The sequence below is a fragment of the Flavobacterium azooxidireducens genome, from assembly GCF_023195775.1.
In the GTDB taxonomy this organism is placed as follows: Bacteria; Bacteroidota; Bacteroidia; order Flavobacteriales; family Flavobacteriaceae; genus Flavobacterium; species Flavobacterium azooxidireducens.
This window is the reverse complement of the sequence record NZ_CP096205.1, coordinates 2,420,001-2,535,343: the sequence shown is the minus strand read 5'-3', so window position 1 is coordinate 2,535,343 and position 115,343 is coordinate 2,420,001. Positions and strand designations below refer to the sequence as shown.

General features: G+C 33.9%; 103 protein-coding genes and 1 tRNA gene (2 of these 104 cut by a window edge). 45 read left to right on the top strand and 59 right to left on the bottom strand.

What is annotated here, in order from left to right; translation table 11 throughout:
- Positions 1-591: the 3' end of a TonB-copper family protein gene (locus M0M57_RS11085; RefSeq protein WP_248433093.1), read on the top strand. It extends 1,407 nt beyond the left edge of the window; 591 of the gene's 1,998 nt are visible here — the last part of the coding sequence; the start codon falls outside the window, past its left edge; it ends in the stop codon at positions 589-591.
- Positions 592-597: 6 nt separating this feature from the next.
- Here M0M57_RS11085 and nadB read toward each other — a convergent pair whose 3' ends face one another.
- The 7 genes from nadB to M0M57_RS11055 form a co-directional block, all read right to left on the bottom strand.
- Positions 598-2,112, bottom strand: coding sequence for an L-aspartate oxidase (nadB, locus tag M0M57_RS11080; protein WP_248433092.1), 1,515 nt, complete (start codon positions 2,110-2,112; stop codon positions 598-600).
- 4 nt (positions 2,113-2,116) lie between these two features.
- Complete coding sequence (nadA, locus tag M0M57_RS11075) at positions 2,117-3,073, bottom strand: quinolinate synthase NadA (RefSeq protein ID WP_248433091.1); 957 nt, start codon at positions 3,071-3,073, stop codon at positions 2,117-2,119.
- A 17-nt stretch (positions 3,074-3,090) separates the two neighbouring features.
- Positions 3,091-3,525, bottom strand: a complete 435-nt coding sequence (locus M0M57_RS11070; RefSeq protein WP_248433090.1) for an RrF2 family transcriptional regulator — start codon at positions 3,523-3,525, stop codon at positions 3,091-3,093.
- A gap of 85 nt (positions 3,526-3,610) precedes the next feature.
- Complete coding sequence (locus M0M57_RS11065; RefSeq protein ID WP_248433089.1) at positions 3,611-4,294, bottom strand: anaerobic ribonucleoside-triphosphate reductase activating protein; 684 nt, start codon at positions 4,292-4,294, stop codon at positions 3,611-3,613.
- Positions 4,278-4,445 carry an anaerobic ribonucleoside-triphosphate reductase gene (gene nrdD, locus M0M57_RS16705; protein WP_256466597.1) on the bottom strand — a complete coding sequence of 56 codons (168 nt, stop codon included), beginning with the start codon at positions 4,443-4,445 and terminating at the stop codon, positions 4,278-4,280. The genes M0M57_RS11065 and nrdD overlap by 17 nt, the downstream gene beginning before the upstream one ends.
- Positions 4,426-6,543, bottom strand: coding sequence for a ribonucleoside triphosphate reductase (locus M0M57_RS11060; RefSeq protein ID WP_256466596.1), 2,118 nt, complete (start codon positions 6,541-6,543; stop codon positions 4,426-4,428). Before M0M57_RS11060 ends, nrdD begins: the two co-directional genes overlap by 20 nt.
- 371 nt (positions 6,544-6,914) lie before the next feature.
- A complete protein-coding gene (locus tag M0M57_RS11055; protein WP_248433088.1) occupies positions 6,915-7,907 on the bottom strand; it encodes a Gfo/Idh/MocA family protein in 993 nt (330 codons plus the stop codon).
- Positions 7,908-8,062: 155 nt separating this feature from the next.
- Here M0M57_RS11055 and M0M57_RS11050 point away from each other — a divergent pair, with 155 nt between their 5' ends.
- From M0M57_RS11050 to M0M57_RS10975, 16 genes are all read left to right on the top strand, one after another.
- A complete protein-coding gene (locus M0M57_RS11050) occupies positions 8,063-9,196 on the top strand; it encodes a TlpA disulfide reductase family protein (RefSeq protein WP_248433087.1) in 1,134 nt (377 codons plus the stop codon).
- 151 nt (positions 9,197-9,347) lie between these two features.
- Positions 9,348-9,429, top strand: a tRNA-Tyr gene (locus M0M57_RS11045).
- Positions 9,430-10,126: 697 nt separating this feature from the next.
- On the top strand, positions 10,127-10,324 hold the full coding sequence (locus tag M0M57_RS11040) for an adenylosuccinate synthetase (RefSeq protein WP_248433086.1): 198 nt from the start codon (positions 10,127-10,129) through the stop codon (positions 10,322-10,324).
- Between the two features lie 78 nt (positions 10,325-10,402).
- Positions 10,403-11,011: a uridine kinase gene (udk, locus tag M0M57_RS11035; RefSeq protein WP_248433085.1), complete on the top strand. Its 609-nt coding sequence runs from the start codon at positions 10,403-10,405 to the stop codon at positions 11,009-11,011.
- Positions 11,012-11,013: 2 nt separating this feature from the next.
- On the top strand, positions 11,014-11,367 hold the full coding sequence (locus tag M0M57_RS11030; RefSeq protein WP_248433084.1) for an FtsB family cell division protein: 354 nt from the start codon (positions 11,014-11,016) through the stop codon (positions 11,365-11,367).
- Positions 11,368-11,369: 2 nt separating this feature from the next.
- Positions 11,370-12,731, top strand: coding sequence for a methylmalonyl-CoA mutase subunit beta (locus tag M0M57_RS11025; protein WP_248433083.1), 1,362 nt, complete (start codon positions 11,370-11,372; stop codon positions 12,729-12,731).
- On the top strand, positions 12,728-14,851 hold the full coding sequence (gene scpA / locus M0M57_RS11020; RefSeq protein WP_248433082.1) for a methylmalonyl-CoA mutase: 2,124 nt from the start codon (positions 12,728-12,730) through the stop codon (positions 14,849-14,851). The genes M0M57_RS11025 and scpA overlap by 4 nt, the downstream gene beginning before the upstream one ends.
- Before the next feature lie 98 nt (positions 14,852-14,949).
- The gene (locus M0M57_RS11015) at positions 14,950-15,519 is read left to right on the top strand and encodes a GNAT family N-acetyltransferase (RefSeq protein WP_248433081.1); all 570 of its coding nucleotides are present in this window, start codon (positions 14,950-14,952) and stop codon (positions 15,517-15,519) included.
- A gap of 74 nt (positions 15,520-15,593) precedes the next feature.
- Positions 15,594-16,724, top strand: a complete 1,131-nt coding sequence (locus M0M57_RS11010; protein ID WP_248433080.1) for a methionine aminotransferase — start codon at positions 15,594-15,596, stop codon at positions 16,722-16,724.
- A gap of 73 nt (positions 16,725-16,797) precedes the next feature.
- On the top strand, positions 16,798-17,679 hold the full coding sequence (locus M0M57_RS11005) for an SDR family oxidoreductase (protein ID WP_248433079.1): 882 nt from the start codon (positions 16,798-16,800) through the stop codon (positions 17,677-17,679).
- A 116-nt stretch (positions 17,680-17,795) separates the two neighbouring features.
- Complete coding sequence (locus M0M57_RS11000; protein ID WP_248433078.1) at positions 17,796-18,560, top strand: ParA family protein; 765 nt, start codon at positions 17,796-17,798, stop codon at positions 18,558-18,560.
- Between the two features lie 6 nt (positions 18,561-18,566).
- The gene (locus M0M57_RS10995) at positions 18,567-19,469 is read left to right on the top strand and encodes a ParB/RepB/Spo0J family partition protein (protein WP_248433077.1); all 903 of its coding nucleotides are present in this window, start codon (positions 18,567-18,569) and stop codon (positions 19,467-19,469) included.
- Positions 19,469-20,032 carry a DUF5683 domain-containing protein gene (locus M0M57_RS10990; protein ID WP_248433076.1) on the top strand — a complete coding sequence of 188 codons (564 nt, stop codon included), beginning with the start codon at positions 19,469-19,471 and terminating at the stop codon, positions 20,030-20,032. The genes M0M57_RS10995 and M0M57_RS10990 overlap by 1 nt, the downstream gene beginning before the upstream one ends.
- Positions 20,032-20,733, top strand: coding sequence for a 4-hydroxy-tetrahydrodipicolinate reductase (gene dapB, locus M0M57_RS10985; protein ID WP_248433075.1), 702 nt, complete (start codon positions 20,032-20,034; stop codon positions 20,731-20,733). The genes M0M57_RS10990 and dapB overlap by 1 nt, the downstream gene beginning before the upstream one ends.
- A gap of 116 nt (positions 20,734-20,849) precedes the next feature.
- On the top strand, positions 20,850-22,403 hold the full coding sequence (gene lepB / locus M0M57_RS10980) for a signal peptidase I (protein ID WP_248433074.1): 1,554 nt from the start codon (positions 20,850-20,852) through the stop codon (positions 22,401-22,403).
- Positions 22,404-22,406: 3 nt separating this feature from the next.
- Positions 22,407-23,018 (top strand): WbqC family protein, encoded by a 612-nt coding sequence (locus tag M0M57_RS10975; RefSeq protein WP_248433073.1) that lies wholly within the window; start codon positions 22,407-22,409, stop codon positions 23,016-23,018.
- 1 nt (position 23,019) lies between these two features.
- Here M0M57_RS10975 and M0M57_RS10970 read toward each other — a convergent pair whose 3' ends face one another.
- From M0M57_RS10970 to M0M57_RS10940, 7 genes are all read right to left on the bottom strand, one after another.
- Positions 23,020-24,072 carry an endonuclease/exonuclease/phosphatase family protein gene (locus M0M57_RS10970; RefSeq protein WP_248433072.1) on the bottom strand — a complete coding sequence of 351 codons (1,053 nt, stop codon included), beginning with the start codon at positions 24,070-24,072 and terminating at the stop codon, positions 23,020-23,022.
- Between the two features lie 270 nt (positions 24,073-24,342).
- Positions 24,343-25,215 carry a rhomboid family intramembrane serine protease gene (locus M0M57_RS10965; RefSeq protein WP_248433071.1) on the bottom strand — a complete coding sequence of 291 codons (873 nt, stop codon included), beginning with the start codon at positions 25,213-25,215 and terminating at the stop codon, positions 24,343-24,345.
- A gap of 61 nt (positions 25,216-25,276) precedes the next feature.
- On the bottom strand, positions 25,277-26,089 hold the full coding sequence (locus M0M57_RS10960; protein ID WP_248433070.1) for a rhomboid family intramembrane serine protease: 813 nt from the start codon (positions 26,087-26,089) through the stop codon (positions 25,277-25,279).
- Positions 26,086-27,936: a DNA mismatch repair endonuclease MutL gene (gene mutL / locus M0M57_RS10955; RefSeq protein WP_248433069.1), complete on the bottom strand. Its 1,851-nt coding sequence runs from the start codon at positions 27,934-27,936 to the stop codon at positions 26,086-26,088. Before mutL ends, M0M57_RS10960 begins: the two co-directional genes overlap by 4 nt.
- Entirely contained in the window at positions 27,936-28,229 is a 294-nt protein-coding gene (locus M0M57_RS10950; RefSeq protein ID WP_112086950.1) for a hypothetical protein, read from the bottom strand. Before M0M57_RS10950 ends, mutL begins: the two co-directional genes overlap by 1 nt.
- Positions 28,230-28,366: 137 nt before the next feature.
- On the bottom strand, positions 28,367-28,849 hold the full coding sequence (ribH, locus tag M0M57_RS10945) for a 6,7-dimethyl-8-ribityllumazine synthase (RefSeq protein ID WP_248433068.1): 483 nt from the start codon (positions 28,847-28,849) through the stop codon (positions 28,367-28,369).
- Positions 28,850-28,851: 2 nt separating this feature from the next.
- Entirely contained in the window at positions 28,852-29,628 is a 777-nt protein-coding gene (locus tag M0M57_RS10940) for a tetratricopeptide repeat protein (RefSeq protein WP_248433067.1), read from the bottom strand.
- Between the two features lie 178 nt (positions 29,629-29,806).
- Here M0M57_RS10940 and recF point away from each other — a divergent pair, with 178 nt between their 5' ends.
- From recF to M0M57_RS10885, 11 genes are all read left to right on the top strand, one after another.
- Entirely contained in the window at positions 29,807-30,886 is a 1,080-nt protein-coding gene (gene recF / locus M0M57_RS10935) for a DNA replication/repair protein RecF (RefSeq protein WP_248433066.1), read from the top strand.
- Between the two features lie 267 nt (positions 30,887-31,153).
- Positions 31,154-33,280, top strand: a complete 2,127-nt coding sequence (locus M0M57_RS10930) for an ATP-binding response regulator (protein WP_248433065.1) — start codon at positions 31,154-31,156, stop codon at positions 33,278-33,280.
- Between the two features lie 56 nt (positions 33,281-33,336).
- On the top strand, positions 33,337-34,011 hold the full coding sequence (locus M0M57_RS10925; protein WP_248433064.1) for a DUF2461 domain-containing protein: 675 nt from the start codon (positions 33,337-33,339) through the stop codon (positions 34,009-34,011).
- Between the two features lie 9 nt (positions 34,012-34,020).
- The gene (gene murB / locus M0M57_RS10920) at positions 34,021-35,034 is read left to right on the top strand and encodes a UDP-N-acetylmuramate dehydrogenase (RefSeq protein WP_248433063.1); all 1,014 of its coding nucleotides are present in this window, start codon (positions 34,021-34,023) and stop codon (positions 35,032-35,034) included.
- A gap of 72 nt (positions 35,035-35,106) precedes the next feature.
- The gene (locus M0M57_RS10915; protein ID WP_248433062.1) at positions 35,107-35,310 is read left to right on the top strand and encodes a membrane or secreted protein; all 204 of its coding nucleotides are present in this window, start codon (positions 35,107-35,109) and stop codon (positions 35,308-35,310) included.
- A gap of 14 nt (positions 35,311-35,324) precedes the next feature.
- Positions 35,325-36,431 (top strand): glycosyltransferase, encoded by a 1,107-nt coding sequence (locus tag M0M57_RS10910; protein ID WP_248433061.1) that lies wholly within the window; start codon positions 35,325-35,327, stop codon positions 36,429-36,431.
- On the top strand, positions 36,422-36,970 hold the full coding sequence (locus M0M57_RS10905) for an RNA polymerase sigma factor (RefSeq protein ID WP_248433060.1): 549 nt from the start codon (positions 36,422-36,424) through the stop codon (positions 36,968-36,970). Before M0M57_RS10910 ends, M0M57_RS10905 begins: the two co-directional genes overlap by 10 nt.
- Positions 36,971-37,087: 117 nt before the next feature.
- Positions 37,088-37,960: a lipoyl synthase gene (lipA, locus tag M0M57_RS10900; RefSeq protein WP_248433059.1), complete on the top strand. Its 873-nt coding sequence runs from the start codon at positions 37,088-37,090 to the stop codon at positions 37,958-37,960.
- A gap of 70 nt (positions 37,961-38,030) precedes the next feature.
- Positions 38,031-39,023, top strand: coding sequence for a type I glyceraldehyde-3-phosphate dehydrogenase (gene gap, locus M0M57_RS10895; protein ID WP_248433058.1), 993 nt, complete (start codon positions 38,031-38,033; stop codon positions 39,021-39,023).
- A gap of 36 nt (positions 39,024-39,059) precedes the next feature.
- The gene (locus M0M57_RS10890) at positions 39,060-41,240 is read left to right on the top strand and encodes an ATP-binding protein (RefSeq protein ID WP_248433057.1); all 2,181 of its coding nucleotides are present in this window, start codon (positions 39,060-39,062) and stop codon (positions 41,238-41,240) included.
- 38 nt (positions 41,241-41,278) lie between these two features.
- Entirely contained in the window at positions 41,279-42,001 is a 723-nt protein-coding gene (locus M0M57_RS10885; RefSeq protein ID WP_248433056.1) for an SMI1/KNR4 family protein, read from the top strand.
- 303 nt (positions 42,002-42,304) lie between these two features.
- Here the strand turns inward: M0M57_RS10885 and M0M57_RS10880 are convergent, their stop codons facing one another.
- The 16 genes from M0M57_RS10880 to M0M57_RS10805 form a co-directional block, all read right to left on the bottom strand.
- A complete protein-coding gene (locus M0M57_RS10880; RefSeq protein WP_248433055.1) occupies positions 42,305-43,117 on the bottom strand; it encodes a purine-nucleoside phosphorylase in 813 nt (270 codons plus the stop codon).
- The gene (gene lpxK / locus M0M57_RS10875; RefSeq protein ID WP_248433054.1) at positions 43,080-44,114 is read right to left on the bottom strand and encodes a tetraacyldisaccharide 4'-kinase; all 1,035 of its coding nucleotides are present in this window, start codon (positions 44,112-44,114) and stop codon (positions 43,080-43,082) included. The genes M0M57_RS10880 and lpxK overlap by 38 nt, the downstream gene beginning before the upstream one ends.
- A 376-nt stretch (positions 44,115-44,490) precedes the next feature.
- Positions 44,491-45,762 carry a hypothetical protein gene (locus M0M57_RS10870; RefSeq protein ID WP_248433053.1) on the bottom strand — a complete coding sequence of 424 codons (1,272 nt, stop codon included), beginning with the start codon at positions 45,760-45,762 and terminating at the stop codon, positions 44,491-44,493.
- Positions 45,763-45,869: 107 nt separating this feature from the next.
- Positions 45,870-46,856, bottom strand: a complete 987-nt coding sequence (locus M0M57_RS10865) for an SH3 domain-containing protein (protein ID WP_248433052.1) — start codon at positions 46,854-46,856, stop codon at positions 45,870-45,872.
- A gap of 409 nt (positions 46,857-47,265) precedes the next feature.
- Complete coding sequence (locus M0M57_RS10860; protein ID WP_248433051.1) at positions 47,266-47,655, bottom strand: hypothetical protein; 390 nt, start codon at positions 47,653-47,655, stop codon at positions 47,266-47,268.
- A gap of 15 nt (positions 47,656-47,670) precedes the next feature.
- On the bottom strand, positions 47,671-48,099 hold the full coding sequence (locus M0M57_RS10855) for a hypothetical protein (protein ID WP_248433050.1): 429 nt from the start codon (positions 48,097-48,099) through the stop codon (positions 47,671-47,673).
- The gene (locus tag M0M57_RS10850) at positions 48,092-49,420 is read right to left on the bottom strand and encodes a polymorphic toxin-type HINT domain-containing protein (protein WP_248433049.1); all 1,329 of its coding nucleotides are present in this window, start codon (positions 49,418-49,420) and stop codon (positions 48,092-48,094) included. The genes M0M57_RS10855 and M0M57_RS10850 overlap by 8 nt, the downstream gene beginning before the upstream one ends.
- Before the next feature lie 49 nt (positions 49,421-49,469).
- Positions 49,470-49,886, bottom strand: a complete 417-nt coding sequence (locus M0M57_RS10845; protein ID WP_248433048.1) for an SMI1/KNR4 family protein — start codon at positions 49,884-49,886, stop codon at positions 49,470-49,472.
- A gap of 4 nt (positions 49,887-49,890) precedes the next feature.
- Positions 49,891-50,127 carry an HNH endonuclease gene (locus M0M57_RS10840; RefSeq protein WP_248433047.1) on the bottom strand — a complete coding sequence of 79 codons (237 nt, stop codon included), beginning with the start codon at positions 50,125-50,127 and terminating at the stop codon, positions 49,891-49,893.
- An 8-nt stretch (positions 50,128-50,135) separates the two neighbouring features.
- Positions 50,136-50,573 carry a hypothetical protein gene (locus M0M57_RS10835; protein WP_248433046.1) on the bottom strand — a complete coding sequence of 146 codons (438 nt, stop codon included), beginning with the start codon at positions 50,571-50,573 and terminating at the stop codon, positions 50,136-50,138.
- 135 nt (positions 50,574-50,708) lie between these two features.
- On the bottom strand, positions 50,709-51,383 hold the full coding sequence (locus M0M57_RS10830) for a PoNe immunity protein domain-containing protein (RefSeq protein ID WP_248433045.1): 675 nt from the start codon (positions 51,381-51,383) through the stop codon (positions 50,709-50,711).
- 14 nt (positions 51,384-51,397) lie between these two features.
- The gene (locus tag M0M57_RS10825) at positions 51,398-52,114 is read right to left on the bottom strand and encodes a hypothetical protein (RefSeq protein ID WP_248433044.1); all 717 of its coding nucleotides are present in this window, start codon (positions 52,112-52,114) and stop codon (positions 51,398-51,400) included.
- Between the two features lie 135 nt (positions 52,115-52,249).
- Positions 52,250-52,924 carry a PoNe immunity protein domain-containing protein gene (locus M0M57_RS10820; protein ID WP_248433043.1) on the bottom strand — a complete coding sequence of 225 codons (675 nt, stop codon included), beginning with the start codon at positions 52,922-52,924 and terminating at the stop codon, positions 52,250-52,252.
- Positions 52,925-52,940: 16 nt separating this feature from the next.
- On the bottom strand, positions 52,941-54,881 hold the full coding sequence (locus M0M57_RS10815) for a hypothetical protein (protein WP_248433042.1): 1,941 nt from the start codon (positions 54,879-54,881) through the stop codon (positions 52,941-52,943).
- A 58-nt stretch (positions 54,882-54,939) separates the two neighbouring features.
- Positions 54,940-58,188 carry a hypothetical protein gene (locus M0M57_RS10810; protein WP_248433041.1) on the bottom strand — a complete coding sequence of 1,083 codons (3,249 nt, stop codon included), beginning with the start codon at positions 58,186-58,188 and terminating at the stop codon, positions 54,940-54,942.
- Between the two features lie 28 nt (positions 58,189-58,216).
- Positions 58,217-58,621 (bottom strand): hypothetical protein, encoded by a 405-nt coding sequence (locus M0M57_RS10805; RefSeq protein WP_248433040.1) that lies wholly within the window; start codon positions 58,619-58,621, stop codon positions 58,217-58,219.
- A gap of 457 nt (positions 58,622-59,078) precedes the next feature.
- Here M0M57_RS10805 and M0M57_RS10800 point away from each other — a divergent pair, with 457 nt between their 5' ends.
- The 4 genes from M0M57_RS10800 (at position 59,079) to M0M57_RS10785 (ending at position 62,286) form a co-directional block, all read left to right on the top strand.
- The gene (locus tag M0M57_RS10800) at positions 59,079-59,468 is read left to right on the top strand and encodes a DUF1398 domain-containing protein (protein ID WP_248433039.1); all 390 of its coding nucleotides are present in this window, start codon (positions 59,079-59,081) and stop codon (positions 59,466-59,468) included.
- Positions 59,469-59,534: 66 nt separating this feature from the next.
- Positions 59,535-60,629: a Nif3-like dinuclear metal center hexameric protein gene (locus M0M57_RS10795; protein WP_248433038.1), complete on the top strand. Its 1,095-nt coding sequence runs from the start codon at positions 59,535-59,537 to the stop codon at positions 60,627-60,629.
- Positions 60,630-60,632: 3 nt separating this feature from the next.
- Positions 60,633-61,412: a zinc ribbon domain-containing protein gene (locus M0M57_RS10790; RefSeq protein WP_248433037.1), complete on the top strand. Its 780-nt coding sequence runs from the start codon at positions 60,633-60,635 to the stop codon at positions 61,410-61,412.
- A 28-nt stretch (positions 61,413-61,440) separates the two neighbouring features.
- Positions 61,441-62,286, top strand: a complete 846-nt coding sequence (locus tag M0M57_RS10785; protein ID WP_248433036.1) for an alpha/beta fold hydrolase — start codon at positions 61,441-61,443, stop codon at positions 62,284-62,286.
- On the opposite strand, the gene M0M57_RS10780 is transcribed toward M0M57_RS10785, so the two are convergent.
- On the bottom strand, positions 62,276-63,925 hold the full coding sequence (locus tag M0M57_RS10780) for a S8/S53 family peptidase (protein ID WP_248433035.1): 1,650 nt from the start codon (positions 63,923-63,925) through the stop codon (positions 62,276-62,278). The genes M0M57_RS10785 and M0M57_RS10780 overlap by 11 nt on opposite strands.
- 111 nt (positions 63,926-64,036) lie before the next feature.
- Here M0M57_RS10780 and rluF point away from each other — a divergent pair, with 111 nt between their 5' ends.
- Complete coding sequence (rluF, locus tag M0M57_RS10775) at positions 64,037-64,816, top strand: 23S rRNA pseudouridine(2604) synthase RluF (protein ID WP_248433034.1); 780 nt, start codon at positions 64,037-64,039, stop codon at positions 64,814-64,816.
- A 133-nt stretch (positions 64,817-64,949) separates the two neighbouring features.
- On the opposite strand, the gene M0M57_RS10770 is transcribed toward rluF, so the two are convergent.
- The 3 genes from M0M57_RS10770 to ffh all read right to left on the bottom strand — a co-directional run bounded on the left by M0M57_RS10770 (position 64,950) and on the right by ffh (position 67,537).
- Entirely contained in the window at positions 64,950-65,174 is a 225-nt protein-coding gene (locus tag M0M57_RS10770; protein ID WP_248433033.1) for a hypothetical protein, read from the bottom strand.
- Between the two features lie 70 nt (positions 65,175-65,244).
- Positions 65,245-66,132 (bottom strand): bifunctional 5,10-methylenetetrahydrofolate dehydrogenase/5,10-methenyltetrahydrofolate cyclohydrolase, encoded by an 888-nt coding sequence (locus M0M57_RS10765; protein ID WP_248433032.1) that lies wholly within the window; start codon positions 66,130-66,132, stop codon positions 65,245-65,247.
- A gap of 67 nt (positions 66,133-66,199) precedes the next feature.
- Positions 66,200-67,537, bottom strand: a complete 1,338-nt coding sequence (gene ffh, locus M0M57_RS10760) for a signal recognition particle protein (RefSeq protein ID WP_248433031.1) — start codon at positions 67,535-67,537, stop codon at positions 66,200-66,202.
- A 615-nt stretch (positions 67,538-68,152) separates the two neighbouring features.
- Here ffh and M0M57_RS10755 point away from each other — a divergent pair.
- Together M0M57_RS10755 and M0M57_RS10750 are read left to right on the top strand one after the other, a co-directional pair.
- A complete protein-coding gene (locus M0M57_RS10755) occupies positions 68,153-68,344 on the top strand; it encodes a cold-shock protein (RefSeq protein ID WP_248433030.1) in 192 nt (63 codons plus the stop codon).
- 200 nt (positions 68,345-68,544) lie between these two features.
- The gene (locus M0M57_RS10750; protein ID WP_248433029.1) at positions 68,545-68,790 is read left to right on the top strand and encodes a hypothetical protein; all 246 of its coding nucleotides are present in this window, start codon (positions 68,545-68,547) and stop codon (positions 68,788-68,790) included.
- Positions 68,791-68,815: 25 nt separating this feature from the next.
- Here M0M57_RS10750 and M0M57_RS10745 read toward each other — a convergent pair whose 3' ends face one another.
- Positions 68,816-69,823, bottom strand: a complete 1,008-nt coding sequence (locus tag M0M57_RS10745) for an IS110 family transposase (protein ID WP_248433028.1) — start codon at positions 69,821-69,823, stop codon at positions 68,816-68,818.
- Positions 69,824-70,346: 523 nt separating this feature from the next.
- Here M0M57_RS10745 and M0M57_RS10740 point away from each other — a divergent pair.
- The 3 genes from M0M57_RS10740 to M0M57_RS10730 all read left to right on the top strand — a co-directional run bounded on the left by M0M57_RS10740 (position 70,347) and on the right by M0M57_RS10730 (position 71,748).
- Positions 70,347-70,721 (top strand): hypothetical protein, encoded by a 375-nt coding sequence (locus tag M0M57_RS10740; protein WP_248433027.1) that lies wholly within the window; start codon positions 70,347-70,349, stop codon positions 70,719-70,721.
- A gap of 131 nt (positions 70,722-70,852) precedes the next feature.
- A complete protein-coding gene (locus tag M0M57_RS10735; RefSeq protein WP_248433026.1) occupies positions 70,853-71,266 on the top strand; it encodes a hypothetical protein in 414 nt (137 codons plus the stop codon).
- A 77-nt stretch (positions 71,267-71,343) separates the two neighbouring features.
- On the top strand, positions 71,344-71,748 hold the full coding sequence (locus tag M0M57_RS10730; RefSeq protein WP_248433025.1) for a hypothetical protein: 405 nt from the start codon (positions 71,344-71,346) through the stop codon (positions 71,746-71,748).
- Between the two features lie 153 nt (positions 71,749-71,901).
- On the opposite strand, the gene M0M57_RS10725 is transcribed toward M0M57_RS10730, so the two are convergent.
- From M0M57_RS10725 to argS, 17 genes are all read right to left on the bottom strand, one after another.
- Entirely contained in the window at positions 71,902-73,773 is a 1,872-nt protein-coding gene (locus M0M57_RS10725) for a tetratricopeptide repeat-containing sensor histidine kinase (protein WP_248433024.1), read from the bottom strand.
- Positions 73,774-73,784: 11 nt separating this feature from the next.
- Positions 73,785-74,405 carry a response regulator gene (locus M0M57_RS10720; RefSeq protein ID WP_248433023.1) on the bottom strand — a complete coding sequence of 207 codons (621 nt, stop codon included), beginning with the start codon at positions 74,403-74,405 and terminating at the stop codon, positions 73,785-73,787.
- Positions 74,406-74,786: 381 nt separating this feature from the next.
- Positions 74,787-75,482: a hypothetical protein gene (locus tag M0M57_RS10715; protein WP_248433022.1), complete on the bottom strand. Its 696-nt coding sequence runs from the start codon at positions 75,480-75,482 to the stop codon at positions 74,787-74,789.
- A gap of 7 nt (positions 75,483-75,489) precedes the next feature.
- Positions 75,490-76,254 carry a hypothetical protein gene (locus tag M0M57_RS10710; RefSeq protein ID WP_248433021.1) on the bottom strand — a complete coding sequence of 255 codons (765 nt, stop codon included), beginning with the start codon at positions 76,252-76,254 and terminating at the stop codon, positions 75,490-75,492.
- A complete protein-coding gene (locus M0M57_RS10705) occupies positions 76,251-77,021 on the bottom strand; it encodes a hypothetical protein (RefSeq protein ID WP_248433020.1) in 771 nt (256 codons plus the stop codon). Before M0M57_RS10705 ends, M0M57_RS10710 begins: the two co-directional genes overlap by 4 nt.
- Complete coding sequence (locus tag M0M57_RS10700) at positions 77,012-77,719, bottom strand: succinate dehydrogenase assembly factor 2 (RefSeq protein ID WP_248433019.1); 708 nt, start codon at positions 77,717-77,719, stop codon at positions 77,012-77,014. The genes M0M57_RS10705 and M0M57_RS10700 overlap by 10 nt, the downstream gene beginning before the upstream one ends.
- A 10-nt stretch (positions 77,720-77,729) precedes the next feature.
- Positions 77,730-78,497: a hypothetical protein gene (locus M0M57_RS10695; protein WP_248433018.1), complete on the bottom strand. Its 768-nt coding sequence runs from the start codon at positions 78,495-78,497 to the stop codon at positions 77,730-77,732.
- A 5-nt stretch (positions 78,498-78,502) separates the two neighbouring features.
- Positions 78,503-80,410, bottom strand: a complete 1,908-nt coding sequence (locus M0M57_RS10690) for a tail fiber domain-containing protein (protein ID WP_248433017.1) — start codon at positions 80,408-80,410, stop codon at positions 78,503-78,505.
- Between the two features lie 41 nt (positions 80,411-80,451).
- Positions 80,452-81,021 carry a hypothetical protein gene (locus tag M0M57_RS10685; RefSeq protein ID WP_248433016.1) on the bottom strand — a complete coding sequence of 190 codons (570 nt, stop codon included), beginning with the start codon at positions 81,019-81,021 and terminating at the stop codon, positions 80,452-80,454.
- Positions 81,022-81,023: 2 nt separating this feature from the next.
- Positions 81,024-81,902 (bottom strand): DUF4412 domain-containing protein, encoded by an 879-nt coding sequence (locus M0M57_RS10680; protein WP_248433015.1) that lies wholly within the window; start codon positions 81,900-81,902, stop codon positions 81,024-81,026.
- Between the two features lie 16 nt (positions 81,903-81,918).
- Positions 81,919-82,482, bottom strand: coding sequence for a hypothetical protein (locus tag M0M57_RS10675; RefSeq protein WP_248433014.1), 564 nt, complete (start codon positions 82,480-82,482; stop codon positions 81,919-81,921).
- Between the two features lie 14 nt (positions 82,483-82,496).
- Complete coding sequence (locus M0M57_RS10670) at positions 82,497-83,054, bottom strand: hypothetical protein (RefSeq protein ID WP_248433013.1); 558 nt, start codon at positions 83,052-83,054, stop codon at positions 82,497-82,499.
- 13 nt (positions 83,055-83,067) lie between these two features.
- A complete protein-coding gene (locus M0M57_RS10665) occupies positions 83,068-83,580 on the bottom strand; it encodes an outer membrane beta-barrel protein (RefSeq protein ID WP_248433012.1) in 513 nt (170 codons plus the stop codon).
- Positions 83,581-83,997: 417 nt separating this feature from the next.
- The gene (locus M0M57_RS10660) at positions 83,998-85,512 is read right to left on the bottom strand and encodes an MBOAT family O-acyltransferase (protein WP_248433011.1); all 1,515 of its coding nucleotides are present in this window, start codon (positions 85,510-85,512) and stop codon (positions 83,998-84,000) included.
- Positions 85,509-86,915: a LysM peptidoglycan-binding domain-containing protein gene (locus M0M57_RS10655; protein ID WP_248433010.1), complete on the bottom strand. Its 1,407-nt coding sequence runs from the start codon at positions 86,913-86,915 to the stop codon at positions 85,509-85,511. The genes M0M57_RS10660 and M0M57_RS10655 overlap by 4 nt, the downstream gene beginning before the upstream one ends.
- Complete coding sequence (locus M0M57_RS10650) at positions 86,905-88,338, bottom strand: GDSL-type esterase/lipase family protein (protein WP_248433009.1); 1,434 nt, start codon at positions 88,336-88,338, stop codon at positions 86,905-86,907. Before M0M57_RS10650 ends, M0M57_RS10655 begins: the two co-directional genes overlap by 11 nt.
- Positions 88,339-88,678: 340 nt before the next feature.
- Positions 88,679-90,607: an arginine--tRNA ligase gene (gene argS / locus M0M57_RS16765; protein WP_248433008.1), complete on the bottom strand. Its 1,929-nt coding sequence runs from the start codon at positions 90,605-90,607 to the stop codon at positions 88,679-88,681.
- Positions 90,608-90,876: 269 nt separating this feature from the next.
- Between argS and M0M57_RS10640 the strand changes: the two genes are divergently transcribed.
- Together M0M57_RS10640 and M0M57_RS10635 are read left to right on the top strand one after the other, a co-directional pair.
- The gene (locus M0M57_RS10640) at positions 90,877-95,466 is read left to right on the top strand and encodes a T9SS type B sorting domain-containing protein (protein WP_248433007.1); all 4,590 of its coding nucleotides are present in this window, start codon (positions 90,877-90,879) and stop codon (positions 95,464-95,466) included.
- A 207-nt stretch (positions 95,467-95,673) separates the two neighbouring features.
- Positions 95,674-98,043 carry an outer membrane beta-barrel family protein gene (locus M0M57_RS10635; protein WP_248433006.1) on the top strand — a complete coding sequence of 790 codons (2,370 nt, stop codon included), beginning with the start codon at positions 95,674-95,676 and terminating at the stop codon, positions 98,041-98,043.
- Between the two features lie 128 nt (positions 98,044-98,171).
- Here the strand turns inward: M0M57_RS10635 and M0M57_RS10630 are convergent, their stop codons facing one another.
- The 4 genes from M0M57_RS10630 to M0M57_RS10615 form a co-directional block, all read right to left on the bottom strand.
- Positions 98,172-98,750 carry a hypothetical protein gene (locus M0M57_RS10630; RefSeq protein WP_248433005.1) on the bottom strand — a complete coding sequence of 193 codons (579 nt, stop codon included), beginning with the start codon at positions 98,748-98,750 and terminating at the stop codon, positions 98,172-98,174.
- Between the two features lie 11 nt (positions 98,751-98,761).
- A complete protein-coding gene (locus M0M57_RS10625) occupies positions 98,762-99,592 on the bottom strand; it encodes a hypothetical protein (RefSeq protein WP_248433004.1) in 831 nt (276 codons plus the stop codon).
- Positions 99,593-99,671: 79 nt separating this feature from the next.
- Positions 99,672-100,466 carry a hypothetical protein gene (locus M0M57_RS10620; protein ID WP_248433003.1) on the bottom strand — a complete coding sequence of 265 codons (795 nt, stop codon included), beginning with the start codon at positions 100,464-100,466 and terminating at the stop codon, positions 99,672-99,674.
- Between the two features lie 26 nt (positions 100,467-100,492).
- Positions 100,493-102,250, bottom strand: a complete 1,758-nt coding sequence (locus tag M0M57_RS10615) for a SprT-like domain-containing protein (RefSeq protein WP_248433002.1) — start codon at positions 102,248-102,250, stop codon at positions 100,493-100,495.
- A gap of 273 nt (positions 102,251-102,523) precedes the next feature.
- Between M0M57_RS10615 and M0M57_RS10610 the strand changes: the two genes are divergently transcribed.
- Positions 102,524-102,730, top strand: a complete 207-nt coding sequence (locus tag M0M57_RS10610; protein WP_248433001.1) for a hypothetical protein — start codon at positions 102,524-102,526, stop codon at positions 102,728-102,730.
- Here the strand turns inward: M0M57_RS10610 and M0M57_RS10605 are convergent.
- Entirely contained in the window at positions 102,717-103,727 is a 1,011-nt protein-coding gene (locus M0M57_RS10605; protein WP_248433000.1) for a 3-oxoacyl-ACP synthase III family protein, read from the bottom strand. The two genes, M0M57_RS10610 and M0M57_RS10605, sit on opposite strands and share 14 nt — an antisense overlap.
- A 188-nt stretch (positions 103,728-103,915) precedes the next feature.
- On the opposite strand from M0M57_RS10605, the gene M0M57_RS10600 reads away from it, so the two are divergent.
- Together M0M57_RS10600 and M0M57_RS10595 are read left to right on the top strand one after the other, a co-directional pair.
- Positions 103,916-104,545 carry a hypothetical protein gene (locus tag M0M57_RS10600; protein WP_248432999.1) on the top strand — a complete coding sequence of 210 codons (630 nt, stop codon included), beginning with the start codon at positions 103,916-103,918 and terminating at the stop codon, positions 104,543-104,545.
- A gap of 103 nt (positions 104,546-104,648) precedes the next feature.
- Positions 104,649-107,051: a S9 family peptidase gene (locus M0M57_RS10595; RefSeq protein WP_248432998.1), complete on the top strand. Its 2,403-nt coding sequence runs from the start codon at positions 104,649-104,651 to the stop codon at positions 107,049-107,051.
- 288 nt (positions 107,052-107,339) lie between these two features.
- Here M0M57_RS10595 and M0M57_RS10590 read toward each other — a convergent pair whose 3' ends face one another.
- Positions 107,340-108,272, bottom strand: a complete 933-nt coding sequence (locus tag M0M57_RS10590) for an ABC transporter ATP-binding protein (protein ID WP_248432997.1) — start codon at positions 108,270-108,272, stop codon at positions 107,340-107,342.
- A gap of 529 nt (positions 108,273-108,801) precedes the next feature.
- Between M0M57_RS10590 and M0M57_RS10585 the strand changes: the two genes are divergently transcribed.
- Together M0M57_RS10585 and M0M57_RS10580 are read left to right on the top strand one after the other, a co-directional pair.
- Complete coding sequence (locus tag M0M57_RS10585; protein WP_248432996.1) at positions 108,802-112,461, top strand: carbohydrate binding domain-containing protein; 3,660 nt, start codon at positions 108,802-108,804, stop codon at positions 112,459-112,461.
- 133 nt (positions 112,462-112,594) lie between these two features.
- Positions 112,595-114,871, top strand: a complete 2,277-nt coding sequence (locus M0M57_RS10580; RefSeq protein WP_248432995.1) for a beta strand repeat-containing protein — start codon at positions 112,595-112,597, stop codon at positions 114,869-114,871.
- Between the two features lie 382 nt (positions 114,872-115,253).
- Here the strand turns inward: M0M57_RS10580 and M0M57_RS10575 are convergent, their stop codons facing one another.
- Positions 115,254-115,343, bottom strand: partial view of an IS110 family RNA-guided transposase gene (locus tag M0M57_RS10575; RefSeq protein WP_248432818.1) — the final stretch only. The gene runs 951 nt beyond the window's last position; 90 of the gene's 1,041 nt are visible here — the last part of the coding sequence; the start codon falls outside the window, past its right edge; it ends in the stop codon at positions 115,254-115,256.

Genomic DNA, 115,343 nt, shown 5'->3' with positions numbered 1-115,343 from the left:
ATTGAAGGAAATTTTGATGTTTGGTTTAAAAACGAAAAAATGAAAACAGGAATCACTTTTTCTGCCTTTCATATTGTAGATTATATGATAGGAATTCCTGATAGTAATTTTATTCCAATGACCATTGGAGCAAGTGGTGTGAAAATGTATAATCAACTAACATATGCCAATTTGATTCACAGTTCATTAAAATTTGATTATCGTTTAACCAATTATATTTTTTGGAATAATCAACTGCAATATAGTTATGGAAAAGATTCCGAAAACCGAAATCTGCCATTTATAAGTCCGCTACAATACCAAAGTCAATTACAATATAAAAAGAATCAATTTCAAACGGAAGTTACTATACGAGGAAATGCCACACAATCTAATTACAGTTCTTTTTACGGAGAAAACAGCACGCCTAATTATGTTATTTTGAATGCCTCGACAGGATATAATTTTAAATGGAATTCACAAAAATTAATGCTGAATGTAGGTGTAGAAAATGCATTTGACACTTATTATTCTACATTTACCGACTGGAATAACATTCCCAGAATGGGACGAAATGTATTTGTTAATTTGATTTACAATTTTGAAAAATAAAAAAAATCAAGCAAATTGTTCAGATTCAATGCCTTGATATTGACACGAATGTTCTAAAATCAACATGGCAACATCCAACATATTTTCGAGCTCACAACATTCTTTGCAGCGGTTGTAGTAGCCTAAACATTCCATTAAATCGGAATGAATTTTATGTAGATTTGATAAAACAATTTGCTTGCTTTCAAACGAATTAGTAAGCAAACTAAAAGTCATCCAATTTTTAACTTGCAAATTAAAATCTTTTAATATGGTAGGTGCAATAAATTCCGGTTTATGGTTATGTGAATGTTCATAATACAAAACATCATTGTTTTTGTCATGAGCAATAACTTCGGCTACATTGTGAGAAAAAACTAAGGCTTCTATTAATGAATTAGAAGCCAAACGATTAGCACCATGCAATCCTGTGCAAGAACATTCGCCTAAAGCATATAGATTTTTGAGTGAAGTTTGTCCGTTTTCATTCACTTCAATTCCACCACATTGATAATGGGCTGCCGGTACTATCGGAATTAAATCGATTTTATAATCAAACCCTTTTTCTTTGAGATTGGAAAAAATGGTTGGAAAATGTTTTTCAAAACCCTTATTATTCAAATGACGAAGGTCTAAAAACACATTTTCTTCGTTTGAAATAATCATTTCTGTTGCAATTGCTTTGGAAACGATATCTCGCGTAGCCAATTCTCCTCTAACATCATAATGGTATAAAAATCTTTCTTCTTTATAGTTAACCACATGAGCACCAAATCCTCGTAAAGCTTCTGAAATAAGAAACAAATTGCCTTTCTTTTTTTCAAATAAAGCCGTCGGATGAAATTGAACATATTGCATATCTTTTACAGAAACTCCTGCTCTAAGTGCCATTGCAACTCCGTCTCCTGTAGCATTTTCAGGGTTGGAAGTATAGTTAAAAATATGTCCCGAACCACCGGTTGCCAAAACAATATGCGGAGCATAAACTGCCGAAAATTGGTTGTTTCTATCGAAAAAAGTGAGTCCTACAGCTCTTTCTGTATTATAAATATTCTCTTTGATGATATCCACCGCCAACGCATTATCTATGATTTCTATAGAAGGATGAGATTTGATTTTATTCCATAAAACTTCCTGAATATGCCAACCTGTTTTGTCTTTATAATGAACCACTCGTTGATGACTATGACCGCCTTCTAATGCTAAATCTAATTTTCCTTTGCGGTCTGCATCAAATTCTGCTCCCCATTTAATGAGTTCTTGAAGTCGTTGCGGAGCTTGTTTAATAACCATTTCAACTATTTCTAAATTACATTTTCCTTGACCTGCTGCTAATGTGTCTTGAATATGCTCTTCATAACTATCGATTAGTCGATCACAAACTACTGCTAATCCGCCTTGTGCTAATGAAGTATTGGTGGCACACGGATCACCTTTGGCCAATAAAACAATTTTTAGAGCCTTATTTTTTTCAATTAAATGAAGAGCCAATGAAAGTCCGGCTATTCCGGTACCAACAATAATTACATCACTTTTTTTCATAACCTTAGCATTGAAGCATTTTTTCTATGGGAATTCGAGCTTTATCAACTAAATTTCTATCTAATTTTACTTCAGGGAATTCATTTAGTAGACAATTATAAATTTTCTCTAACGTATTCATTTTCATAAAAGCACATTCGCTGCAAGCACAGGAATTATCTTCTTTTGAAGGTGCAGGAATTAATGTTTTATGAGGAACTTCATGTTTCATTTTGTGCAGAATTCCGCTTTCAGTAGCTATAATAAATTTTATTTCCGGTGAAGATTTAATATAATTAATCATTCCCGAAGTAGAACCAATATAGTGAGCCGTTTTTAAAATATGAGTTTCCGATTCTGGATGTGCGACAATCACGGCATCTGGATTTTTCTGGTATAAATCGATTAATTTTTCTAGCGAAAAAGCTTCGTGAACCACGCAAGAGCCATTCCATAAAACCATTTCTCTTCCTGTTTCTTTGATAAGATAATTGCCAAGATTTTTGTCTGGTGCAAACACAATTTTATCTTCTTTTGGAATAGAATTAATTACTTTAACTGCATTTGAAGACGTGCAAACATAATCGCTCATGGTCTTAATTTCGGCAGAACAATTAATGTATGTCACCACTTTATGATTGGGATAATCTTTTAAAAATTCTCGAAATTTATCCGGCGGACAACCATCTGCAAGCGAACATCCGGCATTTACATCGGGAACTAAAACTTTTTTATTAAAATTTAAAATCTTAGCCGTTTCTGCCATAAAATAAACACCGGCAAACACAATAATTTCAGCTTCTGTTTCTGCTGCTTTTCTCGAAAGTTCTAAACTATCTCCCACAAAATCTGCTATTTCTTGAATTTCAGGTAACTGATAATAATGTGCCAAAATCACAGCATTTTTTTGTTTTTTTAGCTTGATTATTTTTTGTTGAAGTAGAATTTTCTTATTAATTATAATCGGACTTATTTGTCTCATTAAAATTTATTTTTTTTTTAAATTCTTAAAAAAGTTTCTTTCGTATCTAATCCATCAATTAAATTGGCTAAAGTGGTTGTATCAAATGCTTTCTTTAATTGTTCTCGAATGGGTTTATATTGATGATGAAAAGGACAAGGTTTTACTTCAGAACAATCATTTAACCCCAGACTACAACGCTTGTAAACCGCATCGCCGTCTATGGCTAAAACAATATCGCCTAACTTTATTTTTGTGAGCTTTTCACGAGGAACATAAAAACCACCGCCGTTTCCTTTACTGGAATCTACCAATTGATTTTTGGCTAATTTTTGAAGGATTTTCGCTGTAAACGATTCCGGAGAATCAATTTTTCGAGCAATTTCTCGCAAACTGATTCGGTTGCCTTGTTGGGTTTCCGCAGCAATAATAATGGTCGCCCGAACGGCATATTCACAAGTTTTAGACAGCATTTTTTATTTCAAAAATAGCGATATTTCTACAATTCCTAAGCAAATTTATAAACAACTCACGTTGCATAGTATGATTTTAATCATGTTAACGCATACAAACCTTAATTTTTGGTGTAGATAAATGTTTATAATCAATTGAACTTGAATACTGAAGTGGTGCCAAGGTGATAGAATTGTTTCTAAAATGTTGCAAAAAATAGCTTCCGTTGTAGCCGTTATTTTCTAAAAGATGAATCATTTCTGCTATATCATTTTCCATTAACAAATCGGAATGAACGGTTGTTCGCACTTCATAAGGAACTGAATTCTTTTGAATTAGAGATAAACATTCAAAAAAATGTTGATAAAAATTGGCTTTGGTTATTGTTTTTGTTTTCTGTTTGGTTGCTTTAAAATCAAGAGCGATATAATCAATAAAATTGAGTTTTAAAGCTTCATTTAATCGATGAGGCATGCTTCCATTTGTGTCAACTTTTACCAAAAAACCCATTTCTTTAATAGCTCGTAATAAATCGAGCGATTCTTTGTGCAACAAACATTCACCACCACTAAAAACAACTGCATCTAATAAATTTTTTCGTTTGGCTAAAAAATCCAATGTTTCGGGAATGGAAAATACACCTTTCCCGAAAACAATTTCCGGATTATAGCAATAACTACATTTCATGTTGCAACCGGCAAACCATAGAATACAGGCTGTTTTATCCGGATAGTCCAATAACGTGAAAGGTGTTATGCTGTGAATTATTTTTTTAGCATTTGCATTCATTAAAATGAGTTCGTTGTTTGTGTTCTCCTTTTTTTCCGATATTGAAACTTTCCACAGGACGATGATAGCCCATTACTCGCGTATACACTAAGCATTTGGTTCGCAAATCATTGTGTTGTTCTAAAGTGGAATTAATTGTTTGTGTTTTCATGTTTTTCTAATTTTAATTTTTCTATAAGTTGTTCATCACATTTTGGACAATATTCATGTTCACCGTTTAAATAACCATGAACGGGGCAAACGCTAAAAACAGGAGTTACTGTAATGTAGGGTAGTTTGAAGTTGGTTATTACTTTTTTTACAAAATTTCTACAAGCTTCGGGTGTACTTATTTTTTCATTCATATATAAATGCAAAACCGTTCCACCGGTATATTTGCATTGCAATTGGTCTTGCATTAATAAAGCTTCAAATGGATCTTCGGTAAAATCTACGGGAATTTGAGAACTGTTGGTATAGTAAATATTTTCGCCCTCACCTGCTTGAATAATATCATCATAGCGTTTTTTGTCTTCTTTGGCAAAACGATAGGTTGTTCCTTCTGCCGGAGTAGCTTCCAAATTATATAAATTTCCGGTTTCTTCTTGGAATTCTTTCATTCGATTGCGAATATGTTCTAAAATTTCAGAAGCCATTTCCATTCCGAATGAAGAGGTAATGTCTTTTTTACCTTTCGTAAAATTGAGAATCATTTCGTTGATTCCATTAACTCCAATGGTTGAAAAATGATTTCTAAAATGTGGTAAATAACGCTTGGTGTATGGATATAATCCTCGATCATACATGTCTTGCACAAACACTCGCTTTTTTTCTAAAGTGGATTTCGCCAATTCCATTAAATAATCAACTTGACGATAAAGATCTTTTTTATTTTCTGAATACAAATAGCCTAAACGAGCCATATTGATGGTTACGACGCCAATACTTCCGGTCATTTCGGCACTGCCAAATAAACCATTTCCACGTTTGAGTAATTCACGTAAGTCGAGTTGCAAACGGCAACACATGCTTCTCACAGCATTGGGTTTATAAGCGTCTGGGTTTTCAACTTTTTCACCATTTTCATCATAAATATATTGACTACCAATAAAATTCTGAAAATAAGAAGAACCTATTTTAGCCGTATTTTCAAAAAGAATATCGGTGTTTTCTCCATACCAATCAAATTCTTCAGTAATGTTTACAGTTGGAATTGGAAATGTAAATGGTTGTCCGTTGGCATCTCCTTCGGTCATAACCGTATAATAGGCTTTGTTGATGAGATTCATTTCGGGTTGAAAATGCTCATAGCGAAGTTCTAATGGCGATTCTACTCCTCTACTTTTTGCTCGGTTTAAAAACTCATCCGATTTTGTTGTTGAAAATAAATGCTCATTATTTCGGGTTGGAATTTGCACTTTTAAATCATCCGGAACTACCCAATCGAGTGTGATGTTGGTGAATGGCGATTGTCCCCAACGGGCCGGAACATTAAGATTATAAACAAAACTTCGAACCGCTTTTAGCACCTCATCAAAACTCAAATTGTCTTTAAAAACATACGGAGCTAAATAGGTATCAAATGAACTAAAAGCCTGTGCTCCTGCCCATTCGCTTTGCAAAATACCTAAAAAGTTAGCCATTTGACCCAATGCTTCCCGAAAATGATTTGGTGGTCTGCTTTCTACTCTGCCACGAACACCATTGAAACCATCATTTAACAAAACCCGCAAACTCCAACCGGCACAATAGCCAGTTAGGCAGTCTAAATCATGAATATGATAATCGCCATTGCGGTGTGCAAAACCTTCTTCCTTGGAGTACACTTTGTCTAACCAGTAGTTTGCAATAATTTTCCCGGCTACATTATTTACCAGACCGGCGTTTGAATAAGATGTGTTTGCGTTAGCATTAATTCGCCAATCTGTCTGCGAAATATATTCTTCGATGGTTTGCGTGCTATCCACATAAGTCGTATCTTCATTTAACCCCAAAACATGTTCACGTTGCATTTTTCGGGTGTGCCGATAGACCATGAACGATTTCATTACAGAAAAATAGTTCATACTAAACAGCACTTTTTCAATATTATCTTGAATTTCTTCTACAGCCCAAGTTTCTTTAGTGTCTAATTGTTTCATCACTTCTTCTACCACTAACGGATTAAAGATTTGCGATTCACTTTGGAATGCTTTTTCGATTGCTTGTTCAATTTTAAATAATTCAAATGGCCGAAAAATTCCATTTCTTTTGATAACATATTTTTCCATACAATTTGCTTTTTGAAGAATTAATGTGAAGATTGATTGTTCAAATTTAACTCAAATAAGACTTTTTTATCCTATTTAAAAAATAAGAAATCAACAAATTAAAAAATAGAATTGTTGATAAGTAAAGTAGTTAACACACTAGTAAAAGAATAGCATTTCTATAAACCGATATAAACAAGAAATAATATACCTATTACAATTAAATTTCGAAGTAGAGCAGAATTTCTGCCCCGGATTGAAGTGGAAAGCTTTTTTGTTTTTTTGGTGAATTTTTATTGCTAAAAAAAGAGCGACCATCGGAAGCTACTTTTTTTGCTTATAAAAACCACCTGAAAAATAAAAAACTTGAAACGTAAAGCCGGATAAAGGCACTAAAACTTAGTCACTATTCTATCCATTACCCAATTGGTTTGGGCAGCATATTTTCCAAGAGATGGATGACTAGATTTACCAACTAAATGATCTCTCATATTTTGCACATGATTAAGTTGAATGTTTTCCGGATGCTCGATAAACAATTCTTTTATTCCATTTTGATTAGTTAACAAAATAGGTTTTTCATCAAAAACAGCAAACTCAATTTTGCCTTTACTACCGATAATTTCTACTTTATCTTTACGTTCAAAACTACCAAAATTCCATGTTCCTGAGCCGGTTACACCCGATTCATGCAACCAATTGGCAACAATTGCATCTTTTGCAGAATATAATTTTTGTTGGTTTAAACTTATTCCATTAACTGAAGTTATTTCTCCAAAATAATGTGCAAACAAATCGAGTCCGTGACTGGCTAAGTCTTCAAAATAACCACCGGGTGCAATTTTTTCATCTGTTCGCCAATTGTAGGTTTTGGCTAAATCAATAGGAGAAGGAGTTTTACTTAAATACCAACTAAAATGGCGTATTTCACCAATTTCGCCTTCATCTAACCATTGCTTAATTTGATTAAACCGTGGCAAAGATCTTCTGTAATAAGCCACAAATAAAGGCAATTTCTTTTCTTCAAAAGCGTTTAAAATTTCTTGACATTCCTGATAATTAACTGCCATAGGTTTTTCGATGCAACATATTTTTCCGGCTTGTGCTACTTTTAAAGCATAAAATTTATGTGTGTCGGGAGGAGTAGCAATGTAAACAGCATCTATTTCGGGATGATTAATCAACTCATCAGCATTGGAAAAATAATATGGTACGTTGTGTCGAAGAGCATAATCTTTTGCTTTTTCTGCATCTCTTCGCATGACGGCAAAAAGTTCAAAACCATCAGTTTTAGAGTAGGTTGGTCCGCTTTTTTTTTCGGTTACATCTCCGCAACCAATAATTCCCCATTTGACTGAACTAGTTTTATTTTGAAAAAATGACATCGCTATAGTGTGTTTATAATAAGCTATATTATTCGAGTGTAAAATCTATATACAAAATTAAAGCATTATACTTAATAAGTCAAAAATAAGTTAATCCTTATAACATTAGTGTGAATTTTTGAATACTTTTGCATTCGAAAATTAATAATATAAAAATGAAAAAAATAGTTGTATTACTGATTACTGCTTCGTTATTTGTGGCTTGTAATAAATTAGAAGGTAATGAATTTATGATTAGTGGAACTGCCGAAGGAATCTCGGATGGTAAACTTGCCATATTAGAAACATTGGATGAAAGCGGTATGGTATTAAAGCCTACAGATACAGCTGTTATCAAAAACGGAAAATTTGAGTTCAAAGGAACAACTACTGAGCCTGAACTACGTTTTATTCAATTAGATAGTGTACAAGGCAAGATTGTATTTATTCTTGAAAATGGCGAAATTAGCATTAAAGCGTTTAAAGACAGCATCAACAAATCTGTTATTGGCGGAACATTTAACAATGAGCAATTTGCTGTTTATAACAAGGAACAAAATGTTATTCAGAAGAAGATTGCTGATTACAGAACTGTGAACAAAGAAAAAATGGAAGTAGCCATGCAAACAAATGATACAGTTACTGTGAACAGTTTGAGAGATGGTTTTGTAAAATTGAATAATGAATTTAAAGACTACAATGTTAAATTTGCTGAAAAAAATCCGAAAGCATTTATCAGTGTTTTAATGATTCAAAACATGTTAATGCAACCGGATTCTGATTTTGAAAAATTGGAAAAAACGTTTAACAATTTAGATAAATCTGTAAAAGATACAAAACCTGGTAAAAATGTAGGCGAATTAATTTCTAACAGAAGTTCTGCCGAAGTAGGAAAAGCAGCACCAGAATTTTCTGCTCCAAATCCGGAAGGAAAAATGGTTTCGTTAAAAGAATCATTAGGGAAAGTAACAATCATTGATTTTTGGGCTTCTTGGTGTGGACCATGTCGTAAAGAAAATCCAAGCGTAGTTGCTTTATACAACGAGCTTCACGAAAAAGGATTAAACATTATTGGTGTTTCTTTGGATAAAGAAGGTGATGCTCAAAAATGGCAAGATGCTATTACTGCTGATAAACTAACTTGGCCACAGGTTTCTAACTTAAAATATTGGAATGATCCTGTTGCAAAAAAATATAATGTAACAAGTATTCCTGCTACATTTATTTTAGATGCTACCGGAAAAATTGTTGCAAGAGATTTAAGAGGTGAAGAATTGAAAGCTAAAGTTATAGAATTATTAGGTTCATAACTTTAGTAAAATATAAGCGACGAAAAATCCCCTATTTGGGGATTTTTTTATTCTACTCATTCCCAAACGCTTATCAATTTATTATAAATAATAGCAAAAAAAGGTTTGCACAATGTAAAAACAATTCTATATTTGCATCCGCATAATGCAGGGGGAGATACTCAAGCGGCCAACGAGGGCGGACTGTAAATCCGCTGATTACATCTTCGCAGGTTCGAATCCTGCTCTCCCCACAAAACAAAAACTCCTGATACGTCAAAAGCTCGCTTTTGTAAGTATTGGGAGTTTTTGTTTGAGATAAAAATAGCCCACGGTTTAAACCGTGGGCTAAAGCAGAATAAACGAAGGTAATCCTCTCTCGCCAGCAGATAACGTCCTATAAAAAAACTAAGAAACCTTACCACAAAATTGAATTGAAGAAAGCTCGCTTTTGTAAGTTTTTGTTTTGAGTAAGGTTTCCACAAAGTCTTGTAGAAATCTAAAATATCCCAAGATTTAAACCATGGGCTTAGATTGCGAAAATGTTACTAAAAAAATAAGATCTCCCCCTTTTGAACTCACCGCATAATTTTTCTATTAAAATATATCGAACTCTATTACTTTTTTGCCAGCAAGAAGTGAAGGCATAAAGTTGAGGGTTAGAATTTCAAATTTCTAAGGACTGACAGAATTATATAAACTACATCTAATTGATATGGCTATCGCAAACTGAAAAATGCGACTTAAACTAAATTTGCATAAATTATTTTGAAACACTTTGTTAGCATTAAACCGCGTGAGAGATTGAAGTGGAAAGCCCGACCTGTAGCTTGCGGAAGGGCACGCCGAAAAAGATTGTTAGATTTTTGGACTTTTAGATTTTTGGATTTTTGGATTCTAACATTTTCTTGATTATTTGCTCATTTTTTTGTAAATTGTAAACAAAAAAAGATGAAAAAATGTATTAGATTATTTATTTTACTGATTTCTGGATTTGTTTTTGCTCAAAAGCCGAGTGAAATTCCGGGTGACACAGGCAAAGTTGAATTAACGGAAACTAGTGATATCATTATTTATATATTGATTCCCATCATAATTATTATTTTATATTTTGTTTGGAAGAAGCGAAAAAAGAATGGTTCTGAATAATAAAATTTTAGCCCGAAAAAATGTTTTTCTGCGATTATAATTTCTACTTTTGTTATACTTAAATAAACGAAAAAAAACATGTTGATTATTGGCATTGCAGGTGGCACCGGAAGTGGAAAAACAACGGTTGTGCATCAGATCATGAATGAACTTCCTGAAACTGAAGTGGGTATAATTTCTCAAGATTCCTATTACAAAGAAACGCACAATTTGAGTTATGATGAGCGGACTAAAATAAATTTTGATCATCCAAGAGCGATTGATTTTGAATTGTTGGTGGCTCATTTAAAAGAATTGAAAGCAAACAATGTGATTCAGCAACCTGTTTACTCTTTTGTTACACACAACCGAACAGATGATACAATTGTAACACATCCTAGAAAAGTGATGTTAGTAGAAGGGATTTTGATTTTGGCAAATCCGGAACTTCGCGACATGTTTGACATTAAAATCTATGTTCATGCCGATTCGGATGAACGTTTAATCAGACGTTTAAAACGTGATATCGCCGAAAGAGGTCGTGATATGGATGAAGTGATTAATCGTTATCAAAACACCTTGAAACCAATGCACGAACAATTTATTGAACCCACAAAAGCTTTTGCCGATATTATTATTCCGAATGACAAATACAACACGGTTGCCATTGACGTGGTTCGGGCTGTAATCAACCAACGAATTTTATAATTATGAAGTTTTTCCAACGTTTAGAAGAAAAATATCCTTGGTTTAAATATGTCGGAAACCGATATGTTTTAGTCTTGATTTTCTTTGCCGTTTGGATGCTTTTTTTAGACAACTACTCCTATCTGGAACACCGGTTTTTGAACAAAGAACTCGATGAACTGGAAACCAACAAAAAATATTATCAAGAAGAAATTAAAAAAGACTGTCTTGACATCAAACGCCTCAATAATCCTGATCAAATTGAAAAATATGCTCGTGAGAAATACTACATGAAACGAGATAGCGAAGATATTTATATCATCGAATTTGAGGAAGAGATGCTACTCGAAGAGGAAGAAAATCACAAATCGCTATAATTATGGCAACACATTTATTTAAAGAATTCGAACCGATTTCATCCAAACAATGGAAACAGCAAATTCAGTTTGAACTCAAAGGTGCGGACTACAACGAAACACTCGTTTGGGAAAGTCCGGAAGGTATCAAAGTGAAACCTTTTTATCACATCGACGAAAACGAAGTAAAAATCGAATCTCCGCCGTCGAACGGATTTAGAATTATTCAAAATATTTATGTTTATGATGTAAAAAAATCGAATGAAAGAGCACTGGATTCTTTGAAAAGAGGTGCGGAATCTGTTCGGTTTACAATTGAAAACGATGCTGTTTCTTTGAATGATTTGATGGAAAATCTTCCGAAAGAAAATGTGACTTATTATTTTAATTTACTTTTTCTATCGAGTGAATTTATCAAAAAAATTGACGCTTTTGCAAATCAAAATCAGTATAAAATAGTTATTCTTCAAGACCCTGTTGGTCAGCTAGCTAAAGATGGAAATTGGTTTGAATCGTTAGAAAAAGATTTTCTACATTTAAATACGATTTCTACTGTATCGACTCCTACAGTAAGCTGCAAAATTGATTTATACCAAAATGCCGGAGCCAATATGGTTCAGCAATTGGCGTATGCGATGGCACATGTGAATGAATATTTTAATCGTATAGAAAAAATTTCTTCTCCTATTACTTTTGAAGTGGCAGTGGGAACAAACTATTTCTTTGAAATTGCAAAACTGAGAGCTTTACGTCTTCTTTTCAATGCATTAGCTAAAGAATACAATCATGATTTTGATTGCCACATTATTGCTACACCAACCAAACGAAACAAAACACTGTATGATTATAATGTAAACATGCTTCGTACCACAACCGAATGCATGAGTGCAATTTTGGGAGGTGCAAATGGAGTTTCAAATTTGGCTTATGATGCTATTTATCACAAAGACAATGAATTTGGAGATAGAATTTCCCGCAATCAATTGTTGGTTTTAAAACACGAAAGTTATTTTAATCAAGTGCATAATCCGGCCGACGGAGCATACTATATTGAAAGCTTAACTGAACAATTAGCCGAAAAAGCATTGGCATTATTCAAAGATATTGAAGCAAATGGCGGATTAATTACGCAGTTAATTGAAGGTACAATTCAACGAAAAATTAGCGAAAGTGCTCAAAAAGAGCAAGATTTATTTGATTCCGGAAAAGAAGTTTTGTTGGGAACGAATAAATATCCAAACAAGAATGATAAAATGAATCATGAGTTAGAATTGTTTCCTTTTGTGAAAATAAATCAAAGAAAAACATTAATTACACCAATTATTGAAAGAAGATTGGCGGAGAAAAGTGAACAAGAACGTTTATCTCTAGAACAACAGCCATGAGAAAAGATATACAACAATTAAAATTAGAAGGTGGAAATCAGAATTTAGAAAATCCTGAAAAGGAGAATTTCTTAACAGCTGAGAACATTGAATTAAAAACTTTATATTCAAAAGAAGATTTAAAAAACATAGAACATCTTGATTTTGGTGCCGGATTTGCCCCTAATCTTCGTGGTCCTTATGCTACAATGTATGTTCGCAGACCTTGGACAGTTCGCCAATATGCTGGATTTTCTACTGCCGAAGAGAGTAATGCTTTTTATCGAAGAAATTTGGCCGCAGGGCAAAAAGGACTTTCGGTTGCGTTTGATTTAGCTACACACAGAGGTTATGATTCCGATCACGAACGTGTGGTAGGTGATGTGGGAAAAGCAGGTGTTGCCATCGATTCAGTGGAAGATATGAAGATTTTGTTTGACCAAATTCCGTTAAACGAAATGTCAGTTTCCATGACTATGAACGGAGCCGTTTTGCCAATTATGGCATTTTATATCGTAGCCGCAGAAGAACAAGGTGTGTCTCCAAATTTACTTTCCGGAACAATTCAGAATGATATTTTGAAAGAGTTTATGGTGCGAAATACATACATCTACCCACCTACTCCTTCGATGAAAATTATTGCCGATATTTTTGAATATACGAGCAAAAATATGCCTAAATTCAATTCGATTTCGATTTCAGGTTATCATATGCAAGAAGCCGGAGCAACCGCAGACATTGAATTGGCTTATACGTTAGCCGACGGTTTAGAATACATTCGAACCGGATTAGCAGCCGGAATGGATATTGATACCTTCGCTCCTCGCCTCTCTTTTTTCTGGGCGATTGGAATGAATCATTTTATGGAAATTGCCAAAATGCGTGCGGGTCGAATGTTATGGGCAAAATTACTCAAACAATTCAATCCGAAAGATGAAAAATCATTGGCTTTGCGAACACATTGTCAGACTTCGGGTTGGAGTTTAACCGAACAAGATCCGTTTAATAATGTGGCTCGTACGTGTATTGAAGCGGCTGCCGCAGCTTTTGGCGGAACGCAATCATTACACACCAATGCCTTGGATGAAGCGATTGCATTACCAACCGATTTCTCTGCTCGAATTGCTCGAAATACACAAATCTTTTTACAAGAAGAAACGAAAATCTGCAAAACGGTTGACCCGTGGGCAGGAAGTTATTATGTGGAAAGTTTGACAAATGAAATTGCTCAAAAAGCGTGGGCTTTGATGGAAGAAGTGGAAGAATTAGGCGGAATGACCAAAGCCATTGAAGCCGGAATTCCGAAACTGCGAATTGAAGAAGCCGCAGCCAGAAAGCAAGCTCGAATTGACAGCAGTCAAGACATTATTGTTGGCGTAAACAAATACCGTTTGGAGAAAGAAGATCCGTTGATGATTTTGGATGTGGATAACCAAATGGTTCGCAAGCAACAATTGGAACGATTGGCAGAAATAAAATCGTCTCGTGATACGGAAAAAGTAAAAGCCAGTTTGGCAAAATTGACTGAATCTGCAAAATCAGGTCAGGAAAATTTATTATCTTTAGCCGTAGAAGCAGCCCGAAACCGAGCAACTCTTGGCGAAATTAGTGATGCCTTAGAAGAAGTTTTCGGACGATATAAAGCACAAATCAGAACCTTTAGCGGCGTGTATAGTAAAGAAATTAAAAATGACGAAAGCTTTGAAAAAGCGAAACAATTAGCCGATGCTTTTGCCAAAAAAGACGGTCGTCGTCCCCGCATTATGATTGCCAAAATGGGACAAGACGGTCACGATCGCGGAGCAAAAGTAGTCGCAACCGGTTATGCCGATGTAGGTTTTGATGTGGACATTGGTCCACTTTTTCAAACTCCAGCCGAAGCTGCCAAACAAGCCGTGGAAAACGACGTGCATATTTTAGGCGTTTCTTCCTTGGCTGCCGGACACAAAACCTTGGTACCACAAGTGATTGAAGAACTCAAAAAATACGGTCGAGAAGACATTATGGTCATTGTAGGTGGCGTAATTCCTGCCCAAGATTACCAATTTTTGTTTGATGCCGGAGCGGTTGCCGTTTTTGGTCCTGGGACGAAAATTAGTGAAGCGGCGATTAGTATTTTGGAGGTTTTACTTGAAGATTAAACACTTTCTTGTCATTCTGACGCAGAAAGAATCTCTATTTTTTATAAAACACTGACTGAGAGGTTGGTGTTTTTTTTTATATTTACAAAAACAAAAAAATGCTCACCCTCTCCTTCACCCCATTCCCAATCCTCGAATCCAATCGTTTGTTGTTACGAGCGGTAACCGTTGATGATGTCAACGAAGTAATGGAACTTCGTGGCAATCTGGAAACGATGAAATTCATTCCACGACCATTGGTGACTTCACCCGAAATGGCATTGGAACACATTGCAATGATTATCGAAAAAATTGAAAATAATACGGGGATTAATTGGGCCATTACGTTAAAAGGAAATCCGAAATTGTTGGGTGTCATTGGTCATTATCGCATTCAACCTGAAAATTACCGATCGGAAATTGGCTACATGTTGTTGCCAGAATACCAAGGTCAAGGAATCGTGAGCGAAGCCATCAATACCGTTTTGGATTATGGTTTTAACGTGTTGAATTTTCATTCTGTGGAAGCGGTTGTTGATCCGGAAAATTATGTTTCTGCCAAAGTGTTAGAAAAAAACGGATTTGTAAAAGAAGCACACTTTTTGGAAAATGAATATTGGGATGGAAAATTTTGGGATTCAGTGGTTTTTTCACTTTTAAAACGAAATTTTGTAAAGAAAAATTACTAAATTTAACCATATAAGGCATATAAGTTAAGTCACTTTAAAACTTATATGGCTTATATGGTAAAAAAATAAAATTCATGTTAAAACTCCCCAACACGCCAATCAGTATTTTCACTGTAATGTCCAAAATGGCAAACGATTATCAAGCCATCAATCTCTCGCAAGGTTTTCCGAATTTCCCCATTGATGTGCGAATGACAGAAATTGTGGCTCGTTTAGCCAAAACCGACATTCATCAATATGCTCCGATGGCTGGTTATCCGCCGCTGTTGGAAAAAATTGCTCAGATAACTTCGGATCATTATCATCGAAAAGTGAATCCGTCAACCGAAATTTTAATCACTGCCGGAGCAACCGAAGCGATTTTTGCCACAATTCAAGCATTCGTGCAACCGCAAGACGAAGTCATCATTCTCGATCCAAGTTATGATTGTTATGAAATGCCAATTTTGTTGAGTAATGCAAAACCGATTCGTATTTCGTTAAAAGAAGATTACTCGTCCGATTTTGAGGCAATAAGCCAACATTTATCGACTAAAACTCGAATGCTGATTTTGAATAATCCACACAATCCGTCCGGAAAAATTTGGACAGAAAATGATTTTATTCAACTCGAAAAAATCATCGAAAATTATCCTGATTTATTGATTTTATCGGATGAAGTGTATGAATTTATTACGTTTGAAAATAAGCATATTTCCATCAATACCAGAGAAAAACTAAAAGACAGAAGTTTGATTGTTTCCTCTTTCGGAAAAACGCTTCATTTGACAGGTTGGAAAATCGGCTATTTAATCGCTCCTGAAAATTTAGTAAAAGAAGTCAAAAAAGTGCATCAATACTTGGTTTTTAGTGTGAATAGTTTGGCTCAAGCTTCGATTAATGAATACTTAAACGTTTTTCACATTGAAGAAGTTTCAAAACTCTATCATCAAAAAAGAGATTTCTTTCAAAACCTTTTAAAAGAAACCGCTTTTGAATTGTTGCCTTGTGAAGGAACGTATTTTCAAACTGCATCATTTCAAAACATTTCCGATGAAAATGATATCGATTTCACCAAACGATTAGTCACCGAATTTGGTGTGGCCACCATCCCTCTCTCGGTATTTTATGGCAATCAAACCGACTTAAAACGCATACGGTTTTGTTTTGCTAAAGATGATGAAATGTTGATGAAAGCTGCGGAACGACTTTTAATAATAAAATAATTTTGTTAGCTAAATGCTAAAAATATTTCATACTTTAACTGAATTAATATCTTTACCAAAAACTATATTTTATATGAATTTTTCAGCAAAAATGCTACGTGATAACGCCTTAGAAGGCAAAGTAATTGTAGTAACCGGAGGCGGTAGCGGTCTCGGAAAAGCGATGACCAAATACTTTTTAGAATTAGGTTCAAAAGTTGCCATTACTTCCAGAGATTTAGATAAATTAAAAACCACCGCAGCCGAATTAGAAAAGGAAACCGGCGGAACGTGTTTGCCGTTGCAATGCGATGTTCGTTTTTATGAACAAGTGGAAGCGATGCTTGAGGAAGTTTTGAAAAAATTCGGAAAAGTGGATGTTTTACTAAACAATGCGGCTGGAAATTTCATTTCTCCCACCGAACGATTATCCGCGAATGCGTTTGATACCATCATCGATATTGTTTTAAAAGGTTCCAAAAACTGCACATTAGCTTTTGGAAAACATTGGATCGACACCAAACAAGAAAGTTCAGTGATTTTAAATATTGTGACAACGTATGCTTGGACGGGTTCTGCTTATGTAGTTCCTAGTGCCACAGCCAAAGCTGGCGTTTTAGCGATGACAAGAAGTTTGGCTGTTGAATGGGCAAAATACGGAATCCGAAGTAATGCGATTGCTCCGGGACCATTTCCAACCAAAGGAGCTTGGGATCGATTACTTCCGGGAGATTTAGCGGAAAAATTTGATATGGCTAAAAAAGTACCGTTAAATCGTGTGGGTGATCATCAGGAATTAGCCAATTTGGCGGCTTATTTAGTTTCTGATTTTTCTGCTTATGTAAATGGCGAAGTGATTACCATTGATGGTGGCGAATGGCTCAAAGGAGCAGGTCAATTTAATTTGTTAGAACAAATTCCTGAACATATGTGGGATATGCTTGAAGCAATGATTAAATCGAAAAAGAGCAAATAAAATCCACCGATTTTTAGCTAATTAATTGTACACAAAACAATTAACATTTGTTAACAACTTGACGTTGAAAAACCCATAAATAATCGTAATTTTACGGCTCAAATTTAATCGAATCAATGGGCAAAATTATTGCAATTGCGAATCAAAAAGGAGGCGTTGGAAAAACAACAACAACCGTTAATTTAGCGGCCTCACTAGGTGTTTTAGAAAAAAAAGTATTACTAATTGATGCTGATCCTCAGGCAAATGCCAGTTCGGGATTAGGCATTGATGTAGATGGTGTTGCGATTGGATCTTACCAAGTTTTAGAGCACAGCAACACGCCACAAGAAGCGGTGATGAAATGTTCTGCTCCCAACGTAGATGTTATCCCTGCTCACATTGATTTGGTTGCCATTGAAATAGAATTGGTCGATAAAGAAAATCGTGAATATATGCTCAAAGAAGCATTGGCATCCATCAAAGATCAATATGATTATATTTTGATTGACTGTGCTCCTTCTTTGGGATTATTAACGTTGAATGCCTTAACCGCAGCCGACAGTGTAGTGATTCCGATTCAATGCGAATATTTTGCGTTGGAAGGTTTAGGAAAATTATTAAACACCATCAAAAGTGTTCAAAAATTGCATAATCCCGATTTGGATATTGAAGGATTATTGTTAACGATGTATGATTCCCGTTTGCGTTTATCGAACCAAGTGGTGGAAGAAGTACAAAAGCATTTTAACGATATGGTTTTTAAAACCATTATTCAACGAAATGTGAAATTAAGTGAAGCTCCAAGTTTTGGCGAAAGCATCATTAATTTTGATGCAACCAGCAAAGGAGCCAACAATTACTTGAGTTTAGCAGAAGAAATTATCAAAAAAAATAGCTAGGATTTTATGACACAAGCCACTAAAAAACAAGCATTAGGAAGAGGATTATCGGCTTTATTGAAAGACCCGGAAAACGACATCAAATCGGTAAATGATAAAAATGCCGATAAAGTGGTTGGGAATATTATTGAGCTTGAAATTGAGGCAATCGAAATAAATCCGTTTCAGCCCAGAAGCAATTTTAATGAAGAAACACTTCAGGAATTGGCAACATCTATCAAAGAATTGGGTGTAATTCAGCCGATTACTGTTAGAAAATTAGATTTTAATAAGTATCAGTTAATTTCCGGTGAACGAAGACTTCGTGCTTCAAAAATAGCCGGATTAACCGTTATTCCTTCTTATATCCGAATTGCCAACGACAATGAATCGCTAGTGATGGCTTTGGTGGAAAATATCCAACGTCATGATTTAGATCCAATTGAAATTGCACTTTCGTATCAACGTTTGATTGATGAAATTCAGTTAACGCAAGAACAAATGAGTGATAAAGTGGGTAAAAAACGCTCTACGATTGCCAATTACCTTCGATTATTAAAATTAGATCCGATTATTCAAACCGGAATTCGTGATGGTTTTATTTCGATGGGACACGGTCGTGCATTAATCAATATTGAAGATGAAGATGCTCAGTCAGACATTTACCACAAAATCATCAGTCAGAATCTTTCTGTTCGTGATACTGAAACATTGGTAAAAAATTATCAGGAAGGTTTAAAACCAAAATCCGGAAAAACTGCAAAATCTGCTTCGGCATTTGTAGTTGCAGAATCTGATAAAAAAGAAATCGGAACAGTTTTAGGTACAAAAGTTGACGTGAAAATTGATGCCAACGGAAAAGGAAAAATAACTATTCCGTTTAAATCTGAAGCTGATTTTCAACGAATTATTGCTTTAATTAAAGGATAGTGGTTGTTTCTCGAATCATACTTTTTTCTTTTTTCCTTTTTGGAATAAATTCGGCTATTGCACAAGTTCAGTTTGAAGAAGTAAGAATCACAAAAGACTCTACATCCTACAAACCCATCGATCCATTAACACCTGCAAAAGCGGCTTTTTATTCGGCAGTTATTCCTGGTTTAGGACAAGTTTATAACAAACAATATTGGAAAGTTCCTATTGTTTATGGTGGTTTGGCAATTGGTTATTATTTTTATAATGATAGTAATAAAAAATACAAAGAATTCCGAGACATTTATAAAAGAAGGTTAGAAGGTTATACCGACGACCGTTATTTTGGTGTTTATTCTGATGCCGTTTTAATAAACGCTCAAAGAGGTTTCGAACGAAATAGAGACATTTCAACCGCCGTAATGATTGGTTTTTATGTCTTAAATATAATTGATGCCAATGTTGGTGCTCATCTCATGCAATTTAATGTAAACGATAATTTATCATTAACTCCAGATCTTAGCAGAAATGAAATTGACTACAAGTACAACGTTGGATTAACTTTGAATTACAGATTTTAATGAAAATTGCACTTTTAGGATACGGAAAAATGGGAAAGGTAATCGAACGAATTGCCTTAGAACGCGGCCATGAAATTATATTGCGAAAAGGAAGTTCTGATTCCTTTGAAGGTTTAGAAAACACTGACGTAGCTATTGATTTCAGTGTGCCTGATTCTGCTGTTAACAATATCTCAACTTGTCTTGAAAACGGAATTCCGGTTGTTTCCGGAACAACAGGTTGGTTAGAAGATTATCATAAAATGGTGAACCTTTGTAAAGAAAAAAATGCCGCTTTTATTTATGGTTCTAATTTTAGTTTAGGCGTAAATTTATTTTTTGAATTGAATGATTATTTGGCTAAAATGATGTCAAAATTCAATCAATACAATGTTTCGATGGAAGAAATTCATCACACCCAAAAATTAGACAAACCCAGCGGAACAGCAATTTCATTAGCCAATTCAATCATCAATCATACAAACAAAAATAACTGGAGCATCGAAAACCCAAATTCAGATGATTTGTTTATTGATGTAAAAAGAGAAGACAATGTTCCCGGCACACACTCCATTTTTTATCAATCGGAAGTAGATACCATCGAAATCAAACACACCGCTCACAACCGCGATGGATTTGCTTTTGGTGCCGTGATTGCCGCCGAATGGATTGTAGGTAAAAAAGGTGTTTTTACAATGAAAGATGTATTAGATTTAAAATAAATCATAGCAAAATCATTATAAATAAACGTTAAATTGGTAACGTTTTCTATATTTGAGCACTAATTAAGAACTTGACTTTCGTTGACAAGCAAAAACGAAATTAAAAAACAGTAAAAATGACATTATATCAATGGTTTATATTCTTCTTGGTGATACAAATTGTACACTATTTAGGAACTTGGAAATTATATCAAAAAGCTGGTAGAAAATCGTGGGAAGCAGCCGTTCCTGTTTACAATGCAATCATTTTGATGAAAATTATAAACCGTCCTTGGTGGTGGGCTTTTTTACTTTTTATTCCAATTGTAAACCTAATTATGTTTCCTGTTGTTTGGGTGGAAACCTTGAGAAGTTTCGGGAAAAATTCGCAATTAGACACGATTTTAGGTGTTGCTACTTTAGGTTTATACATCTATTATGTGAATTATACACAAGACGTTACACACATCAAAGACCGTTCATTACATCCCAAAAATGCTACAGCAGATTTTGTGAGTTCGATTCTTTTTGCAATTGTTGTGGCAACAACTGTTCATACGTATGTGATGCAACCGTTTGTTATTCCAACATCTTCCTTAGAAAAATCTTTGTTAGTTGGTGATTTTCTTTTTGTAAGTAAATTTCATTACGGTGCAAGAACTCCAACTACAGCAGTTGGTTTACCAATGGTGCACGATTCTATTCCGATAGTTCGAACAAAATCCTATTTAAGTTGGCCGCAACTACCTTCTTTCCGTTTTCCGGGAATTGAAAGTATTAAAACAAATGACATTGTGGTGTTTAATTGGCCGATTGATACGGTTTATAAATTCAGAGATAGATCAGGAAGAAGAGTAGATAAACCACTTGATAAAAAATCAAATTATGTAAAACGCTGTTTAGGAATTCCGGGAGACAGTCTTCAAATTAAAAACGGAGATGTTTATGTTAATGGGAAAATGCTTCCAATGCATGACCGTCAGAAAGTTCAATATTCCTATGACGTTATTACAGACGGAACGCAATTTAATCCTGATTATGTTTACAACGATCTTCAAATTACAGATGGCGTTAGCGTAAATTCTCAGAATTCATATACCTTTTTTGCAGTAACCGATGAAAATGCAGCTCGATTAAGAAATAATCCAATCGTAAAATCGGTTACAAAAAGAATTGATACCGATGGAACAACCAGTGTTTTTCCCCATACAAAAAACTGGAACACCGACAATTACGGTCCAATCTACATTCCTCAAGCCGGAAAAACTGTTGCTTTAAATAAAGAAACATTGCCTTTTTATAAAATGATCATTACCGATTATGAGAAAAATGATTTGCAAGTAAATGGTGATGAAATACGTATTAACGGAAAAGTTGTCAAAGACTACACTTTTAAAATGGATTATTATTGGATGATGGGAGACAACCGCCACAACTCGGAAGACAGCCGTTATTGGGGTTATGTTCCAGCCGATCATATTGTTGGAAAACCCGTATTCATTTGGATGAGTTTAGACCAAAATGTTCCATGGAGTAAAGCAATCGATAAAATCCGTTGGAATAGATTGTTCACAACAGTTGGTGGAAGCGGTGAACCGGTTTCTTATTTTATTTACTTCGTAATTCTTTTAGCCGGATGGTTTGGCTTTGATTTCTATAGAAAAAGAAAGAAAAAGAAGGCTGATTTATAACTAATGAAAGCACTCGTTCATCCTACCTATTTCCCGTCTATCAGTCATTATGCTGCAATGGTGCAAGCTGAACAAGTTGTGTTTGAAATGGAAGATAACTTCCAAAAACAAACCAACCGCAACAGAATGTACATCTATAGTCCGAATGGAATTCAAATGCTCAACATTCCGATAAAACACAGCAAAGTAGGCAATCAAAAGTGTAAAGATGTAAAAATTGAACCGGATTTCAATTGGCAAAAACAACATTTCAAATCGCTAGAAGCAGCCTACAGAACTTCTCCTTTTTTTGAATATTTTGAAGACGACATCGCTCCTATTTTTCAAAAAAAGCACACTTTTTTAATGGATTTGAATTTGGAAGTTTTTGAACTACTCAATCAATGCGTAGGAATTTCCATTTCTCCCGAAAAAACAATTGAGTATTTTCACGAAGTGAATGATGTATCCGATTTTCGTTATTTAGCCAACGGAAAAAAAGATCAAACCCAATGCGAACGTTACACGCAAGTATTTGGTGAAAAACACGGATTTCTGAACAATTTAAGTGTTTTAGATTTACTTTTTAACGAAGGGAGATATGCTTTAGATTATCTGAAAAAACAGCAATTATAACTTACTTTTCTGTTTCAAAAGCCAATCGTGTAACAATCGGAAAGTGGTCTGAATTCCTAAAATTCGGAAAAGAACTAAACTGTTTGACCACAAATTTTTTATCCGTAAAAATATAATCAATTCGAGCTGGATAGTATTTAAAACTATACGTTGTGCCAAAACCGGAACCGGCTTCTTCAAATGCATCATTCAAATCGCCTTTGATACTTCGGTAAACAAACGAAAACGGACTATTATTCATATCGCCACAAATAATAATCGGATATTTACAATCCGCTTTGTGCTTTTTAATAATCTCTGCCTGATTTTGCTGCGATTTAAACGATGTACTCATTCTGCGAAGCATCCGTTTGGACTGATCTTGCGAAACACCTTGAATATTCTCATCAATTTCATGAACATCGGGCGTAATTTTAATCGACTGCAAATGCATACTATAGACCCGAATCGTATCTTTTCCTCGTTTAACATCTGCATAAATTGCGTTATTCGTTGAATTCGGAAACGGAATAACACCTTCATTCACAATCGGATACTTAGAAAAAATAGCCTGGCCAAGTTTCGTATTCTTTCCTTCAATAAAAACATATTTATGCTTATACACTCGAAAATCAACCTCATTCCGATTCGAAAATTCCTGAATACACAAAATATCCGGAGTTTGTTCCTTAATAAAAGTAGAAATCGGCAAACTCACATCACGCTCAATCCAATCATACAAATTAAACAGCCGAACGTTATAACTCATCACCACAAAATCATTTTCTTCCTTGGGCAAATTCGTTTCAGAAAGCTTATAAAATTTATTTACAAAAGTAATTCCCAACAACAAAACAATCCCCGACAACAGCATTTGCCGTTTGAACTGAATGAGCCAATAGCTAAAAAACAATAAATTGAGAATCAACATCAACGGTAAAAAAAGCGTTAAAACCGAAAGAATCGGAAAAAGTCTAGGAGCCAAAAAAGGCAAAATATAAGCAACAAACGTTAATACAGTAAGCACTATATTAAAAAACAAAATCACTTTATTAAACCATCCTAGGTTCTTCATTCCGTTATATTAAACATTCAAAAATTAAAAATAATTATGTGCCTAATCCCGCTTTTCACTGCAAGATTTTTTGTCTTGTCGGCATTTTCTAAGCCCAAAAATGATCCCGATAGCTATCGGGGCAAGGTCGCAATTTTTTGGCAAGAAAAATGTCCGCCAATCCTGCAAAATGCTTTCCGTTACAACCTGCCTGACGGTAGGCAGGTCGGGGGCAAAATACGTGCTACTTCACAAGTCCCAACAACTTTCAACCCGTAACCCGAAACCTTCCTAACTCTTCCCCGCCTTAAACAAAAACTCCTTCTCCTCCTTTGTCAAACTATCATAACCCGATTTACTGATTTTATCTAAAATCTCATCAATTTGTTGCTGTGTTTTATCTTTCGCTGCAGGTTTTGGCTTTGCAAATGATTCATTCTTATGCACTTTTTTAAACGGTGCCGATTTTCTTCCTCTAAATAAATTCACTAAACCATCTACAAAAGAAGTAAACGGTTTTGTGATATCTGTACCATTTTTAAGTTGAGAACTATATAAATACCCGAACAAAGCACCTCCTAAATGAGCAATATGTCCGCCAACATTATTAAAAGATAGACTTATAAAATCGATAATCAAATAAAATACGGCAATATACCAAAGTTTCACTGTTCCAATCAACAACAATCTAACTTGCATGTGCGGAGCGTATGTAGTAGTTGCAAAAACCACCGCCATGATTGCTCCCGAAGCTCCAATTAACAAAGCATTTCTATTTATCAAAGCCGGAAAAACCAAATAGCTAATGATAAAAATGACTCCTGAAAAAATGGCTCCCATTAAATATAAACTCAACAATTGCTTTTGGGTAAAAAATGTGAGAAACAATCGTCCGGCAAAATTCAATACGATTAAATTAAACAAAATGTGAAAAAAATCGGCATGAAAAAAAGCATATGTCAAAACAGACCAAGGCTTCCATAGCAAATCCGATGGATTGGAAGACAAACTAATGTATTCTGTAAAACCGAAACCAATTCCAAAAAGCGACAAAATTCCTTTTAAAATCCATGGAACAGCAAACAAAATCACATTAAGGTAGATTAACTTTTCAGTTACGCCACCCATTCTAAATTGTTGTTTTATTTCGTTCAAAATACTCATTTCTATATCTTTTACCTATTCAATTTTCCTCCATCTTAATCTTCCATCTTCCATCTTCAAACTAATCCCACCGCTTATCATTAAACTGGTTTTTCTTCCACATCCACATCATCAAAAATCCGGTAACAGCACCACCAACGTGAGCAAAATGAGCAATTCCACCTCCACTTCCAAAAATTGAACCACCTTGTATTCCCATAAACAAATCGAAGGCTACCAAAGCCGGAACAAAATACTTCGCTTTAATTGGAATAGGGATAAACAGCATCATCAATTCTGCATTGGGAAACATGAACGCAAAAGCAGCCAAAACGCCATATAATGCTCCAGAAGCACCAACAGCAGTGGTTCGATATTCATTTGCTGCTTGAACAATTATATTATACTGATCTTGGCTTGCATTCACTCGCTCCAGAATTTCATTTAATTTTCCTGATATAATTTTACCATCACTATCAAAATGTTGAAAATGATTAGTACTCAATAGGTAATTTACATCCGCTTCAGTTAAATTCAAATCTGATAACTGTGACATCAACGTATTAATCTCATAATAAGTCATTCCCATGTGCAATAATGCAGCACCAAGCCCACAGGAAATGTAAAAAAACAGAAATTTTTTCCATCCCCAAAAGTGTTCCAATGCAGAACCAAACATAATTAATCCGAACATATTAAAGAAAATATGCATCAAATTAGGCATCTGAGCGTGCATGAACATGTGTGTAATGGGTTGCCACCATCTAAAACCTTCGTTTAATGGATAATGCAAGGCCAAATAATCATAGGCTGCAGGAGCAATTGTGTTTGAACCAATGTAAAAAATAACATTGATAATGAGTAATTGCTTTACTGTTTCGGTCATTCGCATCATATCGCAAATTTTTTATCTAAATCATCTACGCTAATCGTGATGAAAGTGGGTTTATTAAAAGGCGAAACATCCGGTTCTTTGCAAGCAAAAAGTCCGTTTACAATGTTTTCCTGTTCTCTTTCGGTTAAATACGTTCCGGTTCGCACGGCCAAACTTCTGGCCATTGATTTAGCAATGCTGTCGTTTAAACTAAAACTGCTATCCGGAATGCCGTTTTGTAAATCGTTCATCAATTCTTCCAAAACAATAGCTACTTCACTCTCGGTAACCAAAATAGGAATTCCTGAAATGGTTAATTTATCGTTTTCAATCGAATCAAAAACAAATCCGGTGTTTTCCAAAGACATTTTTAAATCCTTAATTAATTCAATTTCATTCACCGAAAAATACAATTCAATTGGAAACAACAAATGTTGACTCGAAGCTTGTTGCACCGTTATATTTTTTAAATATTGTTCATACAAAATCCGTTGATGAGCCCTTTGCTGATCGATCACCATCATTCCCGATTTAATAGAACTTACAATATATTTCTTATGAATTTGATACGTTCGGTTTTTGTTTTCTTCAATTTCATTGTCATTAAATAACGAACTTGTAACCGCATCTTGTTCAAACGTGATATTCTCAATTTCTTGTGTGTCATTTTTCAATCCAACATACAAACTTTCCCAATTTGCCGTTTCAGATTTTCTCTCCCGATAACCGGAACCCGAAAAAGTTTTAGTAGGTTTATCTTCTGCAAACGGATTAAAATTAGCATCCACCTGAATCAATGGCATGGAAGCATCTTTTTCTTGATAGTTATAGGGTGTGTCCAAATTCGGATCACGTTCAAAATCCAATACCGGAGCCACATTAAATTGACCTAAACTATGTTTAACCGTTGAACGCAAAATGGCATACAACGCATGCTCGTCATCAAATTTGATTTCCGTTTTGGTTGGATGAATATTAATATCGATAGTATTTGGCGGTACATCCAAATAAATAAAATAGCCAGGTTGCATACCGTCTTTCAGTAAACCTTCATAAGCAGCCATAACCGCATGATGCAAATAACCACTTTTGATAAATCGGTTATTCACAAAAAAGAATTGTTCGCTTCTGCTTTTTTTAGAAAACTCGGGCTTAGAAACAAATCCTTGTGCTTTTACAATCTCTGTTTCTTCCGAAATCGGAACTAATTTTTCATTGGTTTTACCTGAAAACATGGCGACAATCCGTTGTCTTAAATTGGAAGAAGGCAAATTAAACAATTCGCCACCATTATGAATAAACGTAAAATGAATATTCGGGTGAGCCAAAGCTACCCGTTGAAATTCATCTACAATATGACGATGCTCCACCGTGTCCGATTTAAGAAAATTTCGTCGGGCAGGAATATTGAAAAATAAATTTTTCACGGCAAACGAGGTCCCTTTTGGTAAAACGGATGGATCTTGCGAAATAAATTTACTTCCTTCAATGATAATGTGCGTTCCTAACTCGTCTTGTTCTTGTTTGGTTTTGAGTTCCACATGAGCAATCGCAGCAATGGAAGCCAATGCTTCTCCTCTAAAACCTTTGGTATAAAGAGAAAACAAATCTTCGGCATGACGAATTTTTGAAGTAGCGTGTCGTTCAAAACACATTCTTGCATCGGTCACATTCATGCCCAGACCGTTATCAATCACTTGAATAAGTGATCTTCCGGCATCTTTCACAATCAGTTTAATGTCGCTTGCTTTGGCATCTACGGCATTTTCCAATAATTCTTTCACCACAGAAGCGGGTCGCTGAACGACCTCACCGGCGGCAATTTGATTGGCTACGTGATCGGGAAGTAATTGAATGATACTCGACATTATCTTTGTCTAAATATGGATAAATCGAAATCGATTACGAATAAAAATAATAACACTAATACTAAAACAATGGCTATAAGTCGGTAATTAATTTCTCTGTTTCCGCGGTGGCGACTTTCATTCCGAGCATCATTCCAGTGCGAACGATAATCATTGTAATTTACAGTTTCGCGGTTTTTATAGAACTTCGATTCAAAATCATAAATATTGCCCTGCTCCTTTCCTTCGTAATAACGGGGAGTGTAATTAAAACTTTTGTTTTTGGGCAATTTGAATAATGATCTTTTCAGCATGTTTTAAATATTATCATTCAAAGTTAATGAATTCTAAAATGACTAGAAAATTTAACGGTGTGAAAGTTTTGTTAGTTTTTAACTAAAAAAGCCAAAATCGAATGACTTTGGCTTTAAATTATGAATTTGAATACTTGTTATATGTAATCTGTCATTTTAACTGCCGCTACGGCAGCTTCAACACCTTTGTTACCATGCTTGCCACCACTTCTGTCAAGCGATTGTTGCATGTTATTATCCGTTAGAACACAAAATATAACAGGCATTTTTCCTAAAATATTCAAATCTTTGATGCCTTGTGTTACGCCTTCGCATACAAAATCAAAATGTTTGGTTTCACCTTGAATTACACTTCCTATTGCAATAATTCCGGCTAAATTTGGATGTTTGTCCATCATTTTTTTACAGCCGTAAATCAATTCAAAACTTCCCGGAACATTCCAGCGAATGATGTTTTCAGGGTTTACATTGCAATCTAACAAGGTATCTAAAGCTCCTTGAAAAAGTCCTTCGGTAATGGTTTCATTCCACTCAGAAACAACAATCCCAAACGAAAGTTGACTTACGTTTGGGAGTGTGTTTTTATCGTATTGTGATAAATTTTTATTTTCGGTTGCCATATTTATTGAGCCATTCCGATTAAACCATCTATGTTTCTCGCCTCTGGAGCCGATTCATATTTTTCTTTGATTTCTGTAAAATATTTCAACGCATCCGCTTTTTGTCCCAAAGTATAAGCCGTTTGACCAGCTTTTAACAAAAATCGTGGTGTCGTTAGATCGTTTACATTCATTTCAGCAGCTTTCTTGTAATAGTCTAATGCTTCTTTTAACTGATTTTTTTGAGCAAAAGCATCACCAATAGCTCCTTGTGCTAAAGTACTTAAAATCATATCGTCAGAAGAAAATTTATCTAAATGGGCAATCGCTTCTGTATTTTTTCCAGTGTTCAAATAAGCAATTCCGGCATAGTAGTTTGCTAAATTTCCGGCATCAGTTCCTGAATATTCTTCGGCAATTTTAATGAAACCGAATTTTCCTTCAGCACCATTTAAAGCTAAATTAAACAAACTATCTTGACCAGTTGTTGCATCAATTGCTTGTTGAAAATTTTGTTGTGCAACAAACATTTCGTCCGCAGCTTCCAACTGTTTTGGCTCAACAACAAATTTTTGATATAAAAGGAAACCAACAGTTACCACTGCAATAGCACCTACTATACCGAAAATATATTTTTGATTTCTAACAACCCATTCTTCTGCTTTAGAAGCTCCAACGTCTAATGTATTGAAAACCTCTGCCGTAGTACTGTCTTTTGCATCAACATCTACATTCTCTTCAATATCTTCAATTTCTTTTGGTTTAGGCGATTTAAATCCTCTTTTATTGTATGTTGCCATTTATATTTAATTTAATGAGCCGCAAAAATAAAATTTTTATTGATATATAAAAGTCATTTTTTTGGATATTTTTGAATAATTTTCGACACTTCGCATTTAAACAGTATTTATTCCTTTAAAACAGTTTATTTTTGCAGTGCTAAAATCAGATTTATTCAAACTTATAAACCTATTTACCTTGTTTTTAAAACAAATTTCGCTTTTTAATTATAAAAATTTTTCTGAAACTCAATTTGAGTTCGACAGCAAGATTAATTGTTTTGTGGGAAAAAACGGTGTAGGAAAAACCAATGTTTTAGATGCAATTTATCATTTAGCCTACGGAAAAAGCTATTTTAACCCTACGGCAATACAAAATATTAAGCATGGTGAAGAATTTTTTGTCATTGATGGTGAATTTGAAAAAAACGAACGATCCGAACAAATTGTTTGCAGTGTAAAAAAAGGATTGAAGAAAGTTTTGAAAAGAAATGGCAAGATATATGACAAATTTTCGGAACATCTTGGATTTATTCCGCTTGTAATTATTTCTCCGGCAGACACCGATTTGATTATTGAAGGAAGTGAAACCCGACGAAAGTTCATGGACAGCGTAATTTCGCAACTAAATTCGGTTTACTTAAATCAGCTTATTCACTACCAAAAAATCATTTTGCAACGCAATGCTTTGTTGAAATATTTTGCACTAAATCATGTTTTTGAAAAAGATACTTTACAGATTTACAACGAGCAGTTGAATGAGTTAGGTCAATCAATTTTTGAAAAAAGAAAAGAATTTATAGAAGAATTTCTGCCGATTTTTAACAAGCATCATCAAACTATTACTAATTCAGCCGAAGAAGTTCAATTGGTGTATGAAAGTCATCTTTTTGAAAAGAATCTTCAAACTCTTTTAGACGAAAATTTAGCAAAAGATCGAGCTTTACAATACACTAGTGTTGGTATTCACAAAGATGATTTATCATTTGAAATTTCCGGTCATCCCATCAAAAAATTTGGATCACAAGGTCAGCAAAAATCGTTTTTAATTGCGTTGAAATTGGCTCAGTTTGAATTCTTAAAAAAACAAAGCGGACAAAAACCAATTTTATTATTAGATGATATTTTCGATAAATTGGACGAAACCAGAGTGGGTAAAATTGTAGAAATGGTAAATGATGATGAGTTTGGACAATTATTTATCTCTGATACGCACCCGGAACGAACTGAAAAAATTGTCCAGTCGACACATCAAAGTTACAGATTGTTTCATCTTTAATTTTTTTTTAACTATCATTTACTTTCATTAATTCAACAATTTACTGCTTTTTAAGAATATTACAAAACTATATTTAACAATATTACCTAAACCTTAAATATTCAAAAAAAACACATTTGTCAATAAAAGTCAGTGCTTTTTTCTTACATTTGGAATGCTAAACTATTCTTAATCACTTAGCTTTCAAATTATTTACATTCAAGAAGAAGTGAACCAGAAATTATATAAACCACAAAAAAATTATATAAACCAAACAAATTTAGTCAAATGAAAAAATTACCGTTTATAAATCGAAAACTTATTCATTCTTCTCTTTTAGTTTTCATCGTCATTATTCAAATTTTGATTTTTAGAACTTGGTTCAATCACAATTCCAGTGAAAAAAAACTAGTAGAAGCTATTTCAACAATTAGCAATCCTAATTTAATTCTATCGTTATCCAACAAAGCAACAAATCACTATTTTGATGCCCAAAATCACTTTAACGATTATATTTACAACTACAAAAAATCAAGTTTAGAAAATTATAAAATATCGATAGATAGCATGACTGTTTATTTGGACAGCCTAAATACTATTGCAAAAAAAGAACACAATTTTAAAGATATTGTAAGCCTAAAACTTTCTACCGAAAAGGAAATTGCTTACCTCAAAAGAGCGTTAGATTCGATTATAGTATTGGGCATAAAGCCTGTTGATGCAATTCCGTTTGACAATTTCTCTTTAAAAAAATATGATTTTGAAAAAGTATTGCAAAGTATCAGTTTTGATAGTATTAAAATTTCAGATGATGTTGTAAAAAGAGGAATGTTTGCTCGAATTGGAAATGCAATCATCGGAAAATATGATGTGAAACGCGAAGAACTTCACCTCAACATTAAAATGACTTATGGAGAAGAAGAAAAATCAGGAAATATTGAAACGCAACTAAAAAATGCTTTCTTGTCAACAGATCATCATTACTCTAATCAATTTTTTAAATTACAAAAAAGATATGCTGATTTGACTGAAAAAGATAGAAAGTTAATGTCTATCAACAAAAAAATAATTGATAACACTCAGGAAATCATTCAATTTTATACCGATACTGCCGAAAAATACACTATTTATAATCAAAAAAACATACTCAACAAATACAATTTGGGTACGCAAATTAGAAATAAAAATATTGTAACCCTTTTGGTATTGATGGGATTGGCAACTTTTTTATTGTTGATTTTTACCGGAATTGCATTTTCTTACGAAAAAAGACTATCTGAGGCAAAATTAGACGCAGAAAAAAATCTTGATTTTAAAAACCGTTTAATCGGAATGATTAGTCATGAAATGAGAGCTCCTTTGAAAATTATTTCAAATTATGCCAATAAACTCAAGAGTGAAAACAAAAATAATGAATTAAAACCAACCATCAACTCACTGCACTTTACCTCAGATTCACTATTAATTACTTCAAATCAAATTTTAGATTTTTCAAAAAATGAACACAAAAAAATTGTGGCATACAACGCAAAAGCAAATCTTTATGAAGAAATAAATCTGGTTATAAATTCTTTACAATCGCTTGCCGAGAATAAAAATATCGATATTATTACTGATTTTAATTCCAACCTCAATACAAATGTTTTAATAGATGCTGGAAAACTTCATCAACTTTTTTACAACATAATTGGCAATGCAATTAAATTTACAGACAAAGGAAATATAACTGTTTTGGCTAAAACTTCCAATCAAGAATCAAAAGTTAATTTAGAAGTTGCAATAATAGACACCGGAATAGGTATTCCTGAAAAAGACTTAAAAAATATTTTCGATAAATTTTATCAAAGCGAATCTTCCGGAAAACAAATTAGTTTTGGTGCTGGATTAGGTTTAAATTTATGTAAGGAAATAATTGAACTATATGAAGGTGAAATAACCGTTGAAAGCCAAGTAAATATAGGTACAAAAATATCGTTTTTTCTTTGCTTAGATGAATTTTCAATTTCTTCAGAATCCAATCACAACAAAATAATCAATTTACTAAAAAGTAAACCTTTATCGGTTGCGATTTTAGATGACGATCCAATTATGATTGCAATTTTATCAAAATTGTTAAAAGAAGCTCACTTTGATGTAAAAGAATTCACTACTTGCAATTCTTTAAGAGAATTTTTAAAAACCCAAACAACTAATTTGATAATTACCGACCTACAACTTCCGGATGGATCTGGAATAGAATTTATTGACGAGCTAAAAAATTCTACTAAAGCCATTAAAAACATCCCATTTATTGCCTTAACAGGAGATAGTTACATGGAAAATGTTGAACCAAAAGACATTGGTATGCATGAAATTATCATCAAACCAATAAACAAAGAAGAACTCTATGCCAAATTATTAAAAGTATTACAATAAATTTGTAGTGAATTTTTCAGAAATTTGTCTGATTTTGATTTAAAGAAAACAATAGTATGGCACAAAAAGAAGCACTCCAATTTATTGAAGATTTAAAAAATAACAACAACAAAGAATGGTTTCATGAAAATAAAAAGCGATACGAACTTTTTAAAAAAGAATACCAAAACATCATTGCAGAAATTCTTCAAGAGATGAAACCTTTGGATGCATCGCTAGCCAATTTGGAAGTAAAAAACTGCACCTTCAGAATCAATCGCGATATTCGTTTTTCTAAAGACAAATCGCCTTATAAAAGCAATATGGGCATTTGGCTTTCTACTAATAAAAATAGTAAAAATTCGCCCGGTTACTACATACATTACGAAAAAGGAAGCAGTTTTATTGCCGGCGGATTATATTGTCCGGAAGCAGAAGATTTGAAAAAAGTGCGAAAAGAAATTGCTTTTTTTCATGAAGATTTGGAAAAAATTTCGTCCAATTCAACCTTTAAAAAAGAATTTGGAGCCTTAGATCGTGATGAAGCTAATGTGTTGAAAAAAGCTCCTAAAGATTACGATCCAAATCATCCCGCAATCGAATTCTTGAAATTAAAAAGTTTCACAGCAACTCAAAAAATTAGCGATGATTTTTTTACCGATAAAGATTTTGCTAAAAAAATCACTCAAAAACTGATTGCCTTAAAACCTTTAAATGAATTTTTAAACAGAGCTTTAGAAACTGTTGAATAACTTTCCGTCATGCAAATTCACACCAATTTTTCGTTAAAAAATTACAATACTTTTGGTATTGAAGCCAAAGCAAAAGAATTTGTTTCTGTTCATTCTACGGATGAATTGATTGAAATTCTGCAAAAACATCCTACTTCCAAAAAATTTATTTTAGGAGGCGGAAGCAATATGCTACTTACGCAAGACATTGATGCTTTGGTCATTCATTTAGACTTAAAAGGCAAAAAAGTAATCGATGAAAACGAAGATTTTGTGTGGGTTGAAAGTCAAGCCGGCGAAAACTGGCATGAATTTGTGTTATGGACAATCGATCAAAATTTTGGTGGATTAGAAAATCTTTCACTCATTCCGGGAAATGTTGGTACTACTCCAATTCAGAACATCGGAGCTTATGGGGTAGAAATTAAAGATACCTTCGTTTTGTGCGAAGCTATTCACATAGAGACACAAGAATTATTAGTGTTTACGAATGAAAAATGCAAATTTGGTTACCGTGAAAGCATTTTTAAAAATGAAATAAAAGACGAATTTGTTATTACTTCCGTTGTTTTTAAACTAACTAAACAGAACCATAAACTCAACACTTCCTACGGAGCAATTGAAGCTGAATTAGAAAAACAACACATCAAAAATCCAAGTTTGAAAGACGTGAGCAATGCCGTGATTGCAATACGACAAAGCAAATTACCTAATCCAAAAGAACTAGGAAACAGCGGAAGTTTCTTTAAAAACCCGGTAATTTTGAAAAGTGATTTTGAAAAAATTCAGCAAAAATTTCCCGATATGCCACATTATGTTGTGTCTGAAACCGAAGTAAAAGTGCCTGCCGGATGGCTCATTGAACAAGCCGGATTTAAGGGAAAACGTTTTGGCGATGCCGGAATTCATAAAAATCAAGCACTGGTTTTAGTCAATTATGGTAATGCAACCGGACAAGAAATTTTAGCCGTTTCCAAAAACATTCAAAAAACGATTTTTGATACCTACGGAATTTCAATTGAAGCAGAGGTTAATGTTATTTAAAATTATCAAAATTCAATCTGTTAAATAACTCTTTTTTTGTACCTTTGTAGTTCAAAAAAATTCAATTGAACGATGAAATTGATACTCCTTACCATCGGGTTGCTAGCAATTGCTTTTGCTGGAATAGCCATTAAAATTTGGGCGAAAAAAGACGGGAAATTTGCCGGAACTTGTGCCAGCCAAAGTCCGTTTTTAAACAAAGACGGTGAAAACTGTGGCTTTTGTGGCAAAACACCCGAACAAATGAAAGATTGCTCAGAACCTTCTCATTCTTAAATTAAAAACACATTATGTTTGACATATTGTTTTATGTTTTGATTGGCGTAACGGCCATACAATTAGTGTATTATGTAGTTGTTTTTGGAAAATTTTCGTTTGCTAAGGTTCAAAAAAGCAATCCAAAACGTATTCCAATTTCTATTATAGTTTGTGCTAAAAATGAAGGTGAAAACGTTAGAAAATTCGTTCCTTTACTACTCGAACAAAACTATCCTGATTTTGAAATTGTATTGATTGATGACTCTTCTTCTGACAATACGTTAGACCTTTTTGAAGAATTTGAAAAACAACATTCCAATATCAAATTGGTAAAAGTGCAAAACAACGAAGCCTTTTGGGGAAATAAAAAGTTTGCACTTACTTTGGGAATAAAAGCAGCTAAATACGACTATTTGTTGTTCACTGACGCAGATTGTTATCCAACTTCCAAAGAATGGATTAAAGAAATGAGTTCTAATTTTACACTCAAAAAAACAATTGTTTTGGGTTATGGAGCATATGAAAAAATTCCGAATTCATTCCTAAACAAACTCATTCGTTTTGAAACATTGTTGACTGCTACGCAATATTTTGGATGGGCAAAAACAGGCAAACCTTACATGGGTGTTGGGCGTAATTTAGCCTACAAAAGAGATGAATTCTTCCGTGTAAACGGATTTATAGACCACATGAAACTACGTTCCGGTGATGATGATTTATTTGTGAATCAAGCATCTAATTCAGAAAATACAACCGTTTGCTTTTCTAAAGAAAGTTTCACGTTTTCCATGCCAAAAACCAGTTTCAAGGAATGGTTTGATCAAAAAAGAAGACATGTTTCTACCGCAACCTATTACAAATCATTTGACCGTTTTCAGCTGGCATTATTTTTCTTTTCACAATTATCATTCTTACTTCTTGCTATCATTTTGTTGGCTTTTCAGCACCAATGGATGATTGTATTGCCAATTGTTTTATTTCGCTATATATTTACATGGACATCATTGGGCTACGCTGCCAATAAATTGAACGAAAAAGACGTTATCTATTGGTTTCCAATTATGGAAATTGCATTGATTTTTACGCATTTGAATGTGTTTTTTACGAATATTTTTTCAAAACCTGTCCATTGGAAATAAAAAAAATCATAGAAAAAGCCACGAATGGTGATCAAGTTGCCTTTACTTCCCTTTTGGATATGTATTGGAACGAAGTCTATGGTTTTATGCTCAAAAGAACAGAGAATGAAACGGATGCAGAAGATATTACCATCGAAACCTTTGCAAAAGCTTTTGACAAAATAGCCAACTACAATCCGGAATTTCAATTCAACACATGGCTCATTGCGATTGCCAAAAATGTACATATTGATATGCTTCGCAAAAAGAAAATTTCGCTTTTTGTAGACATTACGGACGAAGAAGACCATCAAGCATATAATGTGGCAGATACAACGCCATCGGCGGAAGACAAATTGATTACTGAACAAAATTTGTCTCGCTTATTAGAATTCATAAAAGAATTAAAACCTCATTATCAAGAAGTTATTCAGCTTCGCTACTTTCAGGAAATGAGTTATCAGGAAATTGCAGAACAATTAAACGAACCTTTGAGTAACGTAAAAGTTAAACTTCTTCGAGCCAAAAAATTGTTAGCTGAAATCATTCAAGGTAGATAATTACTGTGATTCAATAATTTTGATGAATAATTCTTTATAACACAATTATTCAATTTTAGTTAAATCACCACATAATTCCTCAATCTTTTCTATCTTTGCAGTTCTAAAAATTGCAACATGGAAAGTGTTTTAGATAGCGTTCAGCCACCAATAGGAAAACCAAAATGGTTGCGGGTAAAACTGCCAACCGGACAAAAATATACCGAACTTCGCGGATTAGTTGACAAGTACAAATTAAACACCATTTGTACCTCCGGAAGTTGCCCGAACATGGGCGAATGTTGGGGCGAAGGAACTGCTACCTTCATGATTTTAGGTAACATTTGTACACGTTCGTGCGGATTTTGTGGTGTAAAAACCGGAAGACCGGAAACAGTAGATTGGGATGAACCTGAAAAAGTGGCTCGTTCTATCAAAATCATGAACATTAAGCATGCTGTAATTACGAGTGTAGATCGTGACGATATCAAAGATATGGGTTCTATTATTTGGTATGAAACGATTCTGGCCATCAGAAGAATGAATCCGGAGACCACTTTAGAAACACTAATTCCTGATTTTCAAGGTGTGGAAAGAATCATCGATAGAATTATTGAAGCCAATCCTGAAGTTGTTTCTCACAATATGGAAACCGTTCGCAGATTGACTCGTGAAGTACGAATTCAAGCAAAATATGACCGTAGTTTAGAAGTTTTGCGTTACCTGAAAGAAAAAGGCATCCGCAGAACCAAATCCGGAATTATGTTAGGATTAGGCGAAACGGAAGAAGAAGTAATTCAAACTATGAAAGACCTTCGTTCTGTTAATGTTGATATTGTTACGATTGGACAATACCTTCAACCAAGCAAAAAACATTTACCTGTAAAAGAATTCATCACACCGGATCAATTTAAAAAATACGAAGAAATCGGAAAAGAACTTGGTTTCCGTCATGTAGAAAGTGGTGCGTTGGTGCGATCTTCTTATCATGCTCAAAAACATATACTTTAAAAATTTGTTTCAAGTTTCAGGTTTCAAGTTAACTACGAAAACCTGAAACTTGAAATTTCATACTTCAAACTTGAAAACAAAAATAGCCATCAACGGTTTTGGAAGAATTGGAAGAAATTTATTCCGATTATTGCTCAATCATCCCACGATTGAAGTGGTAGCCATAAACGATATTGCCGATACGAGAACCATGTCGCATTTACTGAAGTATGACAGTATTCACGGTGTTTTGCCAAACGAAGTTACTTTTGATGAAGAACATATTTTTGTGGATGGAAAACCGTATTCCTTTTTTAGAAAAAAAAATATCGCCGATTTGAATTGGCAGTCTGTTGATTTTGTGATTGAAAGTACCGGAAAATTTAAAACTTACGAAGAAGCCTATCAACATATTTCTGCCGGAGCCAAAAAAGTTATTCTCTCTGCTCCACCCGAAGATGATCAAATAAAAACAGTTGTTTTAGGTGTGAATGAATCAATTTTAGATGGTTCCGAAGTGATTATTTCCAACGCAAGCTGCACAACCAATAATGCTGCTCCGATGATTAAAATTATTGACGAGTTATGCGGAATTGAGCAAGCCTATATCACAACTGTTCACTCCTACACCACCGATCAAAGTTTGCATGACCAACCACACAAAGATTTACGAAGAGCTCGTGGTGCAGCTCAATCAATTGTTCCAACCACAACCGGAGCTGCAAAAGCGTTGACTAAAATTTTTCCGAAATTGGATGGAAAATTAGGCGGAAGTGGCATTCGTGTTCCTGTACCCGATGGTTCTTTGACAGATATTACTTGCTATGTTTCCAGAGCCGTTTCGATTGAAGAAATTAATGCTGCTTTTCTAAAAGCATCGCAAACAAATCTTAAAGGAATCCTTGCTTACACTGAAGATCCCATCGTTTCAGTTGATATAATTGGCAATCAACATTCATGTCTTTTTGATGCTCAACTGACTTCTGTTATTGACAAAATGGTAAAAGTAGTAGGATGGTATGATAACGAAATTGGATATTCGTCAAGAATTATTGACTTAATTGGGTATATTTCAAATAAATAGTTAATTTTATACCATTAAAAATAACCATTTTTTGGAATGAAATATTTTACATTAGTATTCCTTTTTCTAACTATATCGGTTTTTTCTCAAACAAAATCTTCTTCGGATGATGAGGAAGAGTTAGACAGTACTAACTATTTTATAGAACTGGCTAATTTTCATAAAAAAAACAACAATTACAGAAGTTCACAAGACTATATTCAAAAAGCAATTGAATTTGCTGAAACTAAAAAAGATTATCAAGCTCAAGCTGATGCCTATTCCTTTTTAGGAAATGTATATTTTGAATTAAAAAAATATGCCGATGCCATTCAAACCTATAACAAAAGCATTTCACTCTACAAAAGTCAAAAACCTTCCTCTAATCAAGCGTATACCATTTATAATCTAGGTTTATGCTACATTGAACGAAAAGAATATTCTAAAGCGGAATATTATTTTAAAGAAGCCGAAAAAATCTATGAAACCATAGAAATTCCGGAAGCTAAAGAAATGATTAACCTGCAAAAAGGTATTGTTTATCGTGCCAAAGGCGAAAATCAATTGGCTTTATCCATTTTAAGCACGGTAATCGTTAATCCGGATGAAGAAGATCATTTTAAAACCAAAGCCGAAGCATTGTATCAAATTGGTTTGATTGAAGCAGAAGACAATCGCTACAACCTTGCTTTAAATTACTTAAATAAAGCGTTGGATTTAAGTTCAAAAAACAAAAATTTAGAACTAAAAGCCAATGTTGCCCGAACGTTGAGTGAAGTGTATGAAAAAATGATTGATGTTGACAATTCATTCAAATACATGAAACAACACCTACGAATCAGAGATAGTATTCAGGAATTAAACAGTAAAAGAATTGGAACGGAAGATTTTTTAAGTTTTAAAGAAGCCGAGCGTTTAAAGTCGATTGACCAAATGGATCGCGAAAACAAAGAGCAACAACGAGCCAACAAATTTTCTAAATTGATTAGTATTTTAAGTATTGCTCTGATTTCGATTTTGTCGTTATTGAGTTTGTCGTTGTATAAAAATAATATTATCCGAAGTCAATCGAACAAACTATTGCAAGACAAAAACAGTGAACTCCAATTAGCGAAAGACAAAGCAGAAAAAGCATCAAAAGCCAGAGCAGAATTTTTATCGACAGTGAGTCATGAATTGCGAACGCCTTTGAATGCTATTAACGGAATCACGCATTTACTGATTGAAGAAAATCCGAAAAAGTCGCAGTTGCAGTATCTTACTTCGCTTAAATTTTCAGGAGATTATTTGCTTACGTTTATCAATGATATTTTAGAAATTAACCGTGTTGAAAGTGAAAATATTGAAATTGAAAGCATTAATGTGAACGTTAAACAACTGTTGAGCGATTTGTATAATTCTTTCAAAGATTTAGCAAGCAAAAACAATAATGATTTTGAATTAGAATTAGACGAAACCATTCCGGATAATTTGATTGGCGACCCAACAAAACTTTCGCAGATTTTTATTAATTTGATTAATAATGCGTTGAAGTTTACCAAAAACGGAAAAGTAAATGTTTCGGCTAAAATCATGAAAAACGAAAATGATATTTCTTCGATTCGTTTTGAAATTTCAGATACGGGAATCGGAATTCCGTTAGAGAAACAACAAACTATTTTTGAGAGTTTTTCGCAAGGTTCAGTTGAAATTAACCGAAAATACGGCGGTACCGGTTTGGGATTAGCTATCGTAAAACGACTTGTAAATTTATTGGGTGGCGAAATCAAGCTCACGAGTGCAGAAGGAATTGGTTCTACTTTTTCGTTTGATGTTGATTTTGAATTGGGTCAGCAAACGTTTGTGGAAGTTAAGAAACAATATGACGAAAGTGTCTTTGCTTTCAAAAAAGTGTTGGTTGTTGAAGACAATAAAATCAATCAAATGATTACCAAAAAAATGTTGGAAAACAAAGAAATTGCTTGTGAACTCATTGACAACGGTGAAGATGCCATTGAAATGATTCGCAACAACGGCTACGATCTTGTTTTGATGGATGTTCACCTTCCCGGCATAAACGGAACGATTGCCACCGAACGCATAAGAGAGTTCAACAAGAAGCTTCCTATTATTGCATTAACGGCTATTTCGTTGAACGAAAACCGAGAAATGTTACTTTCTTTTGGGATGAATGATGTGGTCACTAAGCCTTTTAATCCGGATAATTTTTATAAAGTAATTGCTCAGCAGTTGGGTTAGTTAATTAATTAAACACAGCTATATCAACACGAACAAATATGAAACCGAAAGATCAATTAGAATTAATCCTTTCAAACCAATATAAATCAGAAGATGGAGATTCGTATAAGGTTGAATTGTTGGATGGAATATCTGATAGTGAAATAGAAAACCTCAAAAGACAACTCCCAAATAACTACTTACCGAAAGAAATTGAAGAACTATTAAAATTTAGTAAAGGATTTGAGTTCTATGGACTTGAAGAAGTCCGTTTTGACGCTTTCAATCATTTCGGATTTGAAGAATTGTTTCCAAACTCAATCCAACTAGCAGGAGATGGATTTGGGAATTTTTTGATTTTAGATATTGACTCAAAGGGAAATTGGAATTCAGTTTACTATGTGTGTCATGACCCAGCTGTAATTGTAAAACACTCTGAAAATTTAGCTGAGTTCATAAAACACGTTGACGAGTTCGGACAAAAAGGGAATCAATCCAACTTGGACATTATTCACGAGAAAACCGTAATGGAGATTTGGAATGAAAAAGTCGGAATAATGGAAAAAAACGAAAAGGACTATAACTTTGAAAATGGGCAAATTCAGCTACCAGAAATATTTTTAGTGGCAGACTTGACCAATAAACCAATACGAACAGGATTTCCCTGGGGTAAATCAGGCCCAAAAACAAAAATTGTAAGACCAACTGACGAGCCAATTTGGATTGTCGAAAAACGAGTTAAACAAAGTTTTCTATCAAGACTATTCGGTAGAAAGAAATAACAGAACCAATTTCTAAAAGGTTTATAACTTATAGCAAGGAAATTGGTAAATTCAAATTTTGTCTTTTTAAGTTAAATTTATTTCAAGCCGAAAAAAAAGTGCTTCTAATCCACTACTGCACATACACGTAAAACGCTAATCTTTCTTCCCAGCACAATCCCCAGCCCGGGTAGCAGTGGAAACCCCGCAGGACAGAAAGCTAATTTTTCTTTGCTTTTTGGGGCGACCAACGGAAGCCACGAAAAAGCAGTAGAAAAACAGCTTGAAGGCCGAGGAGTTGCAACGGATGACCGGATTAGCTGCCTAAAAATTCAGAATAAATTCTTTGATTAATTTTCGAACTTTTGGTTCGGCTTTTCGGGCGGCTTCAAGGACTTCTTGGTGGTTGACTTCGTGGATGTTTTCTTCATCACCCATGTCGGTAATAACCGAAATTCCGAGGCAATCGACTTCCATGTGACGGGCAACGATGACTTCGGGCACGGTGGACATTCCGACGCAATCGGCACCTAGAATTTTGACCATTTTGTATTCGGCAAGGGTTTCAAAAGTTGGCCCTTGCAGACCTAAATAGATGCCGTCTTTGAGTTCAATAGTATTTTGTTGAGCAATTTCTTTGGCTTTTTGAATCATGGTTCGAGAGTACGGTTCGCTCATGTTGACGAATCGCGGTCCGAAACGTTCATCGTTTGTTCCTCGCAACGGATGATCGGGAAATAGATTGATATGATCTTTGATAACGACCACATCGCCCACTTTGTAATTTGGATTCACGCCGCCGGACGCATTGGAAACAATGAGTTTTTGAACGCCTAAATACTTCATGACACGGACAGGAAAAGTCACTGTTTTCATGTCGTAGCCTTCATAAAAATGGAAACGTCCTTGCATGGCTACCACACTTTTATTTCCAATTTTACCGAAAACTAACGCACCTTTGTGACCTTGCACGGTGGAAACAGGAAAGTTGGGTATTTCGGAATAAGGAATGGTAAATTCGATGTCGATATCTTGTGTAAATGTGCCCAAACCGGAGCCGAGAATGATGCCGAATTCGGGAGTATAATTGGTTTTTTCTTTAAGAAACTGAACGGTTTCTTGTACTTTGTTCCACATAATTGTTTATTTGTTTATTGAAATTTTCGCCGTTGGAAAGAAAAACACTTTGAATGGGCAAATAGAATAATTGTGCCGCATTTACTTTTCCTTTTAGCCGAACGAAATCTTTTTCGGTGGTAATAATGGGTTTATTTTTTGATTTTTTTTGTATGGTTTGGATGTCAATTTCAGTAAAATCGTGGTGGTCGGGAAATTCCAATTCCTCATCGTTGCCATCTTGCAAATGGTTGAAAAATGGTTTGGGTTTGGCAATTCCGGCAACTAATAATTTATCGGTGTTTAGTAGTGAAGCAACTGTACGATTTTCAGTTTCGGAATACAAAATTTCATCGTACTGAATAGCCGAAAAATAAAGTTGTTGATTTGCCGAAAGCTTTAATTTTTGACGAATATTAGTTTGGTCAGCTTCGGAAAGAGTTGACGGACATTTGGTGACCACTATGATATTTGCACGTTTTGCTCCACTTCTACTTTCGCGTAGATTTCCGGTAGGCAAAATGAAATCATCGGCATACAAATCGTTGTAAGCGGTGAGCAAAATATAGAAACCGGCTTTTACTTTGCGGTGTTGAAAAGCATCGTCAAGCAAAATGATATCAGGTTTGTTTTGTAAAGTTAACAATTGCTCAATTCCGTTTTTACGATTAGCATCTACAGCCACTTGAATGGTTGGAAATTTTTGATGGAGTTGAAATGGTTCGTCTCCCAATGTTTCAGCTGTTGATGAATATTCTGCTAATAAAAATCCGGATGATTTACGTTTGTAACCTCTGCTTAAAACGGCTATTTTATAATTTGGCAGAAGTAATCGAATTAAATATTCTATTTGTGGTGTTTTGCCGGTTCCGCCCACACTTAGGTTTCCAACGGCAATTATAGGAACAGAAAATGAATACGATTTTAGAATTCCTTTATCATAAAACCAATTGCGAATGGCGGTGATCAAACCATAGAGAATGGCAAAGGGGAAGAGTATTTTTCGCAAAAGAATCATGTTACGAATGTAGGGATTTTTGTGAAATATTTGGTTTTTTGGTGTGGTTTTATTTTGAAATTATAAGTCTTTTTTTGCCACGAAGAAAGAAGGCACGAAGTTTAACGATGTCATAAATCTATTGTCTCTACTCTCTACTTTAAATTTTTAGAACACGGATTTTAAAAATTTGAGAAATGTAGCTTCGCTCTTTTTTAATGGCACACGGACCTGCCTGCCGGCAGGCAGGTTTAATAGATAAAACAGATTTTCGCTGATTTGATAGCTTTGCTATAATGGATGGGATGGGATTTAACACCACGAACTTTTGCAGAATATTACCACGTCTAGTCTCCCCTCTCCTTTGGAGAGGGGTTGGGGGTGAGGATTATTCGCTTTAAAAAATATTCTTCAAAATTTCTTCTATCGAATGTTGTTGTGATTTTGACCAATAGTTTGTGTGCGAAAAGAACGGTAAATTCCGTTTAAACCAATTTCCTTTTGGATTGAGATGAATGTTTTGAATCCCTTTTCCGAAATAATCATTGAGTTCGCCTCCTACAAAATCATTTTGAAAATAAATATTTGTCCATTGAATAAATGAAAATTGGGAGTTGTGATTAATGAACCGCATGGTTTTCTTTTCTCTGACATTATTGATTGTCACAAATAGATTTGCTTGAAAAGAAATGGCATTTTCATAATCTTTTACGATTTTTTCATCCTTTTTCTTGACTTCAATTTTGGGCGGACAAAGCGGATATTCTCGGTAATTGGTTTTTTTGTCAAACTCTTCAAAATTTTTGGTCAGAATGTAATCACCATGACAAAGCGGACTTCCGATGGAAATGAAATCGGAAATCAACCACGGATTTTTAAGGTTTTTGATTTCTTTAAATAATTTTCGTTGTAATTCTTGGAAAACTTCCAACGGAAATGGTTCTTCTTTGTGCTGATGACTATGGTTAATTATTGTTGTAATTTCATCAAGAATGGGTTGAACGATTGGGAATTCTTCCGGATGATATTCATACATGTAATCATGCCAAAGGTTCGTAATTAAATCATACGCCACAACGCTTCCTAAACTGTGACCAACAATCACAATTCGTTCGTATTGCGGGTTTCCGTCTTCGTCTTTTTTGTCATGCAATTTTTTGAGTAGTTGAATACCTTTTTTTCTGATTTTATACCGCGATTCTATATTTTGCGGAGATGGTGTAAGGTATTTTACCGCATCACCGACCGTTTGAGCCGCTTTTGAATTAATTTTTGGTACAATGAATTTCAAAACAATATAGGATGTAGCCGCAAAAATTCCCGAATTTAAAAACGGAATACCTTGTTCTTGAAAATGTTTAAAATCATTTGCGATAATAAATCCGAATGTTATTAACACGGCAAGCACTATAATTCGGATTGTCCAAACCAAAACTTCAACACGTTTGGAAGGTTTTTTTACAAACAACAATCGAAAAACCCAACTGTATAAATCGCCTAATTTGGGTTCAGAGATTAAATTAGCCCAATAAAACTCGTAAAAATCGGTTTTCTTTTGACTCAAACTTAATCTTCTTGTTTCAAAATAATTGGCTTCACGATCCGGACTGCTGTATAAAATATCGCTTTCTTCTTTTATATTTTCTACAAATTCTTTGGCTGTTTCCATCGGGTATTGGTTCCCGATTCCGTGAATTATAACTATAGCTTGTTTTTTTGAAGTTGGTTTTTCCAATGAAATTCTTTTATTAAATTTATTTTAAAATTCAAATCTAATTAAAAATCTAAATAATCTTTACTTACCCAACGATCTTCCATGCTAATTTGACACCAATTGTTTACTTCTTTAATGATGAAAACCTCTTCTCCTTTGGTAACACTACCCACTTTTGGGAAATTAGTTCCTCCACCACTCCTAACATTTAAAGATGTAGCTTTTACAGTAGCTCGTCTTACCTCATCGGTGTAACGAGCAGAAACCCAATGCGATTGGCTATTAGAAATTTTATACCAATTATTTTGTTCTCCATATATGCGAAGAATTGCTCCTAAAATAGCAGGATTTCTGTCGGCAGCTTTCGGTGCAGATGCCTTCGGTTGTGTTCGAATGTTTAAGTGATTGGCTGTAACCACCACATATTTTTGGATAGCAGAATCATCGGTTTTAATTACATTTCCGGTGAGTTTTGCTTCTACTAAAGGTAAAAAATTTGTGATACAATCTTGTTCTTTGTTGCCACCAAAGAAATTGGTTCCCGGGCATGATTTTTTGGCTACGTTATCATTTGTTCGCTGTCCATTATCTAATCTAAACCAATGATGATAAACAATAGATGTCGTATTTACAGGTAAATTAAATCTTTTACACAAAGCTGCTGTAACTGCAATGATTGCGTCTTTTTGGGTTTGAAGCATTACATCTTTACCTAAATCGAAATCTCCAAAATTTTCGATACAAATGGAATTTGCATTTTGGTTTGTGATGCAGGCTGGTGACTTTTCTAAACTTCTTCCTGTGAGAACGCTTCCGTCAGGAAAAATAGTAAAATGCTGTCCAATATCTTGCCAACCGTTATGATTAACATGATGATTTTTCATGGCTAGTTGTCTTTCAAAATGATTGGTTCCATTAAAATGAATGTAAGCGGGAATGTAAGTGTGGTGTTGCTGAATTTTAAGAATGGTGCGTCCCACACGTAAATTGGCTATCCAGGCTTCAAACTCGATGATGGTCATTTTGGTAAATCCGTGTTTTGTTTCCATGTAATATTTATTTTAACAATTAAACTTATATTAATTTGCTTGTTGATAACAAATTACGTAATTTAAAAATTTTTGTACATCCCTAATGATGGGGATTTTTACACAATTTTATACTTTAAAACACCATACCAAAAAACTTCATCCTCTTTCCTCGCCTTCTTAAAATAATCCATCCAACCCTCAACGGTTGCTTTTGGGTTTTGAGTAATCGCTCTAAACCCTCGGATAGTTTTTTCGCAGCTACAGAACCTAATGATACATATAACAAAAATAATTCTATCGCAATACCTGTTATTTCTTCAACAAAGATTTTGATGAAATCGACAGGGTTTTGGGCTGCGGTGAACTTTTTAAGTTCTCAAAAAAAACTCCACTAACAAAAAGTAAAGTGGAGTTATTTTATGAAAAATTAACTGCCTGTTCTTAAAAAATAGATAGGTACATTTTCATTTTCATCATTTGAATATAGCAATCCTTCAAAATAACAATTATCGTCATTTTCTAAATTTACGCCTACTTGATGAACCTTATACAATAGTTCTTTCACTGTAAAATTTAAACCATTATCTGCCTCTACAAGTTCATAAGGCTCTTCAAAATCATCTTCAGTATATTTTAAATATTGTAATTCCAGTTTAGGAAAATCAAATACTACTTCATCCCATTTTAAAGGAAAATTTTTTCCTGAAATAGTTTTGTAATACTTTTCCATTTCTGTAACAAATTGCTCAACTTCCGTAATAGGACCTATTGAAAACGACCAATAAATGTCTTTAAATATGTATTTTGGATAACTCATTTTCTATTTTTTTAATTAAACATAAAATTTACATGGATTAAATCCTAGCTTTTTGAATTGCTCAAATTTCTTCTTACCTATTGGTTTTTGTTTATTATATAGTTTCCCTTTTTCTTTCATCATTCCTCCATTTTTATTTATTTCATATAATTCTGTAACTGCTGCTTCATAAGGTGTCATTTTATAAGGACCAGGGATATCATTAATGTCAATCTCGAAAACACCTTTCATTTTATTACTCCATTCTAATTTTTTAGGGTCAATTTTATGTTGATCATATCTTTTCCCTATACCTTGTATTGTCTGCCCAACATATAAAGTTTGCATTTTACTGTTCAATATTTTATAAAACTCCACATCAATCAAATCGGTACTAGCGAAAATAGAAGTTATTCTCTTGCTTTTAAATTCTTTATTTTTACCTAATTTAAAAAATCTAAACATAAAATTTACACGGATTAAATGTTCCCAACTTTTTGAATTGCTCAAATTTCTTCTTCCCAATTGGTTTTTGTTTGTTATATAGTCCATTATTTCCTTTTCTAACACCTCCTCTTATATTTATTTCATATAATTCTGTGACCGCTGCTTCATATGGGGTCATTTTATAAGGCCCTAGACTTCCATTAATTCTCAATCTAGTTACGGTATCGACATCTTTCATCCACTGTTTTTTTGATGGATTCTTTTTATATTCATATTCATGTTGTTGAAATCTATTACCGACACCTTGTATTGTCTGTCCCACATATTTATCTATACTATCAACATCTACTAATTTATAAAACTCCACATCAATCAAATCGGTACTAGCAAAAATAGAAGTTCGGGTTTTATTATGGGTAAGTACCTCATCAATACCAACAAAATAATTATGATGGTCTTCGACTTCTAAATTGTATGTATCAACAACCTCTGAAAGAACTTCAATTGATGAAATAATAATAATTTTACCTCCTGAATTTAGCAGTTTAATCCCTTTTTTTAAGCTATTAGCCATTTCCCATCGGTTTTCTTCCGGTAGCCAAAAACGATGTTGTCCGGTTGCTTCAATAAAATCGTCTTTAATTCCTATTCGAACAAACTTTTCTGTTTTATTTCTAAAAATTTGAGTTACCGATTTTAATTCTGTTCTTTTAATTTCAAAATTATAAGCATAGATTTTTTGACCAACCATAACTTCTTCAATAGGAACTAATCCCTTTTCTGTTTTAACCATTGTACCAGCTAGAAAACAAGGTTTTTTACTTGGCGGTATTTCCAATAAATGTTTATATTCTAATTCGTCCCACATTTTTTGTGCTGTTTTTAATTTTTCTATATCATCTAATGCTTTGTCAATTGGTTTTTCATCAACATCCTCCTTCTTCCTCTTCTTAAAATAATCCATCCAATCCTCAACCGTTGCTTTTGGGTTTTTGAGTAATCGTTCTAAACCTTCTGCAATTTTTTTTGTTGCTGATACGCCTAATGAAACATACAACAAAAATAATTCTATCGCAATGCCGGTTATTTCTTCTACAAAGATTTTGATGAAATCGATAGGGTTTTGGGCTACGGTGAACTTTTTGAAATAAGCTGCTATTAACGTTTTTAGGGTGGACCAAATTTCACTAAAAAACTTCTTAAATCCTTCTACAAAACTTTCCCAATTACCGGGATTGGCTAAGGAAACAAAAAAGCGAAACCTTCTAAAAGAATAAAACCACAAGAAGTTAATGCTTTGAAAAAAATAGTTTTCTAAAGCACTAATATATTTAAACAAAAGTTTAATAAATTATTAATATTCAAATAGTTATTTACTTTTGATAGAATTAAATCTCGTCTATACTATTCACCTCCAATAGCTCTTCAAGTGAATTAGCAACAATTTCAGGCTCTTCGTCTCTGTCTAAGTAAAATATGAAAATTTTACCATAATTTTCTCCTTCTTGTAAAAATAATGTAATTGGATTATCACTGTGTGATGCCGCAATTGGTAAAAAATTAACATCCAAATCTTTATTTAACTTACAATAAATTTCATAGCTTTCCTCTAAAGAGGTATTGTTTTCACTATACTTGACACTATTAAAACTACTTAAAAACCGATGGTAATCATATAATACACCCCCATTAAACTTTAATAGAAATTTTTTATAATTTTCAGGCAACAATAAACCTGATTTTATTTCAAACTCAGTAATATCACTGATAGAAATTTTTTTGTCGGAATCGCTTATTTTTATCATATTTTTATCTGTTTGAGTAAAGATTTGCTTCAGGATAAACATTTTTAACTATTTCAACCGCACCAATATGTGATGAGCAAGCTCTATGAATATTCATTTCAACTAATTGCATTGTGCAAGTATTTGTAATAGGGTCGTAATCATCTAGATGATGCCAAGTGTATTTACCTTTAATATCTTTCAAAGATATTTCAGATAATTCCGTAGCCAAAACTTTATCGTAATAATCACTCCCTGTCATTTTGATTTTTACAATATTTTTTGGTTTCCTGTGGAAGGATAAAGATAAGAAGTATTTTCAAAATCAACACTTACACCGTTTTTAGATTTTGGTAACTTTATACCTAACTTTTTTAATGCTTCTTTATTAGGATCAAATATTTTTGGTGGTTTCTTATTCTTTAATTTCAATAAAATACTTTCAATTCTCTTTAAACTTTCTAGAGCATTGAGAGTATTTTTTGGTACTGAAATAGTAATATTTAATTTCTCAATTGCATCATCAATTCTTTTTAATTCTTCTATTTCAGAAAGTTTTCGCAAAACATCATCCGTCGCATCATCCACCTTCTTCCTCTTCTTGAAATAATCCATCCAATCCTCAACCGTTGCTTTTGGGTTTTTGAGTAATTGTTCTAAACCTTCTGCAATTTTTTTTGTTGATGATACGCCTACCGATACATACAACAAAAATAATTCTATGGCAATGCCTGTGACTTCTTCTACAAAGATTTTGATGAAATCAACAGGATTTTGGGCTGCAGTGAACTTTTTGAAATAAGTTGCTATTAAAGTTTTTAGGGTTGACCAACTATGGTTAAATTACCAATGTACAGCATCATAAGGATAATATTTTTGATTCTTGAGTGATGAATCCTCTATGCCTTTTATCTTGGCTATCGCAGCGGCTTCCCAGGCCCAATAACCTGAATAGCAATTCACTTTTGTGTTTTTATGGGTATCATGCCATGCTGCATCACTATGACCTTGATACCAAACTTTGTCAAGATAATTTTTGATGTCTTGAGATGAATTTAAATTTGTTGCTTTGGCATAAGGATGTTCTTGAATTACTTTTGAATTACTCTCCTCCCATGCAATTTCTTTAGATTTAATGATAAAACTAAGTAATTGATCATTGACTCCATCGCGATTTAAAATGGCAGTTATCCTTTGAAAATCTTCTAATGAAACATCGCATAAAATAGCCATTGATACAAGCCAAATCATTTCATCATATTGACCAAAACCACTTACAAATTGGAAACTGTCTTCAAATGCGGGGATACATTCTAAAACAGCTTGTTTTACAACCTCTTTGTCTGCTCCATTTGAATAGTGGGCTTTAGTAATTTCTAAAGATGCAATTAATATTGAGCCTTTTAAATCATTATATCTCTCTGGTTTTGCTTCTCCTGAGATTATTGCTTGTTTAAATTTTTGAATTCTATTTTGTAATTGATTAATTAATTCTGAAAAATTTCCTTTATCTCTCATAATTTCAAATTATATTAGTTTGTTATTTTACCTCCCCAAACACTACTTTTAGTAGCTTCTGTGAGAGTTTGATTTATTGTATTTACAGTTACTTTGCCTTGCTTAGAAACATTGCACAATAAAGGCTGATAACCCTGAATTAAAATATCATCTGCAATTTCAGTAGAAACGGTACCAAAATTTAAATCATATTTGACCCATTGTTCACTCATCTGTGCTCCTCCACTTTTAGTTTTAGTTTTTGATAACGTAGCTGTGTTATATTTTACCTCAGCTATAACATACTTGGGTGGTGGCGTAGAAAATTCATATATTCCATCTATTCCTTTTTTAATTGTGTCATCTAATGTACTTACTGTATTTTCAGAAACTCGTTTTAAAGTACCTTCATTTTTTCCTATTACAAACTTCTGGGTTTCAAAATAATCATCAACCTTCATTTCTGCATAGTTGCTTGAACGGGTTTCATCTCCTTTTTTGCGTTTATTTCCGTTAGCATCTTCATCCAGTTTTATTTTACCTGACTCAACATCATCTAGTGTCTTTTTCCTATTTCCAACAATATCATCAACCTCATCTAATATATTGGGAGGGTTTTCTGGTGAATCTTCCTTCTTCCTCTTTTTAAAATAATCCATCCAATCCTCAACCGTTGCTTTTGGGTTTTTGAGTAATCGTTCTAAACCTTCTGCAATTTTTTTTGTTGCTGATGCACCTAATGATACATACAACAAAAACAATTCTATCGCAATGCCTGTTATTTCTTCTACAAAGATTTTGATGAAATCTACAGGGTTTTGGGCTGCGGTGAACTTTTTGAAATAAGCTGCTATTAATGTTTTTAGGGTGGACCAACTACGGTTAAATTACCAATGTACAGCATCATAAGGATAATATTTTTGAGTTTTGAGTGATGAATCCTCAATGCCTTTTATCTTGGCTATCGCAGCGGCTTCCCAAGCCCAATAACCTGAATAGCAATTCACTTTTGTGTTTTTATGGGTATCATGCCACGCAGCATCACTATGTCCTTGATACCAAACTTTGTCAAGATAATTTTTAATGTCTTGAGCTGTATTTAAATTTGTTGCTTTGGCATAAGGATGTTCTTGAATTACTTTTGAATTACTCTCCTCCCATGTGATTTCTTTAGATTTAATGATAAAACTAAGTAATTGATCATTGACTCCATCGCGATTTAAAATGGCAGTTATCCTTTGAAAATCTTCTAATGAAACATCGCATAAAATAGCCATTGAAACAAGCCAAATCATTTCATCATATTGACCAAAACCACTTACAAATTGGAAACTGTCTTCAAATGCGGGGATACATTCTAAAACAGCTTGTTTTACAACCTCTTTGTCTGCTCCATTTGAATAGTGGGCTTTAGTAATTTCTAAAGATGCAATTAATATTGAGCCTTTTATATCATTATATCTCTCTGGTTTTGCTTCTCCTGAAATTATTGCTTTTTGATAATATTGAATATCCTCTTTCAAAATATTGATTAACTCTGAAAAATTTCCTTTATCTCTCATACTTTTAAAATTTTTATTATGTTACTTTACCTTCCCAAACACTACTTTTAGTAGCTTCTGTGAGAGTTTGATTTATTGTATTTACAGTTACTTTGCCTTGCTTAGATACAGTACATAATAATGGTTCATAACCCTGAACCAAAATTTCCCTTCTAATTTCAGCAGAAACGGCACCAAAATTTAAATCATATTTGACCCATTGTTCACTCATCTGTGCCCCTCCACTTTTAGTTGTGGTTTTTGATAATGTTGCTGTATTGTATTTTACCTCAGCTATAACATACTTGGGTGGTGGCGTAGAAAATTCATATATTCCATCTATTCCTTTTTTAATTGAGTCATCTAATGTACTTACTGTATTTTCAGAAACTCGTTTTAAAGTACCTTCATTTTTTCCTATTACAAACTTCTGGGTTTCAAAATAATCATCAACCTTCATTTCTGCATAGTTGCTTGAACGGGTTTCATCTCCTTTTTTGCGTTTATTTCCGTTGGCGTCTTCATCCAGTTTTATTTTACCTGACTCAACATCATCTAGTGTCTTTTTCCTATTTCCAACAATATCATCAACCTCATCTAATAAATTGGGAGGGTTTTCTGGTGAATCCTCCTTCTTCCTCTTCTTAAAATAATCCATCCAATCCTCAACCGTTGCTTTTGGGTTTTTGAGCAATTGCTCTAAACCTTCTGCAATTTTTTTTGTTGCTGATACACCTAATGAAACATACAACAAAAATAATTCTATCGCAATGCCGGTTATTTCTTCTACAAAGATTTTGATGAAATCGATAGGGTTTTGGGCTACGGTGAACTTTTTGAAATAAGCTGCTATTAACGTTTTTAGGGTGGACCAAATTTCACTAAAAAACTTCTTAAATCCTTCTACAAAGCTCTCCCAATTTCCGGGATTGGCTAAGGAAACAAAAAAACCAATCATTTCAATCAAACTTGCTAAAAAACGAATCAATCCGTTATACAAACCTACTAAAAAAGCGTTATACATTTCCGGTAGGTCGGCAAATGTTTGCAACATCGCTTTGGCATCTTGATACATTTCTATAAATCCATCTCTCACGGATTTATAAATTGCACTTAATAATGAACGGATTTCTAAGGGAACTTTTGTTTGCAGAGCAGAAATTAAAAGCACATCCAAAGCTGATTGGTCTAATAATCCTTCAAATTGTTGAACCGCATCTTCCATCCTAATTTTTTCGGCATTGATATTGGTAATAAAATAAGGATCATAGTCCGGATTTCGTTCTTGATTTGCCAAATAAGGGTTCCATCGATTCGGGTCGGTGATCATGGCTTTACTTTTGAATTCCAACGCAATCTGTTGTAAAAATTTGGCAACATAATCTTCATTAAAATAGTACTTCAAATCTTTTCGCAATGCTTCCAGAAGCATAATCAAGATTTTATTGGTCACGGGTTGGGTTAAAATGGTGAATTTGTTGTTTTCATAGTAGTTAACGGCTTCTTTATAAATATAATCCAATTGCTCGCTACTAAAAAAACCGGATGGATTCATCCATTTGTCATATTCGTTTACCCATTTTTGAATTGTTTCTTTAGAAAGGCTACTCCCTAATAAATTATAGCCTAATTCTACAGCTCTGATTTCAATTATATTTTCAATTTTTAAACCTGTAAATTCACTTGCCTCTTTTGTCGTACCGGAAAAGTTTTTAATTGTGCCTGATTTGGCTACAATAAATACAGTAAAATTGTCAATCCCGTTAATTTTTGAAACTTTTTTATCAATCGTTGGTGTATCGGTTGCTAAGGCTAAACTAAAACTTACGGCAAGATTGTTTTCTTTTGCTATTGAATTATTTGTTAGCAACTTAAAATTCATTTTCTGGGCTTCTTCTTTTTCCCAAAAAGCACCAAACGGGCTGTTGTTAAAACCGCTAAGGTCTTCAAAGGATGGAAAAGTGGATGATAAACTCATAGGTATGTTTTTAAACCCAACACTTTGAAAAAAGTGTTGGGTAGTATTAAAAAATCAATTAATTGGATGGTTCTTCCTCTTCCGGTGTTGGTTCCGTTGCATTTCCGCCAATCAACGTATCCGTTTGTTCAAAAACCTTTACCTCTTGACCATCACTAGAAAACAACAAGTTATCACTACATTCTTCATCACAAGGAAGAGCATTAACCACATTAAGTCCTGCTGCTCCGGCTTGAATAATGGTTAAAGAGGTTGGAACACGACTTTGCCATACTTCTTCTACTTCTCCAGCTGGTTTTCTCAACTCATCCACAATAGATAGAAACATTGGATCGTCAATAGAGGGCACTTGTCCGCCATTCCAAATTTCTCCGGTTGCCATATACCAGTTTACAGCTTCTTCAAATCCAGGTCGAACGGTTACGATTACTCTTGCCATACCACTTTGTAGAAACGAACGGAAAAGTGGGTCGTCATTTTCAATGAGATACATATCTACCCATTCTGATTTTTTTGCCCAATAGAACGGATAAAAATAGTAGCTCATAATATCCCATTCAAAGGCTTGCTCAAAGAATTTTACTCGATCTGCATAACCTCCTAAACCGGAAGAAGTGTAAGAGGCTCTCACTTCCGCTTTATCTCTTTGAGTAAGATAATCTACTTCACCCATTGAAGCTTGACTGGCTAAGTATTCGATACAATTTTTACGTAAAACCGTATTTTCAATTTGACGGTAAAACCCTGGATTCATTTTCGCTTTTTCGGCCGCAAGAGCTTTTAATTCTGCCTTGCGTTGCAAATACTCTGCTTTTTTTGCTTCGTAAGCAGCAATGATTTTGTTGAAGGTGGCGATTTTCCATTGGGTTTCATAAGTGCTTGAAAGCTGACATACAATTTCAAAGTTCACACTTCCGGCATGATGCCCAGTACAAGAATAAGAAACTGGTACTTTCGTAGGCATGTCTGATAAATCAACACTAAATCTAGTTGAAGTTGGATTACCATCAACAGTATAGTCACGATGCTGGTTAGAAATTATAAGAAAAGCTCCAAAACCTGGCTCGTGAGTAAATTTAATAAGTCCATATGCTTTAACTCCATAATATCCCTCTGGAACTTCAATCTCATGATTTCCCGCACCATTTTCATCATACTCACCCCCATCTATTTCTGGAGCTATAAATGAAAATGTTTTACTAATCGTTAATTTATTTACTGGCTTAGCATCAATCTCTACATTATAATAACTTGCCCAAAAAGCAGCACGTATTTCGTCAATCGCACTGTAAGTTGCAATTGTACTATCTGGTGCTTGCCTTGGATCTGGAGGAGTGCTTAACTCCTCTAAATCTGCAGCATAATTTTTAACAGCATGTTTATGAAAAGCGGCTGGCTCAGGAATAGCAAATTCATACATCAATCGTTTGCCATAATTAACAATTTTATTTTCATAAATTTTATCCACCCAACGGTAAACCCCTGACACGTGTTTATCTCCTTTACGATTATCAAAGCCATGCTTGTTGCTTTCTGTAAATTCTTCAACAATTTTTGTAATTCGTTCTTCTTTAATTTTATTTACTACTCGATCCAACGCACGTTCTGTAATTTCTTTTGCCTGAGTGATTGCTTGAACATTTGAGTTTTCTTGAGAAGTATTATGAGCAAAATTTGCACCTATTCCCAAAGAATATCCTGCTCCAGAATAGCTGGCATTTGCTGAAACGCCAAATGAGGTTTGCTCAGATAAAACTTCTGCTATCTCCTGATTCATCTCAAAACGATCGGTTGTTGTCGTGTCTGTTAATTTCTCTCTTTCTTGTTCTTTGGTTGTAGTAAATGTTTCCTCTTTTTTGGTAGAACGAACGGTCGATTTTTCTTTATACTCACGAGCCATTATGTTCTCGATGTGTGATACTTCTCCAGGAACATAACAACATACTTGTTGTTCTACTTTGCGGTAATCGGCTATTCCAATTTGATTAATACCATAACCAAGAGGAATATAAGTGTTAGAAGTATCCGGCACTTGATTATTATCTTCTTCCCCTCCTGAATTTTCGTTTTTACTTAATTCGTATGTACCTTCTCCAACTACAATATAATCTTGTTCGGGTAATCGGGCTGTATCACCGTTTAACGAAAATCTACTAAAAGGCTCCAACTGTTTAAATACAACATCAGACCAAGTTCTGAAAATAGACGTATGCGGTAATAATGGGTCTAAATCCGGATTAACAACAAAATCATACATTCCTCCCGAACCTGGATTATTCACAGAATCCCCAGGTGTTGAAACAGGGTATAAAACCGCAGAGCCTTCCATTACGAGAGCTTGACCACTATATGTGTTAAATGTACCCGAAAATGTAAATGCTGTGTTTACTCCAGGATCAAATGTGATTTCATTATTTCGAAATAGATCAAAAACATACAAATTAGCAATTGTTCCCATACTTCTATTTGAAAATTGATAAGACAAGGATGTATTGTCTTCAAAAACAACCTGAAAATTTCCATCTGAAAAATACAGCGGAGAATTCATTCCTGAAAAAGTCAACCTTATACGCTTATTTGAAAGATTTCCAACCGAACTAATACTCAACTGTTGCGAATATCGATAAGATGATGATTCATCAACTCGAAGTATCATGCCGTCAGCAACTAGGCTTTTTTGAGTTTTTAAGGAATTTTCAAATAATACAGTAGATAATTTATCTTTATCCGATTTCAATAATTGAATCACGTCATCGATGGTTTCTACGAAAAAGTTGTCTTTTGCAGTATTTACAATTTCTTTTGTGAGTTTTGAAATTCCATTGGTCAAATAGCTAAAATCTAATTGTTCACTTGGCTCATAACTAAACTCCGGTAAGTTTAAATTTTCATATACAAAGTAGGACATTTCCACTTTTGTATCTGGGTCGGTGTATTTCTTTTCAACTTTTGTAGCTTTGGAATAAGCCTCTTTAACATCATTATCATACTCTTTCTGATACTTTGCTAAATTTGCTTTATTTATCCGCTCATAACTTTTTTGTGCAAAAGCTAACTCATTAATTATTGCTTCAACTTGACTTAATTGAGCTTTTGCATAAGTCACTTTCATTTCCTGAGTCAAAGCATTTTGAAATGCTTGCGATGAAGTGTTAGTTGCTTTCGTTTTTTGTGTAGTTGTTAGCATAAATTTACCAAACAATCTTTCCGGTAAAACAATTCTGGATTGTGCTAAAACACGTTGTTGTTCTAAAGTTAAATTGCTTCCATTTTTATTGTCAAAAAAATAGGCTACCAACACTGACATTATAGCTTCTCTTAAATAAACATCTTTCTTAGTAATTATTTGATAAAATAAAATCCCATACTCTTTTTAGTTTAGTTGGATTAGCATTTGGCGGAGCTTGTCTAGATGCTAAAGTATCATTTGTAACTACAGAACGATGAGAAGTTAGCCATACTGAATAAGTGTAATAATCCTCTGTAACCAAAGTTTTTAAATCTTCCTTGGATGCTAGGAATTTAGGGTCTGACTCAAAATCAACTGCTTTGTTTCGTAAAGCAGTTCTGCGTTGGGCTGCTGTTGTAACCTCAGAGGTCAAGGCTGCATAAAAAAAGCTATCAGCTTCAAATTCACTGGGAAAAGTAACAAATGATTCAACCACTTCTTCCTTTTCAATCAAACCGGGTGCTCTCATGGTTACAAACCGAAAAAGCGTGTTCGAAATTTCTTTACTCATAAAAAAATATTAAAAATTAAACAATAAAAATTTGTGTTAGACACGTTTGATGTGCTAATAAAAATAATAAAGTATGAATTTGGAATAAATGAAATTGCCTTGTAGTGGTATTAAACAATTTCAGTAAAGTTGCATTTGGAATTACTAAACTATTAAATATTCTCTTTCAAAAATACAATCTTATTAAAATTTAACAATATTTTTACTATTTTGTAAATTTTCAAACACCACTAAAAAACGTTACCTATTTTATATATTTGTATGTAGATTTTGGTAAAAAAAGACAGACCGTTTTGAGTTTTTAGAACTTAATACGGTTTTATGTTTAAAAAAATGGAAGACATTAACCACGATGTTTATTAAACTTAAGAAAGAAACGATTGATTATTTTCAATAATAATGATGATTTTAAAACTAAAAATATTTTACTTTTGAATCATCTATAAATCCAAATAAAATGTTTACAATCGAACAAATTAAGTCAGCTCACAGCAAAGTAAAATCAGGTGCCGATTTTCCATCTTACATTCAAGACCTCAAACAATTGGTTGTTATCTCTTATGATGCATATGTTTCAGATGGTCATACTGATTATTTTGGTGCAAATAATTTCAAAATAACTTCTCCTGCAAAATATGAATCGTTAGCAATTGCCAATGAAACAGATGAAAATCAATTCAAAGCAGATTTAAAAGCTCATCAACAAGGAAAAACAAACTACCCCACTTTTTGTAGCGATTGTGCCAAATCCGGTATTGAAAAATGGGTGGTCATATTGGAAAAAATGACGTGTACATATTATGATAAAGCCGGAAATGAAATTTTAGAAGAAATAATTCCCGATTAATTTTTTAAAACATCATTCTTACATACAAACCATTATTTCCTTAAATTTGTTACTTAATTATTTTCAATGAAACTTCAATCCATTCTCCCAATTTTAGAGGAACTTGCTCCTTTGGCCTATGCCGAAGATTTTGATAATGTGGGCTTGCTTTTAGGAAATACAGAACAGGAAATTAGTGGGATTTTAGTTTGCCACGATGCATTGGAAAATGTGGTTGATGAAGCTATCGAAAAAAACTGCAATTTAATTGTCTGCTTCCATCCTATTTTATTTTCGGGTTTAAAGAAAATCACAGGAAAAACGTATGTGGAAAGAGTGGTGTTGAAAGCTATCAAAAATGATATTGCCATTTATGCGGTACATACTGCCTTGGATAATCATCAAAATGGAGTGAACAAAATTATTTGCAATCAACTCGGACTTGTGAATACTAAAATTTTGGTTCCGAAGGAAAAATTCATACGTAAATTGATTACGTATACTATTCCGGAAAATCATCAAGAATTACGAAATGCTTTATTTGAAGCCGGTGCCGGAAACATTGGTAATTATGAAGATTGCAGTTTTAATTCAAAAGGAATTGGAACGTATATGGGAAATGAAAATAGTAATCCCGAAATTGGTGAACGTTTTGAATTTGTAGAAAACGAAGAAATTAAAATTGAAGTCACTTTTGAAAAGCATTTAGAATCAAAAATTTTGAAAGCTTTATACAAAAATCATGTGTACGAAGAAGTGGCTTATGAGATTTATGAATTGCAAAATCAACATCAAAATATCGGTTTAGGAATGATTGGCGAACTCGAAAATGAGATGAATGAAAACGATTTTCTACAGTTTGTGAAGGAAAAAATGCAATGCGAAAGCGTCAGACATAGTGCTTTTTTGAATAAAAAGATAAAAAAAGTTGCTGTTTTAGGTGGTTCAGGCAGTTTTGCGATTGGCCATGCTAAACGATTGGGAGCCAATGCTTTTTTAACGGCTGACTTGAAATATCATCAATTTTATGAAGCTGAAAATCAACTACTTTTGGCCGATATTGGTCATTATGAAAGCGAACGTTACACAAAAAATTATATTGTTGATTTTCTTATCAAAAAATTTCCTAATTTTGCAATCATTTTATCAGAACAAAATACAAATCCAGTTAAGTACTTTTAGATTATGACAAACGTAAAAGAAATGAGTGTAGAAGAGAAGTTAAGAGCACTCTATGACTTGCAGTTAATCGACTCAAGAATTGATGAAATCAGAAACGTAAGAGGTGAATTGCCGCTTGAAGTACAAGATTTAGAAGATGAAGTAGCAGGTTTAAAAGCACGCAACGAAAAATTAAAAGCAGATTTAGAGCAAATTGATGATCAAATCAAAGCGAAGAAAAATGCTATCGAAGCTCATAAAGAGGGAATTAAAAAATATACCGAACAACAAAAAAATGTTCGTAATAACAGAGAATTCAACTCGTTAACGAAAGAAATCGAATTTCAAGAATTAGAAATTCAATTGAGTGAGAAGCACATCAAAGAAATGAAAGCTTCTATTGAATACAAAAAACAACAAGTTGCCGAATCTCAAGAAAGATTAAGTGCTAAACAATCTCACTTAGAGCACAAAAAAGCTGAATTAGGCGATATCATGTCGGAAACACAAAAAGAAGAAGAGTTTTTAACCAAACTTTCTGCCGAATATGCTGCAAAAATCGAAGATCGTTTATTAGCTGCTTATCACCGAATTCGCTCAAGCGTAAGAAATGGTTTAGCGGTAGTTTCTATCGAAAGAGGAGCATCTGCAGGATCATTCTTTACTATTCCGCCACAAACGCAGGTTGAAATTGCTGCCCGCAAAAAAATCTTAACCGATGAGCACAGTGGAAGAATTTTGGTAGACAACGTTTTATCTACCGAAGAAAGAGAAAAAATGGAAAGCATATTTGCTAACATCTAAATATCAAACCCCGATTCGGGGTTTTTTTATGAATAAATTTTTCAAGACATTTTCGATTAAATTAATTGGTTTATATATCAATTTGCTCAGCTATATCTTTCCGGAACAAGCAACAAAATTGGCATACAAATTTTTTAGTGAACCTCGTGATGGAAGATTAAAACCGGAATCAATTCCGGAAATTTTAAAACAAGCAGAAATTGAAACTGTTTCGTTAGAAAACTACAACTTTCCTATTTATAAATGGAAAGGAAACGAAACCAAAATATTATTAGTTCACGGTTGGGAAAGCAATGCGTCTCGTTGGGAACCCATGTTTCCTTATCTTCAAAAATCGGGTGCTACAATTTTAGCTATTGATGGTCCGGCTCACGGTTTGTCTTCGGGAGTTGAATGTAATGTGCCGCAATATGCTGATTTTATTAATACCGTTTTCCAAAAATATGAACCTCAAATTTTGATTGGTCATTCGCTTGGCGGATTAACTTGTTTGTATTTTCAGCATCAATTTAAGGCAGCTTCACTACAAAAAATGGTTTTGCTTGGTGCTCCTTCTGATTTGGAAGTTATTATTCAAAATTATGCGAACCTGCTTCAATTGAACAAAAAAGTCATCCAATTGATGCATACTTATTTTTTGAATCGGTTTAAAATAAATCCAGTGGAATTTACCGGAACTAACTTAGCTTCTTCACTTTCGGTTTTGGGAATTCTTTCGCATGATGCAGATGATGAAGCAGTTCATTTTGGTGAAAGCAAAAAAATTGCTTCGGGTTGGAAAAATGCTACGTTTATTGAAACAAAAGGACTAGGTCACAGTATGCATGACAAAGCTTTATATCAACAAATTGAAAAATTCTTGTTTAGTTCTTAATTATTTTTTTGGTAGTAGATTGATTTCCGTTGGAGACTTTCACAAAATATATTCCACTCGATAAATTTGAAATATCAAGTTGTTTATCTTGTGGCATTTTCGCCTGAAAAACCGATTGTCCTAACGCATTAAAAATCTCAACGGAAGCCATTTCAGACAAATCCTGATGCGTCATAAATTTCAGTTGATTTTGAACCGGATTTGGAAAAACTGAAAATTCAGTTCTATTTATAACATCCAAACCTAAAACATAATCATCATAAACCCGTTGAACCGCAGTTTCCATGTTTGGAAAAGGTCCAATATTTCCGGCAGAAGGATTGCCTTGCGGAATTCCGGTTTCTTTTAAAATGGTTCGCAACTGTGGTCCGGTTAAATAATTTCCGGTCAAACTATGATGATATGATTGCAATACAATCGCACAAGCTGCCACCATGGGTGTAGCGGAACTTGTTCCTGCAAAGTTGGTATAACCTTGGTTTATATCATCTTCAATTAAAATTAGATTGCCATATCCACAAGCAAAAACATTTTGAGACCAACCTTGCACATCTACTCTCGAACCATGCGTACTATATGAAATTTTGTTGTGAGTAAGGCTTGATAATCCACCGCCTACAATAATTGCTCCGCTATTTCCACGGTTCATATAATTTGAATAAAGAGTACCATTCAAATTTTGATTTCCATTTCCGGCTGCTGCTACAATTACGATTCCGGCATCGGATGCGGCTTTGGTTAGATCCCAAATAATACTATTAGATTCAGCTGGAGCACCAACTTCATCTTGCAATTCATAAACAATTACATCACCGGCAGTTGAATTTTGAATGGATTGATTCACAGCGTAAACTCTATCATAACCAATTTCTTGCCATTCCGGATAAAGTATCATTTCACTTGCTTCATGTGCTAGCCCCGTCATTCCATAATCGTCGTTTCCGGCAATAATAATTCCAAAAACAGCTGTGCCATGCTGAGAATAGAGCAGTGCATCTGTGGCAATAGTCATTCCTGGTGCAATAGATACATTTACTTCATTCAAATCTTCGTGACTGCTATTAAAACCATATTCTACATCTCTCACACGAATTCCTTCACCTTTTAAACCTAAATCCCAAGCATATTGCATGTTTAAACCCGGATTGGGACCGATATAGGTTTGATTTACCATAAAATCGGGTGTCGTTGGAGGAATATCTAATGGTGGTTTTATAGGTTCTAATGAAATTAAACTTGCGTATGTAACCGAATTCAATTTTTCAAATTCTGTTGCTAATAAAAGTAATTTTTCATTCGAAGGATTATCCACAATCACTCTAAAAATATTTTTCAATTGATGAACTGAAGAAGAATTTCCGGCATATTGTTTGGCATTTTTTTCTAAATCATTCCATTTTTCAGCTGAAAATGAAATCGTTTTTTCAAAATTTAATTGAAATTCATTTGAAAGTGAAGCAACTTCTGAAAATTGAGTAAGAATAGATTCTTTGTCTTTTAAAACAACATCAGCATTAAATGAAACATGCAATTCGTGTTTACTACTACTTGAATTCAGCTGAAACTGATTTTTTCTACTTTGAGCATTCGAAAAGAGAGAAACTAGAAATGTAAAAATAAAAAGTAATTTTTTTACCATAAAGCTAAGTTCTTGATTACAGGCAATTTTTGTGCAATTTACTAAATTTCTTTCAGATTTAAATAAACTTCTATTTTTCTGAAATCCATAAAATAAAATTACTTTTGCAGTATGGAAGATACAGGTAAACGCATCAATAAATTTTTATCGGAATCCGGTTATTGTTCACGTCGTGAAGCCGACAGATTAATCACCGAAGGAAGAGTAACCATCAACGGAGCTGTTCCTGAAATGGGGACAAAAGTTTTTGAAACCGATGAAATTCGTGTCGATGGGAAATTAATTCGTGAAAACAGAGATAAACCCATTTATTTAGCGTTCAACAAACCTGCCGGAATTGAATGCACCACCAACCAAAGTGTTCGCAATAATATTGTAGATTACATTAATTATCCCGAACGTATTTTCCCTATTGGACGATTAGATAAAGCCAGCGAAGGATTGATTTTTATGACGAATGATGGCGATATCGTGAATAAAATTCTTCGAGCCAGAAACAACCACGAAAAAGAATATATTGTGACGGTTGATCGACCGATTACCGATCGTTTTATTGAGAAAATGGGGAATGGTGTACCGATTTTAGATACCATTACAAAAAAATGTAAAGTGGAACAAATCAGTAAATACATTTTCAAAATTGTATTGACACAAGGTTTAAACCGTCAAATTCGAAGAATGTGTGAGTATCTTGGCTATGAAGTTACGGCTCTAAAACGTATTCGAATTATTAATATTTCATTGGATGTTCAAGTGGGAAGATACCGTGATTTAACCGAAGCTGAAATTAAAGAATTGAATCAATTGATAGAACCTTCAAGTAAAACGGAAGAAGCGAGTTTGCCGAAAGCGGAGGTTAGAAGACCGATTGTGATTAAGAAAAATAAGTAGCCTCACCAAAGCCCGCGGCTAATGTTCTCTCGGAAAGTATGTCAAAAAAAGTTATTTTCTCTCGCAAAGACGCAAAGTCGCAAAGAGAACTTTTAAATTTTGCGTCTTTGCGACTTTGCGAGATTTTTTTATTTTATCTATTTGAATTTTTTATATCTTCATGGGAAACTACTCTTCCTGATTCGATATCTTTTATTCCTCTCTCAATTCCTCCTTTTTGTTCATCAGTTAACTCATCCCACCAATCTGTTTGTGAGGTAGATTGATCTTTAATCTCTTTTAAATAATAAAGCATATCGTTATTATCAACATGTAATAACCAATCCAAAAGTTCCAATTTTAAAGCCTCTGCTCCCATTTTGTAAAATTTAAAGCTAAGATAATCATTAAAACTAAAAAACCCAAGCTCATCACTTGGGTTTTACTATTTATCTCATCTTCAATCGCTTCTGTTCTCTCGCCAATAACGTGTTTTTCAACAACATCGCAATTGTCATGGGTCCTACTCCGCCCGGAACCGGAGTGATAAAGGATGCTTTTTTGCTTACATTTTCAAAATCTACATCGCCAGTAATACGGTAACCTTTTTCAGTTGAATCGTCGGAAACGCGTGTGATACCGACATCAATTACCACCGCATCATCTTTTACCATTTCGGCTTTCAGGTAATTTGGCACTCCTAAAGCAGTGATGATAATATCGGCTTGGGTTGTAATTTGTGAGATGTTTTTGGTGTAACTATGCGTTAATGTAACCGTGGAATTTCCCGGAAAACCTTTTCTTCCCATCAAAATACTCATCGGTCTTCCTACGATGTGGCTTCTACCGATAACAACCGTGTGTTTTCCTTGCGTTTCAACGCCGTAACGTTCTAATAATTCTAAAATACCAAACGGTGTGGCCGGAATAAATGTAGTCATATCCAACGCCATTTTTCCGAAGTTTTCGGGATGAAATCCATCTACGTCTTTGTTGGGATCAATCGCCATCAATACTTCTTGTGTATCAATTTGTTTCGGTAACGGTAACTGCACTATAAATCCGTCAATGTCATCATCTTCATTTAATTCTTTGATTTTTTTCAATAATTCCGTTTCCGAAGTAGTGTTAGGCATTTTAATCAATGTGCTTTCAAAACCCACTCGTTCACAGGCTTTTACTTTGCTTCCTACATAGGTTAAACTCGCTCCATCAGTCCCCACAATCACAGCGGCTAAGTGTGGTACTTTTTCGCCGTTGTCTTTCATTTTCTGCACTTCTGCAGCAATTTCATTTTTGATGTCTTCCGAAACTTTTTTACCGTCTAATAATTTCATGTATGTGTGTTTTAGTTGTGTCGTAAAAAAATAAGACGCGATAAATCGCGTCAGTTATTGTTGAAAATTATTTCATTCCCTTCATTCCACCCATCATGCGGGCGAGGTTTTTTCCGCCGCCGCCTTGCATCATCTTCATCATTTTGCTCATTTGGTCAAACTGTTTCATCAATTGATTCACTTGTTCCACTTTGGTTCCTGAACCTTTGGCAATTCTGATTTTTCTTTTTCCGTCTATCACGGCAGGTTTTGTTCTTTCTAACGGAGTCATCGAATGAATGATTGCTTCAATGTGTTTAAAAGCATCGTCTTCAATTTCCACATCTTTCAATGCTTTTCCGGCTCCGGGAATCATACCCACCAAATCTTTCATGTTACCCATTTTTTTGATTTGCTGAATTTGCACCAAGAAATCATCAAAACCGAATTCGTTTTTAGCAATCTTCTTTTGAAGTTTGCGAGCTTCTTCTTCGTCATATTGTTCTTGTGCTCTTTCTACCAACGACACAACGTCTCCCATTCCCAAAATTCTGTCGGCCATACGGGAAGGATAGAACACGTCAATTGCTTCCATCTTTTCACCGGTACCAATGAACTTGATTGGTTTATTCACCACCGATTTGATCGTAATCGCTGCTCCACCACGGGTATCACCGTCTAATTTGGTTAAGATCACACCGTCAAAATTCAATCGGTCGTTAAACGCTTTTGCCGTATTCACCGCATCTTGACCCGTCATTGCATCTACCACAAACAAGGTTTCTTGTGGTTGAATGGCTTTGTGCACATTCGCAATCTCGTTCATCATTTGCTCATCAATCGCCAAACGACCGGCTGTATCGACAATGACTACATTGAATCCGTTTGCTTTGGCATATTTAATTGCATTCTGAGCAATGTCAACTGCATTTTTATTTTCAGGTTCAGAATATACTTCCACACCAATTTGATCTCCTACCACATGCAACTGATTGATAGCCGCAGGACGATAAATATCACAAGCCACCAAAAGTGGTTTCTTTCCTTTTTTAGTTTTTAGAAAATTAGCCAATTTTCCCGAAAAAGTGGTTTTACCCGAACCTTGCAAACCAGACATTAAGATGATTGATGGATTTCCGGAAAGATTGATTCCAACTTCTTCTCCACCCATTAATTCGGTTAACTCGTCTTTCACCAATTTCACCATTAATTGACCGGGCTGTAACGAAGTCAATACGTTTTGACCCATTGCCTTTTCCTTAACGGAATTGGTAAAATCTTTGGCAATTTTAAAATTCACGTCGGCATCCAACAACGCACGACGGACTTCTTTTAGGGTATCGGCAACGTTTACTTCGGTAATTTTACCGTGACCTTTTAATATATGAAGGGCTTTGTCGAGTTTATCGCTTAAATTACTGAACATAATTTGGATTTTCTTTTAATGAAGTGCAAATTTAAGAATTTGAATTTTAAGTTTACTACTAGTTGTAAAGAATAATTTAAAAGTGAAAAAATAAACTATTTTAAGTCAATATTTTTTTGATATGATTCTTTAGATACAAATTGCACAAGGACGCTTCGCTGTTTTTAATGGAACACGGATTTGACGGATAGAACTGATTTGCACGGATTTTGATAGATTCGCTATAAGGGATTTTGATAGATTTGATTTTGCGAACATTTTCTTTATAAGCACATCCCAACTTGAAACCTGAAACTTGAAACTATTTATTCCCTTTTTTTTGGAACGCGGATTGAACGGATTTGCTTTGCAAAACGCTGTTTTCTACGGATTTTGATAGCTTCGCTATATAAGGTTTGCACGGATTTGATTGTACTACCATTTTCTTTTAAACAACTATTTCTATTTGAAGCTCAAACTGTTTATCTCGTTTTTGACTAATATTTAGTTCGACTTTATTTTTAAAAAATACTCAATAAAATCGGACTATTTTTTAAAAAAAATTACTTTTTTAAAACAAAACACTAAAAATCAATAATTTAACTTATATTTGTCGCTTATTAACTATTTCATATTATGAACGAAGGAACAATTAAATTTTACAATGAAGCAAAAGGCTTCGGATTTATCACTCCAAAAGGTGGTGGTGCAGACGTATTTGTTCATGCAACTGGCCTTAATGGTGTAGTGCGTGAAAACGATCAGGTTACTTATTCTGTAGAAAACGGACAAAAAGGACCAACAGCAGTAGACGTAAACGTTATCTAAGATATATTTTACTTTAAGCATGAAGCCAATCTTTTTAGATTGGTTTTTTTTTGCTTTATTTTGAGGTAGTAGTCTCAACTATTTCTAAGTAAATTAAACCAAAGACATTGATGAAGTTTAATTTTTTAAAAAAATTTAACTTTTTATAAGAACGAATTACTTTTTATATATCTTAGTATTTCCAAAAATGAATTTGCCGATTGGCAAAAACACACCCCATTTATTTTTTTAGTGCTTTACGGGAATCCGTAAGAATGTTTGGTGCGGATGGGTTAGGTTTGTGGTGGAATGAAAAACTTTTGACATTTGAAGAACAAATAATTTTAAACAAAACAAGATACTACACGAAAGGATTCGGTAGCGGGGAATTTGCCGGTTGGCAGATGAATCCTGCTCTGCAAAGAGTTCGGGTAAAATATTCTTATGAAAAGCTCCGCATTCTATGATAAAAAGCAAGTAAAAATTGTTAAATTATGATGCAAATTTATACGTGTTAATATACGGCGTTTCTCTGTTTATAACAGCAAAAACTCTACTAATAATTTTACATCTGATATTATTTAAAACTAACATTGAATTTTTTCCTTCAGCTTTCTTCTTGTTATAATATTCTTTTAATTGAGGATCATACTTTAATGAAGTCATTGAACACATTTGAAGTAATGATTTCATTTTTTTGTCAGCCAAATGATTTACTTTAGTTCTTCCCCTCACACTTGAGCCTGAACTATATTCAAAAGGAGCTACCCCTGAATAACAAGCAAATTTTCGCCATGTTTTAAAAGATTTAAATCCTTTAGTTGCAATTATAAAATAAAGAGCTGTTTGCTCTCCAATTCCCGGAACACTTTTTACTAAATTAAACTGTTTTGAAAGGGTTTCATTTTTATTGATAATTGACTTCATTTTTTTCTCAATTGCTTTCAAAGAGTTTTTTAGATTTTGAATTGTTTTACTATTTATTAAAGCAATTTCTTTATAAATATCTTTAGGTATAAATCCTTTGTTTTCACTAGAGGTTTTAAAAAGTAGTATTGCTTTGACTAGTTTTTCCCTTTCACTAAATAACAATTTTAATTGTTGAATTTCTTTTTCAGCAACAGAAGAAAGAGTCAACTTATCAATATTACGCAGACTATATAAAGCAATATCTTTTGCGTCATTTTTGTCATTCTTACCTCTTGAAATCCCTTTAGAACGCTTAATTTCTATAGCTGGTACAACCCAGTAATCAAATTTATTCTCTGAAAAAAAGGCACTTAATGGATAGCTATAAACACCTGTACTTTCAAAACAAAACAATGTTGTTGTTGGATCAATTCCATTTTTTTTCAAATAATTTATTACTGATTTAATTCCTTTTGAGTTGTTTTCAATAATAAAATGTGCTGTTTGATTTAAAGAATTAATGTTTAGAATAACTACGTCCAATTTTGATTTAGAAACATCAATTCCAACATGAAATAAATAATTTTTCATAACTTTGAATTTAGGATAAACAAAAATGTTGAACTTCTTTAGAGCCTTTATTAGATCTTAAAATCTATCATTCTATTTGAAGCAATTCAACGGATTCAAGGACAAGGCAGAGGACTAATGCAGAGCATAGTTTTTAACTACAAACGTCTTAAGTTCACCTCTGCTTTCCTTTGAATAAATTTAAACTTTTTTTATCAAATCCAAAGTAAAGGCAAACGTCTCCCGACTTTGCGGTTTTTTATATCAAAAAAAGAAACTTCCCGCCACTCGAAGTCGACTTAATACCATAATGCTCTTCAATCCCGATTACAATCGGGACACCACTTCAAATCAATTTACTATTCCATTTTCAACAAATGATTTTTCAAAATCAAAACTAACTACTTTCAAATCAAAGGAAAAAAGGTATATTTGGGATTAGTTAACACAAGAGAAACTTTCGGTTCTACATGCAAAATCAAGTATAAATAAGAATTTTTTCAGCGTTTAGAGACAAGTTATAGCCAATTTAAAAATCACGATTATGAAGAAAATTGCGAAGATTGTTTTTATTAGTTTCAGTTTACTTATTTTTATAATTGCTGTCTTAATTTTTAGACCTGTACCAATCGTATCTGAAGATAAAGCTATTTCTGAAAGCGGAATTGTAAAGGAGATTTATAGCAATAAAGGAAATGATGTTATATTCGTAATGGAAAATAATGACCGTAGATTTTACATTAACAGAGGATTAGAAAATGGATTAGAATTAAACAATTTGAAAGCAAAATTAATCGGAAATGCAATTGTTGTGAAATATCCGAACTATTGGACACCACTCGACTGGAATAATAGCGTTAGACATATTTCTAAAGTTGAATTTAAGGATGAAATAGTATTTAACGAACTGAAAAAATAACCACACGTAGCAACTGTTTGAAACTTTATGAAACGTTAGCCATAATGAAATGGATATGCAAATTGGTAAAAAATTTAATTCTACAGCCACCAGATAACTATTTTTTAAACAAATAAAACTACACTTTATAAATGAAAATAATGAGATTACTTTATGTATTTTTAGCAGGTTTTATGCTTTTTTCATCTTGCTCAAATAATAATGACGATAGTAATAACGATATCATCATCGGGAAATGGAGAACGATTGAACGTTATGAATCGGATGAACCACAGGAAATTCTACCTTGTACATTAGAATATTATAAAGAATTTAAATCCAATAACACTGTTGCCGGATTTATTGTAACGCCAAACACTTTTCCTGACCCATGCAACCAAGTGTATACTGACTTTGGTTTGATTTGGGAAAATACAGGAAACAGTAATTATAAATTCAAAACAACTACTGGTACAGAATATACTATCAAAATATATAAAGTGGGTGAAAATTTAGTAGAAGAATATCCGGATGGAATTACCAAATTGGTTTATGAACCTTACTAAAAACTAGCTCACAAGTTCTTAGAATGCTCCGAAATTACTATAGTTATCAGCATAGACTTCTTACAAAAAATTTAAAAATGAAAAATATCCTATTCCTACTTCTTCTACTCTTCACATTTTTATCATGTGGAACGATGGAAAAAAACGATCGGATTGCAAGAAGAAATGACTTTTTCAATCGATTCTCCAAAAATGAATTAAAGGCTACAACGAACTGGAAAATGGGAGATGATATATTGATTTTACGAAAAAATAAAACATTCAGGTACTATTCAAAAGTTATCGGATTGGTTAATTCCGGGTATTATTCAGGAAAATTTAAACACATAAACGATACACTATTTGTATTCGAATTTCATAAAAATTATAAACCACCATTTTTTATCAATGACACTTTGATACTATCTCAAAAAGAAGAGTTGAAAATTTTGAAAAATGATAAATCAAATTATTTAGTAATTGTTCAAAACAAATTGAAATAAAGATTGCTCTGCAAAAGTATTCCTTAAAAGCCAACCAACTATTTCCATGCTCATCATAAAAACTAGGTAAAACCAATGACAAACGACAGACAACTTTTCTATAGAAACTCCAAAATAACAAAACCTTATTTTTGATCGTTTCGGATAAGTATTCTATACATTTAATTCAACCTTAGCTCTTGTACCGCCGGCATTTCCATTTGTAATTTTAAAATTTCCGCCAATTGACTTTAACCGCTGTGAAATACTATATAAACCTTGGTTTTCTTTGGTAATTGTGTCGCTGTATCCCAGACCATCATCAATCACTTCGATTTGTAAAGCATTGTTAATTTTGCTAAAGACAATTTCTGCATTTTGTGCCTGCGAATGCTTGATAATGTTGTTTACTAACTCTTGAATAATTCTGAAAAGCATCAATTGCAATTGCTTTGAGTTTTCATTTGCTTGACTGTTTTTGTCTGTAACAGCAATATGAACCAGTTTGGTTTCGTTGATTTCTGAAACAAATTGTTCTGTTGCTTGAATTAATCCTTCTTTTTCTAATACTGTTGGAAGAAGATTATGAGCAATGTGACGAATATCTGCGTGCGAATGTTCTAAAATTCCTTGCACTTTTGAAAGTTGCTGCATTTGCTTTTCCTTTGGAAGATGGGGGATTGATTCCAAGCTCATTTTGGCAGCACCAATCATTGCTGCAACTCCATCGTGTAACTCATGTGAAATTCTACCTCTTTCTCGTTCTTCTCCTAAAATAAAAGAATTTAGAATGGCGTTTTCTTTTTCCTGTTGAAATTGTTTTAGCTTAAGATGTTGTGATTTTCTGTAGTAGATAAAAATTCCGCCAAAAATGGACAACAATAATAATCCTCCAAAAATAGCGTACAACAAATTTGACTGTTGCTTTTGTATTTTTAAATCTTGTTCAATGATTTGCTTTTCTTTCTTCTCGGTTTGATACTTCGTGTTAATATCATTAATTTCTCTGGCGTTTTCGGCAGAAGAAATAGAATCTTTCAAAATTGAGTAGGTGTAATAGAAGTCGGCCGCTTTTTCTTTTTGTCCCAAATTATAATAGATTTTCCCGGCAGTAGCGGCTGCGTTTGTTAAGGTAAGGTTATCCCCTATTTCTTCAGCGAATTTGACCGCTTGTTCGGCATAGTTTATTGCTTTTTTACCTTCACCTAGTTTGTCTAAAGCGTCGGCATATCTGTAGTAGGCTGAAGTCATATGGGTTTTGTCTTTTAACTCGTCGGCATATTTTACAGATTGTTCTGCATATTCAAGGGATTTATTAAGGTCTTTTTGGATTAATGACAACGTTAAGTTGGATTGCGTTTTTGCTACCAAATCATTTGAAAGCTCACTAAGTTCTACTGCTTCTTTTGCCCATTTATTTGTTTTAACTGTATCTTTTGCATGATAGTAGGCAAGCCCTAAATTGCTGGCAACTGTTGCAATAAAACGTTCGTCATTACTTTCTTTTAGTAGTTTAAAAGACTTATGTAAATAGTCTAATTGTTTTTCTTTGTTGCCTGTCTGACCAAGTAATGTCGCTATGTTGGAATATAAATAACCCAAGTGTAATTGATTGCCTCCGTTTTCTAAAATAGCTGCTATTTTGAGGTAGATAGTAATGGCAGAATTTAACTCTCCTTTAAAATAATAACAATTCGCTAAAAGATTGTAAGCAGCTACATCGCTTCGTTGCTTTTCTACAGGGTTAAGGTTTTGAACAGCTAATCGGCTATAAACCATCGTAGAATCAAGTTCATTTCGATTGAAGAAATAAAAAGCTCGTTTGAAATATAAATAATCTAAAAACGGCACCTTTTCTTTTTTACCCTTTTTTATGATTTTATCTGAAATTTCGAGGCAATTTTGATCTTTTGCTTTAATACACTCATCCAATTCAGTGATTAGTTTCTTAAACTCGGGACCTACATCCACATTTTTATCACGATTCTGTGCGGTGGATTGAACCAGGATTGCTACTAAAAAAATAATCACTAAATTTACTCTCATACTATTTGTTTTTAAACGGTTACCAAACCCTCCATTATCGCTTTTTTTACCATTCCGGCAATATTTTTTACTTCGAGTTTTATCATAATATTACTTCGGTGCGATTCCACTGTTTTGTCTGACAGGCATAATTGCTCGGCTATTTCCTTGGTGGTTTTTTCCTCTACAATTAATTGCAAAATTTCTTTTTCGCGGTCAGTCAGTTCCATTTTATTTTTAGTGGTGCTCATTTCAAAAAAAACTTGTTGTGTTTTTGTGCTAAAATATCGTTCGTTGTTTGTCACTGCTTTAAGTGCCTTTTCAATTTCCTCTCTGCCATCAATTTTTAATAAGTAACCGTCAAAACCTGCATTAATTGATGATTTTATTGTTACCGAATCGGAATGACTAGTTAATGCAATAATTTTCATATCAGGCCGTAACCCTTTAATTTCTTGAATGATTTCTCTGCCATCGTGTTTACCAAAATGAATATCGAGTAACAGCACATCGAAGTGTTGTTTTTCAATATTGTTTTTTAGTTCATTATAATTTAAAGCTCTATTTGTTTCTTCTACGAAATCAAAGGTTGACAATAGAACTTCTAAGCCATCCAATACCAAAAAATGGTCGTCTGCAAGTAAAATTTTCATTTGATTACGTTTTAAGTTAAGCAGTTATAAAAGTAGTTACATTCCAATAATTCACCTATAACTTATACTAAAATATCAAATTTTACTTACTTATTTTCATAACTATTCTTTTTTAACGTTTAGTTTTTTTTAAAATCTTGCTATTCCTATTACTTTTTCATTAAATAAACCGTCAAGTACTCCTACTTAACGGTTTACAAAAAATGAAAAAAACTAACTCAATTAACAATCAATTTATGGTTGTATGAAACCCCATTTTCTTTTTTTAGTTTTTTATTATACCGGTCACTAATCAATTGACGGATATCCAATGTTGTTGTGTGTAACCTCGATTCTTATTGAGGTACTGTTTTTCCGCATTTATATACAGTTGCGTGTCATCTACTCAAAATAGTGGTAGTCAAAACTAACACTTCCTGAGTTAGCCGTTAAGATGTAGCCATCACTATCATAGGTGTTTGAAAACTCAAAACCATTTATGCTAGCTTCAATAGAATTAACCGGCTTAGTTGATAAAATTGTCGTTAGAAAGGTCTCATCCAAAATCAATACCATCAAACGCTGATATTGACTTGAAACATCATAAAAAGCACCCTTATTTGTGGAATCATACTCTATAACAAAATTGGAAGTAAACGATACAACATCACCATCATCATCAATTAAAAGTTGCCCGCCAAGCAATCCATACGTATTCGTATTTGCATTAAACGATACCGGAAATTCTTGATCATTAACTTTTATATGGACAAGGATGTCATTTTCAAAACTCATAATAATCTCAGAATCATCCCCTTCGCTAGGAAACCATTTTGCACTAATGGTATTGGGAGTGTATTCAAATTGCATTGTAAAGCTAATTTGATTAGAGACCTTAACAATGCTCTTTATGGTGTTGTCTTCATTGTATTGAAAGCGGTATTCGTTTTGAAGTGCGTTATCTGTATTAACGGCAAAAACGCGTTGTACCTTCTTTATTATTTCAACTGTTGCCGATTCGTCATCATCTTTACTACAGGATGATAGAAAAGAAAGCAAAATAAATAAAAATGTAAGTAAAAAGTGTTTGGGTTTCATAATGAAATTAATTTAAGCTATAGTTAAATTCATACATAGTTACACTGTTGTTTCCTCCAATGTTTGTTGCTACTGTTTTAATCAAAAATCCTTCGTTGTCATATTCGTTTGTAAATGAAATAGTGTCATCAGGATAATCTTCGATCGTTACTTCTGTAAGTGGTTTTGATGTAAAAATGTATTTCAAATTACTATCTCCCTGTAAGTAATTAGAAAAAAAATGCATTGTTTTATTTGGGTTCGGCACATTGAATAGTATTCCTTTTTTTGAGTAGTCATACGTGTAATTGGTTCCGAAATAATTTGATAAATTGTTATATTCATCAAACGAAAAAGTATATTCAAAACTGCCTATCATCCCCGAGTACATGTACATATCGGTTTGCTCATCATAAGTGAATGTAGTTGTATTACCCTGATTTACTAAACTTGTTAAAATCGTATCTTGATGATTTAATTCTGTAGTAGTTTGCGTACACAATGTTACAGACAGTATGTTCATTTTCGTATTGTTCTCAGTGTATTCAAAAACATACCTTCTCAAAACAGTATTACTAGCGTTTACATATTCAATCGATTTAATCGAAAAATCTTCATTATATTCAAAATTGTAGCTTTGATATTCCACATTATTAGTTGGGTCCAGCATAGATACCTTATTCACTAATCTCGTCTGCATAGGTTCATTAGGGTTTTCATCGTCATTACTGCATGAGGTTAAGAGCAAATGCATTGCAATGCTTAAAAAAATTAGAAATTTTATTTTTTTCATAATGATGTTTTGTAAAAATTATTTAAAAACAAATGCAACGGCAATTTTGTTTTTTGCCATTTTCCTTTATTGTTTTGAATATAAAATTGATAATCTAATGGCAAAATATGATAAGGGTTGTATTCATAAGCAACTAATTCCAGCTTAAAAGTGTCGTTTTCAATATGAGTCACAAGTTGATTACGGGATACAATATCAATCAAATTCAATTGTTCAACCGGAAGTTTCACATCACCTTTTAATCGGTTGAAACCATAAATCTGATAGGAGTTGAGCGGAATATCTTCGGTTAAAAATAAATTTTGCTGCCCAATCATTTTATTATAAATCATTTTAAAACCTTTACATTCAATTGTTTGTCGATTGTTTTCAGATGTAGGAATGCTTCTTTTCTTAGACAAAGGTTCCACTGTAAAGAACTCATTTGATTGCGGTAAACTTGCTTTTTTGCTTTCTTTGGTTGAGGCAATCCAGTCGATATGCTGTTTGGTAACTACTTTTTCATCATGACCGTTGTTGCCAAAAGTGTAGTAATTGCCCATTTTATCAGAAATAACAAAATCAACCATTTCATCCTCTGGAGCAAAAAGGATACTTCCCGTTTTTGGGTTGTGGTATAACCAGAATTCGCCTTTTTCTGTTAAGGTTTCATATCGATAAATTAATGCATGTGAATAAACAATTTCTTTGCTTTTCTCTTTTTGAAAAGTAAAAAAGGATGAAATTGTCATCATTACAACCACTATTGGTACTGTTTTTATCGACATTGATTGATTATTTTCTTTGCTCCTAATTTGGCCAATTCCAGCCCTTTTTCCTTGTCATGCTCTCCCCATGGACCAACTTGTCCTCTTATATGAAAATGAATATCGCCACAAACGACATGCAAGTCATTTGATTTTTTGTTGTAAACTGCATAATCTCCTAAATTTTCGATTTGAGTATAGGCTGCTTTTTGCATAGAAAGTGCTGAGTTTTGCAATTTTTTTCGGGTTTCTTCATCTACTTCATTCTCGGTATTGTTTTGTTTTTGAGCTTCTTCATCCAAAAGAGCTTCGTATTTTTTCACTTCTTCTTCTGTCATCGATTTATAGTACGTTTTTATATATTCAACCATCGTTAAATCGGGATTGTTTTTAAAAAGTGATTTTCTTTTACTTTTTAAATCGCTCAACGTTTCAATTTCTTCAACACTAAAAAATGATACTGAATCATCAATCTTCCAATGTGATTTATACATAGTATAGTTTTTGAGTTTGTGTATTTCTACAACCGGAATTGCTGGTTCTGCCAAATCTGCCAAAAATTCCTCCGTAAAAAAATCAAGTGGATCTTGAGAACTTTTGATGCAATTGCAGCCTTTAGTGACAGTTTGTAAATTACTATTAGAAGAATCATTAGGGTTTGTAGATTCTTTGCAACTTAAAAAAGGAATAATAAGTAAAATTAATATAAAGTTTTTCATAAGATGTATGTTATAATTCTTGATATTCAAAACGCACTATTGTACCGGCACCACTGTTATCACTGGTTAATAATGACTCAATTACATAATTATCGGCGTTTAAGATATTAGTGTGTTCTATAAAATAATTTCCAAAATTTGAATTAATAATTGTTATTTTTTCAAGTGGTTTAAATGAAATAAGACTATCAAAATCAAATCCTAGATGAATGAAATGTAAATAGAATGCTATAGGGTAATCTATATCATGCAAAAAACCAAAACCATCATTTTTGTAAAAGAAGTCATGGTCGGTAATAGTGGTTTGGTTTGAATTGTTGAGCCAAACTCTCTTGGTTAAATCTTTTGCACTGTTTAAAGTGAAAGAATAAGTGGAAGATTGATTTGTGTAGGAATAGGTATTGGTTGTAGCATTATAACCTACATTGTAGGTATTGTCATTTTGTTTAAACCTTACGATTCTGTCTCCATTGTATTCAAAATCATTAACAACTTCACCAGCAGAAGATATAACAACAATCTTACTAGGAAGACCATTTGAATTATAGTTGAAATTAATGTTCCCAAAACCTTGATAGTTGATGGAACTTACCTGCTCATTTTCATTGTACGAAAAAGTAGTAGAGGTATAAAAAGTTTCCACTCCTTGTGCATCCTTGCTAAAATAATCTATTTTTTTTGGATAAAATTTCGTTTCAACCACTGGTTCTGAGCTGTCGTCATTAGAACAAGAGAATAATAATAAAGTTAGAAATGCTGTAATTATATTGATTTTCATTTTTTTTAGTTTAAAATTTTAGAAGTTAAATTAGTAGATTGAAGGAGCTGTTCCAGTTTCTCCATTTTTTCTAATAAGAACGTGTTACTGGTTTTTAGTTGACTTTTTAAAAGTTCATTTTCTGCCTTCAATTCTTGAATGGCTTTGACCATCGGAGCGATTAAATCGTTGTAGCGAACACTAAGCATTCCGTCATCATCACTTGAAACCGTTCCTTTTGAGTTGCTATCAAATTCAGCAAGTGTTTCTTGTAATTCTTGTGCAATAAAACCGTATTCTGTATTTTTATTTGTGTCATTTATACGATTATAGGAAACCGGTTTTAACTGATTTATAAAATCCAAACCAAGTGAGGTAGGACAAATGTTTTCTTTCCATCGTCTGTCTGAAGTTATCGTCCACGGAACTTGAATTCCGGCATAGGTGATGGCGGTATTTCCAATTCGAACTTGGTTGTTGGCATTTATATTGGGAACCTGAGCAAAATAACCAACTCCTACGTTATTATTTCCTGTTGTTACAAGCGATAAAGCAAATGCCCCAATAGCAGTATTAGTTGATCCCGTTAAATTTCTTTGAAGTGCTTGATGTCCATTTGCCGTATTATTGCTGCCAGTAGTACTTGATTCCAGCGAGTATGTACCAGTAGAAGTGTTATTAGATCCAGTGGAATTTCCCATTGAAGAACTGAATCCTGTTGCAACATTATTGAAACCAGTTGTGTTTCTTGTTAGAGCATCTTGACCTACAGCCACATTTTGGTTTCCCGAAATATTATAAAAAAGTGCTAAATTTCCAATTGCGGTGTTTCTTGTACCTGTTACATTATCTCGCAATGAAGAAACTCCGACAGCAGTATTTGCTGATCCAGAAGTATTTTCTCTTAATGAAGCTAGACCTATAGCAGTATTAGCACTACCGCTAATGTTGGACTCTAATGAATTTGCACCATAAGCTGTATTATTACTTCCTGTAGTACATGAGTTTAAAGAAAAATAACCTGTGGCAGTATTATTTGATGCAGTCGTATTTGATCGTAAGGCATAATATCCACTAGAGGTGTTATTTGAGCCTGTAGTATTATTTCTCAAAGAACTAACTCCGATGGCTGTATTGGCATTTCCAATTGAATTAGTAAATAAAGCATCATAACCAATAGCGGTATTGGAATTTCCTGTGGTATTAGAAAACAAGGATTGATCTCCGATTGCAGTATTGAATCGACCAATATTATTTGATGCAGTAGCACTCCCAGACAAAGCTAAATGTCCTACAGCTGTGTTATATGTTTCACGACCTATAGTCCTATTATCAGCATACCTCATCGCACCATTACCGATAGCTGTACTTCTATGATTTCCTACATTAAAATTTAAAGCTCCTATTCCAATTGCTGTGTTTTGATTTCCAGTTGTGTTAAAACTTAAAGCACTTAATCCAAACGAATTGTTGGAAAATCCTGTCGTAATAGAGCTTGAAGCATTTACTCCAAAAGATGTGTTCAACGTGTTCAAGAGCCCTGCTTGAATATTATTTCTTTTAAAAACCAAATCAGTATTATCCGTTGTTCCAATAAAATGCGTATTACTATTTGTTCCTGCATTTCCCGTAATTTGCCATTCTGATCTTGAAGTACCCAATTCTATCCAAGTTGTTCCGTTCCAATAATAAAATCCCGGTAAAACTTGATTGACTCCCACACCTGAAGTAGCCGTGTTGTAAACAATTTCTGAAACGGTTGGTGTTTGAACAGTGGCCACGTTTTTGGCTGTTAATGCAACTCTGGGAACGAGCAATCCATCATTCGTTGAAATGATGTCTAACGCACCGTTAGGATTTGTAGTACCAATGCCCACTTGTGCAAAAGATAGACCTATTTGAAGTAAACAATAGAGTAAAAATAAGTTTTTCATAGTACGCTTTTTTGGGGGTTGTACAATTGCTGTTGGAAAGATTAAAAATTACTCACAAACTGAAGTATCCCATTGACATTTACCTCTTCATTTGAAGTTTGATCAACAAAAACACCTTCAAAATCAAGTTCTATTCGACGTTCATCTGCAAAACTTCCACGAGAATCATCAAACGAAGCTTTGTTATCAATAAATTCATTTACTTTGATAGTTCCTGATTTAGAGATAAGTGTGTGTTTTTTTCCATCATTCAAAAATGATACTGTAAATTCTGAACCTTCTGCTGAACTAAATGGTTGGGCTATTTCATTTTTAAAACTAATTTTAAAAGTCGAATTACCTTGTTCCGGATCTACGAATGTAATTTCCAACTTTTCAATTTTAGAGTCGCCACCGTATCTAAACCCATTCATTGTTTGAGCATAGCTTGAGGTAACGAATGTTTTTCCGCTTAATTCCCCGTCTTGAATAGTAAACGAATAATACGATTTTGAGTCCAATTCTTCTTTCTCAATACCAAGTGATTTAGCCACTTCTTCGTTCGCTTTTTCGGTTTTTGATTGTCCGCAAGAAATAAATAGTGATAGTAATGTGATTAGTAAAATTCTCATTCTTATGATTTTTTAAATGTGGAAGTTGTAATCGTCTTTTTTGTATTTGAAAATTCTTTTACAGTCATTTGTGTCACTGCATTGGTCGATTTGTCTTTGGCTTTCATTTCCATCATAAAACCATTTTCATTCGGATTTATTTGTGGAACTTTTTGATTTGATGTTTTGGCCATCGAAAGAAATGTTTTTGAAAAATCGGCAATTTTGAAATCTACTTCTTTCGTAAACCAGAATTCGCCTTCGATTGTTTCCGAAGTCATCACATATTTTTCACAATTGTATCCATTAATTTTCTTGCTTCCGAGCACTTTTTTAAATGTATAATCCGTTTCATCACTTTCAGCATTTTCATAAATAGCACCAAACATACTTAATGGCATTACTTGCACTTTTTTGTCTTTTTGTGAAAACATCATCATCGCTTCCTGACTCAAATCATATACAATAAAAGTGTTAATGTCATATCCTGTTTCTAAACCAAAAACTTGTTCGTTGGCTCCAAACCAATACGTCATTTGATTGGCTTGTTTGCTAGTTGCATCAATGATTTCATAAACCACCTTTTTTTGAAAATCATAAGAAGCGGGCATTTCAATCGATTCAGAAGCATTCATCATCGCATTCATATCGATCGTTGGTGCTTTTTTGGTTTCCTTTTTAGTCGGTTTTTTACTGTTTTTACTTTCTTTCACCGCTTTTTCAGGAGCATCTACCGTTTTGTCAACTGTTTTATCAACTTGACGTTCAATTTTTTGTTCTACTCTTTTTTGAGCTCTTTCTTCTGCTCTTTTTTGAAGTTTATCCAAAAATTGAGCTTCGGCAGTTTGCGAACAAGCAAAAATTGCTAAGAATAGAAATAGGATATGACTGTAGGTTTTCATGAAGATAAAATTTAAATTATTGCGTTTGCTTGATCATTACTTCACCGGACATTTGTACCAATGGATAGTCTTCTACGTTAATTTCATCAGAATTAGTTTGTCTGAATGTTCCTGAAAAATTAACGGTATAACTGGCAATACCTGTTCCAAAAGCACCAGGTGATTTAGACAAATTGTTTATACTACAAGTCCCAGAAATGCTTTCAAAAGCATAGGTTTCTCCTTCTTTATCAAAAACAATTAATAGGGTAGAACCACCTAAGGAGTCGTAATTGTCGTTTAAGGTTGAAGCTTGTCCGTTTACAATGTTAATGGCTCCTCCAAAAGTAAAGTTTGATGGGCCTGATAATGACATAGGAAAGCTGATTAAGTTTTGGCTAGTATCCTCAATATACAACCCTATAAAATCGCTATTGGGCACAACTCCGGAAATGTTGGATCCTGATAAAAATCCAGAAGTTATGTCAATATCATAGGAATGGTCTCCTCCAACAGGGGTAGATTCTCCATCATCACTAGAACAAGAGGAGAAAAGTGATGCGATAAAAAGTGCTAAGAATATGTTTTTTAAATGTTTCATTTTTTATGTTTTTTTTAATTGTTGTAAACTTCTATTTCGCCGGTTATCTGAAATTGTCTTGGGTCATTAGGAAATCCTCTAATACCAAAAGTTCCTGAAAAACTAACTTTAAAACTCGATTTTCCAGAACTACCACTAAACGGAAAAATTTCAAGCAATTGTGACTGACACGTTCCAGACATACTTTCTAAAACATAATTTTCATTCTCATATTCAAAAGCCACAAAGAGTGAAGAAGTATCTTGATTAGTTATTTCTTTTCGTGCCAAAGGTTGAATTTCATCATTGATGTAAACAAAATGAACATTGATACCAGGGTCACGATTTTCTAGAAAAGCAGAAACCATTTCGTAATTGTTTTCAGGTTCAAAATAGGCCATTCCTCCACCATACTCATCAAATGGAATTTCTTTGGTAAATGTTACATTATCAATACCATTTCCCGAAACGGTATAGGTGTAGCGGTGCGTAAGTGTTGGATCTGATGGTTCTCCGTTAGGTGCTGAATCATCATCTGAAGAACAAGACAAAAACGATAATGAAATTAAAAGTAGCGTTAGGACATTTTTCATACTATATTTTTTTTTACAAATTAAACTTCACTCCTGCTAGTAAAACTAATTGATCATAATCACTTAATACATACTTTAATTCGGCAAATGGCATCCAGTTTTTACCAATGTTAAAGTTGGCACCTGCTCCTAGATTTAAACCAATTTTGCCTTCGCTTGAAGAAGCTCCGCCAAATCCAAATCCAAATCCAAAATCTTCTACTTCTACTTTTACACTCGTGTAGTTAATACCTGCCAATCCATAAAACCCAATGGAATCATCATTCATAAAATAATAATTGGCATTACCATTAATTTCGAAAATTGTTGTTTTAATAATATCTTCATCCTTTGGTAAATAATAAATAAAACTAGGTGCAATAGTTAAGTTGTTGATAATTGGAAATTCTGCATTCGCACCAACTCCCACTGATTTAATTTCAGACCCATAGGCAATAAAACCGCCAATTCTGGTATCTTCTTGAGCAGTTGCCATTAATGAAGTAAAACAAACAAAGCACAACGTTGTAATAAATTTTTTCATCATTTTAAATGTTTATAATTATATAGGGCAAAGTTGTGTAGAAAATGAATCGTCTTTATCAGGGGAATTATTGAAATTTATTCTAAGGGTTTTCCCCTATCCGCCTTAAAGTATCAGGCAAAAAAATGAACTGATTAAACCTAAATAATCAAAAAGTGGAAGTAAGAAATAAGACTTAGCGAATGGCTGAGGAAATTGTTTTTAACTGCGGTGGACACAAGGGAAGTCACAGAGGAAACTATAACAATTCACATTTTATATAGCATATGAATTCGGTAGATATAACAGATTCTCACCGATTTTGATACCTCGCTATAAAAGGGTTTTCACCAATTTAATTTTAATTGTGGAATAGATTAGTACTGTAGCTGAGTTTGATTGTTTTACCTACATCAACTTCTCGATGCTGTCATTACAAACTTAAAACTGAAAATAAATAAACGGTTGCGGTCCTGCAGAAGCCGTGGCATACACAATCCAATACACAAAAGCCAACACAACTGCTTTTCCAATTAATGGCGTAGCATCAAAACCTTTTTGAAGTAATTTAATAAAATTGTTGGGAAGAAAATGCCACACAAAACCAATGGCAATCAATAAAAAAACATTTTGATATCCCTGAGCAATAATCATCCATTGGTTTGGGTTAAAGGTAAGCTCACCAATATTTTTCATAATTTGAAACGCCGTTTGAAAATCTTTTGCTCTAAAAAACAACCAACAAAACGCCACAAAATGAAACGTCAAGAAAATTTGAATCGTTCGCACGAAATAGTTTTTAGGCAACTTGATAAAATTGCCAAAGAATCGTTCTACGGCTAATGCCAACCCGTGTAAAACGCCCCAAAATACAAACTTCCAGGAAGCTCCGTGCCACAAACCACCCAACAACATCGTGAGAAACAAATTGATATAGGTTCTGAATTTTCCTTTGCGGTTTCCGCCTAATGAAATGTATAAATAATCTCGTAACCAAGTGGAAAGAGAAATATGCCAACGTCGCCAAAATTCTGTTACCGAAGCGGATTTGTATGGTGTTCTAAAATTCGGCGGCAACCAAAATCCCATCAGCAAAGCCAAACCAATTGCCATGTCGGAATATCCGGAAAAGTCGCAATAAATTTGAATCGCATACCCATACGAAGCCATTAAGTTTTCAAAGGCTGTGTAACTATTTGGTGCATCAAACACTCGATCCACAAAGTTGATGGAAATGTAATCGGATATCACGGCTTTCTTTAACAAACCACCAATAATCAAGAACAAAGCCGCATTAAATTCTTCTTTCGTGAGATTTAATCGTTTATAAATCTGCGGAATAAAATCACTCGCACGAACAATCGGTCCCGCCACCAACTGCGGAAAGAAGGAAACGAAAAACAAAAAGTCCATAAAACTCTTGGTGGGTTCGAGTTGCTTTCGGTACACATCAATCGTATAACTCAAGGTTTGAAAGGTGTAAAACGAAATTCCGACCGGAAGAATAATATCTTGAAATTCAAAATTTCTATCAAAAAGTAAATTAGTATTATCAATAAAGAAATTGGTATATTTAAAATATCCCAACAATCCCAAATTCACAACCAAACTGACGATTAGATAGAATTTTCGGTAAAAATTATTCTTTTCTTCATAAATTAATTTCGCAATAGCATAATCCAACACCGACGAAAAAATAATCAGTAAAAAGAAAATACCGCTTGATTTATAGTAGAAGAAAAGGGAAAAAGCGACCACATACGCAATTCGAAGTCGATGTGTTTTTTGAGTAAGAATATAAAAGAAATAAAAAATAAGGAACAATCCCAAAAACAACGCACTGTTGAACAACAATGGCTTTTGTGGGTCGAACACAAACCAACTCTGCACCTGCTCCCAAGTGATATTTCCTATGTTCTGATCAATCCATTGATTGAAATTAAAAAGCGGTATCACTTGCCTGGTTCGGTGTTATAATTTTGTAAAGCCTGTAAAAAAGCTTCGGTTAACAATTGGCCTTGTTTTTCGTAACCTGCTTTGGTATAATGTACTCTATCAGCTGCAATCAACCCTTCTTTTGCCAGCTGATTGATTCCAAAAAGACCCCCAAAATTGGTAAACATATCCCAAACAGCAAAATTTCTCACTTCTGCTTCAGCTAAAATTTGTTTGGTATAATCAGCTACAAATGTATTGGGAAATTTTCGTTTAAATTGTGATGGTGGTGGTGTTGTAATTAAAAATGTAACCCAAGGATTTTTAGCTACAATCGATTCCATCATCAAATTCAGTTGAAAAAAATAATCGGCTGTTACCAATTTATCAAAACTTTCATTTGTACCTAATGAGATAATTACCAAATCAGGATTTAACGTTTTTATCTGTTCAAAAAATAGCGGAAATTTGTTGTAATCCGAACATTTTGCTCCGTTTACGCCGATGGTATGGTAAATAATTCCTGGATTATTGTTTTCCAAAACCAATCCATTTAAAGCAAAATCGGTTTGGTCAAGGGCCGGAATAAGATAGATTTTATGTAAAAGTGAATCCGATTCAAACGAATGAAAACCTTCTTCCTTTTTCGTTTCAAGCGGAATAAATTCGGAACGTTCCACCACTCTTTTCTCCATTTGATTGGACGGAATTTTCAAGGTTTTTCCCGCTCTGATGTTATTGTTTTTTAATCCGTTTGCCGATTTGATGGATTTAATCGTTACATTATATTTATCTGCAATCACAGATAAACTCTCACCATTTCGAATTTTATGGACGATGTTTTTAGGAATATCCGATTCCAATTTTATGATTTTGGAAGCCAACGCCACTTCAAACATTTTCTGGTTGTTGGGCGTAATAATTTTTAGTTTAGAAAAACCACTTTCTTTGCTTTTCGCATTCATTTCGATGGCGAAACCTTTGTTTTTGGTAAACAACGCAAAACCGCTTAGACCAACCGGATTTCCGTTATCGGGATAAATATTTCGCTGACTTTCCCATGCTTCATTCGATGAAAAACGAATATCACTTGGTCCGTTTGTTTTGGCTAAACTGTATGGAAAAACAAATCCGCGACCGCCGTCACCAAAATTTTGTTGTAAGTTTTGACGAAATTTTCCTGAAAAAAAATCAGCTTGAATGTGCGAATCACCAATGTGAACGATGTTTATTTTTCCGCTTTTTTCGGCTTGAATTTTTTTAATCTTTTCGAAGATGGGATGTAGTGCTTTTTTGTTTGTAATTTCATTGACAGCAATAACAACCTGCGTTGTATCAACCTCAACATACAACGAATCCGTTTGAGCAGAAACGTCAAAATTCAACATGAAAACAAAAAGAAAGCAAAGGGATTTATTGAGCATTAGCCGTTGTCGTTTTAGATGAAACGGAATCTACAGCCGCTTTATTGGGTGTTATTTTTCTATTTTTTCGCATTTCTTTGTATTGAGCATAACCTGTTTGAATTTGCTGATACAACAATCCGGCCACTTTTTGTGCTCCTTTGTAATTAAAATGCGTATAATCTTTTGCTGCTAAGGCCGGAACTTCCTCTTCCACCCATTTGGTCATTGAGCCGTCTCCACCCATGGCTTCAAACAAATTGAAATAGCCTGCTTTTGATTGCACGGCATATTTTCGTTGAGCCAAGGTCAACGGAACAACAGCCGAATCGGTTTTCATTTCCAAATCATATTTCGTGGCTTTGTCTGCGGTGGAAATTACCAAAACGGTTACACCCGGAAAACATTGTTTTAAATGATTTACAACTCGGGTCATGCTTCGTTCATACCAATCATAATTGTAGGAACCGTAATTCAATACATTGGTTCCGTAATGCAAAATGATTAAATCATAGTCAAAACGTTCTTGAAATTGGTTCATCAACTTCACATTAAACGTTGAAATAGGCAAACCGGAATTCCCTCTGTTGGAAAAATTATCCACGTGAACGCCTTTTCCATCATCAAAATTAAACCCGTAAATCGGAATCGAATCAGCTACGTTGAAAGATGCTTTGAAACTTTTTACAGCCGAATTTGAAATCGCTAATGTGTTGAGCAATTTGTCCGGACTTAGTTTTTTTGCAATGGTATCTTTTCCAATTTTTACAATTAGTTCTCCTTCATAATTAGCTGAATTTCCATAAAACAAGGTTGGATTATTCAATTCAGAAGTATGCACACCATGACCTGCTTTGTATTGCACCCAAGGATTGGAAAGCGTGTCATTGGCAAAAAAAACATGTCCGTTTACACCAAAAGGTTTGAGTGGACGTTTAACTTTGAGATACGATTGTGTTTTCCAATTACCGGAATATTGATGTGAAACAGAACTTCTGGAACCGGCCGATTCGGAAGTGATGGAAACAAATCCCACTCCTTTTCCACCGTACTTCGATTGAAGTGAATTTCTAAAATCTTGTACAATCATATCGCCATCGGTCATGGAATCGCCAAAATAGGCAATTCGGATATCGCCTTTTTGTTCAGTCTCTAATAAATATAGTTTTTCGAAGAACGGAATTAAAAACTGAAACCCTTTGTATTGTTCATATTCTTCGGGTGGAAAAGTGATGCCATCAATTTGTTCGAAAACAATTTTTTTTCTGCGGAAAGTATCTACGGTTTTTTCAGCTTTGCTTTCGCTTTTTTCATCTAAGGCAACTGCTTCTAATAAAATACTATCTACTACAACATTTTTGGCAGATGGTTTCGATTCAGAAAAAATACGTTTAGGTAGTGTCTCCTTGAAAAAAAGAAAGCATACGGCAGAGATAAAAATCACTGCTACAGTTTGAAAAAAATAAGAAATTTTGTTGCCCACAACTACCTAAAAATAGAGTGCAAATGTATTAAATTCTTAACAAAAAAGATAGCCTATCTTTCACTGTTTTTTATATAAATTTTACCACATAGAAACATAGATAAAAAGTTAGGGATAGCCCAATTTTTGGGTTCACATAGCTATGCTCTTCTATAATTGAGTGAAACGACTTTCTCTATTCATAAAAATCTATGTTTCTATGTGGTTAAAAAACTAATTACATCAATGAGTTTAATCACTGTCTAAACCAAAAAAGACAGCCTATATTTGACTGTCTTTTTATATATAAATTTATGCTTTTTTACATTCTTTCAGGTACTTCAATTCCTAATAAAGAAAAAGCAGATTTTATGGTTTCGCCCACTTTTTTAGACAATTGCACTCTGAATTTTTTCAGGTTTTCATTGGTTTCCGGTAAAATAGGCACGGCTTGGTAGAACGAATTATATTCTTTTACCAATTCATACGTATAATTGGCCACTAAAGCCGGACTGTATGATTGAGCGGCGTTTTGAATGAGTTCCGGGTAAGATTCCAATAATTTCATCAGTTCTTTTTCTTTTGGATGTAAAGAAATTTCGTTTACTTCTTTAGAAAAATCGAAGTTAGCTTTTCGCAAAATCGATTGAATTCGGGCATACGTATATTGAATGAATGGTCCGGTGTTTCCAGCGAAATCAACAGATTCTTCAGGATTGAAAAGCATTGATTTTTTGGGATCTACTTTCAACATAAAATATTTTAAAGCACCCAATCCGATGATTTTATATAAACGTTGTTTTTCCTCATCGGAATAACCGTCTAATTTTCCTAATTCTTGTGAAATTTTAGCGGCGGTTTCGGTCATTTCTATCATTAAATCATCAGCATCTACGACAGTTCCTTCTCGAGATTTCATTTTTCCGGAAGGCAATTCTACCATTCCATACGACAAATGATAAAGGTTTGCTGCCCAATCAAAACCGAGTTTTTTCAGGATAAGAAACAATACTTTAAAGTGATAATCTTGCTCATTTCCAACCGTATACACCATTCCGCCCACATCAGGGAAATCTTTTACCCGTTGAATGGCGGTTCCGATATCTTGTGTCATATACACGGCTGTACCATCTGAACGAAGCACAATTTTTCGGTCTAAACCATCTTCGGTTAAATCAATCCAAACTGAACCGTCCGGATCTTTCTCGAAAATTCCTTTATCCAAACCAAATTGAACGACTTCTTTTCCTAACAAATAAGTGTTTGATTCGTAGTAATGACTGTCAAAATCAACACCTAAATTTTTATAGGTTTCATTAAAACCGGCATACACCCAATTGTTCATGGTTTTCCAAAGTTCGATAACTTCGGGTTTACCGGCTTCCCAATCGAGCAGCATTTGTTGAACCTCAGCTCCTATTTTACTAAATTGGTTAAAATATTCGTTTTTAAAATACTTCTTAAACTCTGAACGACAAATATTTAATAAAGCAAACTCATTATTATTCAATAATTCCTCTTCATACTTTTCCTTTAACAGCTTTTGAAAATCATTGCTCTTTGAAAATTCCTCACAGCTCTCATCTATAAACTTATTATTTGAGCTATTATTAAACCATTCAGTATATTCACTTTGAAATTCTTTTTCAAACTTTACATAATAATTCCCAACCAACTTATCCCCTTTCAAACCGGTTGATTCAGGTGTTTGACCATTTCCGAACTTTTGCCAAGCCAACATTGATTTACAAATATGAATTCCTCTATCGTTAATGATTTGGGTTTTATAGACTTTTTTACCGGAAGCTTTGATGATTTCGGCTACCGAAAATCCTAATAAGTTGTTTCGAATGTGTCCTAAATGCAACGGCTTGTTGGTGTTTGGCGAAGAATATTCTACCATCACAGCCTTTTCAGAATTGTTTTGTAGAACAAATCCGAAAGCCGCATCATTTTTTATCGATGAAAAGAAATTGATGAAATAATCATCTGAAATGACAATATTTAAAAAACCGGAAACAACGTTGAATTTTTCTACAATAGTAACATTTTCAACTAAATAGGTTCCAATTTTATTTCCAATTTCTATTGGGTTTCCTTTTATCAATTTTAATAAAGGAAAAATAACTACAGTGATGTCGCCTTCAAAATCCCTACGGGTTGCTTGAAATTCTATCTTTTCGACAGTTATTTCAAACACATTTAAAACAGCCTCTTTAATGGGCTCGTTAAGGATTTTTGCAACGTTCATGATTGTATATTTTAAGGTTGCAAAGATATATAAAAGTAAAAACAAGACAACTTAAAAGCATTTCAAACTTTGGAAAATATCAATTTATGTAATGATTTGATACTAAATGGTATTGCATAATAAAATTCCGAATACAATATCGTAAGAATTATCATTAAAAATTTACAAATATATGTATTTCATCGACTTTATTTGCATTTAATCGATAAGTATCATTTAATTTGCAGTGTCAAAATTCAATTAATTCTTGTTCACCCAAATTTAAAAACATGAAAACGAAATTACTTTATTTACTGTTGCTAATTCCATTAGTAGGAATTTCTCAAGCCATTACAGTAAACACTACCACTCACACCGTGCCGGAATTAGTAAGCAACGTACTTTTAAACTCGCCATGCCTATCTGTGACAAATGTGAACTGGAGAACGGGTACAAACTTTGGATCTTCCAACGGAATTGGTTACTTTGAAAACAGTAATCCAAATTTTCCAATGCAAAGTGGTGTTATTCTGAGTACCGGTAATGTTATGAATGCAGTTGGTCCCAACAACAACCAACAAGATAATGGATCGAATGCATGGGGCGGAGATAATGATTTAGAAAACATATTGGCAGATGCGGGTATTTCGATGACATCTGTAAACGCAACTGTTTTAGAATTTGAATTTACAGCCTTATCGCCTTATTTCGATTTTGATTTTCTATTTGCTTCAGAAGAATATGGTAATTTTCAATGTTTGTTTTCTGATGCTTTTGCTTTTTTATTGACAAATTTAAATACAGGCGTTACTACAAATTTAGCTGTTGTTCCCGGAACAAACACGCCTATTTCTGTTGTAACCATTAGAGACTTTTTATATAACTCTGGATGTCCATCTGAAAATCCAACTTATTTTGGATCGTTTAACGGTGGTGCTAATGCAGGAGCTTCTGCAACAAATTTTAATGGACAAACAGTTGTGATGAATGCATCTGCAACTTTAGTTCCAAACACACAATATAAAATTAAATTGGTTATTGCAGATCGAATTGCTCCACAGGCAGATTCTGCGATTTTTTTATCAGCTAATAGTTTTAATATAGGTCAGAACGTTTTAGGGAACGATTTAACTATTGCAAATAATACAGCATTGTGTAACGGTGAAAGTTATGTTATTCAAAGTGGATTAAATCCTGCTGAATACACTTTTGAATGGAGAAGAAATGGATCCATTTTACCTTCTGAAACTAGTGCTAATTTAACTATTACTCAACCGGGAACTTATCAAATAAGTTATTCGAATATTTTATTTCCATGTCAAACGGTAACAGACAGTGTTGTTATTCAATATAATTCAGAATTAAGTATTCCTAATCCGATTGCTATTTTAAAATGTGATTCAGGCTTACCAACTTACACTTTTAATTTAGGAATAAATACTCCAATAGTAACAGCTGGCATAAGCGGAGGAACAACCGTTACTTATCATACAACTTTGGATCATGCAACTAATTCAACCAACCCGTTACCATTATCTTATGCAAGTGCTGGAAATGAAACTATTTATGTAAGAGTTCAAAGAAATAATACATCTTGTTTTGCTATAAAATCATTTGAATTATTGGTTACACCAGCTCCTATTGCTCATCAACCACAAGATTATGTTGCTTGTGCTCTAATTACAAGCCCTACCAGAGGACGATTTGTATTTAACACACTTATAGATACGATTTTAAATGGGCAATCATCAGCACACAATCAAGTAACTTTTCATACAACAGAAGCCAATGCAAATAACGATGCTAGTCCGTTAAATATTAATGCATATAATTCAATTCCAAGAACAATTTATGTGCGTGTACAAAACACGAGTGATTCAAGCTGTTATAGTGTTACTTCATTCAACTTAATAGTTGCCAATCTTCCAGTGGTAGATGTGTTAGAAGATGTAATTGTTTGTGACAGTTATATTCTACAAGAGCTTGTGAATGGTTTATACTACACTGGTCCAAACGGAACCGGAACGCAAAAATTTGCGGGTGATGTTATTACAGAAACACAACGAATCTATATTTATCGTTTGGGAGAAGAAGTACCGGTTTGTCCTAACCAAAGTAGTTTCATGGTAACCATCATTGATCCTAATGATATTTCGTTAGGTGGTGGTACATATTGTGGAGGTTTTGCTTTAATGGGAGTTCCTTTTGGAGGGTATTATAGCGAACCTAACGGAGGCGGCACAGAAATAAACCCAGGAACATTGATTACAACATCTCAAACAGTTTATTATTATTTTATTTCTACAGAACCACCATTTTGTTCGATAAGTATTGGAATAGATTTAGTAATAATTCCAAATCCAATTGTAGACACATTGCCAAATGTATTTGATTGTACGTCCTACACGTTACCCACATTAATAAACGGTAACTATTATGATGCACCCAATGGCGGAGGTAATCAAATTGCTGCTGGAACAGTAATTACAGAAACAACAACATTATATATTTATAATCAAAACGGAATTTGTAATAACCAATCTACCTTTACTGTTTACATAGGATTAGAAGCACCTGAATCAACTACAGTATGTGTTCGTTATACATTGCCAAGTTTACCAATTGGTGGCTATTTCACAGGACCAAATGGAACGGGAACTCAAATTCCTGCCGGAACGCATATTACAACATCACAAACAATTTATGTTTATGCACAAAGTCAATCATTACCAAATTGTACGGATAACTTAAATTTTACAGTAACCGTTACACTACCTGAAATTCAAGTTCCGGATGTAACTACGGCTTGTGGAATATATTATTTACCTGAAATACCATTAGGAAATTATTTCACCGGACCAAACGGAACAGGAACGCCATTGGCTGTTGGTCATGCAATAGATTCATCAAGAACAATACACATTTATTTGAATAACGCAAATGGATGTCAGAATTCAGAAAGTTTTCAAGTAACTGTGATAGCTGTGCCGCAAATAGATTCAAGAGCAGATATTGATGGATGTAATCAATATGTTTTAACCAATATTGATAATGGTAATTATTTTACAGGTCCTAATGGAACAGGAGAAATGCTTCAAGGTGGCCATATAATTACAAGCTCACAGCTTATATACATTTTTGCTGAAGCAAATGGATGTACAGCAGAAACAAGTTTCCAAATTAATGTTTATGAATTTCAAGCTGATAGTTTGCCTAATGTAACGGTGTGTGATAAATTTGTTTTACCTGCCTTAACAGGAACTAACAGGTATTATACAGACGTTAACGGCCCTCATGGTTTTGGAACTGAAATAGCTCCTGGAACAGAAATTGTTACATCACAAACAATTCATATTTATAACGAAAATCAAATTAGACCTGGTTTTTATTGTCAAGATCAAACTAATTTTGACGTAATTGTAAACGTGACACCGATTGTGCCAGCAATAGCAAATGTGAATGTTTGTAATTCATATGTTTTACCTACACTTACTGTTGGAAATTATTTCACCGAACCAAATGGTGGGGGAACACAAATTGCAGAAGGAACAGAATTAACTGAAACACAAACTTTGTATGTTTATGCTGAAACGGCTACAAATCCAAATTGTTTTGACCAAGAAAGTTTTACAGTTACCATCTTTAATGTAGATGAATTAGATGATGTGACTATCTGTTCAAGCTATGTTTTACCAACTTTAACAACCGGAAGGTTTTATAACGGACCAAATGGAACGGGCGGTCAATTAGCTGTTGGAAGTTCAATAACAACTTCTCAAACGGTTTATATTTATGCTCAATCAGGATTTTCTCCTAATTGTTCAGACGAAAGTTCTTTTGAAGTAACTATCATTCCAACTCCTGTTGCAAATGCAGTTCCGGCTGTAAATAGAACAGTTTGTGATGAAGATGGAACAAATGATGGCGTTACTAATTTTACACTTAGTGACTTAAACAGTTTCGTTTTGGGAACTCAAACAGGAACAGAATTTACAGTTGCTTATTATCCAACCTTAGCTGATGCAACAGCTGGTACAAACGAAATAACTGATACCACATTACAAACCGTTTATGTGCGAGTGAACAACACACTTGCTCCAGACTGTTTTGATATACTTCCTATCTCAATTATTGTGCACAAAATTCCGGAACCAACTCCGGTAGGTGGAATTGTTTGTGTGGAAAGTGAAACAGGTAATTTATTGAATCCTTTTACAATTGTGAGTGGATTATCATCTTCAACGCACACCTTTGAATGGTATTTAGATACTACTTTAATTGCAAATGCAACAGGAAGTACACTTCAAGTTTCAGCTCCGGGAATCTATAGTGTGATTGCCACAAGCAATGCCACAGGTTGTTCATCTGAGCCAACTCAGGTTGAAGTTTTAGCTTCTGAACCGGCTGCAATTGATTTTACTGTTAGTATGGCGTTTAGCTCTACCAATTCCATTACAATTAATGCAACGGGTGTTGGTGGAAATTATGAATATTCATTAGATGGTGGTGCGTTTCAAGATAGCCCAACTTTTGATAATGTTTCTTCCGGAACACACATAGTTACCGTGCGTGATAAAAATGGTTGTGGTAGTGTAACAGACGAAGTATTAGTGATAAATTATCCTAAATTCTTTACACCGAACGGAGATGGATATAACGAAACTTGGAATATTGTTGATTTAGAAGAACAATTAAATGCAGTGATTTTTATTTATGATCGTTACGGAAAATTGCTTTCACAAATCTACCCTTCTAAAAATGGATGGGACGGATTTTATAACGGAGCTGCTATGCCTTCAACTGATTACTGGTTTACTGTGAGCTATGAAGAAAATAATCAAACCAAAGAATTTAAATCTCACTTTTCATTAAAGAGATAGTTTTATATTGTTTTGTTGTTTAGAAAATCAGACCTTCCTCGTGAAGGTCTTTTTTTTTTGTTAAATACTGTAACAAAAAATACTATTTACAGTCTACTAACTTTAAATGATAAACGTTTGTTAAATTAAAACAATACATAGTACTTTGTATTGCATAATAATAAAAAACGAATATCTTTGCATCATCAATCAAAAAAATCAATCAACATGAAAATCAAATTTACTTTAATGTTATTTGTTTGTGCCGTCACTTCAGTATTTGCACAGACAGCCACCATTAACGGAAAAGTTTTAGACAAATCCAACAACTCTTCTATCCCCTACGCTACCATTGTTATAAAAATGGGAGAAAACGTTATCACAGGAGGAATTACCGATGAAAAAGGTGAATTTTCTATTGATAAAATTGCCTACGGAAATTATGATTTTGAAGCACAATTTATTGGCTATAAATCACATTCTTCCAAAATTATTGTGAAAACAAAAAACTTAAATGTGGGAACAATTTATTTATCAGAAGATGCTATGTCACTCACAGAAGTTGAAGTAGTAGGCGAACGCACCACTATGGAACAAAAAATAGACCGAAAAGTAATCAATGTTGGTCCAGACTTAATTAATGCCGGTCCCACAGCATCCGATATTTTAAATAACATTCCGTCTGTGAGTGTTGACTCTCAAAACAATACTGTAACCTTACGAGGAAATCCGAATGTGCAGATATTTATTGACGGAAAGCCTTCTCAAATGTCTGCTTCCCAAGCATTACAGCAGATTCCATCTACTTCGATTAAGCAAATTGAATTGATTACCAATCCTTCGGCTAAATATAATCCGGAAGGAATGAGTGGAATTATCAATATTATTTTAAAGAAAAATTCGAATTTGGGTTTTAATGGAAGTATTAATGCCGGAACAAATTTTGGTGTAACGCCAAAAGCAAATGCTTCTTTGGATTTGAATTACCGTGTAAATAAATTTAATTTTTATACCACCTATTCGCTTAATCACGGAAAATGGAATAACAAAGGTTTTATTAATACAACCGATGCGTTGGATGCAGATAATTCTAATCGCTCAGAATTTGTGATTAACAATTTCAATAAAAATCATTTTGTAAAAGCCGGTATCGATTTCTATTTGAATGAAAAAAATACAATTTCGTTCTTCACTAATCAAAATATGAATAATTCTGAAGGAGATTTTTATAACAAAATTGATTATTTCTCAGGAGTTAATCCAACCATTGTTCAAAACAATATAGCATTAAATGAAAGCAGAAATCAAGTCTATAATTTAGGTTATAAATATGAATTTGAAAAACCTCAAAAAACATTTGACGTAGAACTTAATTACAACCGCAACGACAGACCGGAAGACAGTGTGTTTTTGGATGGCAACAATAATCTATTACAAACAAACCAAATTGAAACATTGGGTCAAAACGTAATTGTGAATGTTGATTTTGTAAATCCGCTAAACGACAAAACCAAATTAGAACTAGGTTTAGAAAGCCGTTTTGACGGAACAGACAATACTTTTGACCGCGATTACGCCTATTTCTCCGATTTTGATTATAAAAGAAGTATTCAAAGTGCTTATGCCAATTACGGAAAACAATTAGACAAATGGAGCTATCAAGTGGGTATGCGTTTAGAAAGTTTTCAGGTAGAAGCAAATTTTAGAAGAGTGGATGAAAATCCGGGACAATTTAAAGATGATATTTTAACGGTATATCCTTCTGCGTTTTTATCGTATGTTCCAACAGAAAAAAACACGTTTAATTTAAGTTATTCCAGAAGAGTTGACCGTCCTAATTTAGGTCAAGTGAACCCTATTAGAAATTGGAGTAGCCCAACGATTGATCAAGAAGGAAATCCGAACTTAGAGCCGCAATTTACAAATTCTGTTGAGTTGAATTATACGCGTATAACAAAAATTGGAGCCATTACCTCCGGTGTGTTTTTTAGATATATTAACGACCCGATTAATCAAGTATTTATTCAGAGTCCGTATGATGAAAACAAAAAGTTAATGACTTTTGACAACTTTGAAAGCACAACAGAATATGGTATTGAGGCTTCTGGTAATTTGAATTTAAAAAAATGGTGGAGTGTGAATTATGGTGCAGATGTTTATTTTAGAAATGCTACGGGCGTTGTGGAGGATATTAATAGAAATTTAGTTGAAAAAACGGTTTTATCCACTCCGTTTAATGCTAGAATGAATCACACTTTTAAAGCGAATAAAAAATTAAACTTTACTTGGTTTGCTATGTACAGAGGTGGTGTAGAAGATATTCAGTTTAGCAACAAAGTAATGTGGAAAACCGACATAGCCGCTCGTTATTCTATTTTGAATAATCAAGGCTCAATAAGTTTGCGTGTAAACGATATTTTTAACACGATGAGAGCTCGTTTTTACGGCGAAAATCCGGATGTAACTACCGGACAGTTTAGATGGGAAAGCCGAATGGTTAACGTGAATTTCAACTACCGTTTTGGTTCCGGAAAAAACAAAGCGTTGCAACGCAAACAACGTGATCAGAACGAAACGCAAGGTGGCGGAATGTTTTAAAAAAATTGGTTTTATATATATTGATTTAGTTAATCAGCAAACCCGGAGTAGAAGTACTTCGGGTTTTGTGTTTTGTAAAGTTCTTGTTATTATTTTTGCCCTTTTTTTTAAGAAGTCGGCTCTAGAACTTAATAAATATCCATAGTGAGTCTTTCCATTATGCTCCATTTATCTTTGTTTTTTTTCATTACTACAACTTCCCCATATATGAAAGTATTTGTTGTTAAGTGAGTTCTAAATTTTCCAATATAAAAAATGACAATATCACATTTTTCAGTATATAATGGTTTCGATATTATATAACTGTAAGCTATTTGACTCTCCGAAGTATAGTTTCTAACTGTATTAGACTTACTAATTTCAGTAAAATCAACCATCGAAAAATCAAGTTTTTTAAAATCTTTTTTACTCCAAACTTTGTCTATTCTCTCATTTGCATATTTTTTATACAACCAATCAATATCATCTTTTTCCAAAAAGATGCTTCCTAAATAAGGATATGTACCATTTGTTTTTTGCAAAGAACCATACTTTTGTAGCCTATCTATAACCGTTTTATTGTCTGGAGCAATTGTTTTGTCTATTATAATAAAATCAGTATTCTCCTCTTTTTTTATAAAATCAACAACAGGTCTATTCTTGTGCACAGAACAAGAGATCGATACTACTGTAATAGCTAATAAAATAAAATGTTTTTTAAAATTCATAGATTAGTAATTTAATTACAAGGAGTTCCTATTGGACTTGTGATATGGACCCCTTCATTATTATAGCCAAGATCTCCAAAATGTTCTGAGTTATATCGAGCTCTAATTCTTTGTTTATCAATATCAGATAGTGTAGAATTATTAGAAAATGTATCTGTTTCAAATAAACCTCCCCAAGCTAAGTCAATATATAATTGGTTTGGATTTGTACCCGGAGGAACAGGAATACCTGTATGAAATTCTTGTAAAACACTTGCTATGATATTAACGTAGGACACAGCCATTTGTTCATGTTGTGAAACTCCTCCTGTTGCATTGGATTGAACATAATAATTCCAAACATAATTATACTCCTCTAATTGACTACAGGAACTCTTATAATGACAGTCATCAATTAAACTTAAAAAATACACATGAATAAGTTCATGAATTAATGTTGAAGCAATCCCTAAATTTGTTCCATTATCTATTAGACTATTTCTTAATGAAATTTTATAGTTAAAACTAATAGGCAAATTGTTCGAATCTTTTTTCCATTCTGAATACCCCATTGCTATCCCAATAAAATTTGGAGTAAATGGAATTGAAGGAACTTTATTTATCTTGGTTATATAATTATGTTTCTTATCATCATCAATACCTTCATTCAATTTTCTTATAATTTTAGCAATATCATTCTGTTGCAAGTCTTTTAATTCATTAAGAACTCCTTTAGTGCAATCATCCAACTCACTATCATCAATTTGTGCTACAATAATTTCTGAGATTACGTAGTCTAGTGCATCATTTTGGTTTGTAAAGTTTGTGCGTACATAGTCTATTAAATCGATTGCAAATGCCATTTTACTGAACTAATTAAGTTTTTTGAAGTTAAATATTTTTCAAAGCTTTAGCAATAATAAATCTACCATTCTCTTAACTTTATAAATCTTGAAAAGAAATAAATTCTTCATCAGAATTATATTCATTTATCGGATAATAGTAATAAATCAATATTATATTGAAACTATCTTTATTAATTTCAATAGATTTTTCTAAATTTTTAAAATACATGTTGTCTTTAATACAATTATAAAAATAATCGGTTACTTCTTTCTTATCAAATTCTTTCAATCTCTCAATTTCTGAAACAGTCCAATTTTTACAAAGTTTTATTTTATAAATTGCAAATCTTTCTTTTAGATTTGACAAATCTAATTTTCCTTGACAAGGTTCTATATATTTTGGCAAGAGAAAATGTTTATTGTTATACTCTATTTTATTTTCTTTCAAAAATCTTAATACATCTAATTTTAGTTTATTCCTTTCTTCTATTCTTTGTGCATTATCGTTTCTAACTTCATTTTCTGATATAGTTAATTGAATAGAACCTGAACATTCATAATGATAAAGCTTTTCTTCATCATTATAATTTGCAAAAATTAACCACGTTGAATTATCTGATGTATAAACTCCATTCATACTTGATTCAGTATATAATTTGAATGTGTTTAGAGTTTTTCCTTTAAAAAGCTCTAACACCTCAATTTCGACTTCTACCGCGACCATTTTAAAAACCAAATCTTCATCTTTAGTATTGTACTTTTTGATTTTGACTTTTGCCACAAAATCAGATTGACCATATTTTTCAATTAATGTACGAGGAATACATTCAACAGCATACAACTTTGAAAAAAAAGTAACAAATAAAAACAAAACAATAATTATGTTTTTCATATATCTCATTTTTTAATATCATTAATTTACTCACAAGGTAATCCTTGTGGTGTTGCTATTACTTGTCCACTTGGATTGTAACTCGGTACATTCCAATTTTCTGCATTATTTACTGCCTCTATTCTAACTTTTTCAGAAGTTGATAAAGACTGAAAAATTGATGTTTCAGATAACCCCGACCAACCCAAATCATCATACAATTGTTGTGGTTCATTTGGAAATAGTTCTTTTAAAGTATCAGCAACAATAGATACATAATCAGTCGCCATTTGCATATGTTGCGAATATCCATTATAACCACATGTCTCTAGGTAATAATTCCAAACATACGGAAATTCCTCTAATTGTTCACATTCGTTTTTATAATGACAATCATCTATTAAACTTAAAAAGTAAACGTGAATAATTTCGTGTAAAAGAGTTGAAGCAATCCCTAATTGAGTTCCATTATTTACAAGAATAGGATTAATTTTAATTATATAATTATAAGGATTTGGATTACCATTTAACAGCTGCCAATTAGCTGTTCCAGCAGCTGGCTGTCCATTAACTAAGCTTGGTGCTTCTACTTTAATAATTGTTTTGTAAGTATGTTTACTGCTATTAGGAATGCTCTCATTTAATTTTCTAATCATTTGAGAAACACAATTATTTTCAGCGTTCTTCAACTGGTTAAGTATCCCTTTAGTGCACTCATCCAATTCACTATCATCAATTTGTGCTACAATAATTTCTGAGATTACGTAGTCTAGTGCATCATTTTGGTTTGTAAAGTTTGTGCGTACATAGTCTATTAAATCTATTGCAAATGCCATTGCCGCCGGATCGATTACATCATTAATTGTATTTTGATCTATATAACTACCCAACTGATCTTCAATAGCAGGATTATCAATTAAATAATCATTTTGACGTGCATCTAATGACAACGGCTCTGTTAAATAACTCACTCGTGGCATATCTGGCACACCCACAATTGTTGTTAGTGAGTTGTTAGATGGTTCGCCGGGTTGAGATGAACCAGGGCTACTTCCTCCAGGTGAATAGCCAGACCCTGGATTTCCAGTTCCTGGATTTCCGAAATTATTAGGAATACATTCATAATAAAGATTAGGGGTATATCCAGGATGACTATTAGTACATTCACAAGTTTGCCATGGCCAATGTTCGGGTCCACATCCACACTGATATGGTTCTAAAACTATTGACGTTTGTACATAACCATCACAATCAAATGGATAACTTGAACCTCCTGCTACATTTTCATCAATGTGTGTAAACTTGATAGAACCACCAGGGCCTGGTTCAATTACTCGGAATGTTCTAATGTCACCTTCAAACGGTTGGTTTTTATCATTTAACCAATTTTCAGTAGGGCTATATTTTGTAATAAATGCAGCGGTGTTTCCTTCTTTCTCTTCCAAAGTAAGATTGTAAAATTTACTGGCTATCGTGTCCGATGTCTTGATATACATCGTATAAGATTTGTATGTTCCTGAGGTTATTTCTTTGATTACATCTGTAAAGATTTCAATTTCAGAATCATCGCCTGATCTTGCAAAATGACGTATTGAATTTGTATTATTCATAATCATTTTTACTGTTGGCTTGTTTTCTACTGATTTTAGTTTTCTTTTAAACTCATCATAGGTAATTGTTTTTACATCAATTGATTCTAAATTGTTTTTCTGCAACTCAACATCTTCGTAAAAATCTTTGTCGCAAGAAGTAAATAATAAAATTGTTGCAATAAATAAGAATAGTAATTTTAAACTGGTTTTCATAATAAAAATTTTTAATGGTTTAGATTCATTTTTTAATAATGAGATAAAACCAAAATATCATGCTTCCATTAATTTCTTTAAGAAAAGTTTAAAACAACCTTTTGAAATTTATGAAGAACCATAAAAAACTGATTTTTGCTCAATTATTTATGATTGACTTTGGAAATACTAATTAACAAAAAATTTCTTTAACAATTAAAATATTTTTTCATTTTTTTAATAGTACAATAACTACTTTGCTAAAAAACCTATAATTTTTTAATTTAATGAAAATTGAAACATAGCACAAATCCCTACCCCAGATTGCAACGGAAAGCATTTTGGGCAAAAAAGTTTAGCATTCTTCAAGCAAAAAAGCGACCAAAGGAAGCTCTTTTTGGTTTGTTGAATTCTAGTTTTCTTGCCCAAAATCTTGAAGTGGACCGTGCCTACCGGCAGGCAGGAAGCTGGAAAAAGGTTCAAAAAATTACCATCGAATAATCACGCTTCCCCAAGTGAAACCACTACCAAATGCGGCCAAAACAACCAAATCTCCCGATTTTATTTTGCCTTGTTCCCATGCTTCGGTTAAGGCGATTGGAATGGAAGCAGCTGTGGTGTTTCCGTATTTCTGAATGTTGTTATACACTTGATCGTCTGCTAATTTGAATTTTTGTTGAATGAATTGCGAGATACGCAAATTTGCTTGATGCGGAATCAACATATTGATATCGGAAACAGTGAGGTTATTGGCTTGCAATCCTTCGTTAATTACTTCGCTAAAGCGAACAACTGCATTTTTAAACACAAATTGTCCGTTCATGTACGGGAAGAAACTTTCGTCGTTGGGATCGTTATCTTTAATAATGTCGGTTACCCATCGTTTGCCCATTCCGGGAGCGATAACGGCGAGTTCTTCGGCATGTTGACCTTCGGAATGAAGATGGGTGGAGAGAATTCCTTTGGTTGTATCTTCTTCACGTGAAACTACAGCTGCACCGGCACCATCGCCAAAAATTACTGAAACGCCACGACCTCGCGTAGTCATGTCTAAACCATACGAATGTAACTCTGAACCAATGATTAGAATATTTTTATACATGCCGGTTTTAATGTATTGATCGGCAATGGAAAGAGCATATACAAACCCCGAGCATTGGTTTCTGATGTCTAACGCTCCAACTGTTCGAAGCCCTAATTCTTTTTGAACCAACACACCCGGACCAGGAAAATAATAATCGGGACTCAACGTAGCAAAAACAACAAAATCTATCTCGTCATTTGATAATCCAGAACGTTCGATGGCAATTTTAGCAGCTTTTACACCCATTGTTGTGGTGGTATTACCATCCCCTTTTTGCACATGTCGTCGTTCTTTTATTCCGGTTCGCTCCTGAATCCATTCATCATTGGTTTCGATAATTTTAGACAAATCGTCATTAGTTACCACATTTTCAGGAACATAAAATCCTAATCCGGTTATTTTTGAATGATACATAGTATGCTATTTTAATAAAATTAGTCTAACAAATTTAGCAATCTTTTAAAAATAGCTATCATTCTTAACGCTTTTTTTATGACTTGATAAAAAATTAACTTCTAAATTTGGCATTGTTGTTGCTGTATAATTTTCAAAATTAGCTTTTTGTTAAGACACTTTTTTGATTAAAACAGTATATTTGAAGTATGAAATACATCTTTTCCATTCTCATCACCTTTTGTTTTTCCCTTGCGGGGATGGCACAATTTGACACGGGCGGAAAATCGATTACTCCCAGTGGAAATTTTGGTATAAGCCCGAGTACTTCCGGAACTTCTATCTTTACCCCAAAAGACAAAGAAGAAAAAAAATCTGATAATTATTATGCTCCACTTAGAAAAGAAAAACAAATTGATTTGACCAAAAATTACGGATTTATTAAACCGGAGCATAAACTTCAACCCAATTTGAACGGTGAAAGTGAAATGATGGAAGAATATAAACGCGGTAAACATTTTGGAAGTTTTATCAGTAAATCAAAGTTTGTTAAAGTTTTATGCCGCGATCATCAAGCGATTGACGGTGACCGTGTGAGCATTATTTTAAATGATAAAGTGGTAGAAGCTAATATTTTTCTCGATGCAGAGTTTTCTGTTTTTTATATTGAATTGGCTCCTGGTTTCAACAACTTAGAATTTGTTGCTCTAAACCAAGGTGCTTCCGGACCGAACACAGCTCAATTTGCTGTTTTAGACGAATTTGATGCAACCATTATGTCAAATATCTGGAATTTAGCCACCGGAGCAAAAGCTACGATGAGTATTTTTAGAGAATAATTCTCAACCAACCTTTCCCTCTTTCTTTATTTTAACAGATTTTTTAGAAGTTTGATTTTTATAAGTCTTATTTTAGAGCCTCAATAAATCAATCAAAAACTTTATGAAAATCAAATTACTATTACTTTTATGTGTGGGCTATTTTGCTTCGGCCCAAGAAAATTTATCGTTTCAAAAGCCACCCAAAGAAATTTTGGAATTGGCCGATTACGAAAGAGCTCCATCGGTAAACATGGACAGCAAAAAAGAATATATGCTGTTATCTTATCGAAGTACTTACAAAACCTTAGACGATTTAAATCAGGAAGAAATGCGATTGGGCGGACTTCGTATCAATCCGGTGACCAACATTTCCAGCACGGTTACGTACATTACTAATTTAAAAGTTAGAAAAGTTTCCGAAAAAAATGAAGTGCAAGTAAAAGGATTGCCTGAAAATCCAAGGATTAGTAATTTAGGCATGTCACCTAACGAGAAGAAACTTTCTTTTTCACACACAACAAACACCGGTGTTGAACTTTGGGTATTGGATTTAGCGACAGCTCAAGCCACCAAATTAACTGATGCTACGGTGAATGCCAACATGGGCAATCCGTTTAGCTGGTTTGCCGATAATCAAACCATTTTGGTAAGAATGTTGGTAAAAAACCGTCCGGCTTTAATCGATTTAAAGAAAGATTTACCAACCGGACCAATCGTTTCTACCGGAGACGGAAGTGTTTCGCAAAACAGAACCTATCAAGATTTACTAAAAAATCCGTTAGACGAACAAAATTTTGAAACATTAGTTACATCAGAATTATACAAAGTTACCTTAGACGGAAAAGCAGAATTGTTTAAAAAAGCTGATATGTATGCCGGCGAGAGCATTTCGCCAGATGGTAATTATGTAATGATTTCAACTATTCAAAAACCGTTTTCTTATATTGTTCCGTTGAGTCGTTTTCCACAAAAATCAGTGGTATATGACAAATCGGGAAAAGAAGTGAAAGTGGTAAACGAAGTTCCGTTAACGGAAATTATGCCAAAAGGATTTTCGTCGATTAGAAAAGGTAAACGCAGCATGAGCTGGAGAAATGACAAACCTTCTACCCTATCTTTTGTGGAGGCTTTAGACGAAGGAGATCAAGCAAAACAAGTTGATTTTAGAGACGAAGTGTTTTTATGGGAAGCTCCTTTTAGTGCCAATCCAACTTCGCTGGCAAAAACCCAACAACGTTATGGAGGAATAACTTGGGGAAATGACAATATTGCTATTCTATCTGATTATTGGTACGACACTCGAAATGCTAAAACGTATATCATAAATCCATCCAATCCTGCTCAAGCTCCAAAAGTGATTTCGGATAGAAATTACCAAGACATCTATTCTGATCCGGGGAATTTTGAAACAAAGAAAAACCAATATGGCAAAATGGTTTTGACGTTAGACAACAACAAAGCGTATTTAATTGGTGATGGATTTACGAAAGAAGGACAATTTCCGTTTATTGATGAATTTGATTTAAGCTCGTTAAAAACTAAACGCTTATACCAATCAACTTACAAAGACAAAAAAGAAGATATCATGTCGGTAGAAGATGTGAAAAAAGGCGAAGCATTGGTAATGATCCAGTCAAAAAATGAATATCCGAATTATTATTTCAGAAATTTTAAATCGAAAGGAAAATTAACGCAATTAACCCATTTTAAAAATCCGTTTGCGAGTATTGAAAATGTTCACAAAGAAGTGATTAAATACAAACGCAAAGACGGTGTAGAATTATCCGGCACATTATATCTTCCTGTTGGTTATGACAAAACGAAGAAAGAGAAAAAACCACTTTTAATCTGGGCTTATCCTGCCGAATATAAAGACAAAAACTCAGCTGGTCAAAGTGATAAAAACCCGAACGAATTTACGTTTCCATATTACGGTTCGTTTGTGTATTGGGTAACGAGAGGTTATGTGGTGTTGGATGATGCTTCGTTCCCAATTATTGGTGAAGGAACAACAGAACCAAACGACAATTTTATTGAACAATTGGTTGCCAATGCCGAAGCTGCGATTGATGCTGTGGATAAATTGGGTTATATCGACAGAACAAAAGTAGGTGTTGGCGGACATTCGTATGGTGCGTTTATGACGGCAAATTTGTTGACGCATTCTAACTTATTTGCATGCGGAATTGCAAGAAGTGGAGCTTATAACAGAACCTTAACACCATTTGGTTTCCAAAGTGAGCAACGTAATTATTGGGATGTTCCTGAAGTATATAACTCGATGTCACCTTTTATGAATGCTCACAAAATGAAAACGCCAATGTTGTTAACACACGGTGAAGCAGACAACAATCCAGGCACATTTACTTTGCAAACCGAACGTTATTTCCAAGCATTAAAAAACTTAGGTGCTCCTGTGCGGATGGTAATTTTACCAAAAGAAAGCCACGGTTATGTAGCCAAAGACAATATTTTACATTTGTTGTGGGAACAAGATCAGTTTTTAGAGAAGTATTTGAAATAGATTGAGAATTGTTTGAGGTTTCAAGTTTCAGGTTTCAGGTTGAAGAACCGTTGAGAATAACTTGAAACTTGAAACCTCAAACTTTTTTTTAGCACAATTCCCTAGCCCGGATTGCAACGGAAAGCTTTTTTTGAAAAAGCAAATTAGTTTTGTTGGTTTGGCAAAGCGACCTTGGGAGCTCTTGCCAAAACTTACAAAACTTTTGCTTTGAAAAAAAACTTGCAGTGAAAAGCCGGAATAGCTTCTAAAAAAGATAAACAGCAACCCTGAAGTTGAAAAATTTCGGGGTTATTTTTGGGATAAAAATAAAACTGTTTTTGGTTCTAGGTGATTTTTATTTTCGAAGAATAAAATTCCCTCAGGATAATGAGCTTCGATTAGGTAATGGTTTCCACGAAAATAAGCATTTGACACCGTTACTTTTAAGTTTGAGTTTTCTACTATTTTCAGTTGATGCGGGTAGAATAACTGATTTTCATTTTGGTTGAAATAGAAACCCGGAATTTCATTAACATCGCCAAAAAGTGAAGCTACATATTTAGAGTTTGGGGAATTATACAATTCATTTGGGGAATTTTCTGCTACTATTTTTCCGTTTTGCATAACTACTACTTCATCGGCAAAGGAAAGTACATCGGTGCTGTCGTGGGTGGCGACTAAAGTGGTTATATTTTTACTTTTCAAGTAAGCAAACAATTTTCTGCGTAAGCTGTTTTTTCTAAAATTATCGATGTGGCTAAAGGGTTCATCGAGCAATAAAACTTCCGGTTCTAGTGCTAAAACTCTTGCTAATGCGACACGTTGCATTTGTCCGCCACTTAAAAATTTTGCTTTAATGTTGGCAAATTCTGTCATTTCTACGATTTCGAGTAATTCGGCAATGCGTTCCTTTTTTTCTTCGGGATAGAAGTTGGAGAGATACTTTCCAACATTTTCTGCCACGGTGATAAACGGCATCAAATCAAAATCCTGAGCGAGGTATTTCATGAAAGGCATTCCGGGAATAAGATGGAATTTTGGACCGAGCACTTCCTGATTGTTCCAAAAAATTTGACCTTCCTCTAAATCATACAAGCCGTAAATTAGTTTTAAAAGAGTGCTTTTTCCACAGCCACTTTCACCGATTATCGCCAAATTTTTTCCTTTTTGAAGTGAAAAATTGACTTGGTTGATGTCTTTATTTATATCGTATGAAAATGAAATTTGGTTGACTTGTAACATAAAATAGTGTTGCTATTAAATTTCAAAAATAAACTAAGTTGATGTTTAAACGGGAATTTAAGTGTAAAATGAAGTAATAATAATGAATATTACTATTTTAACTAAACCGGATTTTGCTATTTTAATAAAATAACATTAAAACAAAAAAAATATTACGATTATGCTATCTATTTAATTAAAATACTGATTAAAAACAATTTATTAAATCTATAATTAAACTACATATTTATTATTATTACCCTATTTTTTTGACTAATAAACTACTGATTAAATAACGCATAATTATTTAATCATCAGAAAAAGGCTATTTTCACCAATACAAAAACACAACATCGTCAAAAATATAATTGAAAAAAATAGTAGGTGCACTAAAATAATTTATTCACTAAAGCCTTAAAACATAGCCAATACAACCTAAATCTACTCTGCGAAAACGATTTAGTTGAGTGTATAGTTTTTGTACAGTTATATAAAATTGATTTTGAAAAATATAAAATTAGATTTGAATGTCAAAAAATCAATATTAAAAATGAAAAAAATTACTTTACTTATTATGTTATTCTTATCGATGATAGGAATTTCGCAGAACTTACTCACCAACGGTGATTTTGAAAATGGCACAACAGGTTGGGTGTTTGGTCCTCCTGGAGTAGTTTCTTCCGGCGAAGCTTTCTACAGCACCGCAAATGCTGAAGGAAATCCTTGGGATACAGAGCTCAAACAGACAAACTTGTCATTTACAGGAGCCGCTTCCTACACGCTAACTTTTAAAGCTCGTGCGGCAGCAAATAGAACCATATCTGTAAATATTCAAAATACAAATATTTGGAATGATCAATTCAGAAATAATGCTGTTGCTCTAACGACTACGATGACAACTTATAGTTATACTTTTAATGCTACATCTACTAATAATAATGCTCAACTTAATTTCCATATGGCTAATATGGGAGTCAACACAACAGCGGCAGTATATATTGATGATGTAGAACTTGTTCTAAACGAAGGTGGAGGTGGAGACACACCTCCTGCACAACCTGTTGGATTTGTTGCACATACCCCAACTTCTTCAAGCGTATTTATGGCTGTAGGCCCAAATAATGTAGGTGGTGAAATAGAATACCGATTATTCTATTCACCAACAGCAACCGCTCCGGCAAATCCTTTGAATGCAACTCCATATATTTTTGGTAGTACACCGGGTGACGGAAATGGTTTTAGTGCATTCGGATTTACATTATCCGGATTGGATTCGGCAACAAATTATACATTCTGGTTGTATCAATATAATTCTACTACTGGATTATATTCCGCTCCCAATTCAGCAACAGCAACAACTTTATCTGGAAACTTATTGCCTCAACCTGTTGGTTTTGTTGCAATTAACCCAACTGCATCAAGTATACTTTTAGCTGTTGGCCCAAACAATACAGGTGGAAATATAGTTTATAAATTATTTTATTCTCCAACAGCTACAGCTCCCGCAAATCCATTAACTGCCACAGAATATACATTTGGAACCACTCCTGGTGATGGAAATGGCACAGCTGCATTTGGATTTAATTTAGGCGGTCTTAATTCTCAAACAAATTATACTTTTTGGTTATATCAATACAACACTGTAACTCAAGCATACTCTATTCCAGCTTCGTCAACTAATACTACATTATTTGCTCCAGCTCCATTAGTGCCTCCAACAACGAACGCACCAGTGCCAACACGTAATTCTGCTAATGTTGTTTCAATCTATAGTGATAGTTATAGTGACATTGCAACAAATTATGATCCAGGCTGGGGACAATCCGGTCATACTTTAGTGAATACAGCTTTTGAAGCTGTTTCAGGGTCTGGAAATTCAATTTTACACTATCCAAATTTTAATTACCAAGGAACTGAAGTAACCGCAAGCAATTTATCTTCAATGGAATTTTTGCATGTTGATCTTTGGACAAATGCTGCTACCTCTAATGCTATAATCCAAGTAAGTCCAATTAATGCAGGATCTGGTCCTGCTGAGGTTTTAGTTACCATCAATCACGTTCAAGGACAATGGGTTAGTGTAGATATTCCAAAAAGTGCCTTCGCAGGTATGACATGGGATAACGTTGTTCAAATGAAATTTGCTGCTAATGGCCCCGGAAGCACAACACCAATTGATATCTATTTGGATAATGTTTATTTTTGGAATAATCCAGGTGTGAGTACAGATGCAACTTTAAGTGATCTACAAGTAGATTTTGTACCAATTGATGGTTTTAATTCGTCTCAACTCACTTATACCTATAACATCCCGTTTGGTACAACTGAAATACCACAAATAACATCTGCAACACCAAACAGTGGTGCTGCTTCAGCAGTGATTACACAAGCAACTACTTTACCGGGTAGTGCAACCGTTGTTGTCACAGCAGAAGATGATTCTGTTCAACAAACCTATACTGTTAATTTTTCGTTTCCACCACCACCTGCACAACCTGTTGGTCTTGTAGCAATGAACCCAACAGCATCAAGTGCATTTTTAGCTGTTGGACCAAATAATGTAGATGGAACTATAGTTTATAGATTGTTTTACTCACCAACTGCAACAGCTCCTGCAAATCCAACAACTGCATCAGAATATAATTTTGGTGATACACCAGGCGACGGAGGCGGAGTAAGTGCTTTTGGATTTAATATTCCTGGACTTACATCAAGTACAAACTACACATTTTGGTTATATCAATTTAACACACAAACAAATCAATTTTCTTCACCTGCTAATGCTTCATTAACAACTTTATGTATGCCATTAGATTGGTACCTCGATGCTGATGGAGATGGATTTGGAGTTGATTCAACATTAGTTAGTAATTGTAATTCACCGGGTGCAACATACGTATTAGTAGGTGGCGATTGTAATGATGCTGATGACACCATCTATCCGGGAGCCACAGAAATCTGTTATGACGGCATTCTTCAAAACTGTAACGGTGATTTAAATGACGGATGTCCGGTTGTTCTAACCCAAATTCGTCCTTATTTCTGTGGAACCACATTGCAATTTGTTAATTCTTCTATTTTAGCTAATACTCCTACAGGTTTACCAAACGGAGCAACTATAACAGGTTACCGTTATGAGATAACCAATTTATCTACAACGGCAGTTAGAGAAGTAGAAAAAACAATTGCGATGATTCGTATCAATGAAACAGATATGGCAGGTTTCAATACTGCTTATTCCATCCGTGCAATGGTTAGAATTAATAACGAATGGCAAGACTATGGAACAGCTTGTACTATACTTACTCCGGCAATTCCAACTACCGCAGTGAGTACAGTTTGTGGTCAAGTTTTACCATCATTACAATCTACTATCTATGCTACTACAGTAGTTTCATCCACAGGATATGAATTTGAAGTAAGTCGTATGGAAGGCGGAGTAGCTGTTGAAACAACTACAATCGAACGCTCGGTAAACAATTTCAAATTAACCTTGTTAAGCGGAATTCAGTATGTTTATGCTTCGGAATATCAAGTTCGTGTTCGAGTAAAAGCAAATGTAAATGGAATAGAGGATTGGTCTAATTACGGAGCAATATGTTCTGTATATACACCAGAGGCCCCAGAGGCAGCAATAGATGGTTGTGGAGGTGAAGAAGGTATTGCACCAGCCGCACTAAACACACCAATTTATGCTACACCATTAACGGGAGCAACACAATATCGTTTCACGTTAAGTGATGGTGTTAGCTATAACCAAGTATACACTACATCAGCACGATTCTTTAGGTTGAGTAACTTTAATGCATTGCAGACTTTAACGCCGGGTGGTAACTATTCGGTAACAGTAGAAGTTGAGATTTACGGTTATTTCTATCCAGGAAAAGATTGTAATATTCTAGTGCCAGGTGGTGGTCTAAGATCAAATTTAGTTAAAACTGAAGAAACGATCAACTTACCAACTGATTTCAAAGTAGTGGCTTATCCAAACCCATTTGCAAACAGTTTTGCTGTTGATGTAAGAACTTCCAACACTGAAAAAGTGAGCTTGACTGTGTATGACATGGCAGGAAGACTTTTAGAAGTAAAAGAAGTAAATGCAAGCGAAGTTACTAACTACCAATTTGGTGACCGTTATCCATCGGGAGTTTACAATATGATTGTAACACAAGGTGAAGAAACGAGAACTGTGAGAGTGGTGAAACAATAAGTTTCTAAAATATCAGATTAAAAATGCCTCTCTTCACTGAGAGGTATTTTTTAATTTGTTGATTTCCCTATTTATTCATTAATCAAAGCACGCTAAAGACAGCATGTCACGACAAGTGAAAACAAAAAAAGTTATGAAAAACATTAAAATATTACTCGCTACATTATTTATTATTTCATCTATAAACAGTGTTCAGGCACAAGTTGGAATTGGCACAACCGCTCCCAACGGTGCATTAGATATAACTTCTACGAACGAAGGTTTATTGATTCCAAGAGTCGCTTTAGTTAACACAACAACGGTAACCGTTTTAACAGGAACGGCTTCTGAATTGGTTTATAATACTGCCACATCTGGCGATGTAACCCCGGGATTCTATTATCTAAGCACGGCTACAGGCCCTTGGATAAGATTAGCCACAGGAGGTTCAGGCTGGCAAATTACAGGAAATACCGATATTGTTAACAATGTCAATTTTATGGGAACAGGTGCAGGAAATAATGTAGATGTAGCCTTTAGAAGAAATAATGTTGCTGCGGGAAAAATATCTGCAACCAGTACCTCTTTTGGTGTTGGAGCCTTGACTGCCGGTGCTACTTCAAACAGTATTGCCTTTGGAAATAATGCCTTGGTACTTAATACCGGAGCAAATAATGTTGCCGTAGGAACCGCAGCATTAACTACAAATGTTACCGGAATTCAGAACACAGGAATTGGAAACAGTGCACTTACTTTAAACACAGGAAGTGCCAACTCGGCCTTAGGTTTTGAAGCTTTGCGGTCTAATTCTATTGGAAATAACAACACAGGAATTGGTTTTGAAGCCTTACGATCAAATACAACAGCAAGCAATAATACCGGAATTGGTTTCCAAGCATTGAGAAGCAATAGTACTGGCACAAGTAATACAGCTGTAGGTTTTCAAGCAGGAGAAAACACTACTAGTTCATCAAATACGTCCCTAGGTTTTCAAGCCCATCAAATGAATACAACAGGTAATCAAAATGTTGCCATTGGTGAAAGGTCATTAGGAAGAAACTCAGGAAGTCAAAATACCATAATTGGGTTTGAAGCCATGTTTGGTACAACATCAAGTTCAAATAACTCTACTGCTGTTGGATATCATGCTTTGTTTAGCAATTCAGGAGCCAGCAATACCGCCGTGGGTTGGAATGCATCGCAAGGCGGCACAACTGCTATCAACAATACAGCGATGGGTGCCGGATCGTTAAATAATAATACCACAGGCTCACGTAATACAGCGGTTGGTAGAGATGCAGGCTTTGCCGCAACATCGTCCGATGGAACTTTTATTGGATTTAATGCCGGTGCCTATTCAACAGGAACTCAAAACACCGCTGTTGGAGCTAATGCATTAGATGAAAATGCAGCTACTGCAAGAAATGTCGCCATTGGTTATAACGCCTTAACAAGCACCACCGCCAGCAATAATACCGCTGTGGGTCACAGTGCTTTGCAAACTGTGGGAGCAGGATCAGGAAATGTGGCCTTAGGCTATCAAGCAGGTTTTGCAGAAACAGGTTCTAATAAATTATACATTTCAAATTCAAATACATCACCAACAACTTCTTTGATTTATGGTGAGTTTGCTCCTACCAGAATTTTACGCACCAACAGTACCTTTCAAATTGGTGACCCTACTACAACAGGTTATCAATTTCCGGTTGCTCGTGGAGCAGATACTCAACTACTGCAAACTAATGCCGCGGGTGTATTATCTTGGGTAAATCCAAGTGTGTTGGCTGTAACAGAAATTGATCCTCAAGTATCTTCTGTCACAAATAATGCTATACCAAAATGGAACGGTACTACCCTTTTAGACGGTATTATAACCGATAACGGAACCAGTGTAACAATAGCAGGTAATACAACCACTACAACTCTTCAAATGACAAACGGTGCTACAGCTAATTATATTTTGCAAAGTGATGCAGCTGGAAACGGCACTTGGGTTCAAAATCCGCTAAATACTTTATCATTGGTAAGGGTTAACTTAGGTGGTTCAAATCAAGTTTTAACTGCACCAGCTCCCCTGGGTACTTGGGAAAAAATTAATTTTTCTACAGAAGTTTTTGATACTAGTGCAGAATTTGCAGGTGGAACATTTACAGCCACTAAAGCTGGTTTTTATCAAATCAATGCAGGATTTCATACTAATGATCAAACCAATTTGCAACAATATGCTATTGGTGTTTTTGTAAACGGAGTTTTATATCAAGAAACATCTGGAAATCACACTAATTTGGGAGAGGTATCACGCAATATTAACTGTATAGTTAATTTAGCTATAGGGAATACTGTAGAAATTTTTGTTAAAAATTTTATTTCTGGAGTAGAAATTAATGGCTTTATCGGTAAAACCTTCTTTGAAATCCAACAAATTAGATAAACACAACTGTTTGCCCTTTAAACAGTTTATTACAATCATTTTTTGGAAGCCCTATAAGTAACTTACTTCCAATTTAGTAAACCCGACATGTATGACCATGTTTAAAACGTGGTCATTGGGTTTACATAAAAAAACACATTAGCTCTTTCAATCCCAAATAATTCCATTACAAAGGCATACTTAGAAAATTGAATATTCAATTTTGTATTTAGAACAAAAGCAATATAATAGCTTTAATGTTAAGGGCGTGCCCCTCCGACAAGCTACGGGTCGGGCTTTTCGTTACATCCCGATAGATTCTGTGTTGATTTCCAAAATAAAATCTAAATTTTTATTAGTTTTGTTTTTCAAGACAGTCTCTGAACTAGTCTCTATAGCGTGTTTAAACCATTTGTGTTTGCACGCTATTTTTTGTTATATATTCTTTATCGTAAACTGTTTCATTTTTGAATAAAATATAGATTAGTTCGAG

Bases quoted from the DNA above. Each gene is read 5' to 3' on its own strand.
- M0M57_RS10665 (WP_248433012.1), bottom strand. From the start codon at position 83,580: ATGATGAAAAAATTTATTACAACGTTGTGCTTTGTTTGTTTTACTTCA.
- M0M57_RS10705 (WP_248433020.1), bottom strand. From the start codon at position 77,021: ATGTCGATAAAAACAGTACCAATAGTGGTTGTAATGATGACAATTTCA.
- M0M57_RS10625 (WP_248433004.1), bottom strand. From the start codon at position 99,592: ATGGCATTTGCAATCGATTTAATAGACTATGTACGCACAAACTTTACA.
- M0M57_RS11040 (WP_248433086.1), top strand. From the start codon at position 10,127: ATGAAAAAATGTATTAGATTATTTATTTTACTGATTTCTGGATTTGTT.
- M0M57_RS11060 (WP_256466596.1), bottom strand. From the start codon at position 6,543: ATGGAAAAATATGTTATCAAAAGAAATGGAATTTTTCGGCCATTTGAA.
- M0M57_RS11065 (WP_248433089.1), bottom strand. From the start codon at position 4,294: ATGAATGCAAATGCTAAAAAAATAATTCACAGCATAACACCTTTCACG.
- M0M57_RS11010 (WP_248433080.1), top strand. From the start codon at position 15,594: ATGTTAAAACTCCCCAACACGCCAATCAGTATTTTCACTGTAATGTCC.
- M0M57_RS10865 (WP_248433052.1), bottom strand. From the start codon at position 46,856: ATGGAAACAAAACACGGATTTACCAAAATGACCATCATCGAGTTTGAA.
- M0M57_RS10950 (WP_112086950.1), bottom strand. From the start codon at position 28,229: ATGCTGAAAAGATCATTATTCAAATTGCCCAAAAACAAAAGTTTTAAT.
- M0M57_RS11055 (WP_248433088.1), bottom strand. From the start codon at position 7,907: ATGTCATTTTTTCAAAATAAAACTAGTTCAGTCAAATGGGGAATTATT.
- M0M57_RS10855 (WP_248433050.1), bottom strand. From the start codon at position 48,099: ATGTTTAGATTTTTTAAATTAGGTAAAAATAAAGAATTTAAAAGCAAG.
- M0M57_RS10975 (WP_248433073.1), top strand. From the start codon at position 22,407: ATGAAAGCACTCGTTCATCCTACCTATTTCCCGTCTATCAGTCATTAT.
- lepB (WP_248433074.1), top strand. From the start codon at position 20,850: ATGACATTATATCAATGGTTTATATTCTTCTTGGTGATACAAATTGTA.
- M0M57_RS10600 (WP_248432999.1), top strand. From the start codon at position 103,916: ATGAAATACATCTTTTCCATTCTCATCACCTTTTGTTTTTCCCTTGCG.
- M0M57_RS10940 (WP_248433067.1), bottom strand. From the start codon at position 29,628: ATGGCAACATACAATAAAAGAGGATTTAAATCGCCTAAACCAAAAGAA.
- M0M57_RS10910 (WP_248433061.1), top strand. From the start codon at position 35,325: ATGTTTGACATATTGTTTTATGTTTTGATTGGCGTAACGGCCATACAA.
- M0M57_RS10725 (WP_248433024.1), bottom strand. From the start codon at position 73,773: ATGAGAGTAAATTTAGTGATTATTTTTTTAGTAGCAATCCTGGTTCAA.
- M0M57_RS10820 (WP_248433043.1), bottom strand. From the start codon at position 52,924: ATGAGAGATAAAGGAAATTTTTCAGAGTTAATCAATATTTTGAAAGAG.
- murB (WP_248433063.1), top strand. From the start codon at position 34,021: ATGCAAATTCACACCAATTTTTCGTTAAAAAATTACAATACTTTTGGT.
- lipA (WP_248433059.1), top strand. From the start codon at position 37,088: ATGGAAAGTGTTTTAGATAGCGTTCAGCCACCAATAGGAAAACCAAAA.
- M0M57_RS10670 (WP_248433013.1), bottom strand. From the start codon at position 83,054: ATGAAAAATGTCCTAACGCTACTTTTAATTTCATTATCGTTTTTGTCT.
- M0M57_RS11015 (WP_248433081.1), top strand. From the start codon at position 14,950: ATGCTCACCCTCTCCTTCACCCCATTCCCAATCCTCGAATCCAATCGT.
- M0M57_RS10830 (WP_248433045.1), bottom strand. From the start codon at position 51,383: ATGAGAGATAAAGGAAATTTTTCAGAATTAATTAATCAATTACAAAAT.
- M0M57_RS10595 (WP_248432998.1), top strand. From the start codon at position 104,649: ATGAAAATCAAATTACTATTACTTTTATGTGTGGGCTATTTTGCTTCG.
- M0M57_RS10690 (WP_248433017.1), bottom strand. From the start codon at position 80,410: ATGAAAAACTTATTTTTACTCTATTGTTTACTTCAAATAGGTCTATCT.
- M0M57_RS10800 (WP_248433039.1), top strand. From the start codon at position 59,079: ATGTTTACAATCGAACAAATTAAGTCAGCTCACAGCAAAGTAAAATCA.
- M0M57_RS10815 (WP_248433042.1), bottom strand. From the start codon at position 54,881: ATGAGTTTATCATCCACTTTTCCATCCTTTGAAGACCTTAGCGGTTTT.
- M0M57_RS10970 (WP_248433072.1), bottom strand. From the start codon at position 24,072: ATGAAGAACCTAGGATGGTTTAATAAAGTGATTTTGTTTTTTAATATA.
- scpA (WP_248433082.1), top strand. From the start codon at position 12,728: ATGAGAAAAGATATACAACAATTAAAATTAGAAGGTGGAAATCAGAAT.
- M0M57_RS10810 (WP_248433041.1), bottom strand. From the start codon at position 58,188: ATGTCAGTGTTGGTAGCCTATTTTTTTGACAATAAAAATGGAAGCAAT.
- M0M57_RS10995 (WP_248433077.1), top strand. From the start codon at position 18,567: ATGACACAAGCCACTAAAAAACAAGCATTAGGAAGAGGATTATCGGCT.
- M0M57_RS10880 (WP_248433055.1), bottom strand. From the start codon at position 43,117: ATGTGGAACAAAGTACAAGAAACCGTTCAGTTTCTTAAAGAAAAAACC.
- M0M57_RS10790 (WP_248433037.1), top strand. From the start codon at position 60,633: ATGACAAACGTAAAAGAAATGAGTGTAGAAGAGAAGTTAAGAGCACTC.
- mutL (WP_248433069.1), bottom strand. From the start codon at position 27,936: ATGTCGAGTATCATTCAATTACTTCCCGATCACGTAGCCAATCAAATT.
- M0M57_RS11005 (WP_248433079.1), top strand. From the start codon at position 16,798: ATGAATTTTTCAGCAAAAATGCTACGTGATAACGCCTTAGAAGGCAAA.
- M0M57_RS10585 (WP_248432996.1), top strand. From the start codon at position 108,802: ATGAAAAAAATTACTTTACTTATTATGTTATTCTTATCGATGATAGGA.
- M0M57_RS10735 (WP_248433026.1), top strand. From the start codon at position 70,853: ATGAAAATAATGAGATTACTTTATGTATTTTTAGCAGGTTTTATGCTT.
- lpxK (WP_248433054.1), bottom strand. From the start codon at position 44,114: ATGATTCTTTTGCGAAAAATACTCTTCCCCTTTGCCATTCTCTATGGT.
- M0M57_RS10770 (WP_248433033.1), bottom strand. From the start codon at position 65,174: ATGGGAGCAGAGGCTTTAAAATTGGAACTTTTGGATTGGTTATTACAT.
- M0M57_RS10755 (WP_248433030.1), top strand. From the start codon at position 68,153: ATGAACGAAGGAACAATTAAATTTTACAATGAAGCAAAAGGCTTCGGA.
- M0M57_RS10840 (WP_248433047.1), bottom strand. From the start codon at position 50,127: ATGACAGGGAGTGATTATTACGATAAAGTTTTGGCTACGGAATTATCT.
- M0M57_RS11000 (WP_248433078.1), top strand. From the start codon at position 17,796: ATGGGCAAAATTATTGCAATTGCGAATCAAAAAGGAGGCGTTGGAAAA.
- M0M57_RS11025 (WP_248433083.1), top strand. From the start codon at position 11,370: ATGGCAACACATTTATTTAAAGAATTCGAACCGATTTCATCCAAACAA.
- M0M57_RS10720 (WP_248433023.1), bottom strand. From the start codon at position 74,405: ATGAAAATTTTACTTGCAGACGACCATTTTTTGGTATTGGATGGCTTA.
- M0M57_RS10635 (WP_248433006.1), top strand. From the start codon at position 95,674: ATGAAAATCAAATTTACTTTAATGTTATTTGTTTGTGCCGTCACTTCA.
- M0M57_RS10630 (WP_248433005.1), bottom strand. From the start codon at position 98,750: ATGAATTTTAAAAAACATTTTATTTTATTAGCTATTACAGTAGTATCG.
- M0M57_RS10795 (WP_248433038.1), top strand. From the start codon at position 59,535: ATGAAACTTCAATCCATTCTCCCAATTTTAGAGGAACTTGCTCCTTTG.
- M0M57_RS10965 (WP_248433071.1), bottom strand. From the start codon at position 25,215: ATGAGTATTTTGAACGAAATAAAACAACAATTTAGAATGGGTGGCGTA.
- M0M57_RS10915 (WP_248433062.1), top strand. From the start codon at position 35,107: ATGAAATTGATACTCCTTACCATCGGGTTGCTAGCAATTGCTTTTGCT.
- M0M57_RS10605 (WP_248433000.1), bottom strand. From the start codon at position 103,727: ATGTATCATTCAAAAATAACCGGATTAGGATTTTATGTTCCTGAAAAT.
- M0M57_RS10715 (WP_248433022.1), bottom strand. From the start codon at position 75,482: ATGAAACCCAAACACTTTTTACTTACATTTTTATTTATTTTGCTTTCT.
- M0M57_RS10885 (WP_248433056.1), top strand. From the start codon at position 41,279: ATGAAACCGAAAGATCAATTAGAATTAATCCTTTCAAACCAATATAAA.
- rluF (WP_248433034.1), top strand. From the start codon at position 64,037: ATGGAAGATACAGGTAAACGCATCAATAAATTTTTATCGGAATCCGGT.
- M0M57_RS10925 (WP_248433064.1), top strand. From the start codon at position 33,337: ATGGCACAAAAAGAAGCACTCCAATTTATTGAAGATTTAAAAAATAAC.
- M0M57_RS11030 (WP_248433084.1), top strand. From the start codon at position 11,014: ATGAAGTTTTTCCAACGTTTAGAAGAAAAATATCCTTGGTTTAAATAT.
- M0M57_RS10730 (WP_248433025.1), top strand. From the start codon at position 71,344: ATGAAAAATATCCTATTCCTACTTCTTCTACTCTTCACATTTTTATCA.
- M0M57_RS10960 (WP_248433070.1), bottom strand. From the start codon at position 26,089: ATGATGCGAATGACCGAAACAGTAAAGCAATTACTCATTATCAATGTT.
- M0M57_RS10580 (WP_248432995.1), top strand. From the start codon at position 112,595: ATGAAAAACATTAAAATATTACTCGCTACATTATTTATTATTTCATCT.
- M0M57_RS10745 (WP_248433028.1), bottom strand. From the start codon at position 69,823: ATGAAAAATTATTTATTTCATGTTGGAATTGATGTTTCTAAATCAAAA.
- M0M57_RS10700 (WP_248433019.1), bottom strand. From the start codon at position 77,719: ATGAAAAACTTTATATTAATTTTACTTATTATTCCTTTTTTAAGTTGC.
- M0M57_RS10740 (WP_248433027.1), top strand. From the start codon at position 70,347: ATGAAGAAAATTGCGAAGATTGTTTTTATTAGTTTCAGTTTACTTATT.
- M0M57_RS10620 (WP_248433003.1), bottom strand. From the start codon at position 100,466: ATGAAAAACATAATTATTGTTTTGTTTTTATTTGTTACTTTTTTTTCA.
- udk (WP_248433085.1), top strand. From the start codon at position 10,403: ATGTTGATTATTGGCATTGCAGGTGGCACCGGAAGTGGAAAAACAACG.
- nadA (WP_248433091.1), bottom strand. From the start codon at position 3,073: ATGAGACAAATAAGTCCGATTATAATTAATAAGAAAATTCTACTTCAA.
- M0M57_RS10860 (WP_248433051.1), bottom strand. From the start codon at position 47,655: ATGAGTTATCCAAAATACATATTTAAAGACATTTATTGGTCGTTTTCA.
- M0M57_RS10685 (WP_248433016.1), bottom strand. From the start codon at position 81,021: ATGAGAATTTTACTAATCACATTACTATCACTATTTATTTCTTGCGGA.
- M0M57_RS10695 (WP_248433018.1), bottom strand. From the start codon at position 78,497: ATGAAAATCAATATAATTACAGCATTTCTAACTTTATTATTATTCTCT.
- M0M57_RS10590 (WP_248432997.1), bottom strand. From the start codon at position 108,272: ATGTTACAAGTCAACCAAATTTCATTTTCATACGATATAAATAAAGAC.
- M0M57_RS10785 (WP_248433036.1), top strand. From the start codon at position 61,441: ATGAATAAATTTTTCAAGACATTTTCGATTAAATTAATTGGTTTATAT.
- M0M57_RS10640 (WP_248433007.1), top strand. From the start codon at position 90,877: ATGAAAACGAAATTACTTTATTTACTGTTGCTAATTCCATTAGTAGGA.
- M0M57_RS10710 (WP_248433021.1), bottom strand. From the start codon at position 76,254: ATGAAAAAAATAAAATTTCTAATTTTTTTAAGCATTGCAATGCATTTG.
- M0M57_RS10615 (WP_248433002.1), bottom strand. From the start codon at position 102,250: ATGAAAACCAGTTTAAAATTACTATTCTTATTTATTGCAACAATTTTA.
- M0M57_RS10680 (WP_248433015.1), bottom strand. From the start codon at position 81,902: ATGAAAACCTACAGTCATATCCTATTTCTATTCTTAGCAATTTTTGCT.
- M0M57_RS10890 (WP_248433057.1), top strand. From the start codon at position 39,060: ATGAAATATTTTACATTAGTATTCCTTTTTCTAACTATATCGGTTTTT.
- M0M57_RS10870 (WP_248433053.1), bottom strand. From the start codon at position 45,762: ATGGAAACAGCCAAAGAATTTGTAGAAAATATAAAAGAAGAAAGCGAT.
- argS (WP_248433008.1), bottom strand. From the start codon at position 90,607: ATGAACGTTGCAAAAATCCTTAACGAGCCCATTAAAGAGGCTGTTTTA.
- M0M57_RS10765 (WP_248433032.1), bottom strand. From the start codon at position 66,132: ATGAAATTATTAGACGGTAAAAAAGTTTCGGAAGACATCAAAAATGAA.
- M0M57_RS10805 (WP_248433040.1), bottom strand. From the start codon at position 58,621: ATGAGTAAAGAAATTTCGAACACGCTTTTTCGGTTTGTAACCATGAGA.
- ffh (WP_248433031.1), bottom strand. From the start codon at position 67,537: ATGTTCAGTAATTTAAGCGATAAACTCGACAAAGCCCTTCATATATTA.
- M0M57_RS10675 (WP_248433014.1), bottom strand. From the start codon at position 82,482: ATGAAACATTTAAAAAACATATTCTTAGCACTTTTTATCGCATCACTT.
- M0M57_RS10845 (WP_248433048.1), bottom strand. From the start codon at position 49,886: ATGATAAAAATAAGCGATTCCGACAAAAAAATTTCTATCAGTGATATT.
- nrdD (WP_256466597.1), bottom strand. From the start codon at position 4,445: ATGAAAACACAAACAATTAATTCCACTTTAGAACAACACAATGATTTG.
- nadB (WP_248433092.1), bottom strand. From the start codon at position 2,112: ATGAAAAAAAGTGATGTAATTATTGTTGGTACCGGAATAGCCGGACTT.
- M0M57_RS11070 (WP_248433090.1), bottom strand. From the start codon at position 3,525: ATGCTGTCTAAAACTTGTGAATATGCCGTTCGGGCGACCATTATTATT.
- dapB (WP_248433075.1), top strand. From the start codon at position 20,032: ATGAAAATTGCACTTTTAGGATACGGAAAAATGGGAAAGGTAATCGAA.
- M0M57_RS10780 (WP_248433035.1), bottom strand. From the start codon at position 63,925: ATGGTAAAAAAATTACTTTTTATTTTTACATTTCTAGTTTCTCTCTTT.
- M0M57_RS10655 (WP_248433010.1), bottom strand. From the start codon at position 86,915: ATGCTCAATAAATCCCTTTGCTTTCTTTTTGTTTTCATGTTGAATTTT.
- M0M57_RS11050 (WP_248433087.1), top strand. From the start codon at position 8,063: ATGAAAAAAATAGTTGTATTACTGATTACTGCTTCGTTATTTGTGGCT.
- ribH (WP_248433068.1), bottom strand. From the start codon at position 28,849: ATGGCAACCGAAAATAAAAATTTATCACAATACGATAAAAACACACTC.
- M0M57_RS10930 (WP_248433065.1), top strand. From the start codon at position 31,154: ATGAAAAAATTACCGTTTATAAATCGAAAACTTATTCATTCTTCTCTT.